Annotated in this window: 99 protein-coding genes, 3 tRNA genes, 5 pseudogenes and 1 riboswitch (2 of these 108 running past the window's edge); of the genes and pseudogenes, 62 read left to right on the top strand and 45 right to left on the bottom strand. The window is 73.3% G+C overall.

Features of this window, described 5'->3' with window-relative positions; all coding sequences use genetic code 11:
- From gyrB to OG335_RS18935, 9 genes are all read left to right on the top strand, one after another.
- Positions 1-77: the end of a DNA topoisomerase (ATP-hydrolyzing) subunit B gene (gene gyrB, locus OG335_RS18975; protein WP_405012308.1), read on the top strand. It extends 1,924 nt beyond the left edge of the window; only the last 77 of its 2,001 coding nucleotides appear in the window; the start codon falls outside the window, past its left edge; its stop codon occupies positions 75-77.
- Positions 78-163: 86 nt separating this feature from the next.
- A complete protein-coding gene (gene gyrA, locus OG335_RS18970; RefSeq protein ID WP_405015447.1) occupies positions 164-2,737 on the top strand; it encodes a DNA gyrase subunit A in 2,574 nt (857 codons plus the stop codon).
- 144 nt (positions 2,738-2,881) lie between these two features.
- A complete protein-coding gene (locus OG335_RS18965) occupies positions 2,882-3,604 on the top strand; it encodes a DUF3566 domain-containing protein (protein WP_405012307.1) in 723 nt (240 codons plus the stop codon).
- Positions 3,605-3,812: 208 nt separating this feature from the next.
- Positions 3,813-5,189 carry a class I SAM-dependent methyltransferase gene (locus OG335_RS18960; protein WP_405012306.1) on the top strand — a complete coding sequence of 459 codons (1,377 nt, stop codon included), beginning with the start codon at positions 3,813-3,815 and terminating at the stop codon, positions 5,187-5,189.
- 16 nt (positions 5,190-5,205) lie between these two features.
- A tRNA-Ile gene (locus OG335_RS18955) sits at positions 5,206-5,279 on the top strand.
- A gap of 280 nt (positions 5,280-5,559) precedes the next feature.
- Positions 5,560-6,219, top strand: coding sequence for a hypothetical protein (locus tag OG335_RS18950; RefSeq protein WP_405012305.1), 660 nt, complete (start codon positions 5,560-5,562; stop codon positions 6,217-6,219).
- The gene (locus tag OG335_RS18945) at positions 6,216-6,683 is read left to right on the top strand and encodes a DUF6191 domain-containing protein (protein ID WP_405012304.1); all 468 of its coding nucleotides are present in this window, start codon (positions 6,216-6,218) and stop codon (positions 6,681-6,683) included. The genes OG335_RS18950 and OG335_RS18945 overlap by 4 nt, the downstream gene beginning before the upstream one ends.
- 123 nt (positions 6,684-6,806) lie before the next feature.
- The gene (locus tag OG335_RS18940; RefSeq protein WP_014137031.1) at positions 6,807-6,935 is read left to right on the top strand and encodes a DLW-39 family protein; all 129 of its coding nucleotides are present in this window, start codon (positions 6,807-6,809) and stop codon (positions 6,933-6,935) included.
- Positions 6,936-7,061: 126 nt separating this feature from the next.
- A tRNA-Ala gene (locus OG335_RS18935) sits at positions 7,062-7,134 on the top strand.
- A 176-nt stretch (positions 7,135-7,310) separates the two neighbouring features.
- Here OG335_RS18935 and OG335_RS18930 read toward each other — a convergent pair.
- On the bottom strand, positions 7,311-8,252 hold the full coding sequence (locus OG335_RS18930) for a DUF5324 family protein (RefSeq protein ID WP_405012303.1): 942 nt from the start codon (positions 8,250-8,252) through the stop codon (positions 7,311-7,313).
- 151 nt (positions 8,253-8,403) lie between these two features.
- Here OG335_RS18930 and OG335_RS18925 point away from each other — a divergent pair, with 151 nt between their 5' ends.
- Both OG335_RS18925 and OG335_RS18920 read left to right on the top strand, forming a co-directional pair.
- Entirely contained in the window at positions 8,404-8,925 is a 522-nt protein-coding gene (locus tag OG335_RS18925; protein WP_405012302.1) for a peptidylprolyl isomerase, read from the top strand.
- 85 nt (positions 8,926-9,010) lie between these two features.
- The gene (locus tag OG335_RS18920; protein WP_405012301.1) at positions 9,011-9,910 is read left to right on the top strand and encodes a rhomboid family intramembrane serine protease; all 900 of its coding nucleotides are present in this window, start codon (positions 9,011-9,013) and stop codon (positions 9,908-9,910) included.
- Positions 9,911-10,208: 298 nt separating this feature from the next.
- On the opposite strand, the gene crgA is transcribed toward OG335_RS18920, so the two are convergent.
- On the bottom strand, positions 10,209-10,460 hold the full coding sequence (gene crgA, locus OG335_RS18915; RefSeq protein WP_405012300.1) for a cell division protein CrgA: 252 nt from the start codon (positions 10,458-10,460) through the stop codon (positions 10,209-10,211).
- 163 nt (positions 10,461-10,623) lie between these two features.
- Between crgA and OG335_RS18910 the strand changes: the two genes are divergently transcribed.
- From OG335_RS18910 to OG335_RS18885, 6 genes are all read left to right on the top strand, one after another.
- Positions 10,624-11,382: a DUF881 domain-containing protein gene (locus tag OG335_RS18910; RefSeq protein WP_405012299.1), complete on the top strand. Its 759-nt coding sequence runs from the start codon at positions 10,624-10,626 to the stop codon at positions 11,380-11,382.
- Positions 11,383-11,469: 87 nt separating this feature from the next.
- Positions 11,470-11,640, top strand: a complete 171-nt coding sequence (locus OG335_RS18905; protein ID WP_405012298.1) for a hypothetical protein — start codon at positions 11,470-11,472, stop codon at positions 11,638-11,640.
- Positions 11,641-11,708: 68 nt separating this feature from the next.
- Positions 11,709-12,368, top strand: coding sequence for an aminodeoxychorismate/anthranilate synthase component II (locus tag OG335_RS18900; protein WP_405012297.1), 660 nt, complete (start codon positions 11,709-11,711; stop codon positions 12,366-12,368).
- A gap of 385 nt (positions 12,369-12,753) precedes the next feature.
- Positions 12,754-13,431 (top strand): class E sortase, encoded by a 678-nt coding sequence (locus OG335_RS18895; RefSeq protein ID WP_405012296.1) that lies wholly within the window; start codon positions 12,754-12,756, stop codon positions 13,429-13,431.
- A 25-nt stretch (positions 13,432-13,456) separates the two neighbouring features.
- Complete coding sequence (locus OG335_RS18890) at positions 13,457-14,155, top strand: class E sortase (protein ID WP_405012295.1); 699 nt, start codon at positions 13,457-13,459, stop codon at positions 14,153-14,155.
- Positions 14,156-14,192: 37 nt separating this feature from the next.
- Positions 14,193-15,146 carry a Bro-N domain-containing protein gene (locus OG335_RS18885; RefSeq protein ID WP_405012294.1) on the top strand — a complete coding sequence of 318 codons (954 nt, stop codon included), beginning with the start codon at positions 14,193-14,195 and terminating at the stop codon, positions 15,144-15,146.
- A gap of 144 nt (positions 15,147-15,290) precedes the next feature.
- Here the strand turns inward: OG335_RS18885 and pknB are convergent, their stop codons facing one another.
- The 6 genes from pknB to OG335_RS18855 form a co-directional block, all read right to left on the bottom strand.
- Positions 15,291-17,327, bottom strand: a complete 2,037-nt coding sequence (gene pknB / locus OG335_RS18880) for a Stk1 family PASTA domain-containing Ser/Thr kinase (RefSeq protein ID WP_405012293.1) — start codon at positions 17,325-17,327, stop codon at positions 15,291-15,293.
- 251 nt (positions 17,328-17,578) lie between these two features.
- Positions 17,579-19,042, bottom strand: coding sequence for a peptidoglycan D,D-transpeptidase FtsI family protein (locus tag OG335_RS18875; protein WP_405012292.1), 1,464 nt, complete (start codon positions 19,040-19,042; stop codon positions 17,579-17,581).
- A gap of 14 nt (positions 19,043-19,056) precedes the next feature.
- Positions 19,057-20,475 carry an FtsW/RodA/SpoVE family cell cycle protein gene (locus OG335_RS18870; RefSeq protein WP_405015446.1) on the bottom strand — a complete coding sequence of 473 codons (1,419 nt, stop codon included), beginning with the start codon at positions 20,473-20,475 and terminating at the stop codon, positions 19,057-19,059.
- A 61-nt stretch (positions 20,476-20,536) separates the two neighbouring features.
- Positions 20,537-22,123: a PP2C family protein-serine/threonine phosphatase gene (locus OG335_RS18865; protein ID WP_405012291.1), complete on the bottom strand. Its 1,587-nt coding sequence runs from the start codon at positions 22,121-22,123 to the stop codon at positions 20,537-20,539.
- A gap of 122 nt (positions 22,124-22,245) precedes the next feature.
- Positions 22,246-22,758 carry an FHA domain-containing protein gene (locus OG335_RS18860; protein WP_405012290.1) on the bottom strand — a complete coding sequence of 171 codons (513 nt, stop codon included), beginning with the start codon at positions 22,756-22,758 and terminating at the stop codon, positions 22,246-22,248.
- A gap of 12 nt (positions 22,759-22,770) precedes the next feature.
- Entirely contained in the window at positions 22,771-23,631 is an 861-nt protein-coding gene (locus OG335_RS18855) for an FhaA domain-containing protein (protein ID WP_405012289.1), read from the bottom strand.
- Positions 23,632-24,072: 441 nt separating this feature from the next.
- Here OG335_RS18855 and OG335_RS18850 point away from each other — a divergent pair.
- Together OG335_RS18850 and OG335_RS18845 are read left to right on the top strand one after the other, a co-directional pair.
- A tRNA-Leu gene (locus tag OG335_RS18850) sits at positions 24,073-24,156 on the top strand.
- A 374-nt stretch (positions 24,157-24,530) separates the two neighbouring features.
- Positions 24,531-27,602, top strand: a complete 3,072-nt coding sequence (locus OG335_RS18845) for a protease pro-enzyme activation domain-containing protein (protein WP_405012288.1) — start codon at positions 24,531-24,533, stop codon at positions 27,600-27,602.
- 68 nt (positions 27,603-27,670) lie between these two features.
- On the opposite strand, the gene OG335_RS18840 is transcribed toward OG335_RS18845, so the two are convergent.
- On the bottom strand, positions 27,671-28,819 hold the full coding sequence (locus OG335_RS18840; RefSeq protein ID WP_405012287.1) for a sensor histidine kinase: 1,149 nt from the start codon (positions 28,817-28,819) through the stop codon (positions 27,671-27,673).
- A complete protein-coding gene (locus OG335_RS18835) occupies positions 28,816-29,487 on the bottom strand; it encodes a response regulator (RefSeq protein WP_405012286.1) in 672 nt (223 codons plus the stop codon). Before OG335_RS18835 ends, OG335_RS18840 begins: the two co-directional genes overlap by 4 nt.
- A 329-nt stretch (positions 29,488-29,816) precedes the next feature.
- Here OG335_RS18835 and OG335_RS18830 point away from each other — a divergent pair, with 329 nt between their 5' ends.
- Both OG335_RS18830 and OG335_RS18825 read left to right on the top strand, forming a co-directional pair.
- Complete coding sequence (locus OG335_RS18830) at positions 29,817-31,595, top strand: phosphatidylglycerol lysyltransferase domain-containing protein (protein ID WP_405015445.1); 1,779 nt, start codon at positions 29,817-29,819, stop codon at positions 31,593-31,595.
- A gap of 332 nt (positions 31,596-31,927) precedes the next feature.
- Positions 31,928-32,620 carry a hypothetical protein gene (locus OG335_RS18825; RefSeq protein WP_405012285.1) on the top strand — a complete coding sequence of 231 codons (693 nt, stop codon included), beginning with the start codon at positions 31,928-31,930 and terminating at the stop codon, positions 32,618-32,620.
- Between the two features lie 99 nt (positions 32,621-32,719).
- On the opposite strand, the gene OG335_RS18820 is transcribed toward OG335_RS18825, so the two are convergent.
- A complete protein-coding gene (locus tag OG335_RS18820; protein ID WP_405012284.1) occupies positions 32,720-35,434 on the bottom strand; it encodes a SpoIIE family protein phosphatase in 2,715 nt (904 codons plus the stop codon).
- A gap of 357 nt (positions 35,435-35,791) precedes the next feature.
- Between OG335_RS18820 and OG335_RS18815 the strand changes: the two genes are divergently transcribed.
- The 5 genes from OG335_RS18815 (at position 35,792) to OG335_RS18795 (ending at position 41,554) form a co-directional block, all read left to right on the top strand.
- Positions 35,792-36,964 carry a rhodanese-like domain-containing protein gene (locus OG335_RS18815; RefSeq protein ID WP_405012283.1) on the top strand — a complete coding sequence of 391 codons (1,173 nt, stop codon included), beginning with the start codon at positions 35,792-35,794 and terminating at the stop codon, positions 36,962-36,964.
- 85 nt (positions 36,965-37,049) lie between these two features.
- Positions 37,050-37,682, top strand: coding sequence for a DUF5819 family protein (locus OG335_RS18810; RefSeq protein WP_405012282.1), 633 nt, complete (start codon positions 37,050-37,052; stop codon positions 37,680-37,682).
- Positions 37,679-38,743 carry an HTTM domain-containing protein gene (locus tag OG335_RS18805; protein WP_405012281.1) on the top strand — a complete coding sequence of 355 codons (1,065 nt, stop codon included), beginning with the start codon at positions 37,679-37,681 and terminating at the stop codon, positions 38,741-38,743. The genes OG335_RS18810 and OG335_RS18805 overlap by 4 nt, the downstream gene beginning before the upstream one ends.
- Positions 38,744-38,753: 10 nt before the next feature.
- Entirely contained in the window at positions 38,754-40,877 is a 2,124-nt protein-coding gene (locus OG335_RS18800) for an FUSC family protein (protein ID WP_405012280.1), read from the top strand.
- A complete protein-coding gene (locus tag OG335_RS18795) occupies positions 40,874-41,554 on the top strand; it encodes a TrmH family RNA methyltransferase (RefSeq protein ID WP_405012279.1) in 681 nt (226 codons plus the stop codon). Before OG335_RS18800 ends, OG335_RS18795 begins: the two co-directional genes overlap by 4 nt.
- A gap of 27 nt (positions 41,555-41,581) precedes the next feature.
- On the opposite strand, the gene OG335_RS18790 is transcribed toward OG335_RS18795, so the two are convergent.
- From OG335_RS18790 to OG335_RS18775, 4 genes are all read right to left on the bottom strand, one after another.
- Positions 41,582-42,904 carry a peptidoglycan-binding protein gene (locus OG335_RS18790; RefSeq protein ID WP_405015444.1) on the bottom strand — a complete coding sequence of 441 codons (1,323 nt, stop codon included), beginning with the start codon at positions 42,902-42,904 and terminating at the stop codon, positions 41,582-41,584.
- A 144-nt stretch (positions 42,905-43,048) separates the two neighbouring features.
- On the bottom strand, positions 43,049-43,969 hold the full coding sequence (locus OG335_RS18785) for a pyridoxamine 5'-phosphate oxidase family protein (RefSeq protein WP_405012278.1): 921 nt from the start codon (positions 43,967-43,969) through the stop codon (positions 43,049-43,051).
- A gap of 8 nt (positions 43,970-43,977) precedes the next feature.
- A complete protein-coding gene (locus OG335_RS18780; protein ID WP_405012277.1) occupies positions 43,978-44,451 on the bottom strand; it encodes a VOC family protein in 474 nt (157 codons plus the stop codon).
- 119 nt (positions 44,452-44,570) lie between these two features.
- The gene (locus OG335_RS18775) at positions 44,571-45,710 is read right to left on the bottom strand and encodes a hypothetical protein (RefSeq protein ID WP_405012276.1); all 1,140 of its coding nucleotides are present in this window, start codon (positions 45,708-45,710) and stop codon (positions 44,571-44,573) included.
- 414 nt (positions 45,711-46,124) lie between these two features.
- On the opposite strand from OG335_RS18775, the gene OG335_RS18770 reads away from it, so the two are divergent.
- On the top strand, positions 46,125-46,682 hold the full coding sequence (locus tag OG335_RS18770) for a CGNR zinc finger domain-containing protein (protein ID WP_405012275.1): 558 nt from the start codon (positions 46,125-46,127) through the stop codon (positions 46,680-46,682).
- Between the two features lie 28 nt (positions 46,683-46,710).
- On the opposite strand, the gene OG335_RS18765 is transcribed toward OG335_RS18770, so the two are convergent.
- Positions 46,711-48,192, bottom strand: coding sequence for an FAD-dependent monooxygenase (locus tag OG335_RS18765; RefSeq protein WP_405012274.1), 1,482 nt, complete (start codon positions 48,190-48,192; stop codon positions 46,711-46,713).
- 105 nt (positions 48,193-48,297) lie between these two features.
- Between OG335_RS18765 and OG335_RS18760 the strand changes: the two genes are divergently transcribed.
- Together OG335_RS18760 and OG335_RS18755 are read left to right on the top strand one after the other, a co-directional pair.
- Entirely contained in the window at positions 48,298-49,518 is a 1,221-nt protein-coding gene (locus OG335_RS18760; protein ID WP_405012273.1) for a glycosyltransferase, read from the top strand.
- A 5-nt stretch (positions 49,519-49,523) separates the two neighbouring features.
- Positions 49,524-51,641 carry a glycosyltransferase family 39 protein gene (locus OG335_RS18755; protein WP_405012272.1) on the top strand — a complete coding sequence of 706 codons (2,118 nt, stop codon included), beginning with the start codon at positions 49,524-49,526 and terminating at the stop codon, positions 51,639-51,641.
- A 77-nt stretch (positions 51,642-51,718) separates the two neighbouring features.
- Here the strand turns inward: OG335_RS18755 and paaN are convergent, their stop codons facing one another.
- Positions 51,719-53,419 (bottom strand): phenylacetic acid degradation protein PaaN, encoded by a 1,701-nt coding sequence (gene paaN / locus OG335_RS18750; protein ID WP_405012271.1) that lies wholly within the window; start codon positions 53,417-53,419, stop codon positions 51,719-51,721.
- 123 nt (positions 53,420-53,542) lie between these two features.
- Positions 53,543-54,823, bottom strand: a complete 1,281-nt coding sequence (locus tag OG335_RS18745) for a hypothetical protein (protein ID WP_405012270.1) — start codon at positions 54,821-54,823, stop codon at positions 53,543-53,545.
- 142 nt (positions 54,824-54,965) lie between these two features.
- Here OG335_RS18745 and OG335_RS18740 point away from each other — a divergent pair, with 142 nt between their 5' ends.
- On the top strand, positions 54,966-55,550 hold the full coding sequence (locus OG335_RS18740; RefSeq protein WP_405012269.1) for a TetR/AcrR family transcriptional regulator: 585 nt from the start codon (positions 54,966-54,968) through the stop codon (positions 55,548-55,550).
- 89 nt (positions 55,551-55,639) lie between these two features.
- On the opposite strand, the gene OG335_RS18735 is transcribed toward OG335_RS18740, so the two are convergent.
- Positions 55,640-56,104, bottom strand: a complete 465-nt coding sequence (locus OG335_RS18735; RefSeq protein WP_405012268.1) for an Lrp/AsnC family transcriptional regulator — start codon at positions 56,102-56,104, stop codon at positions 55,640-55,642.
- A gap of 147 nt (positions 56,105-56,251) precedes the next feature.
- On the opposite strand from OG335_RS18735, the gene pdhA reads away from it, so the two are divergent.
- From pdhA to OG335_RS18715, 4 genes are all read left to right on the top strand, one after another.
- On the top strand, positions 56,252-57,397 hold the full coding sequence (pdhA, locus tag OG335_RS18730) for a pyruvate dehydrogenase (acetyl-transferring) E1 component subunit alpha (RefSeq protein WP_405012267.1): 1,146 nt from the start codon (positions 56,252-56,254) through the stop codon (positions 57,395-57,397).
- Positions 57,394-58,389 carry an alpha-ketoacid dehydrogenase subunit beta gene (locus tag OG335_RS18725; RefSeq protein WP_405012266.1) on the top strand — a complete coding sequence of 332 codons (996 nt, stop codon included), beginning with the start codon at positions 57,394-57,396 and terminating at the stop codon, positions 58,387-58,389. Before pdhA ends, OG335_RS18725 begins: the two co-directional genes overlap by 4 nt.
- 2 nt (positions 58,390-58,391) lie before the next feature.
- Positions 58,392-59,729, top strand: coding sequence for a dihydrolipoamide acetyltransferase family protein (locus OG335_RS18720; protein ID WP_405012265.1), 1,338 nt, complete (start codon positions 58,392-58,394; stop codon positions 59,727-59,729).
- 323 nt (positions 59,730-60,052) lie between these two features.
- Positions 60,053-61,723, top strand: a complete 1,671-nt coding sequence (locus tag OG335_RS18715; protein WP_405012264.1) for a globin domain-containing protein — start codon at positions 60,053-60,055, stop codon at positions 61,721-61,723.
- 65 nt (positions 61,724-61,788) lie between these two features.
- Here the strand turns inward: OG335_RS18715 and OG335_RS18710 are convergent, their stop codons facing one another.
- Positions 61,789-62,316 carry an NUDIX domain-containing protein gene (locus OG335_RS18710; protein WP_405012263.1) on the bottom strand — a complete coding sequence of 176 codons (528 nt, stop codon included), beginning with the start codon at positions 62,314-62,316 and terminating at the stop codon, positions 61,789-61,791.
- Between the two features lie 338 nt (positions 62,317-62,654).
- On the opposite strand from OG335_RS18710, the gene OG335_RS18705 reads away from it, so the two are divergent.
- A complete protein-coding gene (locus tag OG335_RS18705; RefSeq protein ID WP_405012262.1) occupies positions 62,655-63,083 on the top strand; it encodes an SsgA family sporulation/cell division regulator in 429 nt (142 codons plus the stop codon).
- 57 nt (positions 63,084-63,140) lie between these two features.
- Here OG335_RS18705 and OG335_RS18700 read toward each other — a convergent pair whose 3' ends face one another.
- Complete coding sequence (locus OG335_RS18700) at positions 63,141-63,518, bottom strand: phage holin family protein (protein ID WP_405012261.1); 378 nt, start codon at positions 63,516-63,518, stop codon at positions 63,141-63,143.
- Between the two features lie 116 nt (positions 63,519-63,634).
- Between OG335_RS18700 and OG335_RS18695 the strand changes: the two genes are divergently transcribed.
- From OG335_RS18695 to OG335_RS18685, 3 genes are all read left to right on the top strand, one after another.
- Positions 63,635-63,952 carry a cupin domain-containing protein gene (locus OG335_RS18695; protein WP_405012260.1) on the top strand — a complete coding sequence of 106 codons (318 nt, stop codon included), beginning with the start codon at positions 63,635-63,637 and terminating at the stop codon, positions 63,950-63,952.
- Between the two features lie 111 nt (positions 63,953-64,063).
- Entirely contained in the window at positions 64,064-64,726 is a 663-nt protein-coding gene (tenA, locus tag OG335_RS18690) for a thiaminase II (protein WP_405012259.1), read from the top strand.
- A 191-nt stretch (positions 64,727-64,917) separates the two neighbouring features.
- Positions 64,918-65,118: a DUF5326 family protein gene (locus OG335_RS18685; RefSeq protein ID WP_405012258.1), complete on the top strand. Its 201-nt coding sequence runs from the start codon at positions 64,918-64,920 to the stop codon at positions 65,116-65,118.
- A gap of 63 nt (positions 65,119-65,181) precedes the next feature.
- On the opposite strand, the gene OG335_RS18680 is transcribed toward OG335_RS18685, so the two are convergent.
- From OG335_RS18680 to OG335_RS18655, 6 genes are all read right to left on the bottom strand, one after another.
- Positions 65,182-67,962 (bottom strand): PKD domain-containing protein, encoded by a 2,781-nt coding sequence (locus OG335_RS18680; protein WP_405012257.1) that lies wholly within the window; start codon positions 67,960-67,962, stop codon positions 65,182-65,184.
- A gap of 122 nt (positions 67,963-68,084) precedes the next feature.
- Positions 68,085-68,993 carry an NAD-dependent epimerase/dehydratase family protein gene (locus OG335_RS18675; RefSeq protein ID WP_405012256.1) on the bottom strand — a complete coding sequence of 303 codons (909 nt, stop codon included), beginning with the start codon at positions 68,991-68,993 and terminating at the stop codon, positions 68,085-68,087.
- 5 nt (positions 68,994-68,998) lie between these two features.
- The gene (locus tag OG335_RS18670) at positions 68,999-70,045 is read right to left on the bottom strand and encodes a cytochrome P450 (protein WP_405012255.1); all 1,047 of its coding nucleotides are present in this window, start codon (positions 70,043-70,045) and stop codon (positions 68,999-69,001) included.
- Positions 70,042-71,511 (bottom strand): class I adenylate-forming enzyme family protein, encoded by a 1,470-nt coding sequence (locus tag OG335_RS18665; protein WP_405012254.1) that lies wholly within the window; start codon positions 71,509-71,511, stop codon positions 70,042-70,044. The genes OG335_RS18670 and OG335_RS18665 overlap by 4 nt, the downstream gene beginning before the upstream one ends.
- Positions 71,508-72,248: a glycosyltransferase gene (locus OG335_RS18660; RefSeq protein ID WP_405012253.1), complete on the bottom strand. Its 741-nt coding sequence runs from the start codon at positions 72,246-72,248 to the stop codon at positions 71,508-71,510. Before OG335_RS18660 ends, OG335_RS18665 begins: the two co-directional genes overlap by 4 nt.
- Positions 72,245-73,255: a 3-oxoacyl-ACP synthase III family protein gene (locus OG335_RS18655; RefSeq protein WP_405012252.1), complete on the bottom strand. Its 1,011-nt coding sequence runs from the start codon at positions 73,253-73,255 to the stop codon at positions 72,245-72,247. The genes OG335_RS18660 and OG335_RS18655 overlap by 4 nt, the downstream gene beginning before the upstream one ends.
- Before the next feature lie 217 nt (positions 73,256-73,472).
- Here OG335_RS18655 and OG335_RS18650 point away from each other — a divergent pair, with 217 nt between their 5' ends.
- Positions 73,473-74,138: a VC0807 family protein gene (locus OG335_RS18650; protein ID WP_405012251.1), complete on the top strand. Its 666-nt coding sequence runs from the start codon at positions 73,473-73,475 to the stop codon at positions 74,136-74,138.
- A 72-nt stretch (positions 74,139-74,210) separates the two neighbouring features.
- On the opposite strand, the gene OG335_RS18645 is transcribed toward OG335_RS18650, so the two are convergent.
- Together OG335_RS18645 and OG335_RS18640 are read right to left on the bottom strand one after the other, a co-directional pair.
- The gene (locus OG335_RS18645) at positions 74,211-75,701 is read right to left on the bottom strand and encodes a flotillin family protein (RefSeq protein WP_405012250.1); all 1,491 of its coding nucleotides are present in this window, start codon (positions 75,699-75,701) and stop codon (positions 74,211-74,213) included.
- A 159-nt stretch (positions 75,702-75,860) separates the two neighbouring features.
- Positions 75,861-76,061: a hypothetical protein gene (locus tag OG335_RS18640; RefSeq protein ID WP_405012249.1), complete on the bottom strand. Its 201-nt coding sequence runs from the start codon at positions 76,059-76,061 to the stop codon at positions 75,861-75,863.
- Positions 76,062-76,158: 97 nt separating this feature from the next.
- A riboswitch (TPP riboswitch) is annotated at positions 76,159-76,291 on the top strand.
- On the opposite strand from OG335_RS18640, the gene thiC reads away from it, so the two are divergent.
- The 5 genes from thiC to OG335_RS18615 all read left to right on the top strand — a co-directional run bounded on the left by thiC (position 76,287) and on the right by OG335_RS18615 (position 83,251).
- The gene (gene thiC / locus OG335_RS18635) at positions 76,287-78,104 is read left to right on the top strand and encodes a phosphomethylpyrimidine synthase ThiC (RefSeq protein WP_405012248.1); all 1,818 of its coding nucleotides are present in this window, start codon (positions 76,287-76,289) and stop codon (positions 78,102-78,104) included. It overlaps the preceding riboswitch by 5 nt.
- Before the next feature lie 147 nt (positions 78,105-78,251).
- The gene (locus tag OG335_RS18630; RefSeq protein WP_405012247.1) at positions 78,252-78,797 is read left to right on the top strand and encodes a Uma2 family endonuclease; all 546 of its coding nucleotides are present in this window, start codon (positions 78,252-78,254) and stop codon (positions 78,795-78,797) included.
- Between the two features lie 630 nt (positions 78,798-79,427).
- Entirely contained in the window at positions 79,428-80,834 is a 1,407-nt protein-coding gene (locus OG335_RS18625) for a hypothetical protein (protein WP_405012246.1), read from the top strand.
- Positions 80,835-80,974: 140 nt separating this feature from the next.
- Positions 80,975-81,469, top strand: a complete 495-nt coding sequence (locus OG335_RS18620; RefSeq protein WP_405012245.1) for an N-acetyltransferase — start codon at positions 80,975-80,977, stop codon at positions 81,467-81,469.
- 93 nt (positions 81,470-81,562) lie between these two features.
- Positions 81,563-83,251: a vWA domain-containing protein gene (locus tag OG335_RS18615; RefSeq protein WP_405012244.1), complete on the top strand. Its 1,689-nt coding sequence runs from the start codon at positions 81,563-81,565 to the stop codon at positions 83,249-83,251.
- A gap of 52 nt (positions 83,252-83,303) precedes the next feature.
- On the opposite strand, the gene OG335_RS18610 is transcribed toward OG335_RS18615, so the two are convergent.
- The 4 genes from OG335_RS18610 to OG335_RS18595 all read right to left on the bottom strand — a co-directional run bounded on the left by OG335_RS18610 (position 83,304) and on the right by OG335_RS18595 (position 87,998).
- Positions 83,304-84,170, bottom strand: coding sequence for a glycerophosphodiester phosphodiesterase (locus tag OG335_RS18610; protein WP_405012243.1), 867 nt, complete (start codon positions 84,168-84,170; stop codon positions 83,304-83,306).
- Between the two features lie 198 nt (positions 84,171-84,368).
- Positions 84,369-85,214 (bottom strand): hypothetical protein, encoded by an 846-nt coding sequence (locus OG335_RS18605; RefSeq protein WP_405012242.1) that lies wholly within the window; start codon positions 85,212-85,214, stop codon positions 84,369-84,371.
- Positions 85,215-85,508: 294 nt separating this feature from the next.
- Entirely contained in the window at positions 85,509-86,699 is a 1,191-nt protein-coding gene (locus OG335_RS18600) for a metallophosphoesterase (protein ID WP_405012241.1), read from the bottom strand.
- A 144-nt stretch (positions 86,700-86,843) separates the two neighbouring features.
- Positions 86,844-87,998 carry a LacI family DNA-binding transcriptional regulator gene (locus OG335_RS18595; protein WP_405012240.1) on the bottom strand — a complete coding sequence of 385 codons (1,155 nt, stop codon included), beginning with the start codon at positions 87,996-87,998 and terminating at the stop codon, positions 86,844-86,846.
- A 330-nt stretch (positions 87,999-88,328) separates the two neighbouring features.
- Here OG335_RS18595 and hisC point away from each other — a divergent pair, with 330 nt between their 5' ends.
- The 11 genes from hisC to OG335_RS18540 all read left to right on the top strand — a co-directional run bounded on the left by hisC (position 88,329) and on the right by OG335_RS18540 (position 104,689).
- Entirely contained in the window at positions 88,329-89,408 is a 1,080-nt protein-coding gene (gene hisC / locus OG335_RS18590) for a histidinol-phosphate transaminase (RefSeq protein ID WP_405012239.1), read from the top strand.
- A 276-nt stretch (positions 89,409-89,684) separates the two neighbouring features.
- The gene (locus tag OG335_RS18585; RefSeq protein WP_405012238.1) at positions 89,685-91,028 is read left to right on the top strand and encodes an efflux RND transporter periplasmic adaptor subunit; all 1,344 of its coding nucleotides are present in this window, start codon (positions 89,685-89,687) and stop codon (positions 91,026-91,028) included.
- Positions 91,028-91,804 carry an ABC transporter ATP-binding protein gene (locus tag OG335_RS18580; protein ID WP_405012237.1) on the top strand — a complete coding sequence of 259 codons (777 nt, stop codon included), beginning with the start codon at positions 91,028-91,030 and terminating at the stop codon, positions 91,802-91,804. The genes OG335_RS18585 and OG335_RS18580 overlap by 1 nt, the downstream gene beginning before the upstream one ends.
- A complete protein-coding gene (locus OG335_RS18575) occupies positions 91,801-93,003 on the top strand; it encodes an ABC transporter permease (RefSeq protein WP_405012236.1) in 1,203 nt (400 codons plus the stop codon). Before OG335_RS18580 ends, OG335_RS18575 begins: the two co-directional genes overlap by 4 nt.
- Positions 93,004-93,019: 16 nt before the next feature.
- Positions 93,020-93,685, top strand: a complete 666-nt coding sequence (locus tag OG335_RS18570) for a DUF5666 domain-containing protein (RefSeq protein WP_405012235.1) — start codon at positions 93,020-93,022, stop codon at positions 93,683-93,685.
- A gap of 278 nt (positions 93,686-93,963) precedes the next feature.
- A complete protein-coding gene (locus tag OG335_RS18565) occupies positions 93,964-94,725 on the top strand; it encodes a response regulator transcription factor (protein WP_405012234.1) in 762 nt (253 codons plus the stop codon).
- Positions 94,726-94,728: 3 nt separating this feature from the next.
- A complete protein-coding gene (locus OG335_RS18560) occupies positions 94,729-96,279 on the top strand; it encodes a sensor histidine kinase (protein ID WP_405012233.1) in 1,551 nt (516 codons plus the stop codon).
- A gap of 368 nt (positions 96,280-96,647) precedes the next feature.
- Positions 96,648-98,189, top strand: a complete 1,542-nt coding sequence (locus tag OG335_RS18555; protein ID WP_405012232.1) for a cytochrome ubiquinol oxidase subunit I — start codon at positions 96,648-96,650, stop codon at positions 98,187-98,189.
- A gap of 13 nt (positions 98,190-98,202) precedes the next feature.
- Complete coding sequence (cydB, locus tag OG335_RS18550; protein WP_405012231.1) at positions 98,203-99,210, top strand: cytochrome d ubiquinol oxidase subunit II; 1,008 nt, start codon at positions 98,203-98,205, stop codon at positions 99,208-99,210.
- Positions 99,210-102,683 (top strand): thiol reductant ABC exporter subunit CydD, encoded by a 3,474-nt coding sequence (gene cydD / locus OG335_RS18545; protein WP_405012230.1) that lies wholly within the window; start codon positions 99,210-99,212, stop codon positions 102,681-102,683. The genes cydB and cydD overlap by 1 nt, the downstream gene beginning before the upstream one ends.
- A 146-nt stretch (positions 102,684-102,829) precedes the next feature.
- Positions 102,830-104,689, top strand: coding sequence for a GAF domain-containing protein (locus OG335_RS18540; RefSeq protein WP_405012229.1), 1,860 nt, complete (start codon positions 102,830-102,832; stop codon positions 104,687-104,689).
- A 24-nt stretch (positions 104,690-104,713) separates the two neighbouring features.
- Here OG335_RS18540 and OG335_RS18535 read toward each other — a convergent pair whose 3' ends face one another.
- From OG335_RS18535 to OG335_RS18520, 4 genes are all read right to left on the bottom strand, one after another.
- The gene (locus tag OG335_RS18535; RefSeq protein ID WP_405012228.1) at positions 104,714-105,241 is read right to left on the bottom strand and encodes a hypothetical protein; all 528 of its coding nucleotides are present in this window, start codon (positions 105,239-105,241) and stop codon (positions 104,714-104,716) included.
- Between the two features lie 109 nt (positions 105,242-105,350).
- A complete protein-coding gene (locus OG335_RS18530; RefSeq protein ID WP_405012227.1) occupies positions 105,351-106,181 on the bottom strand; it encodes an HAD family hydrolase in 831 nt (276 codons plus the stop codon).
- A 380-nt stretch (positions 106,182-106,561) separates the two neighbouring features.
- Positions 106,562-106,954 carry a type II toxin-antitoxin system VapC family toxin gene (locus OG335_RS18525; RefSeq protein ID WP_405012226.1) on the bottom strand — a complete coding sequence of 131 codons (393 nt, stop codon included), beginning with the start codon at positions 106,952-106,954 and terminating at the stop codon, positions 106,562-106,564.
- Complete coding sequence (locus tag OG335_RS18520; protein ID WP_405012225.1) at positions 106,951-107,316, bottom strand: hypothetical protein; 366 nt, start codon at positions 107,314-107,316, stop codon at positions 106,951-106,953. Before OG335_RS18520 ends, OG335_RS18525 begins: the two co-directional genes overlap by 4 nt.
- Between OG335_RS18520 and OG335_RS18515 the strand changes: the two are divergent.
- Positions 107,303-107,545 (top strand): annotated as a pseudogene (locus OG335_RS18515) (LLM class flavin-dependent oxidoreductase); the annotation flags it as partial. The gene OG335_RS18520 and the pseudogene OG335_RS18515 sit on opposite strands and share 14 nt — an antisense overlap.
- 48 nt (positions 107,546-107,593) lie before the next feature.
- Here the strand turns inward: OG335_RS18515 and OG335_RS18510 are convergent.
- Complete coding sequence (locus OG335_RS18510) at positions 107,594-107,995, bottom strand: DNA-binding protein (RefSeq protein WP_405012224.1); 402 nt, start codon at positions 107,993-107,995, stop codon at positions 107,594-107,596.
- Complete coding sequence (locus OG335_RS18505) at positions 107,992-108,240, bottom strand: hypothetical protein (protein ID WP_405012223.1); 249 nt, start codon at positions 108,238-108,240, stop codon at positions 107,992-107,994. The genes OG335_RS18510 and OG335_RS18505 overlap by 4 nt, the downstream gene beginning before the upstream one ends.
- A gap of 62 nt (positions 108,241-108,302) precedes the next feature.
- Between OG335_RS18505 and OG335_RS18500 the strand changes: the two are divergent.
- A pseudogene (locus OG335_RS18500) lies at positions 108,303-108,542 on the top strand (LLM class flavin-dependent oxidoreductase); the annotation flags it as partial.
- An 88-nt stretch (positions 108,543-108,630) separates the two neighbouring features.
- Here OG335_RS18500 and OG335_RS18495 read toward each other — a convergent pair.
- Both OG335_RS18495 and OG335_RS18490 read right to left on the bottom strand, forming a co-directional pair.
- Positions 108,631-109,278, bottom strand: coding sequence for a hypothetical protein (locus OG335_RS18495; RefSeq protein WP_405012222.1), 648 nt, complete (start codon positions 109,276-109,278; stop codon positions 108,631-108,633).
- 9 nt (positions 109,279-109,287) lie between these two features.
- Positions 109,288-110,001: a hypothetical protein gene (locus tag OG335_RS18490; RefSeq protein WP_405012221.1), complete on the bottom strand. Its 714-nt coding sequence runs from the start codon at positions 109,999-110,001 to the stop codon at positions 109,288-109,290.
- Positions 110,002-110,395: 394 nt separating this feature from the next.
- Between OG335_RS18490 and OG335_RS18485 the strand changes: the two genes are divergently transcribed.
- The 3 genes and pseudogenes from OG335_RS18485 to OG335_RS18475 all read left to right on the top strand — a co-directional run.
- Entirely contained in the window at positions 110,396-110,932 is a 537-nt protein-coding gene (locus OG335_RS18485; protein ID WP_405012220.1) for an ArsR family transcriptional regulator, read from the top strand.
- Positions 110,929-111,396 (top strand): hypothetical protein, encoded by a 468-nt coding sequence (locus OG335_RS18480; protein WP_405012219.1) that lies wholly within the window; start codon positions 110,929-110,931, stop codon positions 111,394-111,396. The genes OG335_RS18485 and OG335_RS18480 overlap by 4 nt, the downstream gene beginning before the upstream one ends.
- Positions 111,397-111,460: 64 nt before the next feature.
- A pseudogene (locus tag OG335_RS18475) lies at positions 111,461-111,700 on the top strand (LLM class flavin-dependent oxidoreductase); the annotation flags it as partial.
- Between the two features lie 36 nt (positions 111,701-111,736).
- Here OG335_RS18475 and OG335_RS18470 read toward each other — a convergent pair.
- Together OG335_RS18470 and OG335_RS18465 are read right to left on the bottom strand one after the other, a co-directional pair.
- Positions 111,737-112,129 carry a type II toxin-antitoxin system VapC family toxin gene (locus OG335_RS18470; RefSeq protein ID WP_405012218.1) on the bottom strand — a complete coding sequence of 131 codons (393 nt, stop codon included), beginning with the start codon at positions 112,127-112,129 and terminating at the stop codon, positions 111,737-111,739.
- Positions 112,126-112,407, bottom strand: a complete 282-nt coding sequence (locus tag OG335_RS18465) for a hypothetical protein (protein WP_405012217.1) — start codon at positions 112,405-112,407, stop codon at positions 112,126-112,128. The genes OG335_RS18470 and OG335_RS18465 overlap by 4 nt, the downstream gene beginning before the upstream one ends.
- A gap of 92 nt (positions 112,408-112,499) precedes the next feature.
- Between OG335_RS18465 and OG335_RS18460 the strand changes: the two are divergent.
- Positions 112,500-112,739 (top strand): annotated as a pseudogene (locus OG335_RS18460) (LLM class flavin-dependent oxidoreductase); the annotation flags it as partial.
- Between the two features lie 49 nt (positions 112,740-112,788).
- On the opposite strand, the gene OG335_RS18455 reads toward OG335_RS18460, so the two are convergent.
- Positions 112,789-113,190, bottom strand: a complete 402-nt coding sequence (locus tag OG335_RS18455; protein ID WP_405012216.1) for a DNA-binding protein — start codon at positions 113,188-113,190, stop codon at positions 112,789-112,791.
- Complete coding sequence (locus OG335_RS18450) at positions 113,187-113,435, bottom strand: hypothetical protein (RefSeq protein ID WP_405012215.1); 249 nt, start codon at positions 113,433-113,435, stop codon at positions 113,187-113,189. Before OG335_RS18450 ends, OG335_RS18455 begins: the two co-directional genes overlap by 4 nt.
- Before the next feature lie 62 nt (positions 113,436-113,497).
- Here OG335_RS18450 and OG335_RS18445 point away from each other — a divergent pair.
- Positions 113,498-113,523, top strand: a pseudogene (locus OG335_RS18445) (LLM class flavin-dependent oxidoreductase) (its annotated part continues 211 nt past the right edge of the window); the annotation flags it as partial.

Below are 113,523 nucleotides of genomic sequence, written 5' to 3'. Positions count from 1 at the left end.
TCATGGGCGAGGACGTCGAGGCCCGCCGCTCCTTCATCCAGCGCAACGCCAAGGACGTCCGCTTCCTGGACGTCTGACGGGGCCGAACCCCGCCAGCACCGTCCAGTCACGCGTGAAAGGAAACTGACCACCAGTGGTCGACGACAACCGTCCCGACGGCGACATGCAGCCGCAGCAGGCCGAGAGCACCGCCACCGACACGTTCGTGTCCCGGGTCGAGCCGATCGAGCTCGAGACCGAGATGCAGCGCTCCTACCTCGACTACGCGATGAGCGTGATCGTGAGCCGCGCGCTGCCCGAGGTCCGCGACGGCCTCAAGCCGGTGCACCGGCGCGTGCTGTACGCGATGTACGACGGCGGGTACCGGCCCGAGAAGGGCTACTACAAGTGCGCCCGCGTCGTCGGCGACGTGATGGGCAACTACCACCCGCACGGCGACACCTCGATCTACGACACCGTCGTCCGCCTGGCCCAGACGTGGTCGCTGCGGATGCCGCTCGTGGACGGCAATGGCAACTTCGGTTCCCCGGGCAACGACCCGGCGGCGGCCATGCGCTACACCGAGTGCAAGATGATGCCGCTGGCCATGGAGATGATGCGCGACATCGACGAGGAGACCGTCGACTTCGCCTCCAACTACGACGGCCGCTCGCAGGAGCCGACCGTCCTCCCGGCCCGCATCCCCAACCTGCTGATCAACGGCGCCACCGGCATCGCGGTCGGCATGGCCACCAACATCCCCCCGCACAACCTGCGCGAGGTCGCCTCGGGCGCCCTCTGGGCGCTCGACCACCCCGAGGCCACCAACGAGGAGCTCCTCGACGCGCTCATCGAGCGGATCAAGGGCCCCGACTTCCCCACCGGCGCGCTGATCGTCGGCCGCCGCGGCATCGACGACGCGTACCGCACCGGCCGCGGCTCGATCACCATGCGCGCGGTCGTCGAGGTCGAGGAGATCCAGGGCCGCCAGTGCCTGGTCATCACCGAGCTCCCCTACCAGGTCAACCCGGACAACCTCGCGCTGAAGATCGCCGACCTGGTGAAGGACGGCAAGATCGCCGGCATCGCCGACGTCCGCGACGAGTCCTCCTCCCGGACCGGCCAGCGCCTGGTCATCGTGCTCAAGCGCGACGCCGTCGCCAAGGTCGTGCTGAACAACCTCTACAAGCACACCGACCTGCAGACCAACTTCGGCGCCAACATGCTCGCCCTGGTCGACGGCGTGCCCCGGACGCTCTCGCTCGACGCCTTCATCCGGCACTGGGTGGCGCACCAGATCGAGGTCATCGTCCGCCGCACCACCTTCCGGCTCCGCAAGGCCGAGGAGCGCGCGCACATCCTGCGCGCCCTGCTCAAGGCCCTGGACCAGATCGACGCGGTCATCGCCCTCATCCGGGCCTCCGAGAGCGCCGACGCCGCCCGCACCGGCCTCATGGGCCTACTCGACATCGACGAGCTCCAGGCCAACGCCATCCTCGAGATGCAGCTGCGCCGCCTCGCCGCCCTGGAGAGCGCCCGCATCCTCAGCGAGCACGACGAGCTGCAGGCGAAGATCAGCGAGTACAACGCCATCCTCGCCTCCCCCGAGCGCCAGCGCGGCATCGTCTCGGAGGAGCTCACCGCCATCGTCGAGAAGTACGGCGACGAGCGGCGCTCCACCCTCATCCCCTCCGACGGCGACCTCTCCATCGAGGACCTCATCGCCGAGGAGGACATCGTCGTCACGATCACCCGGGGCGGCTACGTCAAGCGCACCCGCTCCGACCTCTACCGCTCGCAGAAGCGCGGCGGCAAGGGCGTCCGCGGTGCGCAGCTCAAGCAGGACGACATCGTCGACCACTTCTTCGTGACGACGACGCACAACTGGATCCTGTTCTTCACCAACAAGGGCCGGGTCTACCGGGCCAAGGGCTACGAGCTGCCCGACGCCGGCCGCGACGCCCGCGGCCAGCACGTCGCGAACCTCCTGGCCTTCCAGCCGGAGGAGCACATCGCGCAGGTCATGGCGGTGCGCACCTACGAGGACAAGCCGTACCTGGTGCTCGCCACCCGCAACGGCCTGGTGAAGAAGTCCCTGCTCAAGGACTACGACTCGCCGCGCTCCGGCGGCCTGATCGCGATCAACCTGCGCCAGGACGAGGAGGGCCGGGACGACGAGCTGATCGGCGCCGAGCTGGTCTCCGCCGACGACGACCTGCTGCTGATCTCCAAGAAGGCCCAGTCGATCCGCTTCACGGCCACCGACGACGCCCTGCGGCCGATGAGCCGCGCGACCTCGGGCGTGAAGGGCATGGCCTTCCGCGAGGACGACGAGCTGCTGTCCATGAACGTCATCCGGCCGAGCACGTACGTGTTCACCGCGACGGACGGCGGGTATGCGAAGCGCACGCCCGTGGCCGAGTACCGTGTGCAGGGCCGGGGAGGTTTCGGTATCAAGGCGGCGAAGATCGTCGAGGGCCGTGGCTCCCTGGTCGGCGCCCTCGTGGTCGAGGAGACCGACGAGATCATGGCCATCACCCTCTCGGGCGGCGTCATCCGGACCAGGGTTTCCGAGGTTCGTGAAACCGGACGTGACACGATGGGCGTCCAACTGATCAACCTCGGAAAGCGCGACGCGGTCGTGGGCATGGCCCGCAACGCGGAGGCGGAGGACGAGGAGACCGTGGAGGACGAGGCCGACGAGGCCCTGGCCCTCGCGGACGGAACGACGGCGGACGGCACGGCCGACCAGGCCTGACCGCACGTCCGGCGGCCGCCGCACACACCCCCCGGGGGCGTGTGCGGCGGTCGCCGACCGGCACCGGCCACCTGGCCGGCCGCCGGAGACGAACGATGACCGGGCGGCGGCGGCCAGCCGGGCGGGAACAGCTGGAGGACCAGGGTGAGTGGAGCCACGGGCGGTGCGGCAGGTGCCGCGGGCGGAGCGCCGGGCGCCGCGCAGGGCGGAACGCCCTACGGCGGTGCGCCCAAGCCTCCGGCCGAGCACCCGGCCGCATCCACCTCGCTGATGCCCCCCGTGGGCGCGGCAGGCCCCGGCGGTGCGGGCCACGGTGCGCCCGGCATCCCGCCGGCCCCCGCCACCCCGCCGGCCGGCGGGTACTCCCAGCCGACCACCTACAGCAAGGGCCAGCCCACGCCCGCGCGCGGCACCCGCGTGCCCGGAGCGGCACAGTCCGGCGGCGCGGCCCGGCGGCCCGCCGCGGGCGCGGCCGGCGGCGGCCCGGCGGCCGGCCGGGTCCGGAAGGCACGGCTCCGCATCGTGAAGGCCGACCCCTGGTCGGTCATGAAGGTCAGCTTCCTGCTGTCGCTGGCCATCGGCGTGATCATCATCGTCGCGTCCGCCGTGCTGTGGATCGTCCTCAACGGCCTCGGCGTCTTCGACTCGCTGACCAGCACGCTGAAGGACGTCACCAGCTCGGACACCTCCGGCGGGTTCGACCTCATGGACTACCTCGGCTTCGGCCGGGTGCTGATGTTCACCACGCTGATCGCCGTCATCGACGTCGTGCTGATGACCGCGCTCGCCACGCTCGGGGCGTTCATCTACAACACGGCCGCGGGCTTCGCCGGCGGTGTCGAACTCACCCTCGCCGAAGAGGATTGATCGACACCTCCGATGCGCCACTGACACCCGGTCAACTTCGGGAACACTTGGGCCCTCACGGCTGTTGGAGCCGTGGGGGCCCGCTGGCATCCGAGTGACAGCCGCACCGCCCCGGCGAGCCGGACGAACCTCCGGCCACCGGCGGGGGTTGGCTGTGCCGGTGCCGGGAGCGGCCCGGTCGGTCGGTACGGCTGCCCGGAGGTGTGTGATGGCCGAGGTCGCAACAGAACTGGTCAACGCGGCGGAGGCGCTGCTCGGCGCCCGCCTGCCCGTACGGCTGCAGGCGTGGGACGGCAGTACGGCCGGACCGCCGGGCGCCCCCGCGGTCGTCCTGCGCAACCGCCGCGCCCTGCGCCGCCTGCTCTGGCAGCCCGGCGAGCTCGGCCTCGCCCGCGCCTACGTCGCCGGCGACCTCGACACGGCCCCCGACACCGACCTCTACGAGGTCCTCTCGGCGGTCGGCCGCTTCTCCGAACGGACCGACCTCCACCGGCCCGGCCTCCGCGACGTCCTCGGCCCCGTCGGCCGCCACGCGCTCGCCACGGCCTTCCGCGCGGGCGCCGTCGGCCCGGAGCCCGCTCCCCCGCCGGAGGAGGTCCGGCGCCACACCGGCCGCCTCCACAGCCGTCAGCGCGACCGCGCGGCGATCAGCCACCACTACGACGTCGGCAACGACTTCTACGGGCTCGTCCTGGGCCCCAGCATGGTGTACTCCTGCGCGTACTGGGAGCCCGGCGCCAAGAGTCTGGAGGCCGCCCAGGAGGCCAAGCTCGACCTGATCTGCCGCAAGCTCGGCCTCCGGCCCGGCCTGCGCCTCCTCGACGTCGGCTGCGGCTGGGGCTCCCTGCTCCTCCACGCCGCCCGCCACTACGGGGTGACCGCGGTCGGCGTCTCGATCTCCGCCGAACAGGTGGCCCTCGCCCGCGCCCGCGTCGCCGAGGCCGGCCTCGACGACCGCGTGGAGGTCCGCCTCCAGGACTACCGCGAGATCCCGGACGGCCCCTTCGACGCCATCTCCAGCGTCGGCATGGCCGAGCACGTCGGCTCCGTCCAGTACCTGACGTACGCCGAAGGCCTCCACCGCCTGCTCACGCCCGGCGGCCGGCTCCTCAACCACCAGATCTCCCGCCGCCCCGACCGCCCCGGCGAGCCGTACGCCCTCAGCCCCTTCATCGACCGCTACGTGTTCCCCGACGGCGAGCTCGCACCCGTCGGCAGCACCGTCTCGCTCCTGGAGGAGGCCGGCTTCGAGGTCCGCGACGTCGAGTCGCTGCGCGAGCACTACGCCCTCACCCTGCGCGAGTGGGTCGCCAACCTGGAGGCCCACTGGCCGGAAGCCGTCTCCCTCGCCGGGCGGGGCCGCGCCCGCGTCTGGCGGCTCTACATGGCCGCCTCCGCCGTGGCCTTCGAGGAGAACCGCATCGGCATCAACCAGGTGCTCGCCGTCCGCACCACCGACACGGGCGCCAGCGGCCTCCCCGCCACCCGCGAGCAGTGGCTCGCCAGGACCCCGCAGACCCCCGACCAGCCCCGACCCGCCGCGGTCGCCGATACGGATTTGGGGGATCGGCCGTCGGTCCGCTAATCTTTCAGTGCGGCAAGGGGCTATAGCTCAGACGGTTAGAGCGCTTCCCTGATAAGGAAGAGGCCACAGGTTCAAGTCCTGTTAGCCCCACCGAAGTTGAAAGGCCCGGACGGTCACCGTCCGGGCCTTTCGCTTGTCCGCGCACATCTGCTGCGTAACCGGCCCGGCCGGCGGCTCGTTGGACCGGTTGCGCGGAGGCACGTGGGGCTGGACGACTCGAAACTGCTGTGAAGTCGGGGATAGCCGGGCGAGAGAACCGGTCATGGGATCCGTGGACGTGATGCGCCTCCGCTCCTGCTGGCGGAAGACCATGCCCCCGGCCCGGGGTGAACGGGCGGTCCACCGATCGCACTGCCACGGAGGCATTCCCATGTCCATGGAAGCTGCCCTGCTCGAATCCCGGACGCTGCGCCACAGCCTGTGCGGGCGCGTCGAGGTGCTCGACAAGGTGAAGGCCCTCGTCCTGCTGCCCGACGGCCTGCACGTCACCACCCGCATGGTGGCGGACTACTTCGAGGTCGGGGAGCGGGCCGTCAACGCGGTGATCCACCGGCACCGTGCCGAGCTCGAGGCCAGCGGCTTCGCAGTTGTCCACAGGTCGGCAAAGGTGCAGGTCAGCCCTGGCTGCAACGTGCAGCTTAGCCCGATCGGGGGACAGCGCCTGGCCCTCTACCCCCGCCGGGCGGTCCTCAACATCGCGATGCTGCTGCGCGACAGCGAGGTCGCCCGGAGCGTGCGCCGCCACCTCCTCGACGCCGCGGAGCGGCCCCCGGCGGGGCATCTCGACCTCGACGGGCTGTTCGACGCCGTGGAGCGTCGGGTGCCGGCCGGGGAGGCCGGTGCGCGGCTCGCCGCCTGCGAGCGGATGCTCCTCGCCGACCGGGCGCTGGTGCGGGCGATGAGCGCGCGGCTGTGCGAAGCGGCGGACGATCTCCGGGAGCTGCGCGAGGACGTCGCCGCGCTCCGCCGCGGGCTGGGCAGGCTCGCCGCGCCGCGCGGGCCGCGGCGATGGGGAATCGGCGGCCGATGACCCTGGACCTTCCGTCCGGCGGGCGGCACGCTGGTGCGGGACGGCCGGTGGTCCCCGCCGGCCGCGGGACGGAAGGCGGCGTCGCGGTGGCGGTGTTCTGGGCGATGAGCCTGCCGGGGCTGGTGTGCGCCCTGCTGGTGCTGGCCGTGGCCGACCAACTGGCCCTGCGGGCCCGGCGGTCGCGATTCCTGCCGTGGCGGGGTACGGGCCGGGAGGGCCAGATCTCGGCGACCGGCTTCGAGCAGTTGCACGCGCAGTTCGCGGCGGGCAAGCAGCACGAGCTGGAGCAGCGCACCACCACGCTGATGCTCCGGGACGAGGAGGGCGAGGGCGCGCCTCCCCGCGGTGGTGTCGACCTGCGCCGCGGTACCGCCGTGGTGCCCGCGCGGCGGGACCGGGCGGAGGCCGGGCGGGCAGGTGTTCGGGGGTGTGGCGTCAACCGGGCGGGTGGAGGGCCCGGTTGACCGTGGTGGCGGGCCGTCCGGAAGCGGGTTACCGGTGTGTATCATCGGCCGCAGGGCGGTCTGTCGGCCCGACCGCTCGTCGATGCTCGTACATCCGAACTGCAAGAAGGACGAGGTCCCGCGGTGAAGAAGCTTCTCCTGGTCGCCCTGGTCGCCCTCGGCGGCTTCTTTGTCTACCGTCAGGTCCAGGCGGACCGTGCCGAGCAGGACCTGTGGACCGAGGCCACGGACCCGGTTCCGGCCGGTCGCTGAGACCTGCACGATCGTTGCCGGCCCCCTGCCCGGTGCACCGGGAGGCGGTCGGCGGGCGGCCCGCTCAGGATTCTCCTCCGGAGCGGGTACGCTAGTGCGCAGCGCACGTACACCGTGTGCTGCCGCGGGGCTTTAGCTCAGTTGGTAGAGCGCTGTCTTTGCATGGCAGATGTCAGGAGTTCGAATCTCCTAAGCTCCACACGCGCGGATCGGCCGCTGACCTGTGATCAGGTCGGCGGCCGATCGTCGTTCCGGCGGTGGTGCGTGCCGGCTCCGGTTCTCCGTCCCGTGTCCTGCCCGGGAGCCCGTTCCCGTCCCGTGGCCGTGGGTCCTGGCCGGCGTCCCACCACGGCCCGCGGGGCGGGCCGTCGGCTGTCAGTGCGGCTTGCGCGGGTCGTGCGGCTTCGGCCGGTCGGAGTCGGTGTCCGCGGCGTGATCCGTACCGGCTACGTGATCCGTACCGGCTGCGTGATCCGTACCGGTGGCGTGGTTCGTGCCGGCGGCGGCGGTGCCGTCGGAGGGAAGGTCGCGCGGCACGGAGCCGTTCACCGGGCCCTCGGCGGCCGCGGGGGGTGCGGTCGGAGGAGTGGTGGCGGTGGAGGCCGTCGTGCCCGTCGGGTGGGCGCCGGTGCCGTTCTGTGCCGGGGTGCCGGCGGTGCCGGTCGGCGGTTCGGTGAGCCACTCCGGGTTGTTCTGCTTGCGGTACCACTGCCAGGCGACGACTCCGGCGCCGAGCGCGACGGCGCCGGTGACGGCGAGGCCGGTGGCCCAGCCGTTGCGGTTCTCCCTCCTGATGTTCTTGGCCGCGAGTTCGCCGATCTCGGCGGAGGTCACGTGGCCGTGCAGTGCGGTGATCGCCGCGGCGCCGCGGATCTGGGCCTCCTGCGCCGCCGGTACGACGGTGGCCCTCGCGCCGGCCACGGCCTCGCCGACCTTGGGGGCGATGGCCGCCCGGGCCTGCTCGGCGGCCTTCTCGGCGGACAGCTTGGCGGCGAGGGCCGCCTCCTGCGCCCGGTGGACGGCCTTCAGCGTGCTCTGCTGGGTCTGCGGCGGGAGCGCCGCGAAGGCGCTCTCCAGTTGCGGGACGACGTGCTTGGTGTACTGGATGCGGGCGGTCTGCGCGGCTCCGGCGGCGGTGCTGCGGGCCTGCGCGCCCGCGGCGGCGGCCTTGGGGCCGAGGGCCTCGATGGCGGGGCCGAACCTCTGCCTGGCCTCGTCCGCGTAGTAGAGGGCGGTCTCCTTGGCGTTGGCGGCGTAGGGCGCGACGGCGTCCTTGGTGCGGCTGGCGGTGTCGCGCGCTGAGTCCAGGCGGGTCACGGGCTTCTCCTCCTCGGTGGCGTCCGATATGCACATTTCCACCTCTTTCGAGATCATGCATCTGCTCTTTCGGGAGGGCACGTCAGGCTGAGCCGTCCGCGAACCGTGGGATGATTCCGGGGTCGAGCGAGCGGAACGAAGGAGAGGCCCTGTGGCCCGGCTGACTGCCACCCTGAGGACGGACCACGGCGACGTCGTGGTCGCGCTGTTGCCGTTCCACGCGCCGAAGACGGTGGCGAACTTCGTGGAGCTGGCCGAGGGCACCCGTGAGTGGACGGACCCGTCGACGGGGGAGAAGGCCGCCAGGCCGCTGTACGACGGCACGGTCTTCCACCGGGTGATCAAGGGGTTCATGATCCAGGGCGGCGACCCGCTCGGCAACGGCACCGGCGGTCCGGGCTACGCGTTCGCCGACGAGTTCCACCCGGAGCTCGCCTTCACCAAGCCGTTCCTGCTGGCGATGGCGAACTCCGGCCCGGGCACCAACGGCTCGCAGTTCTTCGTCACGGTCGAGCCGGCGCCCTGGCTGACCCGCAAGCACACCATCTTCGGCGAGGTCACCGATGCCGCGTCCCGGGACGTGGTGAAGAAGATCGTCGCCACGGCGACCGACGACGACGACCGCCCGCTGAAGCCCGTGGTGATCGAGTCGGTCGAGATCACCCGCGGCTGACCCCCGCCGCAGTAGCCTGGACGGTCCCGGTGGAGCACCCTCGGACGGGGTGCCACCGGGATCCGTCGTGAGGAGGGAATCCCGGATGCTTCCGGACGAGCCCGTACGTCCGCAGCCCGAGGGCCCGGTGCAGCTGCCGGGCTGCTACCGGCACCCCGAGCGGGAGACCGGCGTGGGCTGCTCGCGGTGCGGGCGGCCGATCTGCCCCGCGTGCATGGTGAGCGCGTCGGTCGGCTTCCACTGCCCGGCGTGCGTGGCCGGCGAGGGTTCGGCGGCAGGTCCGGCACGTCCTGCCCGGACGCGCTTCGGCGGGCTCCCGGTGGGTGACGGCGCGCTGGTCACCAAGGTGCTGATCGGGCTGAACCTGCTGGTCTTCGTGCTCACCGAGTACGTCAGCCAGGCGTGGGGCGTGCGGCTGGCGATGCTGAGCGGGACGAGCTTCGGCGGCGTGCCCGTGCGCTACGGCGTGGCCGCCGGTCCGGAGGAGTGGTACCGGATCGCCACCGCGGTCTTCGTCCACGCCGGGCCGTTCCACGTGCTGATGAACATGGTGTCGCTGTGGGTGCTGGGGCCGCAGCTGGAACGGGTGCTGGGGCGGTCGCGCTTCCTGGCGCTGTACCTGGTGTCGGGGCTCGCGGGGAACGCCTTCGCGTACGTGGTGACCGGCGGCACCGTCTACTCGGTCGGCGCGTCCGGGGCGATCTTCGGCCTGCTCGGGGCGACGGCGGTGCTGTTCCGGGCGAACCGGGCGCCGCTCGGCCCGGTGATGGCGCTGCTGGTGTTCAACCTGGTGATCACGTTCTCGGTGTCGGCCATCGACTGGCGGGCGCACATCGGCGGCCTGGTCGCCGGTGCCGTCACCGCGGCGGGCCTGATGTACGCCCCGCCGGCCCGCCGGAACCTCGTGCAGGGGCTGACCGTGGCCGGTGTGCTGGGCGCGGTGGTGCTGATGGTGGCGGTGCAGACGGCCCTGCTGGCGGGCTGACCGGGGCGCCGCGACCGGCTGTTGTCCACAGCGTGCGCAGGGTTGTGCACAGCACGTGCGACCGTGCGCCGCCGAACGGCGTCGCTACGCGTGTCCTGCTGGGGGAATGCCGACGGGCGCGGGCCTGGCCGGGGGCGTGCGACACGAGCCTGCGAGCGGGTTATCCACAGGGTGGGGGGAGTTTTCCCCAGTGTGGATAACCGTGTGGATAAACGTACGAGCAGTCGTCGGAAAGGGCAGCGAAACGCCGCCCCGGGCTGAGCCGGGGCGGCGGCGGCCGTTCAGGAGCCGGGCGACGCTACTTCCACTGCGTGGAGACGCCGAACCCTGCGGCGATGAAGCCGAAACCGGCCAGGATGTTCCAGTTGCCCCAACTGCTCACCGGCCAGTCGCCACTCGTCACGTAATAGGTGACGATCCACACCAGGCCGATGAGGAAGAACGCCAGCATCAGCGGCGCCACCCAACTCCTGCCGGAGCTGAGCTTCACCGCCGTCGTGGCGGTCGGCGGCGTGTAGTCGGCCTTCTTGCGGACTCGGGACTTCGGCACGAGAGGCTCTCCTGTCGATGCGCTGTGACCGCGCGGTGTGCAGCGGAGCGGGGCGGCTGTGGGGGGCCGGTCCGTACGGTTCGAGCTCCGCACGTGCCACCGGCGTCCGTTAGCGTAGTGGTTCGCCGGGTCTAGAGGAGATAAGGGTACGGTGCCTAATTCCATGATTCCCCATCCCCGGGGCTCCCGGCGCCCCTCGCGCACCCGAATTGTCGGCCGTGCCCTGACATGCGCCGTGTTCGTGCTGGCCGGCCTGCTCTTCTACATCAGCGCCCGCACCGCGCAGGGCACCGATCTGCGCACCGACGACTCCCTGCTGCGCCTCGGCGACGTCATACAGCAGCGCAGTGCCCAGAACCAGCAGATCCAGGCCCAGATCGGCGGCCTCCACGACCGGGTCGACGGCCTCGCCGGGGTGCAGAGCCAGAGCCCGTCCGACACCGCCCGCGCCGACGTGCTGGAACGCTCGGCCGGCCTGCAGGCGCTCCGCGGCCCCGGCCTCACCGTGACCCTCGACGACGCCCCGCCCAACGCCACCGCCCGCATCCCCGGTGTGCCCGAGCCGGGCGTCAACGACCTGGTCATCCACCAGCAGGACATCCAGGCCGTGGTCAACGCCCTCTGGCGGGGCGGTGCCGAGGGCATCCAGGTCATGGACCAGCGCCTCATCGCCACCAGCGCCGTCCGCTGCGTCGGCAACACCCTGCTGCTGCAGGGCCGCGTCTACTCCCCGCCGTACGTCATCAGGGCCGTGGGACGCACCGACCGGCTGCGCTCGGCGGTCGACGCCGACCCGACGATCCGGAACTACCTGCAGTACGTCGCCGCGTACGGGCTCGGCTGGAAGGTCCAGGAGGCCGGCGAGCTCACCGTGCCCGGCTACGAGGGCTCGGTCGACCTCGGCGCAGCGGGCACGCGCTGACCACGGACGGGCGGCAGGACGGCGTAGGCGCCGTACACGGGCGGCGCGGCGTCTAGTCTGGACCCCGACGCGAACCCGAGGAGCACCATGTACGGCTGGATCTGGCGCCATCTGCCGGGGAACACCCTGGTCCGGGCGCTCGTCTCGCTGCTGCTGGTCCTCGGGGCGGTCTACGTCCTGTTCCAGTACGTCTTCCCGTGGGCCGAGCCGCTGCTGCCCTTCGGCGACGTCACGGTGGAGGACGGCGGCGCCGGCTGACCCGGCCCCCGCTCCCCCCGGCATCCGTCACCTCCGCACCGCGGACCCGCACCCCAGGAGTAGCGCGCATGAGCTCCGTCGGCTCGCCCCGGATCCTCGTGGTCGACAACTACGACAGCTTCGTCTTCAACCTCGTCCAGTACCTCTACCAGCTGGGCGCCACCTGCGAGGTGGTGCGCAACGACGAGGTGACCGTCGGGCACGCCGTGCGGCGGGCGGGCGACGAGGGCTTCGACGGGGTGCTGCTCTCCCCCGGCCCCGGCACCCCCGAGGAGGCCGGCGTCTGCGTGGAGATGGTGCACCACTGCGCCGCCGCCGGGCTGCCCGTCTTCGGCGTCTGCCTCGGACTGCAGTCGATCGCCGTCGCGTACGGCGCCGTGGTGGGCCGCGCCCCCGAGCTGCTGCACGGCAAGACCTCCCCGGTCGAGCACGAGGACGGCGGCGTCTTCGAGGGGCTGCCCTCGCCGCTGACCGCCACCCGCTACCACTCGCTGGCGGTCGAGCCCGGCACCGTCCCGGACGAGCTGGTCGTCACCGCGCGGACGGGCAGCGGCGTCATCATGGGCCTGCGCCACCGCGAACTGCCGGTGGAAGGGGTGCAGTTCCACCCCGAGTCGGTGCTGACCGAGGGCGGCCACCGGATGCTCGCCAACTGGCTGGCCGCGTGCGGGTACCCCGAGGCGGTCGGGCGCTCACGCGGGCTCGCCCCGGTGATCGGCCGGAGCTGACCAGGTGACAGCGGTGAGGCCGGAGGACGGGACGGCCCCGGGGGCGGACGACTGGGGCGTGTACGAGGCCGCGGCCCCCTCCTCCTCCGGGCGGCCGGCGCAGCCCCCGCAGCCCTTCGACGACCGGACGGTGCAGCTGAGGGCGGTACGGGACGTGCGCCCGGTGGAGCCTGCCGCCGCGCCGCCGCCCAGGCCCGTGGCGCCGCCCGTGGTGCCCGTGGCACCGTCTGAGCCGGCCGTGCCGGCGCAGGCGCCCGGCGAGGCTCCTGGAGGCCGCGCCGAGCGCCGCAGGGTGGCTGCCGGGCTCGCAGCCCCCGGCACGGGCCGCCGACGGGCCGTGGGCCGTTCCACGGCCTCCGCGGCACGCCCCAGGGAGCGCCGCAGGGTGGTCGCCGCGCGGATGGTCGGCGAACTCTTCATCACGCTCGGCACGGTGATGCTGCTCTTCGTGGCGTACCAGCTGTGGTGGACCAACGTGCAGGCCGACGCCTCCGCAGACGCCGCCGGGGCGAAGCTGGAGCAGCAGTGGAACAGCGCGCCCGCGCCGACCGGGCCGGCCTCCCCGGGCGCGCCCGCCGCGGGGGCGTTCGAGCCCGGCAGGGGATTCGCCCTGATCCACATCCCCGCGCTCGGCCTCAAGTACCCGGTGGCGGAGGGCACCCAGAAGCAGCAGGTGCTCGACAAGGGCCTCGTCGGGCACTACACCGGCACGGCGATGCCGTCCGACAGGACCGGGAACTTCGCCGTCGCGGCGCACCGCACGACGCACGGCCAGCCGTTCCGGAAGATCGGGCAGCTGAAGCCGGGGGACAGGATCGTCGTGGAGACGGCGACCGCCTACTACACCTACGAGGTCGCCGGGGGCATCCCTGAGACGCCGCCGACCAACGTGACGGTCATTCAGCCGGTGCCCAAGGGCTCGCCGTTCACCCAGGCGGGTCGTTACATCACCCTGACGACGTGCACACCCGAGTTCAGTGCCAGGGGTCGGCTCATCGTGTTCGGCAAGATGGTCGAGGAACGGCCGAGGAGCCAGGGCAAGCCCGCCGCGCTCACCGGCTGACCACCGCACCGCCGGGAGGCCCGCCGTGAGCCCTGTCGCCAGCAACCGGATCAGGGCGGCGGCCGGGGCCGTCGGCGAGCTGATGATCACACTCGGCGTGGTGTTCGCGCTCTTCGCCGCCTACTCGCTCTGGTGGACGGACGTGGTGGCGGCCCGTCAGGCGTCCGCCGCCGCCGGCCATCTCCGGCAGAGCTGGAGCGCCACGGCGCACGCCGCTCCCCCGGCGGCCCTCGCCGACGGCGCCGTCGGCTTCCTGCACGTCCCCGCCATGGGCCGCGGCCAGGTGCTCGTCCGGCGCGGCACCGGGCCCGCGGTCCTCGACGAGGGCGTCGCCGGACTCTACGAGCAGCCCTACCCGTCCGCCATGCCGTGGGACGCCGAGGGCAACGTCACCCTCGCCGCCCACCGCGACGGGCACGGCGCCGCGTTCCACGACCTCGACCGGGTGGGCCCCGGCTCCGCCGTCGTCGTCGAGACCGCCGACCGCTGGTACGTCTACCGCGTGGACGGCGTGCTCCCCGAGACCTCCCCGGAGAACGTCGGCGTCATCGCCCCCGTCCCGGCGGACTCGCCGTACGACCGGCCCGGCCGGTACATCACCCTGACGACCTGTACGCCCGTCTACACCTCGCTGTACCGGCTGGTGGTGTGGGGGAGCCTCGCACGGATCGAAACGGTGGACGCGCGCCGTACGCCGCCGGTGGAGCTGCGGGTCGGACGGTGAGGGGTTGCCGCCGTCCGGGTGAGTCGTTGGTGCCGGTATGACGACGAACGACACCCCGGCCCTGTTCGACTTCCACGGCCGGGAGGTGCGGGTGATCACCCGCGACGGCGAACCCTGGTGGGTGGCGGCGGACGTGTGCGCGGTGCTGGAGATCGCCAACCCGCGGGACGCCCTGCGCAAGGTGCTCGACGACGACGAGAGGGGTGTCGCCACTGTCTACACCCCTGGCGGTGACCAGCAGGTTTCCGTCATCAACGAGCCGGGCCTCTACTCCCTGGTGCTGCGCTCGCGGAAGCCGCAGGCGAAGGCCTTCAAGCGGTGGGTCACGCACGAGGTGATCCCGCGGATCCGGCGGACCGGCCGGTACGCGGTGGCGGACAGCCGGCAGCAGGACGTGCCGTCGGCGATGGCGGATTTCCTGCGGCTGATCGCCGGGGCGTCCGCGGAGGCACTCGTGCACGCGGGCCGGACGGCCGCCGCAATGGACGGCACCACCCGTGCGGTGGAGGGCCTCAACGGCCGGATCGCGGACCTCGCGGAGGTCCTGGCGACGGTGGCGGCACGGCTGCCGGCCCAGCCGTCCGGCCCGGACGCCAAGAGCCCGGACGCCAAGAGCCCGGGCTCGGGCGGGGGAGCGGGCGCGGACGGAGGGCCGGAGGAGCCGATCTGGCACGCCGGCATCCCCGAGGAGGCCCTGCCCTTCGACACGCTCGCCGAACTCCTCGCCGTCGAGCTCGGACGGCCGGGCCTGAGCCGCGGTCAGCTGTACGCGACGGCGTGCGACGCCGGGCTGCTGAGGCAGCTGCCGCCGCCGTACGGCGGTCACTCGCTGACGGACCCGAGGCTGGCGTCGCTGTTTCTGGTGCGCCGCACCAGCGGCGCGCTGCACGGCTGGCCGACCGTCCACCACCACCAGCCGATGGCCCTGCCGCAGGGTGTGGTGATCATGCGGCAACTGGTGCTGCAGGACATCGGGCGCCGGCTGCTGTGAACGGCGGACGTCCGTCCACAGGCTGTGGACGGACGGCGGCGTCACAGCGGTCAGCGGTCAGGGATCAGTGCTCAGCGGTCAGGGACGGCCGGGAACGACGGAGGGGCCGCGCGGTGTGCGCGGCCCCTCCGGTGCGGTACGTGGTCAGTGCCCCGGGTCGGGATTCCTGGTGACGAGGTTCACCTTCGTGCCCGGGTCCAGCTGGGTGCCGGCGGGCTGGTCGGTGGTCACCACGATCGCGTTGGGGTCGGCGGGACCGGCAATGATCGTGTAGCCCAGGTTCTGCGCCGTGAGCAGCTTGATCGCGTCCTTGAGCGTCACGTTCGTCAGCGGGGGCACGGTGCCCTTCTCCGCCTCCTTGCCGACCGTGATGGTGACCGTGGCGTTCTTCTTGAGCTGGCCGCTCTTGGGGCTCTGGTCGACCACGAAGCCGATCTTGGCCGCGTCGGTGACCGCCTGGGTGACGACCTTCACCTGGAGCTTGGCGTCGGTGATCGCCTGGGTGGCCTCGTCCTGGGTCTTGCCCGTGACGGACGGCACCGCGACCTTGCCCGCGCCGCCCGAGACCACGATGGTGATCTCGGTGCCCGCCGCGGCCTTGCCGGTCGGGCTGAAGGAGATGACCTTGTCCTGATCGACGGTGTCGTCGTCCTTCAGTTCGGTCTTCACCGTGAACCCGGCGCCCTGGAGCTTCGCGGTGGCGGTGTCGGAGGGCTGTCCGGAGACGTCGGGGATCTCCGTCTCGACCGGGCCGGAGGAGAGGTGCACGGTGATGACGCTGTTGACGTCGATCTGCGTGTTGGCGGCCGGATCCTGGGTGCAGACCTGATCCTTCTGGATCTTCGCGTCGGGGCAGGCGATCGGGGCGCCCGCCTGCACCTGGAGCTTCTCGTTCTGCGTCTTCGCCTTGGTCTGGGCGTCGGTCAGGCTGAGACCGACCAGGGTGGGCGAGGTGGTCTTGGCCGCGCCGCCCCCGCCGCTGAGCATCGCCTGGACGACGAAGAACGCACCGACCAGCACGAGGACGGCCGCCACGGCGAGCACGATCCACGAGGTGTTGTTCTTCTTCTGCTGGCTCTGCCGGCGGCTGCTGCGGCTGAAGCCCTCGTCGTCGTAGCCGCCGCCCTGGCCGCCGCCGTAGCCGTCGTCGCGGGCCTGGGGCGGGTAGCCGTAGCCGGACTGCGGGGAGCCGACCTGCGGGAGCATGGTCGTCGGGCCGGCCGCGCCCTGCTGGGGCAGCAGGTTGGTCTGGCCGTACGGGTCGTACTGCGCCTGGCCGCCCTGGTCGTAGCCGTAGCCGCCCATGCCGAACGCCGCGGCCTGCTGGGCGGCGGCGACCGGGAGGCCGTCGAGGAAGCGCTCGATGTCGTCGCGCATCTCGTCGGCGCTCTGGTAGCGGTAGTCGCGCTCCTTGGCGAGGGCCTTCAGCACGATCGCGTCGATCTCGGGGCGGACCTCGGGGTCGAACGCGGACGGCGGCTGGGCCTCCTCGCGGACGTGCTGGTAGGCCACCGCGACCGGGGAGTCGCCGATGAACGGCGGACGCACGGTCAGCAGCTCGTACAGCAGGCATCCGGTGGAGTACAGGTCGGAACGGGCGTCGACGGTCTCGCCCTTGGCCTGCTCGGGGGAGAGGTACTGCGCGGTGCCGATGACCGCGGAGGTCTGGGTCATCGTCATGCCGGCGTCGCCCATGGCGCGGGCGATGCCGAAGTCCATGACCTTGACGTTGCCCTGCCGGGTGAGCATGACGTTGGCGGGCTTGATGTCGCGGTGGACGATGCCTGCGCGGTGCGAGTACTCCAGCGCCTGCAGGATGCCGATCGTCATCTCCAGCGCGCGCTCCGGCAGCAGCCGGCGGCCGGAGTGCAGCAGCTCGCGGAGGGTCGAGCCCTCGACGTACTCCATCACGATGTACGGGATGGAGATGCCGTCGATGTAGTCCTCGCCGGTGTCGTACACGGCGACGATGGCGGGGTGGTTGAGCGAGGCCGCGGACTGCGCCTCACGGCGGAACCGCGCCTGGAAGGAGGGGTCGCGGGCCATGTCGGCACGGAGGGTCTTCACGGCGACCTGGCGGCCGAGCCGGGTGTCATGGCCCAGGTAGACCTCGGCCATGCCGCCGCGCCCGAGGACGCCGCCGAGCTCGTACCTGCCGCCGAGGCGACGAGGCTCTTCCATAGTTCCGACCCTCTCCCTCACCGGCCGGTGAGGATGTGACGTAGGTGTCCCCGCACGCACTGTCCGACGGCGCCGCCGCCACACCGTTCGCGTGGCGCCGGTTCCGCAGGTGAGCAGTGGGTAGACCCGCTGCTGGCGGATACGCTACCGGGCGAAGCTGAGACGACCCGACCAGCCTGCCACCTGAGACCAGACCGGTATGCACCGGAACGGCTCAACTGTGACCATCGCCTCAGGCCCTCCACCGGCTGTTACTTGGTCCCGACCACGGCTTCCATGACCTTCCGGGCGATCGGCGCGGCGATCGAGCCGCCGCTGATCTCGGCGCTCTCGGCGGCGCCGTCCTCGACGACGACCGCCACGGCGACCTGCTTGTCGTTCGCGCCCTTGGCGTAGGACATGAACCAGGCGAACGGCAGGCCGCTGTTGTCCTGGCCGTGCTGCGCGGTGCCGGTCTTGCCGCCGACGGTCACGCCCTTGATCTGGGCCTTCTCTCCGGTGCCGTTCTTCACCACGGACTCCATGAGCTGCTGGAGCTTCTGCGCGGTGGTCGGGGAGACGGGCCGGCCCATCTCCTTCTCCGAGTGCTTGGAGACGACGGCGAGCGTGCTCGACCGCTCCTGGTCGACGAGGTACGGCTCCATCAGCGTGCCGTTGTTGGCGATCGCCGCGGCGACCATGGCCATCTGCAGCGGGGTGGCCCGGGTGTCGTGCTGGCCGATGGCGTCCATGGCGGTGCCGTCGGGGGAGGAGCTCTTCGGGAAGACGCTGGCCGACGCCCGGATCGGGACCTCGACCTTGGCGTTGTTGAAGCCGAACTTCTCGGCCTGCGCCCGCAGCTTGTCCTTGCCGAGTTCCGCGCCGATCTTGCCGAAGACGGTGTTGCACGAGTAGTCCATGGCGACCAGCAGCGTGGCGTTCGTGCACGGCTCGGTCTTGGAGGCGTTCTTCAGCTCGGTGCTGGTGCCCGGCAGGATGTACTTCTCCGGGGTCTCCGTGGTGTCCTCGGGGGTCTGGAACTTGCCGTCCTCGAACGCCGCCGCCGCGGTGACCAGCTTGAACGTCGAACCGGGCGGGTACGTCTCGCGCAGCGCCCGGTTGAGCATCGGCTTGTTCGGGTCGGCGTTGAGGTTCGTCCAGGCCTTGGCGTCGGCGTCGGAGCTGCCAGCGAAGGTGCCGGGGTCGTACGACGGGGTGGAGACGAGCGCGAGGATCGCGCCGGTGCGCGGGTCGATGGCGACGGCCGCGCCCTTCTTGTTGCCGAGCGCCTCGAAGGCGGCCTTCTGGGCCTTGGGGTCGATCGTCGTGACGACGTCGCCGCCCTTCTTGTCGTCGCCCGTCAGCATGTCGAGGGTGTTGCGGAAGAACAGCCGCGAGTCGGTGCCGGAGAGGATGCCGTCCTCCAGCGACTCCAGCTGGCTGGTGCCGAACGACTGCGAGGAGTACCCGGTGACCGGCGCGTACATCGGGCCGTCGACCCAGCTGCGCTTGTACTTGTAGCGCAGGCCGTTGACGTTGTCGGAGTTCGTGACCGGGGCGCCGCCGACGATGATGTTGCCGCGCGGGTAGGCGTACCGGTCGTACTTGTTGCGGTCGTTCTCCTTGTTGGTGGCCCAGGCGTGGGCCTGGACCCCCTGCACCCAGTTGGTGCGCACCATGAGGGCGAGGACGAGGACCAGGCAGAAGACGGAGACCCGGCGGATGGGCTTGTTCACGTGTCGGGTCCCTTTCAGGCCGAGGCCGGCGCGGTGGCCGGTTCCGGGTCGGCGGCCGGTCGTCGGGCGCTGTCGCTGATCTTGAGGAGGATGGCGATCAGAGCCCAGTTGGCGACGACCGACGAACCGCCCTGGGCGAGGAACGGCATCGTCATGCCGGTGAGCGGGATCAGGCCGGTGACGCCGCCTGCGACGACGAAGACCTGCAGGGCGAAGGCCGAGGAGAGTCCGACGGCGAGCAGCTTCCCGAACGGGTCACGGGCCGCGACGGCGGTGCGCAGGCCGCGCTGCACGATCAGGCCGTACAGCAGGAAGATCGCCATCATGCCGGTCAGGCCCATCTCCTCGCCGAACGAGCCGAGGATGAAGTCGCTCTTGGCGGCGAACTGGATCAGCCAGGACCGGCCCTGGCCGAGGCCGGTGCCGGTGACGCCGCCGGAGCCGAACGCCATCAGGGTCTGGCCGATCTGCTCGCTCGTGCCGGGCGGCGGCGGGTCCGCGAAGGCGGCCATCGGGTCGAGCCAGGAGTTGATGCGGATCTTGACGTGCGGCTCCGCCATGGCGACGACGGTCGCGCCGCCGATCGACATCACCAGGCCGAAGACGATCCAGCTGGTGCGCTCGGTGGCGACGTACAGCATCACCACGAAGAGGCCGAAGAAGAGGAACGAGGAGCCGAGGTCGGTCTCGAAGACGAGGATGAGGATCGACAGCAGCCAGACCACGATGATCGGGCCGAGGTCGCGGCCGCGCGGCAGGTAGAGGCCCATGAAGCGGCGGCTGGCGAGCGCCAGCGCGTCGCGCTTGACCATCAGGTAGCCGGAGAAGAACACCGTCAGGATGATCTTGGCGAACTCGCCGGGCTGGATGGAGAAGCTGCCGATGTGGATCCAGATCTTGGCGCCGAAGTCGCCCGCCCGGGCCGGGAAGAAGGCCGGCGCCGCGAGCAGCACCAGGGCCACCGCCATCGAGATGTAGGTGTACCGCTGGAGGATCCGGTGGTCCTTCAGCAGCACGATCACGGCGGTGAAGAACGCGATGCCCAGGCCCGACCACATCAGCTGGTTGGCGGCCGCCGGGTAGTTGGAGGCGAGGAGCTTGCCGGCCTTGTCGAGCCGCCAGATCATCACCAGCCCGAGCCCGTTCAGCAGGGTCGCCAGCGGCAGCAGCAGCGGGTCGGCGTACGGCGCGAAGCGGCGCATCAGCAGGTGCGCGACCAGGGCCAGCGCGCCCATGCCGAGGCCGTACGCCAGCATGCCGGCCGGCAGCGTGCCGTCCATCGCCAGGCCCACGTTGGCGTAGGCGAACATCGGCAGCAGCACCGCGAACGCCAGCATGGCGAGCTCGGTGTTCCGGCGGTTCGGCGCGTTCTGCGGAGTGATCGTCGTGTTGCCGCGGCGCTGTCCGCCGCGGTCGGTGGTGTTGTTGCTCAGGTCAAAGGTGCTCACGTGTAGGCCGCTCCCCGACGGCTGAGGCCCCTGGCGAGGGGTGGTGCTACTGGGCCGGGCAGGAGGTCGCCAGCTGCTTCTCCTGCTCGGTGAGTTCGGGTGTGGTGCCGGGGTTGCCGGTGCTCAGGGTGTCGGTGGACGGGCTCGGACTCGCCGTGCCCTCGGTGCGGAGGGCGGCGGTGGTCAGCGTGCCGGCGCTCGGGCTGGGCGACGGGCCCGGGCTCGCGCCGGGGTCCGGGACGGACCCCTCCGTCCCCGTCGTGCCGGTCGCGGCGCCCTGGGCCACCTTCTTGCAGACGGCGGCCTGCGTGGAGAGGTTGCGGACCTGCTCGCGGGCGTCGGCGAGGCTCTTGGCCTGGATGGTCTTCGCGACCTGCGTCCGCTGGTACGTGGGCAGGAACTTGAGCTCGACGTCCGCGTGCGCCTCGTACACCGAGGACAGGCTCAGCCCCGCCAGGGACTGGTTGAGCCCGCGGTAGACGGCCACGCCGTCGCCGTCCGCACCCACGTAGTACTGGCCCTGCGTCCACCGCCAGCCGACGTAGCCGCCGCCGCCCAGCAGGCCGAGCACGGCCAGCACGGCCAGCGAGACCTTCAGCTTGCGGCCCTTGCGCCGCCGCCGGGAGGGCCGCTCCTCGTCGCCGTCGTACGACCGCGCGTCGCCGCCGTAGCCCTGCTCGGCGTACTCGTCGTCCGGGTAGCCCTCGGCCGGGCCGAAGCCCGCGGCCCCGCCCTCGTAGCCGTCGGCCGGGCCGAACGCCCCCTGCGGGGGCTGCGGGCGGCCGAGGCCGGCGGCGCGGCCGGCCGGGGTGTCGAGCAGGCCGGGGTCGCTCTGGTGCGGCTGCGCGTCGGCGACCGCGCCGACCACCACGGGGATGTCGACGAGGCGGCCGCTCAGCGTGTCGGTGGCGCCGACGTCGATGACGTCCGCCACGATGCAGGTGATGTTGTCCGGCCCGCCACCGCGCAGGGCGAGCTGGATGAGCTCCTGGACGGTCTGCTCCGGTGCGTAGTAGCTCCCGAGCGTGGCCTCCAGCGTCTGGTGGCTGACCGGTCCCGACAGGCCGTCGGAGCAGATGAGGTAGCGGTCGCCCGCGCGGACCTCGCGGATCGACAGGTCGGGCTCGACCTGGCCGCGGCCGTCCAGCGCGCGCATCAGCAGCGAACGCTGCGGATGGGTCTCGGCCTCCTCGGGCGTGATCCGGCCCTCGTCGACCAGCCGCTGCACCCAGGTGTGGTCCTGCGTGATCTGGGTCAGCGAGCCGTCGCGCAGCAGGTACGCCCGGGAGTCCCCGATGTGCACCATGCCCATCCGCTGGCCCGTCCACAGCATGGCGGTGAGCGTGCAGCCCATGCCCTCCAGCTGCGGATCCTCCTCGACCATCTGCCGGAGCCGGTCGTTCGCACCCTGCACGGCCTCGCCGAGCAGCGTCAGCAGGTCGGCACCGGGGACGTCCTCGTCGAGCCGGACGATCGAACCCAGCACCTCGGAGGACGCGACCTCGCCGGCCGCCGCCCCGCCCATGCCGTCGGCCACCGCGAGCAGCCGCGGGCCGGCATAGCCGGAGTCCTCGTTGCCCTCCCGGATCAGGCCCTTGTGCGAGCCGGCGGCGAACCGCAGCACGAGGCTCATGCGGCCGCCGCCCCCTTCCCGGGTCGGGCGGCCGTGACCGGGCCGCGGGCGCGCGCGGCAGCGGCAGCGCGGCGTGCGCGCTCCCGGCTGGTCCTGAACGGGATGGTGTCCCTCATGCGCCGCTACTTCCGCAGTTCGATGACGGTCCGGCCGATACGGATCGGCATGCCCGGCTGGAGCGGCATCGGCGCGGTGAGCCGCTGCCGGTCCAGATAGGTGCCGTTGGTGGAGCCTAGATCCTCCACCGTCCACTGCCCAGTCTGATCCGGGTAGATCCTGGCATGACGCGACGAGGCGTAGTCGTCGTCCAGCACGATCGTGGAGTCGTGCGCGCGGCCCAGCGTGATCGTCTGCCCCTGCAGGGCGACCGTGGTGCCGGCCAGCGACCCCTGCACCACGTACAGGTGGGTCGGCGCACCGCGGCGCTGCCGCGGCTGCGGCGGGGCGGCCGCACCGCCCTGCTGGGGCGGCCTGGCCGGCGACGCGGCAGCGGCCGGGGCGGTGCGCCGCGCGGTGCGCGGATTCACCTTGGTCCCGAACAGGTCGCTGCGGATGACCTGCACCGCGACGATGACGAACAGCCACAGCACGGCGAGGAAGCCCAGCCGCATGACCGTCAGGGTCAGTTCTGACATGAGTGGCCCGCTCTACCCTTCGACCTGTCGGTAGACGATGGTGGTGGACCCGAGGACGATTCGGGAGCCGTCGCGGAGCGTAGCGCGCTGCGTGTGCTGGCCGTCCACCACGATGCCGTTGGTGGACCCGAGGTCGAGCACCATCGCCGGTGTGCCCGGACGGATCTCCGCGTGCTTGCGGCTGACCCCGGGGTCGTCGATGCGGATGTCCGCCTCGGTGGAGCGGCCGAGCACGCACGCGTTGCCCGTGATCTGGTGCCGGGTGCCGTTGACCTCAAGCCAGCGCCGGGTGTCGGTGCCGCCGTGGCCCGCCCCGGGGAACGGCCGGACGTTGCCGCCCGCGGCCGGGGGGCCGGGGGGCATCGCCGGCGGGCCGGGCGGCGGCGGCGGAGCGCCGTAGGGCGCCGCGCCGGGCTGCTGCCACGGTGCGCCGGGCGCGGGCGCGGTCGGGCGCCGCTCGTAGCCGCCCGGGGCGGCCTGCTGCTGTTGGGCGGGGTCCTCGCCGGCGAGGGTGCGGCTGCGCACCCGGTAGTTGCCGGTGTCGAGTTCGTCGGCCTTCTCCAGCGACACGTTCAGCGGACCCATGAAGGCGTAGCGCTGCGCCTCGGCGTACTCGCGGACCATGTTGGCGAGCTCGATGCCGAGCTGGCGGGCGTACGGGCTGAGCCGCTCGTGGTCGTGCGGGCTGAGTTCGACGATGAAGTCGTTCGGGACGACCGTGCGGTCGCGGTTCCAGATGGTGGCGTTGTTGTCGCACTCGCGCTGCAGCGCGCCCGCGATCTCCACCGGCTGGACCTCGGACTTGAACACCTTGGCGAAGGTGCCGTTCACGAGACCCTCGAGCCTCTGCTCGAACTTCTTCAGGACTCCCACGGGGCACCCCCTTCCAGGGCGTCGGGCCGGTCCGCGGTCGCGGGCCGGGTTGCGGTTTTCCGTACTGATCGTATCCACGTCGGGCCCATCCGTACGGTTCCCCGGGAACGTGGTCCCCGGGCGTGAGACCGCGCACACGGGCCCGCGGGGTCTTCCGCGGGGCCCGGCGGGGCCGCGGGCGCGTACGGACGGAGCCGTGCCGGCATGCGGGGGGTACCCGCGGACGGGCCGGCTCATCCCTCGGTCACCCGTTCGTCCCCGGGGACCTGCGGCGGGGTCCCCGGGTGGCAGGGAAACGGATTCGGAGGTACCCGGGACGGCGTGCTAATGTTTTCCACGTCGGAAGGGGCGCCCGAGAGGGAGCCGAACGGAAGACCGGTGAGGATGCGGTAAGATCCTCTCCGAGCCGGAAGGGCCGCAAGTCCTGAGGGCGACACCCTTGCGCGGGTGGCGGAATAGGCAGACGCGCTGGATTCAGGTTCCAGTGCCCGAAAGGGCGTGGGGGTTCAACTCCCCCCTCGCGCACAGCGAAGCCCCGCAGATCTTCGGATCTGCGGGGCTTTCTCGTGCCCCCGTGACGTTCCGGGGGCCGCCTTCCCCGTGCGGGGGAAGCCCTTTCAGGTCTCTGCCCGGTAACAACAGGCGACCCCGAACGAATTCTGTCGGAGCGGACTGATAGAACATCCCCCGGGAATTCTGTTCGACAGTTCGAGAAAATGTCCGTTTTGGTGTTGATGATGCCAACTGGGGCGTCTCCACGGGGGGTTGTACGTGGGGGTTGAGCTGGGCACACACCGATACGCGGCCTGCCCTGCCACTTGTCCTGCCGCGGTCGAACGCGGCGTTCTGTCCGGAATTCCCCTCATATCCGCAGCATTGTCATCCCAAGGAGAACGCGGATGCTCGACCCATCGGGTCCGGTCAGGACGCGAATAAGGGGGGCCGGACGGGCGACCACTCTCGCCGTCGTCACCGCCGCTCTGGTCTCGGGGGCCGGCCTGCCGGTCCTCGCGACCGCCAGTGCGGAGTCCGTCGCGCCGAAGCGCATCGGCTCCGCGCCCGTGGCGCCGCGCGATGCCGTCAAGGCGGCCGCACCGGACGCCGACACCCAGCTCGACCTCGGCATCACCCTGGAGCCGAGGGACCAGGCCGCGCTGACGACCTTCGTCACCGGCGTCTCCACCCCCGGCTCGCCGCTCTACAAGCACTACCTGGGCACCGGCGAGTTCGGGAAGCGCTTCGGTGCCGACCCGGCGACCGTGGCGAGCGTCCGCGCGGCGCTCACCGCGGCGGGCCTCCACCCGGGCGAGGTCGGTGCCAACGGCCTGACCATCCCGGTCAAGGCCACCGTGGCCGAGGCGGAGAAGGCGTTCGACACCGACTTCGCCGGCTACACGCTGGCCGACGGCACTCCGGCCCTCGCCAACACCAAGGCTCCCGCGATCCGCGGCGACCTGGCGGGCCGGATCGCCTCGGTCTCCGGTCTGAACACGACCGTCAAGGCCGTGTCGCGCGCGGTGCCGAAGGAGAAGGCGAAGCCGAAGAGCGACGCCGCCTCGACGGGCACCCCCATGTCGGCGCGGAACATCGGTGCGAACCGGCAGATGTGTTCGGTGTGGAGCAACAAGCTGGCCAACGACTACACCTACGCGTTCCTCGAAGGGCGCGACTACTACAGTCCCGCCTCGCTCGCCACCGCCTACGACATGAACGACATGCCGGACGGCGGCTCGGGCGCGACCGTGGCGATCCTGTCGCTGGAGAACTACGACTCGGCAGCCGTCAGCCGCTGGCAGGGCTGCACCGGCACCAAGGCCAACGTCAGCAACGTCCGGGCCTACGGCACCGATGCGGCGCCGAAGCTGTACGACGCGCAGGGCTACCCCAACGAGGGCTGGGAGACCGCCCTCGACATCGAGATGGTGGCCGGCATGGCCCCCGGATCGAACATCCTGGTGTACCAGGGCAACACCACCGAGGCGGGTGTGCTGGCGACCTACCAGCGCATCGTGAACGAGAACCGGGCCTCGGTCGTCTCGATCAGCTGGGGCCGCTGCGAGGCCTCCACCTCCGACTCGGCCATCAACCTCGTCCTGCAGCAGGCCGCGGCCCAGGGGCAGTCGGTCGTCGCGGCCTCCGGTGACTCCGGTGCCTCCGGTTGCTACAACTCCAACGGCAGCCTGGCCACGGTCACCGACAACCCGGCCTCCCTGCCGTACGCCACCGGCGTCGGCGGCACCTCGCACACCGGCATCAGCCAGTTCCCCTACCAGTCGGTGTGGAACAGGTACGGCGGCGCCTCCGGCGGCGGCGTGTCCAAGTGGTGGCGGCTGGACGACACCGTCAACCCGGCCGGTTCGCTGCACGCGCCCGGCTACAACGGCCAGGTCTGCAACGCCGGAGCCGGTCAGAGCTGCCGTCAGGTGCCGGACGTGGCCGCGCTGGCCGACCCGAACACCGGGTACTTCGTCATCGGCGGCCGCGACGACGAGGACTGGAACATCTGGGGCGGCACCAGCGCCGCCGCACCGCTGTGGGCGGCGATCGTCGCCACGGCGAACGTCTCCACCCAGTGCGCCGCCAACGGTCCGGTCGGCTTCCTGAACCCGGCCCTGTACAAGCTGGCCGGCAACAGCGCGGTCTTCGGTGACGTGACCGCGGGCAACAACGCCCTGACCGGGTACGACAACAACGGCAACGTCGTCGGCTACGGCAGCGGTTACAACGCCACCTCGGGCTACGACCTCGCGACCGGCCTCGGCTCCCCCAAGGGCCGCGGTCTGATCGCCGCCCTCTGCCACCAGCTGCCGTCCCAGCCGGCCGGCACCTACACCAGCCTCCAGCCGAAGCGCCTGCTCGACACCCGCACCCCGGGTATCGCCTCGCGCACCGCCACCACCCTGAAGATCGCCGGTGACGGCGTCAGCGGGGTTCCGGCCAACGCCAGCACGGTCGTGCTGAACGTCACCGCGGCGAACTCCAACGGTCCGGGCTTCCTGACGGCCTGGCCGACGGGCACGCCGATGCCGGTCTCGTCCAACCTCAACTGGATGCAGGGCAGCGTCGCCGTCCCGAACCTGGTCACCGTGCCGGTCGGCACGGACGGCAAGGTCAGCCTGTTCAACGGCAGCTGGACCGGTTCGATCCGCATGGTCGTCGACGTGTTCGGCTACTACACGCCGGACACGGCCGGCGCGAAGTTCAAGCCGCTCACGCCCACCCGCGTCTTCGACACCCGCTACGCGGGTGACGCGAACGTGGCCCAGGGCCAGATCGGCGGCAAGAAGCAGATCGACGTGAAGATCGCCGGCGGCGTCAGCGCCAAGGGCGCCCCGCTCGGGGTGCCGGCCACCGGCGTCACCGCGGTCGTGCTGAACACCACCGTCACCAGGGGCAAGGGCAACGGCTGGATGACGGTCTTTCCGACCGGCGTCAGCCCCGTGCCGACCGCGTCCAACCTCAACTGGACCGACGCCCAGACCGTGCCCAACCTCGTCATCGTGCCCATCGGCGCGGACGGCAAGGTGAGCTTCTACAACGCCATGGACGGCACGGTCGACGTGCTCGCCGACGTCTTCGGCTACTTCACCGCCGACGGCTCGGGCGCCACGTTCCACTCCGCGGGCCCGGCCCGGCTCGTCGACACCCGCTGGGGCAAGGGCGTTCCGGCGGCCGGTCAGATCAACGACGGCACCGTGCTCCGGGTCAACCTGAACGACGACGGCGTGCTCGCCGGCGCGACCTCGGTCGTGCTCAACGTCACGGTGACCGGGACCCACTGGTCCGGCGTCCTGAACGCCTGGGCGGACGGCACCGCCCGTCCGTCCTCGTCCAACCTCAACTGGACCGCGGGCAGCCAGACGATCGCCAACTCGGTGATCGTGCCGATCCAGAACGGCTGGGTCGACATCGAGTCGAACAGCCCGACCGACGTCATCGTCGACGTCATGGGTTACTACAGCGCGAGCTGATCACCCGCGGGTGACAAGGGCGGCGTCCTCCCCTCGCGGGGAGGGCGCCGCCTTCGCGTTGCCCGGGGTCAGTCCGCGGCGGCGGGCAGGCAGGCGCGGACGGTGAAGCCGCCGTCCGGGGTGGGGCCGGTGACGAGGGTGCCGCCCAGCAGCTGGGCGCGCTCCCGCAGCCCGACCAGGCCGTGCCCGCCGCCGGGCAGCGGGGCGGGCGCGTCGGTGCGGTGCGACGGCGGGGCGTTGTGCACCTCGACGACCAGCCGGGAGCCCGCGCCCGTGACCCGGACGGTCACCGCGGCGCCCGGGGCGTGCTTGGTGATGTTGGTCAGCGCCTCCTGGACCGTCCGGTACGCGGCCCGCTCGACGGCCTCCGGCCAGGGCCGGCCGCCGGGCGCGAGGTGCGGGGTGACCGACAGGCCGGAGCCGCCGATCAGCGCCGGGAGGTCGGCGAGCCGGGGCTGCGGTGCGAGCGGCTCGTCGCGCCGGACGCCGGCGGCCCGGAGCACCCCGACCATCTGGCGGAGCTCCTCCAGCGTGCGGACGGCCAGCTCGCGGATGGTGGCGGCGGTGTCCCGGGCGGCGGGTTCGCCGGTGGAGACCTGCAGCGCGCCGGCCTGGATCGAGATCAGGCTGACCTGGTGCGACACCACGTCGTGCATCTCCCGGGCCAGCCGGGCGCGCTCGGTGGCGAGGACGCGTTCGGCGAGCAGCCGGCTCTCGCGCTGCTGGCCCCGGGTCAGCTCGTCCAGCCGGGCGGCGAGCTCGCGGCGGGTCCGGGCGAGGAGCCCGAGGGCGGCCGGGCCGGCGGCGAGCATCAGGCACTGGATGGCGTACAGCGCGTTGTCGCGGTCGAGGGCGAGCGGGTGGTCGGCGAGCGGCCAGTGGAAGAACTCGACGAGGGCGAAGGCGGTCGCGCAGAGCGCCGGGACGCGCAGCGCGGACCGGTGCGCGGCGACCGAGTAGACGGCCGTCATCGGAGCGAGCCAGATGTAGTTCACGAACGCGCCGGGCAGGGTCAGCAGCAGCACGGTCACCGGCAGCCTGCGGCGGAGCAGCAGCGCCACGGCGGCCAGGACGGACAGGGCGGCCTCCCACCAGCGGGCGCCCTTGGAGACGAGGGCGGCGTCGAGGAGGGCGATCAGCACCGGCAGGGCCAGCATGAGCCAGGTCGAGGTGCACCAGTCGGGCAGTCTCCGGCCGGGGGTGCGGGTGCCGCTCATGCGCCGGGTTTCCCGGGGCCGCGGACCAGGCCGGCCCGGTGGGCGACGACGGCTGCCTGGACGCGGTTGGCGGCGCCGAGCTTGGCGAGGATCGCGCTGATGTGGTCCTTGACGGTGCCGGTGCCCAGGTAGAGGCGGTCGGCGATGTCGGCGTTGGAGAGGCCCTCGCCGAGGAGGGCGAGCACGTCGAGCTCGCGGGTGGTGAGGTGGCGGGTGAGGGCGGCGGCGTCCGCGTCGGGGCCGCCGCCGTCGACGTACCCGCTGATCACGGTGCGGGCGACGGCCGGGGAGAGGGTGCTGCCGCCGGCGGCGAGCACCCGGACGGCGTGCACGAGCTGGTCGGGCGCGGTGTCCTTCAGCAGGAACCCGGCGGCGCCGGCCCGCAGCGCGGTGCCGATGTACTCGTCGGTGTCGAAGGTGGTCAGCATCGCCACCGCCGGCGGGTCGGGCAGGGCGCGCAGTCGGCGGAGCACGCTGATGCCGTCGAGGTCGGGCATCCGGATGTCGAGCAGGACGACCTGCGGGCGGAGGTCGACGGTCAGCTGTTCGGCCAGGCCGCCGGAGCAGCCGCCGACGACCTCCAGGTCGGGTGCGGAGCCGACGATCAGGGCGAGGCCGGACCGGACGAGCACCTCGTCGTCCACGATCAGGACGCGGATCGTTGGCATGGTTCTCCTCGGTCGTGCGTGGCTCGTTCCGAGCCTAGGCGCCTCCGGACGGCTGCCCGGTCCTCCGGCGAGGCGGGTACCCCCGCCGATCGGCGGGGGTCGGAATCGGCTACCGGATCCACGCAATTCTCATCCGGACTGGGGAACCATGGAACACGGGCCCCACGGCGGGTCCCCGCCGCTCGCGGACCGGAGACGCGGGCCGTTCCGTTCCCCCCGCGGGTGTCGTACGGATGCGGGCCCCACGTTGATCGTCTGGAATTGGAGCTGTGTCCACTGTGAAGCCGGCGCCCACCGCCGTCCCTGCCGCGCATGCCGGAGCCCTCCCGGTGCTGTTCGCCCGATGGCGGCCCCGCGCCGCCGCCGCGACGGTCTGGTACCTGCGGCTCCTCGCCCTCCTCAACCTGGCCGCCGTGCTCGCCGTGCCCTTCCGCGACCAGGTGCAGGAGCACAACGAGGGTGAGTACTTCACCCCGTACCTGCTGACGGCGGGTCTGACGACCGTGCTGCTCTCGCTGTTCCTCGCCGTGGCGATGCGCCGGCGGAAACGGGCGGCGTGGATCTTCAACGCCGTGGTGTCCGGGCTCTTCTCCCTGCTGTACGTGCTGTTGCTGCTGGTGCCGGACGGCCGCTTCGCCGACCATCCGCTGAACTACGTGTCGACGGCGCTGACGGTCGGCTTCTTCCTGGCGCTGCTGGTCGCACGCCGCGAGTTCACCTCCAAGGGCGACCGCTCCAACCCGAAGACCGGGGTGGCGACCTTCATCGCGGGCCTGCTCCTGGGCGGGGTGGTCGGGGCCGCCCTGGTGCAGCTGACCAACACGCTGTCCGGGGCCGGCTTCGGCTACCGCTTCGGCTACGCGGTGGCCCGCATGGTCACCATCACCCCGTCCGGCCGGGTGGCCGAGGTGATCGTGGTGCCGACCTGGGTGAACGCGATCATCAACGCCATGGGTGCGGTGCTGTTCCTGGTCGTGGTGTACCTGGCGTTCCGCAGCCCCCGCGGCCAGGAGCTGCTGAGCGGCGACGACGAGGTGCGGCTGCGCGAGCTGCTCGACCGCGAGGGCGGGCGGGACTCGCTCGGCTACTTCGCGCTGCGCCGCGACAAGGCGGCGATCTTCTCCGCCTCCGGCAAGGCGGCCGTCACCTATCGCGTGGTCGGCGGGGTGTCGCTGGCCTCGGGCGACCCGATCGGGGATCCGGAGGCGTGGCCCGGGGCGATCGAGGCGTGGCTGGACGAGGCACGCGAGCACGCCTGGGTGCCCGCGGTGATGGGGGCGTCCGAGGAGGCGGGCGTGATCTACGCCCGCCACGGACTCGACGCGCTGGAGCTCGGCGACGAGGCGATCGTCGAGATCGACGAGTTCTCGCTGGACGGGCGGGCCATGCGGGTCGTCCGGCAGGCGTACAACCGGGTCAAGCGGGCCGGGTACACCGTGCGGATCCGCCGGCACGAGGACATCCCGGAGGGGGAGATGGCCGCCCTGCTCGACCGGGCCGACCACTGGCGGGACGGTCAGACCGAGCGCGGCTTCTCGATGGCGCTCGGCCGGCTCGGAGACCCGGACGACGGCCGCTGCGTGATGCTGGAGTGCCACGACGGTTCCGGCGAGCTGCGGGCCCTGCTCAGCTTCGTCCCCTGGGGCCGGAGCGGGCTCTCGCTGGACCTCATGCGCCGGGACCGGGACAGCGAGAACGGTCTGATGGAGTTCATGGTCATCGAGCTGCTGCAGCGCGCCGACGAGGTCGGGCTCGAACGGGTCTCGCTGAACTTCGCGATGTTCCGTTCCGTCTTCGACCGCGGCTCGCGGCTGGGTGCGGGGCCCGTGCTGAGGCTCTGGCGGGCCGTCCTCGGATTCTTCTCCCGCTGGTGGCAGATCGAATCCCTGTACCGGGCGAACGCCAAATACCGGCCGATCTGGGAGCCGCGTTACCTGCTCTTCCAGAAGAGCAGCGAGATTCCGCGGATCGGCATCGCCAGCGCACGCGCCGAGGGTTTCATCACGGTGCCGAGTCTCCCCGCACTGTTCCGCCGCCGTCATGTCCGGGAAGCCGTTCAGGGGCTGCCCGGCCAGGCCTCGGCCGAATCGCGGTCCGGGAAGGGCTAGTCCCTCCGCCGGGGGGCGGAGGGCAGCCGATCGGGGGGTTGCCCCAGGGGGAGGAGCGCATTTCCTCCCCCTGGAGGATGACCCGGAATTCGCCTCGCAAGCTGACGTCCGGGGGATTTCCCCTGCTTACCGTGGATATCGCGGCCCGCTGATGCGCGCCGTCCGGGAAATGCCCCGGGAACGACATCCACGGCGGCGCCCGGGGCGCGCCGGAAACACGGGCGGGGGATTCGGCGGTGGCGCTGACAGGGCGTGCGGGGGTCGGGCGCACGGGAGCCGGGAGTGCGGGGGCCGGTCGTGCGGGGGCCGGGAGGGAACGGTTCGGGCCGGGGGTGGTCCGGGCCGCCCGCGCCGAGTGGGGGGTGCTGGCGAAGGCCGTCCGCGACCACGTGCGGCGGCATCGGTGGGCGTCCGCGCCGCTGGCCGTCGGGGCGGCTCTGCTGGTGCTGGTCTTCTCCGTCGTGCAGCACCTGCCGGGCGGTGAGACGGTCGTCGGACGGCTCGGGGTGGTGCGGGCGGCGCTGCCGCTCGGCGAGTCGCTGCTGCGGACCCCGCTCTCGCTGTACGTGCCGGCGCCCGACCTGCCGGTGTGGGGCGCGCTGGTGCAGGTCCTGCTGGCGTTCGGGGCCGCCGAGATCGTGCTCGGCCGTCGGCTGACGCTCGCCGTCGCGTACGCCGGGACGCTCGCCGGGACGGTCTTCGCCCGGGTCGCCGTGGAACTCGGACCGGAGCACCTGCTGGGGCTGCCCGGCGTGGTGGCGCACGTACGGGACACCGGGCCGTCGGCCGCCGTGGTGGCGCTCGCGGTCTGCACGGCCGTCCGGTGCCGGGCCTGGTGGACGGGTGGCGCGGTCGCCGCGGCGATGGTGGTGGAGGCCGTGCTGCTGCCCAACCTGGCCGGGCTGGAACACGTGGTGGCGGTGGCGGCGGCGCTGCTGATCGCCGGAGCGCTGGAGGCGCTCGACCGGCTCCGGGCCGCGCCGCCGGTCCGGGTGGCGGTCCCGGCCCGGACGGCCCTGCGCTGAGCTGCTCCGTCGGCCGCCCGTCCTGCCCCGGCCCGGCCGTCCTGTCCCGGCCGTCCTGTCCCGGCCGTCCTGTCCCGGCCCGCTCGGCGGGCCGGGCCTTCAGGACCGGGGCAGCGGCAGCTCGAACCAGACGACCTTGCCGACCGCCTTGCGGGCGGTGCCCCAGCGCTCGGCGAGCTTGCTGACCAGCTGCAGGCCGCGGCCGTGCTCGTCGAGGGACTCGGCGGGCTCCAGCGACGGCAGGTTGTGGTTGTCGTCGCTGACCTCGACGAGCAGCTTGTCGACCCGGATGAGCTGCAGCTGCACGTGGTCGCGGGCGACCCGGACGGCGTTCGTCACCAGCTCGCTGACCAGCAGCTCCGCGGTGTCGGTGAGGCCGGTCAGTCCCCAGGTGCCGAGCTGCTCGCGGACGAGGGCGCGGGCCCGCCGCACCTCGCCGTCGGAGGTGCCGAGCTCCCAGGTCGCGACCTCGCTCGGCGGCACGCCGTCGAAGCGGGCGACCAGCAGGGCGACGTCGTCGGCCCGGTCGTCCGAGTGCAGCCTGTCCAGCACGGTGTCGCAGGCCTCGTCGGGGGTCTGCTTGGGGTCGATCAGGTTGCCGCAGAGCGCGGCGAGGCCCTCCCCTATGTCGCCGCCCCGCACCTCGACCAGGCCGTCGGTGCACAGCACCAGCATCGAGCCGTCCGAGACGTCGATCTTCTTGGCGACGAACGCCACCCCGCCGACGCCGATCGGCGCGCCCTCCGGGATCTCCAGCAGCTCGCCCCGGCCGTCCGGGTGCACCAGCACCGGCGGCACGTGCCCGGCGCTGGCCAGCTCGCAGGTGCGGTTGATCGGGTCGTACACCGCGTAGAGGCAGGTCGCGAGGTGGTCGTCGCCCAGCTTGTGGGCCAGGTTGTCGAGGTGCCGCAGCAGCTGGCCGGGCGGCAGGTCGAGGGCGGCGAGGGTCTGCATGGCGGTGCGGAAACGGCCCATCGCGGCGGCCGAGTGCAGGCCGTGGCCCATGACGTCGCCGACGACCAGCGCGACCCGGCTGCCGGGCAGCTGGATGGCGTCGAACCAGTCGCCGCCGACCTCGGCCCGGGAGTCGCCGGGCAGGTAGCGGTGGGCGATCTGTACGCCCGGGATCCTCGGCGGACGGGTCGGGATCATCGACCGCTGCAGGGTCGTGGCCACCCGCGACTCGGCGCGGTGCAGCCGGGCGTTGTCGAGCGAGAGCGCGGCGCGCGCGGCCAGCTCCTTCAGGGTGGCCGCGTCGTTCTTGTCGAACGGCGCGCGGTCCGGCAGCCGCAGCAGCTTGAGGATGCCGAGCACCGTGCCGCGAGCGGACAGCGGCAGCACCAGCATCGACCGGCCGATCACCACCGGCACGAGGTCGGGGCCGCCGCCGAGCGACGCGGCGTAGTCGACCGCGACGTCGGGGTCTATCACCGGCACCAGCACCGGCTGGTTCTCCTGCAGGGCGAGGCCGGGAGGGGTGGAGCGCGGCATGGCGAGCAGCGAACCCTCGTCCAGGACGTGGTCCCAGTGGCCGGGGGAGGCGTTCACCGCGCGGGCGACCCGGCGCAGCATCGTGCGGTCGTCGGGCCGGTCCTTCGGCAGTTCGGAGTCGGAGATCAGCTCGTCGAGCAGGTCGACGCAGGCGAAGTCGGCGACCCGCGGCACGAGGACGTCGCACAGCTCGCGCGCGGTGGTGTCGAGGTCCAGGGTGGTGCCGACCCGGCTGCCGAACTCGCTCAGCAGGGCGAGCTGTTCCCCTGCCTGGCTGCCCGTCAGCACCTCCACGGACGGCGGTGCGGGCGGTGCCGGGACGGCGGACAGGGCGTCCGGCCGGACGCTCGCGGTGCCGTTGGCGATGGACTCGATGGCGGTGCCTCCCTGGCTCTGGCCGTTCGCGGTGGCGGCCCCGGACTCGCGCTGCCCGGGGAGGGTGGTGCCGAGGAGGGGCCGGCCGTCGGCGCCCGGGGCCGGACCGGCCGGGACGACCCGCAGGCCGATCGTGGCGCGTCCGCCGACGGACGGCGGCTCGGCGGGGCGGCGCGCGGCCCGGGGGCGTTCCGCGCGCTGCTGCGGTGTGGGGTAGCGGCGGGTCAGGCCGGCGACACGGGCCGCGCCGCTTCCGGCGGGCTCGTACGGGAGCACGGGCAGCCGGGTCGCCGCGTCCACCCACAGGGCGGGCAGGCCGGCGGCGGCCAGCTGGGCGAGCAGTCGGGTGCGGCGCTGGCCGGAGCCCAGTGGCAGCAGGTCGGCCAGGGGCGCGGCACCGGCCGGGCCGGCGGGCGCGAAGGCCGGCGCGACCCGGTGGAAGGCACTGCCGCCGGTGGGCGTCGCCGCGTACGGGAGGAGCCGCTCGCCGAGGGCGATCCGCGGCCCGGTGGACCGCAGCGGGCGGGCGTCGGCGGCCAGCGCCAGCAGGCTGCGGCCGCCCGGCTCGATCAGGGGGTAGGCCCACCAGACGATGTCCCGCAGCCGCTCCTCGCGGTCGACCACGGACATCGAGCCGGCCCAGGCGGCATCGTGCCGGGTGAGGTCGTCGAGCGTGTCGAGGGCGTCGCAGCGCAGGGCCGGGACGCCGGGCCGGGGCGTGCCGGTCTCGGGACGGGGCTCCACGGCGGGCAGCAGGCCGGAGGCGGTGCGGCCGCAGGCGACCTCGGCGCGGTGGCCGAAGAGCTCCTCCGCGGCGCGGTTCCACAGGGCGATCCGGCCGTCCGCGTCGACCAGCACCGAGGCGACGCGCAGCAGGGCGACCACTCCCGAGGGAGGGCCACCCGCGTCGTCGGCCGGTGCCGGTCCGGAGTCTGGCTCGTCCACCATGGATGTAGGTCTGCTCCCGCCTGGCCGCGCGGGCGGCCCTCGTGTGGGGGCGGCGTCGTGGGCTCCTCGTCGTGCGGCCGCTCCTGCGTTGTCCCCCTCTGTTGTACGCCTCTACCCGTGCGGCACTCGGGCAGGCATGCGGTGCCGCTTCGGCGCGTCTTCCAGCGAAGCACGTGCGGGGGCGCCTTCGACAGCGAATCGGTGAGATTCGTCGGTATCGGTTGCGTGTCACTCAGTGTGCGCCTCCGGACGCTGCGAGTTCAGCCGAACGGGCCAGGGGAGCGCGGCCCGTCGGGATGACCGCAGGGCACCGGTAGGGTGGCAGGCCGGACGACCGGCTGCTTGCGGGAGGCACGGGTGAGTGCGGAGAGCCCCGCGCAGTGGAGCGAGCAGGAGCGGCTGCAGCTGGAGGAGCGGGTGGCCGCGACCGAGCTGGCCTGGCTGACCCTCGACGTCGACGTCGAGACCCTCCGCGTCGAGATCGACAACTTCGCGCTCGTCCACCACCGGCTGCTCGGCCCGATCTACGCCCGGCTCGACGAGCTGGACGCGCTGATCGCGGAGACCGTGGCCGCCCGCACCGGCGACCCCGAGGCGCTGCGCCTCGCCGCCGAGGCCCGCAGCCGGGTCGCCGAGCCGGACGACCCCGCCACCGCCGACCTCGCCCCCGAGCCGCCCGCCGCCGCGAAGGTCCGCCCCGACCGGGAAGCCCAGCGGATCTACCGCGACCTCGCCCGGCGCGCCCACCCCGACCTCACCACCGACCCGGCCGAGCAGGAGCGCCGCTCCGCGTTCATCTCCCGCGTCAACGAGGCGTACGCCCACGGCGACGCCGTCGCCCTGGAGGAGCTCGCCGGGGAGTGGTCGACCGCGCCGGAGAGCGCGCCAGACCCCGGCTCCGACGAGCGGCCCGCCTGGCTGCTGCGCCGCCTGGAGTGGCTGACCGCCCGGATCGGGCAGCTCGCCACCGAGCAGGTGCGGCTGGAGCGCACGCCCATGGGCGAACTCCTGCTGCTGGCCCCGCAGGAGCCGGAGCGGCTGCTGGAGGAACTCGCGGAGCAGCTCCTCGGCCGCGCCTCCGAGCGCCGCGCCGAACTGGAGCGGCTGCTGTCCGACGCGGAGCACCCCGAGGCCGGTCCGAGTCGGCACAATGGAGGCGAGGACCCCTCCTCGCACCCCGATCCCCAGGAGACCCGGACGATGTTCGCCCAAGCGCTGCCCACCACCGACGCCGCGTCCGTGCCCGCCGGGGCCGCGCTGCTCGACGTCCGGGAGCAGGACGAGTGGGACGCCGGCCACGTGGACGGAGCCCGGCACATCCCGATCGGCCAGGTCGTCGCCCGCCTCGACGAGCTGCCCGACGACCGGCTGTACGTGCTCTGCCGGGTCGGCGGCCGCTCCGCGCAGGTCGTGCAGTACCTGGTGGCGCAGGGCCGCGACGCGGTCAACGTCGACGGCGGCATGTTCGCCTGGGAGGCCGCCGGCCGCCCGATGGTGAGCAGCGACGGCCGGGACCCCTTCGTCCTCTGACGGCCGCCCCGCGCAGGCGCTGTCCCCCGCGGCCCGGGTGCGGCAGGATGACCGGGCAACCGCGCCGCTGGGGGAGGAGACCGCCGTGCGCACCTGGTCGACGCCGGCGCTGACCGTGCTGTGCCTCTCCGGCGCGGGCATGATCGGCGCCACCGGCATCCTGCTGGGTGCCGTGTTCCTGCACGTGGCGCCGTCCAACGCGGTCTCGCAGCGTTACCAGCAGCAGGTGGACGGCATCGTCTTCCCCGAGCTGGAGCAGAACTGGAAGCTCTTCGCCCCGAACCCGCTGCAGGAGAACGTCTCCGTCGACGTCCGGGTGCAGACCGTGGCCGACGACGGCGGGGTGCACACCCGTGACTGGGTCGGCCTGACCGCCCGGGACATCGCGGCGATCCGGCACAACCCGGCGCCCAGCCATGTCGACCAGAACATGCTGCGCCGGGCCTGGGACTTCTACGAGTCGTCCCACCCGGAGGGCGACGGGGCCGTCGCCGACGGCCGGCGCGGCAAGCTCGCCGAGGAGTACCTGAAGCGGATCGCCCTGCAGCGGCTCGGCCGGACACCCGGCGGCGAGCGCGTCCTGCAGATCCAGTTCCGGTCCACGGCGACGGCCGTCGCCCCGCCCGCGTGGAGCCCCGGGCAGCCCGCCGAGGACGCCGGGCACCGGGAGCTGCCCTGGTGGCCGGTCGACGCCCACGACTTCGAGGGGCTGCTGTGAGCCACGACGCCCCGCCGTCGGGGACGGCGGCCCTGCCCGGGCAGGCCTCCCGCGAGGCCGCGGACCCGGCGGCGCTGCCGCCCACCCGGTTCGAGCGGCTCTTCGACGCCTTCACCACCGTCACCGTCGGCCGCCACCAGGCGGCGGTGGTGCGGATCGGCTTCGGCCTGGCCTGGCTGGGCTACCTGCTCCGGGAGTGGCCCGAACGGCGGGTGCTGTACGGCGACCGCTCACCGTGGTCGCCGGAGCTCGCCGACACGCTGCTGTCGGCGACCCACGCCTTCACCGTGCTCACCTGGTCGGACGGCCGGCTGTGGTTCGAGACCGTCTACCACCTGGCGATCGCCGCCGCCGTGCTCATGGTGCTCGGCTGGCGGACGCGCGCGTCCGCGGTGCTGTTCGCGGTGACGGTGCTGTCGCTGCAGAACCGCAACGTGCTGGTCGGCGACGGCGGCGACAACGTCGTCCACCTGATGGCGCTGTACCTGGTGCTCGTCCGGTGCGGCCGGGTCTGGTCGCTGGACGCCCGGCGCCGGGCCCGCCGGGCGGCCGCGGGCCCGACCGGCGAGGTGCGGGCGGTCGCCGACGCCCTGGCCACGATGCTGCACAACTGCGGCATGCTGATCATCGCCGTGCAGGTGGTGCTGATCTACTCCACCGCCGGCTGGTACAAGGTGCAGGGCTCCCGCTGGCAGGACGGCACCGCGCTGCACTATCCGCTGCACCTCGACTACTTCACCCCCTGGCCGGGTCTCTCCGCCCTGCTCGGCTCCAGCCTCCTGCTCACCTTCGCGCTCAGCTACGGCACCGTGATCCTCCAGGTCGGCTTCCCCTTCACGCTGCTGAACCGCCGGCTGAAGAACGTGCTGCTCGCCCTGATGATCGCGGAGCACGCCGGCATCGCGGTCCTCCTCGGGCTGCCGTTCTTCTCACTGGCGATGATCGCCGCCGACGCGGTCTTCCTGCCGACGGCGTTCCTGCTGCAGGTCGGCGCGCTGCGCCCGGGCACCCTGCGGGGGGTGCTCCCGCGCCGTCCGGCCGGGGGGCCGGAGACCACCTAGACTGCCCGTTATGCCCTGGTCCGTTGCGCTTCGTGACACCGCGAAGGCGGGGCTCGTGCCGGACCGCGCCGTCAACGACCCGCGCCGGGCGGTGCGCGGCGCGCTCGCGGTGGCCCTCGTGGTGTTCCCGGTGCTCGCCCTCGCCGGGCCGGGCCCCGCCACCTCCGCGGCGATGGGCGCCTTCATCGCGGGCACCGCGACGTTCCAGCGCACCTTCCGCTCCCGGGCCTCGCTCGCCGCCGCCGCCGGCATCGCCCTCGGCGCCAGCACCTTCCTCGGCTACGCCGCGGTCGGCGTGCCGGGGGCCTTCCCGGTGCTCCTGGCCGTCTGGTCCTTCGGGGCGGGCATGGTGTGGGCGGTCGGCCCGACCGCCGGCACGGTCGCCGCGACCACCGTCTCGGTGATGCTGGTCGTCGTCCAGCTGCCCGTCAGCCTCGCCACCGCCCTCGGCCACGGACTGCTCTGCGCGCTCGGCGGCGGCGTGCAGGCCCTGCTCGTGGCCGTCTGGCCGGTCGACCGCTGGCGCGGCCACCGCGACGCACTCGCCGACACCTACGCCGAACTCGCCGACCACGCCCGCCGGCTCCGCCACGACCCGACCGCCCACCTCGACCCGGAGCCGTTCATCACCGCGCGGCGGGCCGCCGACCTGACCGTCCGGCAGGAGCGCCGGCGGCCGCGCGAGCTGAGCGGCCTGCGTGGCATCGCCGAGCACATCCGTCCCACGCTGGCGGCGCTCGCCCACCCGGGGGTCGGCGCCCCCGCGGAGGGCCCCGGCCGTGACCGGGCCCGCGAGATCCTGGCCGCCGCCGCGGAGTCGCTGGACGCCCTGGCCCGGGCGATCCGGACGGGCGAGCCCGTCCGGCCGCCGTCGAGCACACCGGCCCTGACCCTGGCGACCGCGGCCGAGGGCGGCCGCCTCACCGGGGCGGCCCGGCGCTCGGCCCGGCGGCTGGCCTCGCAGCTCGGCCGGGCGGCGGACACGCTCGACCGGCAGGCCCGGGGGGCCGTCGTCGAGCCGGAGGACGGGCGCCCGCACGGCGGGCGGCCGTCGCTCCGCCCGCAGGCGGCCCAGGCCGCGCAGGCCGTCCGCCGTCAGCTGCAGCCGCGGTCGGCGGTGTTCCAGCACGCGGTGCGGCTCTCCGGGGTCGTGACCGTCGCCTACCTCGCGTCCCGTCCGCTCGGGCTGCACCACGGCTACTGGGCGCCGCTGACGGCGGCCATGGTGATGCGTCCGGACTTCGCGCAGACCTTCAGCCGCGGTGTGGCCCGCCTCGCGGGCACGGTGGCCGGGGTGGCGTTCACCACCGCCGTCGTCCAGCTGCTGGACCCGAACGCGTGGGTGTCCGCGGCGCTCGCCGTGGTGTGCATCGCCGGCGCGTACCTGACGATCCGTACGGGCTACGCGGTGACGACGGCCTGCGTCTCCTCGTACGTGGTGTTCCTGCTCGGGCTGCAGGCGGGCGACCCGCTGCAGACGGCGGCGGAGCGGGTGCTGCTGACCCTGCTGGGCGGTGCGGTCGCGCTCGGCGCGTACGCGCTGTTCCCGACCTGGCAGACGGCCCGGCTGGCGGAGCGGCTCGCGGAGTGGCTGGCCTCGGCGGGCCGCTACGGCTCGGCGGTGATCGGCGCGTTCGGCGCACCGGCCGGCCGCGGCGACCGGGCGGTGCGCGACGCCCTGCTGGACGCCCGGGAGGCGCGTTCCGAGCTGCTGGAGGCGATGGCGCGGGCCGATGCCGAGCCCGTCCGGCACGCCGACCGGCTGCCCGACCTCTCCCGCAAGCAGCTCGACCGCGCCCGCACCGCGGTCGGCGTGCTGGCGCGCAGTGCGACGCTGCTGGAGGCCCACCTGCCGGACGCCGGCAGCCCGGCGGTGCCCGGCGCCGCGGAGTTCGCCGAGGAGCTGCGCGACGCCACCGCGATCGCCGCCGCGGCGGTGCTGATCGGCGAGCCGGTCGACTTCTCCGGACTCCGGGAGGCGTACGCCCGCTGGACCGACGGGACGGACGGGCGGTCCGCCCCCGGCCCGGCGGACGCCGGCGCGCTCGCCCACGCCGGGGCGCTGCTGATGCTGCAGGCCGCCGCGGACCTGGAGAAGGCCGTACGGCGGCGCCGCGTACCCTCGGGGGCGTGAGCGAGACCGGAGTGCCCCACGAGGGCGAGCAGTACGACGACGCCTTCCAGCCGGGTGACCGGGAGATCGGGGTCGGCCCGCACCCGGTGCCCTGGCCCGAGGGCGACCACTGGGACGGCGAGCTGCTCGCCGCGGGCGACCGGCGCAACGTGGTCGACCGCTACCGCTACTGGACCCGCGAGGCGATCGTCGCCGACCTCGACACCCGGCGGCACGGCTTCCACGTCGCGGTGGAGAACTGGCAGCACGACTTCAACATCGGCTCGGTGGTGCGCACGGCCAACGCGTTCCTGGCGGAGCAGGTGCACATCGTCGGCCGCCGCCGCTGGAACCGCCGCGGCGCCATGGTGACCGACCGCTACCAGCACGTGCGGCACCACGGGTCGGTGGCCTCGCTGGCGGCCTTCGCCGCGGCGGAGGGCCTGCCGCTGATCGGCATCGACAACCTGCCGGGCGCCGTCCCGCTGGAGACGTACGAGCTGCCCGCGCGGTGCGTGCTGCTGTTCGGGCAGGAGGGTCCGGGGCTGACCGAGGAGGCCTGGGAGCACGCGTCGGCGGTCTGCTCGATCGCGCAGTTCGGCTCGACCCGGTCGATCAACGCCGGGGCGGCCGCCGCCATCGCCATGCACGCCTGGGTGCGGCTGCACGGCGACGGCGTCGGCCGCCCGGTCGGCTGACGCCGGTCGGCCGACCGGCGGGGCGGGTCACCCGAGGAGCAGCCGCCAGGTGTGCGGTCCGGGGTAGCCGTCCGCCTCCGCGCCGGTCCACCCCTGGGCCCGCTGGAACGCCTCGACGTTCAGCCGGTCGTTCTCGCTCCAGTCGGGGCCGGGGCCGACGGCGTAGTACGCCCCGAAGCCCTTGCGGACGAGCTGCTCGCCCAGCAGCCGGACGAAGGCGTTGCTCCGGCCCGGGCCGAAGGCGTCCGCGCCGGGGTACGCGGTGACCGGCACCGTCGGCACCGTCGGCACCGTCGGTGTCGGCGGTACCGGGGGCGGGGGAGGCACCGGCGGGGCCGGAGGCACGGGCGGTACGGGCGCCGGCGGCGGGGCGGGGGCGGGGATGTCCCGGCCCTTGCCCGCGACGAGCATCGCCCAGGTGTCCTTGCCGGGGTAGCCGTCGGCCTCTCCGTCGGCCCACCCCTGGGCCCGCTGGAACGCCTCGGTGGCCTGCCGGTCGGCGTCGTCCCAGGCCTGGCCCGGGCCGTCCGGGTAGAAGCGTCCGGCGCCGCGCTCGACCAGCATCTCGCCGAGCCGGGTCACGTACGCGTTCTTCTGGCCGGGGGCGAAGTAGCCGAGGCCGGGGAAGGCGGTCTGCGAGGTGGTGGCCGTCAGGCCGCGGTAGCGGTACGGCACGTAGGAGCCGGCGTGGCTCCAGTACGCGTAGGGGGTGCTGCGCTTGATCGTGGTGGGGCTGGTCTGCTCGTACGCGGTGTAGCGGGTGTGCGCGGTGTCGACCCAGCCGCCGAAGAGGACGACGTGCGAGCCGCTCTGCGGGTTCGCCGAGTCGTTGTAGACGAGCGCGTCGCCGGGCTGCAGCTCGGCCTTGGTGATGCGGTCGGCGAAGTTGGGCAGGGTCCAGGTGGTCTGGCTGCTGCCCAGGCCCCAGGCCATCGAGACGAAGCCGGAGCAGTCCTGCCGGTAGCCGTCGCTCCAGTAGCGGCTCATCGAGTAGGGCACCTTCTGGTTCACCCAGCTCTGGGCGCGGGCGACGATCTCCTCGCGCGTGGTGGCGGGCTGCAGCGCGCGGGACTGCAGGGTCGGGCCGCCGAAGGGTCCGGCGACCTCGCCCTGGGGGGTGCCGGGTGCGGGGGCGTCCGCGGTGACGGTCAGGGGGGCGGCGGCTATCGAGCCGGCGGTGCCGCCGAGCACGGTGCCGACGGCGGCCACCAGGACGGCGGCGCGGCGGGCGCCGCGGGCGGAGGGGTGGCCGCCGTCGGCGGGCCGGGCGGCGTGCAGCCGTGCGAGGCGGCGGGCGCCGCAGCCGGGGCAGGCGCACGCGCCGTCCGGCTCGACCTCGGTGAACTCCATCAGCACGGTGGGATCCCTTCTCGTGGTGCGGAGAGGGATGTGTTCCACCCGGAACCGACTAAATATCACCTGATAAGTGTCAAAATATTATGAATGTGCGTGAGCTTGCGGACCGTCAGCCGACGTGCTGGCCGGTGTCCTTCGCTAGGCGCCCGGCGGTGCCGCCGCAGGCGTCCCGCGACGGCCCGGCGCCGGGTTGGCGGGCGAGTACTCGGGGTCGGTCCAGGTCAGCGCCGTGGCGTGGGCGAGCTCCACCACCCGCAGCACGGTGCACGCGACCACCGGCGCGGCCGGGTCCGACCAGTCCACCACGGCCCGCCCGCTGACCAGCAGGGCGCCGCCGGTCTCCCAGTCGGGGAAGAGCAGGCCGGTGGCCGGTGACAGCTCGAGGTTGCCCAGGGTCATGAACATGCTGTTGCCGGGGTACTCGGGCCACCGCAGCCGGTCCGGGGCCGTCGCCTCGACGAACCCGGGGAATCCGCCGCGGTGCGAGGCGTCCACCCGGCCGTCCGGGCCCGCGGTGGCGACGAAGAAGGTGTCGGCGTTCGCCACCGCGAGCTGCTGGCGCAGTGTCAGCCGGTCGGCCGAGGTCGCCGACGGCGCGGCCGTCGGGGCGTCCGCGGGGGCGTCCGCCGGTGTGCGCCGCTGGATGTACTTCGGGCAGTTGGCGTACACCTGGTCGGCGGTGATCCGCAGGCCGCCCGGCCCGTCCGGTACGGACCGGCCGTTGACCCGCATCCGGCGCCGGCCGGCCGCGTCCAGGGCGATGGTGCCGACCTCGGCCGGTCCGGCCAGCACCCCGGCGAGCGGGTCGCCCGGTGCGGGCCGGGCGGCGACGGCCAGCGTGTGCGGGTCGGCGGCGCGGACGAAACCGGCCGGGCCCGCGAGCTGGGTGGCCCAGAGCCGGCCCTCCGCGTCGGCCGCGCCGACCACCAGGGTGCGCCGCGCGGTCAGGAACTCCGCCGCGACCGGCGGCACGGTGCGGCCGATCGACCGCCCGGTGTGGTCGGCCCGCTCCTGCTGCCCGGTGCGGGCCTGGACGGCCCGCTCACCTGCGTGCCACATCGCCCCTCCTAGAAGAAGCCGCAGGTCGGGGCGGCGGGATCCGGAGCGGTGGCGCCGGTGGCCTCGACCCCGGCGAGGGTGAAGACCTCCAGCCGGATGCCGTCCGGGTCGGTGAAGAAGATCCCGCCCGAGGTGCCGCCCTCGCTGTGCGGCACCACGCCCTCGTACGCGAACTCCGCGCCCAGGCCGGTCAGGAGTGCCTCGGCGGCGCGGACCTCCTCGACGGTGGCGACCTGGAAGGAGAGGTGGTGCAGCCCGGGGGTGCCGGTGGCGAAGGTGCCGCTGCTCTGCTGCCAGAGCGTGAGCACCAGCGTGCCGTCGCGCCCGAGCAGGGCGAAGCGGCGGTCGGGGTCGGTGCCCTCGGCCGTGACCTCCAGGCCGAGGAGGCGTTGGTAGAACGCGACGGAACGCGCCAGGTCGGTGACGTTGAGCCCGACGTGGCCGGTCTGCAGGGTGCTCGGGGCGCGGGTGGCGGTGGACACGGCGCATCACTCCCGGAAAGTGGGGACGACCCGGTTGCCTAACCGGTGAGATCGACACTACGGGTTAGGGAATCGGGGCGCAAACCGGTACGGCGCGGTGTAATGGTTAGATGGTCGCCCTACTCCCACTGCCAGCGGATGCCGACCTGCCCGGGCGTCTGGTCCGGGGCGAGCACGTGGGCGCTCGCCGACGCCCCGATCCACAGCTGCTCCCGCTTGCGGTCCACCTCCGCGCCCGGATCCCGCTCGAAGCGCTCGCAGTGCGCCGGCACGGCCACCGGATCGAAGTGCACCTGCAGCACGTACTCCCGCACCGGCACCGCGAAGAACCGGCCGTAGTCGGTCGTCGGCCCGGTGTCGGGGATGCCCACCTCGTACTCGAAGACCGTGGAGTCGCCCAGCGCCAGCGGCCGGTCCAGCAGCAGCTCGGCGATCAGCAGCCCGCTCTCCGGCCGCCGCCGCACCCGGCCCAGCCGGGCGTGCCGCACCGAGGTGATCTCCGGACAGCCGACCGCCCCGTCGTCCGCCTTGTGCACCACCACGCACCGCGCCACCCCGCCGACGGTCGCCCGCACCACCTGCCGCATCCGCAGCAGGTGGCCGCGGCGCTTCGCGTCCACGAAGTACGCGTCGTGGATGGACAGCCGCTCCAGATCGCCGGTCGGCGGCGCGTCCAGCTCCGCGAAGACCTCCGCGATCTCCGCCTCGCCCGGCCAGACCTCCTCCACCCGCAGCGCGTCGTGCGTGGTCGGCGTGATCCACCGGCCGCGCGGGCGCGGCGGGCCGAGCAGCGAGGAGAGCGTGCCGCGGCGCAGCGCGAGCAGCTCCTCCAGCAGGTGGACGGCGCGCAGCGACGCGGCCCGCTCCGGCTGGCTGCGGCCGCGGCGCCAGTAACTGAGCGTCGTCACACTGATCCTGACGCCCTGGTGGGCGAGGGACGACCTGATCCGGTCCAGGCTGAGGCCGCTCGCCTCGATCGCCGCGTTGAGGGTCTCCGCGAAGCCCAGGCCGTGCCCTCCGGCGCCGTGGTCGGCCGCGCCCCGGGCGCCGCCGTCGTGTCCGCGCCCTCCCGCGCCCTCCGCGGGCGGCCGTGCGGCCGGACCGGCGGGCGCGGCGGGAGCCCGGGCCGGCGGCGGTGCGACGGGCCGGTCGGCCGGAATGCGCTCTCCGGACGGTTGCGGCCTTCCTGGCGCAGGACTCTGGTCGCGCAGACCGACCAGTCTGAGCCGGCCGGCGTGCTGCGGTTGCTGTGACCCCATCCGGAAACCTCCCCCACCAGGCGAGTTCGGCGGCATCGGCCCAGCGTTCCACTCGTTCGGGGGTTGCCACACCGAGCTGTGGGGCACCCTACGCACCGTCGAGAGGCTACGTCATCAACTCGGACATATGACAGTGGTCACGACAAAGAAGTCCCAGTTCAGGGCAGATCGCAACACGTCCGCAACAGAGCCCCGGACGGCCCGCGGAGGCCCCGAAGAAGCCCCCGCCGACGACCGGGACGGCTCTCGGCAGACATTCGGCAGGCTCACAGAAACCACCCAGGAACGGCCGCCGCGGGGCTGCGCGGGACGCGCCGGAAATGCATTCGGACGGGCCGGCCGGATTCATCGACAGAATGGAGATGAATTCATACGGTGAACAGCGCCCGACCCGCCCGCACTACACTCGGCGGCATGGCCGACCCCCGCGACCCGCGCCCGCTGACCGGCGAGCCCCTCGCCCTCGACCTGCTCAACACCCGCTGGCGCGACGCAGGCGAGCACGACCTCCTCGCCGACCTCGACGGCTACCGCCTCTGGCTCTCCTCCGCCGGCCTCGCCGACCGCTGCACCGCCGACCGCGCAGGTCTGGCCGCTGCCCGGGAGGCCCGCAGCGCCCTGGAGGCCCTGGTCGACACCCCCGGCTCCGCCGCGGGCCGGAACGCCCTGAACGCCGTCCTCGCGCACGGCGGCGTCCACCGCACCCTCACCGCCGACGGCCCCGCCGACATCGTGCGGACCGACGGCCCGGAGCAGCTCGCCGCCTGGCTCGCCGCCGACGACTACCTCGGGCTGCTCCGCCGGGACGCGCACCGCATCAAGCGCTGCGCCCACCCGGCGTGCATTCTCCACTTCTTCGACACGTCGCAGAACGGCCGCCGCCGCTGGTGTTCCATGGCCGTCTGCGGAAACCGCTCGAAAGCGGCCCGTCATTACGAGCGGACCGCCCGGACGGAATCCGCCGGCCGCTGATCCCGCCCGGCGGCCCCGCCCCGGCCGGTCAGACCGACGGCCGTCCCAGCCACGCCGTCAGCGCGGCCCGCACCTCCGTGCCGCTCGGGTCGACGGCGGCCCAGGCCGCGTAACCGTCCGGGCGGACGAGCAGCACGGTGTCGCGCAGCTTGCCGTGCGGGTTCGCCGGCGCCGCCGTGACCAGCCGGTCCGCCCACGGCTCGGCGACCGTCAGCTCGTCGTTGCTCACCAGCACCGACCGGCCCGCGCGCAGCGCCTCGTACAGCCGCGACGGCGCGCCCGGCTCGTCCACGGCCAGCCGCAGGTCCGGGATGCGCCGGCCGACCAGCGGATGCCCCGGGACGGCCGGCGGGTACGCCACGGAGACGCCCGACACCGTGCGGGCGCCGAACCGCGTCACCGGGCCCAGCCGGTCGGCGGCCGCCGTCAGCACGCCCCCGGCGAGCCGGGCCGGCAGCGACTGCGCCAGCGCCACCCGGATCAGCGCCCCCGAGCTGCGCAGCACCGCCCGGCCCACCGGGTGACGCTCCGTCTGGTAGGTGTCGAGCAGCGCGTCCGGCGCCCAGCCCCGCACCGCGCCGACCAGCTTCCAGCCGAGGTTCGCGGCGTCCTGCAGGCCGGTGTTCATGCCCTGGCCGCCCGCCGGCGAGTGGCAGTGCGCCGCGTCGCCCGCGAGGAACACCCGCCCCGAGCGGTACGTGGGCACCTGCCGTTCGTCACTGTGGAAGCGCGAGGTCCAGCGCGCGTCGTGCGGGCCGTGGTCGGTGCCCAGCACGGACGTCATCAGCGCCGCCAGCGCGTCCGTGTCCACCGGGGTGCCGTCGGGCGCCGGGTGGTTGCGGTCCCACGCCACCACCCGGTACCAGCCGTCGCCGAACGGGGCGAGGAGCGCGAAGCCGTCCTCGCCGGCGCCGACCGTCAGCGCGTCCTCCGGCTCCCGCTCCAGCCGCACGTCGGCCAGCATCACCGACTCGACCACCGACTCCCCCGGGAACGGGATGCCCAGCAGGTCGCGGACGGTGCTGTGCACGCCGTCCGTACCGACCGCGTACACCGCACGGACGGAGGACTCCGCGTCGCCCTCGCGGACGTCCAGCCGCACCCCCGCCGCGTCCTGCCGCAGGCCCACGACCTCGGCGCCCCGCCGGATCACCGCCCCCGCCTTCGTCGCCCGCTCCTGGAGCAGCCGCTCGGTGTGCGACTGCGGCGTGACCAGCACGAACGGGAAGCGCGACGGCAGCGAGCCCAGGTCGACCGCCAGCCGGCCGAACAGCCGCAGCGACGAGACCGGCCGCCCGGTGGCGACGAGGTCGTCCGCCAGACCGCGGGCGTCCAGCTGCTCCAGGGTGCGGGCGTGCACGGCGAACGCCCGGGTCAGGTTCGACTCCGTGCCCCGCTTCTCCAGCACCGTCACCCGCAGCCCCGCCGCCGCCAGGTCGCCGGCGAGCAGCAGGCCGGTGGGCCCCGCACCGACCACCACCACATCCGCGTCGAACTGCCTGTCAGCCATGCGTCATCTCCCGTTGGTCGTGCCGACGAGCGGGCCGAACGGTTCTCAGTCCGCTCTCAGACTGCCATCATCCCGGCCCCATCAGCCGCTGTGAGCCTCTTTGCCATGACAGAGCCCGCAACGATCCTGGCCGGCACCCTTCCAGCCGCGGACAAGGTACGGACGAGCCTGGTCGAGGTGGTCGTCCCCGTCTACAACGAGGAGCACACGGTCGAGCGGTGCGTCCGCCGACTGCACGCCTACCTCGCCGAGACCTTTCCCTACCCCTACCGGATCACCATCGCCGACAACGCCTCCACCGACGCCACCTGGCAGGTCGCGACGGCCCTGGCGACGGAGATCCCGCAGGTCACCGCCGTCCACCTCGACCTCAAGGGCCGCGGCCGGGCGCTGCGCCAGGTCTGGGGCGACAGCGACGCCGACGTCGTCGCCTACATGGACGTCGACCTCTCCACCGGCCTGGAGGCCTTCCTCCCGCTGGTCGCGCCGCTGCTCTCCGGCCACAGCGACCTCGCCATCGGCAGCCGCCTGCACCGCGGCTCGGCCGTCGTCCGCGGACCCAAACGGGAGTTCATCTCCCGCACCTACAACATGCTGCTGCGCGCCACCATGGCCGCGAAGTTCTCCGACGCCCAGTGCGGCTTCAAGGCCGGCCGCACGTCCGTCGTGAAGGAGCTCCTCGGCGAGGTCGAGGACAACGCGTGGTTCTTCGACACCGAGCTGCTGCTGCTCGCCGAACGCTCCGGCATGCGCATCCACGAGGTGCCCGTCGACTGGGTCGACGACCCGGACAGCCGGGTCGACATCGTCCGCACCGCCCTCGACGACCTCAGGGGAATGGCCCGCGTCGCCCGCCGCTCGCTCGCCGGCGCCGCCGACATCGAGGTGCCCGAACGCGTCAGGCAGGCCCAGATGCCGCCCGGCCTCGGCTGGCAGCTCGCCAGCTTCGCCGTCGTCGGCACCCTCTCCACCCTTGCCTACGTGCTCCTCTACCTGGGCATGCGCCAGATCGTCCCGGCGCTGCTCGCCAACTTCCTCGCGCTCGGCGTCACCGCCGTCTTCAACACCGCCGCGAACCGGCGCTTCACCTTCGGCGTCACCGGACGCCGGGACGCCCTCAAGCACCAGATCGAGGGCGGCATCGCCTTCGTCATCGGGCTCCTGCTCTCCAGCGGCGCGATCGCGATGCTCGGCGCCGCCAGCCCGTCCGCCGGGCACTCCGCAGAACTCGCCACCCTGGTGGCCGCCAACGCGCTCGCCACCCTGATCCGCTTCCTGCTGCTGCGGGTCTGGGTCTTCAACCCGAAGCGGGCGGGCGGCCGGTGACCCTCGTGACATCGACGGGGGAGCGGGCGCTGCGGGCCCTCCGCGGCGGACCGCACGACCCGCGCTGGGCCCGCCCCGCGCTCTGGGCCGTGCTGGCGCTGGCCACCGTGCTCTACTGCTGGAACCTGAGCGGCTCGGGCAACGCCAACGAGTACTACGCCGCCGCCGTGCTGAGCGGCAGCAAGAGCTGGTCGGCGATGTTCTTCGGCTCGCTCGACGCGGGCAACTTCATCACCGTCGACAAGCCGCCGGTGGCACTCTGGCTGATGAGCGCCTCCTGCCGGATCTTCGGCTTCGGCACCCTGCCGATGCTGCTGCCCGTGGCCCTGTGCGGGGTCGCCACCGTCGGCGTCGTCCACAGCGCGGTGCGCCGCAGCTTCGGCCACTGGGCGGCCACCGCGGCCGCGCTGGTCGCCGCGCTCACCCCGATCAGTGCGGCGATCAACCGGGACAACAACCCCGACCCGGTGCTGGTGCTGCTCATGGCCCTCGGCGCGTGGTTCTGCCTGGAGGCGATCCGCACCGGCCGGCTGCTGCCGCTGGTCTGGTCGGCGACCGCGACCGGCCTCGCCTTCAACACCAAGATGCTGCAGGGCTACGTCGCGCTCCCCGCGCTCGTCCTCGCCTACGCGTACGCCGCCCGGATCCCGCTCGGACGCCGGCTGCGCAACCTCGCCCTGGCCGGTGCCGCCCTCGTCGTGGCCAGCGGCTGGTGGATGGCGATCGTCGCACTGGTGCCGGCCGGCTCCCGGCCGTTCATCGGCAGCAGCTCCGACAACACGGTGTGGGACCTCGTCATCGGCTACAACGGCCTCGGCCGGGTGCTCGGCTCGGACTCCCCCACCGGCATGGGCGGCGCCAACTTCGGCGGCGACCCGGGCCTGCTGCGGATGGGCAACGACATCCTCGGCACCCAGATCTCCTGGCTGATCCCGTTCGCCCTGATCGCCCTGGTGGCCGGGCTCGCGCTGCGCGGCCGGCTGCCGCGCACCGACGGGCCGCGGGCCGGGCTGCTGGTCTGGGGCGGCTGGACGGTCGTCCACCTCGTGGTCTTCAGCTTCGGCAGCGGCGGATTCCACCCGTACTACACGACGGCGCTCGCGCCCGGAATCGCCGGCACGGTCGGCGGCGGCGGAGTGCTGCTGCTCCAGGCCTTCCGGTCCGGGCGGCCGCGCTGGTCGCTCGCGGTGCTGCCGCTCGCGGTCGGTGTGAGCGCGCTGTGGGCGGTCGTGCTGCTGCGCCGCAACGACTCCTTCCGGGCCGGCCTGTGGGTGCCGGTCGCGGTGCTCGCGGTCGGCGCGGTGGCGGCGCTGCTGGTCTCCCGGACGGGCGGTGCGGCCCTGCACCGGCGGCTGTACGGCGTGGGCGCCGGGGCGGCGCTCGTCGCCCTGCTGGCCGGGCCGGCGGCGTACGCGGCGGCACCCATGGCCGCCGGGCGGACGGAAGGCGGCAACCCGACCGCGGGGCCGTCCACCGGCGGCATGGGCGGCGCGGGCGGCCGGGGCGGCGCTTTCGGCGGCACGCGGGACGGCGACCGCACCGGTGCGGGCTTCCCGGGGGGCGGTGAATCCCCGGCCGGCGACGGGCAGGGCATGCCGACGGGCGAGGGCTTCCCGGGCGGCGGCGAGCCCCCGTCGGGGGCCGGCGGCGGCGCAGGCGGCCCGGGCGGCGGCATGGGCGGGGGCATGGGCGGGGGCGTCGGCAGCGCCGTGCTCACCTACCTGCAGCAGCACCAGGACGGCGCGACCTGGCTGGTGGCGACCTCGCGGGCGAGCACCGCGGCCTCGGTCATCCTGCAGACCGGCAAGCCCGCCATCGCGACCGGCGGCTTCTCCGGCTCCGACCCGGCGATGACCGTCGACTCCTTCACCGCCCTGGTGAAGGCCGGAAAACTGCACTACATCCTGCTCGGCGGAGGCATGGGCGGAGGCATGGGCGGAGGCATGGGCGGCGGCATGGGCGGCGGCTCGGCGGGCGCCGACGGTGCCTCGCTGCAGTCGTACGTGACGGCCGACTGCACCGCGGTACCGGCCTCGGACTACGGCACCGCGACGACCGGCACCACGACGACCGGCACCGCGGCCGCGGCCGGTTCGGCCGAGCAGCTGTACCGCTGCGGCTGAGTGCCCGACCGCACGACGGCGGCGGCCCGCTCCCGGCACGGGAGCGGGCCGCCGCCATGTGGGTGTACCGGGCCGGCTCAGCGGTGCCGGCGGACCTCGACCGTGCGGAACCGGCCGGCGACGAACGCGCCGTCGCAGTAGGCGGAGTTGGCGGCCGGGTTGGCCCCGGTGCCGTGCAGGTCGGAGAAGGCCGCGGTCTGGTTCACGAAGACGCCGCCGGTGAGGTTGAGCGAGAGCGAGACACCGGCGTCCAGGCAGGCCTCGACGAGGGCCTGCTCGACCTCGGGGGAGGAGGTGTAGCCGCCGACCGTCATGGCACCCTGCTCGCGCACGCTGCGCCGCAGCAGTTCGATTCCGGCGGCGGTGGACTCGACCGCGACGGCGAAGGCGATCGGGCCGAACTGCTCGCCGAGGAACGCCGCCCGGTCGTCCGGCTTGTCGGCGTCGGCCTTGATCAGCGCGGGCGTGCGGATGACCGCCCCGGGGAACTCGGCCGACTCCACCGGGCGCGGTGCGAGGGCGAGTTCGCCGTACTCGCCGCCGGCGGCCTGCGTGGTGCGCTGCAGCACCCCGGGGTTGACCACGGCGCCGAGGATGGCGGCGGCCCGGGCGTCGTCCGCGAGCAGGCCGCTGATGGCGGCCGACAGGTCGGCGACGACCTCGTCGTACGTCTTCTCGCCCTGGTCGGTGGTGATGCCGGTGCGCGGCACGAGGAGGTTCTGCGGGGTGGTGCACATCTGGCCGCTGTAGAGCGAGAGCGAGAAGGCCAGGTTGCCGAGCATGCCGCGGTAGTCGTCGGTGGAGTCGATCAGGACGGTGTTGACCCCGGCCTTCTCCGTGTAGACGAGCGCCTGGCGGGCGTTGTCCTCCAGCCAGTCGCCGAATGCCGTGGAGCCCGTGTAGTCGATGACCTTGACCTCGGGCCGGACGGCGAGGGCCTGCGCGGCGGTGCCGCCCTCGTGCTCGGCGGCGAGACAGACGAGGTTCGGGTCGAAGCCGGCCCCGGCGAGCACCTCGCGGGCGACCCGGACGGTCATCGCGAGGGGCAGTACGGCCCGCGGGTGCGGCTTCACCAGGACGGCGTTGCCGGTGGCCAGCGAGGCGAACAGGCCCGGGTAGCCGTTCCACGTCGGGAAGGTGTTGCAGCCGATCAGCAGCGCGGTGCCGCGCGGCACCACGGTGAACTCCTTCACCATCTCCAGGGGTTCGCGCTTGCCCTGCGGCTTCGTCCAGCCCGCGCTCTGCGGCAGGCGGGTCTGCTCGGCGTAGGCGTACGCGACGGCCTCCAGGCCGCGGTCCTGGGCGTGCGGGCCGCCCGCCTGGAAGGCCATGCCGAAGGCCTGGCCGGTGGTGTGCATGACGGCGTGCGCGAACTCGTGCGAGCGGGCGTTGATCCGGGCGAGGATCTCCAGGCAGACCGCCGCACGCGCCGCCGGGCCGGCCGCCGCCCACGCCGGGCGGGCCGCCTCCAGCGCGCCGATCAGCGCGTCGGGCTCGGTGTGGGGGTAGCTGACGCCCAGCTCGATGCCGTAGGGCGAGGCCTCGCCGTTCACCAGGTCGCCGTCGGTGGGCTGGCCGTCGACCGTGAAGACCGTGCCGAGCAGCGCGTCGAAGGCGGCCTTGCCGTCCTCGGCGCCGGTCTCGCCGTACGCCTTGGGGAACTCGGGGTACGGCGACCAGTAGTCGCGGTCGGCGAGCGCGGTGAGCGCCCGGTCGAGGGTGTCCTGGTGCCGTCCGATCAGGTCGGTGATCGGCTGGGCGGGGGTCGCAGCGGCCATGGTGCGCTCCTCGGGAGGGCGGGCGGGACACCCCACAGAGTAACCGAACGATCGGTCGGGGCAAGCCCCCGCGGCTCCCCGCGCGACGGCGTCGGGGAGCGGTGCCGGGCGCGGGCCGCCGGTCTACGGGATGCCGAGCTCGAAGATCACGAAGCCCGCGTACCAGCCCGAGGCGACCGCGGCGGTGCCGAGCACGGCCGCCAGCACCGGCCGCGACAGCCGGTTCAGGCCGAGGGCGATCGGCAGGGTGAGCGGGAAGACCGGCAGCACGAAGCGGGAGAGCGTGCCGAACATCTGCTGGCTGCCGAGCGTCACGATCAGCGAGCCCACCGTGTAGACGACCAGCACCAGCGGCGGCCGCCGGGCGAGGAACGGCACCAGCAGCACCGGCAGTGCGAACAGCACGACGACCGCGATGAGGTCCTCGGTCGGGTACGGGTACAGGTAGTTCGTCTCGCCGACCAGGATGTTCGACACCGCGGTCGAGGTGTAGCCGCCCCAGTCGAAGAAGTGCAGCCAGCCGCCGCGCTGCAGGGTCAGGTAGCCGTCCCAGTGGCCCATCCGCCAGCCGACCCAGCCGGTGTAGCCGAAGAAGGCGAGCGGAGGCAGCAGGATCGCCGCGAGCGGGCCGGCCACGCCGTCCCGCCGTCTGTACAGGGCCCCCGCCGCGGCCAGCGCCACCCCCGCGATCAGCGTCATCGAGGCGGGACGGCTCAGACCGGCGGTGAACGCCACCAGCGCGGCGTTCGGCCACTGCCGGGTCATCGTGAAGTAGCAGGCCCAGGCGGCCAGCGCGACGAACAGCGACTCCGTGTAGACCGCCCACGCGACGCCCGCCCCCGGGAACGCGCCCCACACCGCCGCGGCGATCACACCGGCCCGGTGCCCGCCGAGATGGGCGACCACCGCGTAGACACCCGCCGCGGCCGCGAACGACGACACCACCGACACCAGCATGCCCGCGCCGTACAGGCCCAGGCCGGTGCCGTCGGAGACCAGCCGCACGAGGCCCGGGTAGAGCGGGAAGAACGCCGAGGAGTTCTGCTGGATGGTGAAGAAGCCGCCGGTGTCGGGCAGCAGCTTCGGGTCGTAGCCGACCTGCGCGACGTTCTGGTACCACCAGCCGTCCCAGCTGCCGAGCACGTCCCACGGATGGGTGCCGCCGCCGTACCGCGGGTTGTTCGTGCGGAACTTGCCCGACGACTCCAGCAGCATCATGAAGACGCTGAAGCCGATCAGCTTGACCGCGCCGAAGAGGCCGAGCGCGGGCCCGAACCGCCGGGCGGCCGCCTCGGCCGCCCCGCGGAAACCCCCCGGCTCCGGCGGCGGCAGCCGCGCCTCGTCGCCGGCCGGGCCGCCGGCCGGCCGCGGCCGGGGCACCACCGTGTCAGGTATCGCGCTCATGGACGTCGGGCCCCTCGGTCGCCGGTCACCCCACCGCATGCGGGTGGCGCGCGGATTCTACCGTCCGCGTCCGCACCGCCCGGCAGGCCCCGCCCGCCCCCCGGCCGGATGCGGTCACGTGCGGCCGGGGATACTCGTGCACATGGCCGACAACACCGCCCGTACCGCCTACACCGTCGACTCGCTGCTCGCCGTCACGGTGCAGGTGTTCAACGAGCGCGGGTACGACGGCACCTCGATGGAGGACCTCTCCCGCGCCGCCGGGATCTCGAAGTCCTCGATCTACCACCACGTCCGCGGCAAGGAGGAACTGCTGCGGCTCGCCGTGGGCCGGGCGCTGGACGCGCTGTTCGCCATCCTCGACGAGCCGGCCGCCGTCACCGGCCGCCCGGTCGACCGCCTGGAGCACGTGGTGCGCCGCACCGCCGTCACCCTGCTCGGCGAGCTCCCGTACGTGACGCTGCTGCTGCGGGTGCGCGGCAACACGGCCACCGAGCTGTGGGCGCTGGAGCGGCGCCGGGAGTTCGACCACCGGGTCGCCGAGCTGCTGCGGGCCGCCGTCGCCGAGGGCGAGCTGCGCGCGGACGTCGACCCGCGGCTGGCCACCCGGCTGCTCTTCGGCATGATCAACTCGATCGTGGAGTGGTACCGGCCCGACTCCCGCGGCGCCGACGGGGTCGCCGAGGCCATCGCGCACATCGCCTTCGACGGGCTGCGCGCGGGCTGACCCGCTGACCTGCTGACCTGCTGACCTGCTGACCCGCTGACCCGCTGACCCGCTGACCCGCTGACCCGCCGGGCCGCGCGGGCGCCCGTTCACGCGTCCGGCGGCACCTGGTCGGTCTCCTCGAAGACCAGCAGCGTCTGGGTGCCGAGCACGTCCGGGATCGACTGGATGCGCCCGAGGACGAGCTCGCGCAGCGCCCGGTTGTCGGCCGTGTGCACCAGCATCAGCACGTCGAACTCGCCGCCGACCAGGGCGATGTGCGCGACCCCCGGCAGCTCCAGCAGCTGCTCGCGGACGGCCCGCCAGGAGTTCTGCACGATCTTCAGCGTGATGTACGCGGACGCCGCCTGGCCCGCCTTCTCGTGGTCGACGCGGGCGGTGAACCCGCGGATCACGCCGTCCTCGACCATCCTGGAGATCCGGGCGTACGCGTTGGCCCGGGAGACGTGCACCCGCTCGGCCACCGAGCGGATCGAGGCGCGGCCGTCCTGCCGCAGCAGCCGGAGGATCGCGCGGTCGACCCGGTCGAGCCTGGACGTCTGTTCAGCCGACATGGCCCCCCGCCCTCCCTGTTTGGACGCACTGCTTCCAGTCGACCGCCGTTCGGGCCGATTGTCCACCACCCTGTCGTAGATCTGGTCAAGATGAACAGACAACCGAACAATCGGTAGGGAGCCCCCATCACCCCGGAGGTGCCCGAGATGACCGTTCTCGACCACCGACACCAGACCGCCGCCGTACCCGGCTGGCTGCCCGGTGCCACCCGCCCGCGGACCGACCCCGGACCGCTCCTGCCGGACACCGCGCCCGTCCGCGTGCTCGGCACCCCCGCCCTGGAGAAGACCGACCCGGCGCTGCTGCGCGAGCTGTACCGGCGCCTGGTCGTCGGCCGCCGCTACAACCAGCAGGCGACCACCCTCACCAAGCAGGGACGCCTCGCCGTCTACCCGGCCTCCACCGGCCAGGAGGCCTGCCAGGTCGCCGCGGCGATGGCCCTCCAGGACCGCGACTGGCTGTTCCCCAGCTACCGCGACACCCTCGCCGTCGTCGCCCGCGGCGTCGACCCGCTGGAGGCCCTCACCCTGCTCCGCGGCAACGCCCACACCGGCTACGACCCGCGCGTCACCCGGACGGCCCCGCTCTCCACCCCGCTCGCCACCCAGGCCCCGCACGCCGTCGGCCTCGCCCACGCCGCCCGGCTGGCCGGCGAGCCGCTCGTCGCGCTCGCCCTGCTCGGCGACGGCGGCACCAGCGAGGGGGACTTCCACGAGGCGCTGAACTTCGCCGCCGTGCTGCACGCCCCCGTCGTCTTCCTGGTGCAGAACAACGGGTACGCCATCTCCGTCCCCCTCACCCGGCAGTCCGCCGCGCCGACGCTCGCCCACAAGGCCGTCGGCTACGGCATCCCCGGCCGGCTGGTCGACGGCAACGACGCCCCCGCCGTGCACGCCGTGCTCACCGAGGCCTTCGACCGCGCCCGCGGCGGCGGCGGCCCCACCCTCGTCGAGGCCCTCACCTACCGCGTCGAGGCCCACACCAACGCCGACGACGCCACCCGCTACCGGCAGGACGACGAGGTCGCCGCCTGGCGCGAGCACGACCCGATCCTCCTCATGGAGCGCCACCTGCGCCCGCTCGGCCTGCTCGACGACGCGCTCGTCCAGGAGGCCGCCGACGAGGCCGAGGCGCTCGCCGCCCGGATGCGCGCCGAGTTCCACACCGACCCGGTGCTCGACCCCATGGCGCTCTTCGCCCACGTCTACGCCGAGCCCACGCCGCAGCTGCGCGAGCAGGCCGCCCAGCTCGCCGCCGAACTGGCCGCCGAGGCCGAGGTGCACCACCCATGACGACGGCCGCACCGACCCGCACCGCCACCATGGCGCAGGCGCTCAACACCGCCCTCCGCGACGCCATGGACGCCGACCCGACCGTGCACGTCCTCGGCGAGGACGTCGGCCGGCTCGGCGGCGTCTTCCGCATCACCGACGGCCTGACCGCGGAGTTCGGCCCCGACCGCTGCCTCGACACGCCGCTCGCCGAGGCCGGCATCCTCGGCACCGCCGTCGGCATGGCCATGTACGGCCTGCGCCCGGTTGTCGAGATGCAGTTCGACGCCTTCGCCTACCCGGCGCTGGAGCAGCTCTTCTCGCACGTCGCCAAGATGCGCAACCGCACCGGCGGCAGACTGCCGCTGCCCATCACCGTGCGCGTCCCGTACGGCGGCGGCATCGGCGGCGTCGAGCACCACAGCGACTCCTCCGAGGCGTACTACGCCCAGACGCCCGGCCTGCACGTGGTCACCCCGGCCACCGTCGCCGACGCGTACGGCCTGCTGCGCGCGTCGATCGCCTCCGACGACCCGGTGGTGTTCCTGGAGCCCAAGCGGCTCTACTGGGGCAAGTCCGCGTGGGACCCGGCCGAGCCGGTCGAACCCATCGGCAGGGCCGTGCTGCGGCGCACCGGCCGCTCCGCCGTGCTCGTCACCTACGGCCCGTCGCTGCCCGTCTGCCTGGAGGCCGCCGAGGCGGCGAAGGCCGAGGGCCTCGACCTCGCCGTGCTCGACCTGCGCTCCCTGGTGCCGTTCGACGAGGAGACGGCCTGCGAGGTCGTCCGCTCGGTCGGCCGGGCCGTCGTCGTCCACGAGGCGACCGGCTTCGCCGGACCCGGCGCGGAGATCGCCGCCCGGCTCACCGAGAAGTGCTTCCACCACCTGGCCGCCCCCGTGCTGCGGGTCACCGGCTTCGACATCCCGTACCCGGCACCCATGCTGGAGCACCACCACCTGCCCGGTGTGGACCGCATCCTCGACGCGGTCGCCCGGCTGCAGTGGGAGGAGTGAAGATGCCCGTCGTCCGCGAGTTCACCCTGCCCGACCTCGGTGAGGGACTCACCGGGGCCGAGGTGGTGCGGTGGATGGTCGAGGTCGGCGAGGTCATCGCCGTCGACCAGCCGGTGGTCGAGGTCGAGACCGCCAAGGCCGTGGTGGAGGTGCCCTGCCCGTACGGCGGGGTGGTCACCGCGCTCTTCGGCGCCGTCGGCGAGGAGGTGCCGGTCGGGGCCCCGCTGGTGACCGTGGCCGTCTCCGCGCCGGACGGCGGCGCCCCGGCCTCCGGCGGCACCGGCGGCCCGGCCGAACCCGTCGAGCGGCCGCTGGTCGGCTACGGCGTGGCGGACACCCCGCGCGGCGCCCGGCGCGGCCGGGTCCGGGTCGGCGCCACGGCGGCACCCGCGCCCGCCGCGACACCTGCACCCGCCGTCGCACCCGTACCCGCCGTGCCCGCGCCCGTAGCCGTGCCCTCCGCAGGGCCCGCCGTGGTGCCGGTCATCTCGCCGCTGGTGCGGCGGATGGCCCGGGAGCACGGCATCGACCTGGCCCGGCTCACCGGCAGCGGCCCGGACGGGCTCATCCTGCGGGCCGACGTGCAGCGCGCCGTCGGGGCCGCCGCCGCCCCGGCGCCCGCCGCGCCCGCCGCCCCGGTCGCCCTGGCCGACGCCGAGGTGATCCCGCTGCGCGGGCTGCGCCGGACGATCGCGGAGAAGCTCGGCCGGAGCCACCGGGAGATCCCGGCGGCCACCTGCTGGGTCGACGCCGACGCCACCGGACTCATGGAGCTGCGTGCGCAGCTGAACCGAGCGCCCGGGCCCAAGGTGAGCGTGCTCGCCCTGCTGGCCCGGATCTGCACGGCCGCCCTCGACCGCTATCCGGAGCTCAACTCCAGCGTCTCCGAGGACGGTTCGCAGATCATCCGGCACCGCGCCGTGCACCTCGGCTTCGCCGCGCAGAGCGACCGCGGCCTGGTCGTGCCGGTCGTGCGTGACGCGCAGCTGCTCGGCACCGAGCAACTCACCGGCGAGCTCGCCCGGTTGACGGAGTCGGCGCGATCCGGTTCGCTCACCCCGGCGGAACTCACCGGCGGTACCTTCACGCTCAACAACTACGGGGTCTTCGGCGTGGACGGGTCCACCCCGATCCTCAACCACCCCGAGGCGGCGATGCTGGGGGTCGGCCGGATCACCCCCAAGCCGTGGGTGCACGAGGGCGGACTCGCCGTCCGGCAGGTCACCCAGCTGTCGTTCACCTTCGACCACCGGGTGTGCGACGGCGGCGCCGCGGGAGGCTTCCTGCGGTTCGTCGCCGACTGCGTCGAGCAGCCGGGGATGCTGCTGCGCAGGCTCTGACCACGGCTCCTGCGGGCCGCCCCGGCAGCCCGCAGGACGGCGGGAGGGCGTGCGCCCCGGGTCGGGGGCGCGAGTTGCGTGAGACTAGCGCGTACGCCGGGCATGTGTCCGGGGTTCCGATGATTCGTGGGATGAGTACTCCGGCGGGTGCCAGTCTGCTGAGGGCGTCAGCAGAGACGAGCCAGCCGGGTGCGGCTGGCCGGGCGACCGGAAGCGAAACGATTCTCTTGGGTACTCGTCATGTCGCGTTGAAGACACGTCCACTGAGGGTCAGGGCCGGAGCGGGCTCCACCGGACCGGCCGCCGTGCCGGGACTCCCCCCGGTGGAGCCGACCGCCTCCGACGGCCCGTCCGCCACGAGCGCCGTACCGGCCGGTGCCGCGGCCGCCGTACCGGCTCAGGCGGCCGCCGTCCCCGAGACGGTCGCGGCGGCCGAAGCAGCCGTTCCCGCGGCCGGCCGTCCGGACTTCGCCGTCCCGGAGGTCACCGCAGCCCCGACGGCCGGCGTGGCCGCCCCCGTCCCCGAGACCGTCCCCGCCCCCGTGGCCGTCGCCGTCGCCGCGGAGCCGGGCCCGCACACGCCCGTCCCGGTGCCCGCCGCCGCGCCGCCCCCGGTCATCCCCGCGCCGCCGACCGTGCCGCCGAGGATCCCCGCGCCGAGCCGCCCGGCCGACGCCGTGCCCGGCCGTGCCGCCGTGCCGCCCGCGCCGTCGCACCGCCCGTTCCACGCCGACGCCCCCGGCCTCAACTGGGCCGGCCCGGGGGACCGCTGGAGCCGCGCCTGGTCGGACGGGCTGCCCGCCCTCCCGCCGCCGGCACCCCTGCCGCAGACCGCGCCCTCCGAGTCGGCCGACCGGCCGCCCACCCCGCGCGACCTCGCACTGATCCGCGACACCCTCGCCGTGGTCGAGCCCGTCGCCGACCGCGCGACCGCCCACTTCTACGCGCTGCTCTTCGTGCACCACCCCGAGGTGCGGGCGCTGTTCCCCGCGGCGATGGACGTCCAGCGCGACCGGCTGTTCCACGCCCTGCTGATGGCCGCCCGCAGCGCCCACGACCCCGCCGGGCTCACCGAGTACCTCTCCGCCCTCGGCCGGGGTCACCGCAAGTACGGCACGCTGGAGGGCCACTACGGCCCGGTGGGCGAGTGCCTGATCGCCGCCGTCGCCAAGTACTGCGGCAGCCACTGGGACGCCGAGGCCGAGCTCGCCTGGCGCCGGGTCTACGGCCTGGTCTCCCGGATCATGATCGACGCGGCCGCCCGGGCCGCCCGCACCTCGCCCGCCTGGTGGCAGGGCGAGGTCGTGAGCCACGAGCGGCGCTCCCGCGACGTCGCCGTGCTGACGCTCCGGCCCGACCAGGCCTACCCCTACCGCGCCGGGCAGTACGCGGCCGTCGAGACGCCCTGGTGGCCGCGGGTCTGGCGGTCCTTCTCGTTCGCCACCGCGCCCCGGCCGGACGGTCTGCTGACCCTGCACGTCAAGGCGGTGCAGGCCGGCTGGGTGAGCACCGCGCTCGTCCGCCGGGCCTCGCCCGGCGACGTGCTGCGCCTCGGTCCGGCCGCCGGGGGCATGGTGCTCGACCACGCCCGCGGCGCCGACCTGCTCTGCCTGGGCGGCGGCACGGGCATCGCCCCGGTCACGGCCATGGTGGAGGAGGTCGCCGAGTACGGGGCGGGCAGCCGGTCGGTCGACGTCTTCTACGGCGCCCGCTGCCCGGCCGAGCTCTACGCGCTGGAGACGCTGCAGGACCTCGCCCGCCGGCACCCGTGGCTGGCGGTGCACCCGGTGGTGTCGGAGCAGGGGGTGCCGCCGGGCGGCGCGGCCACCGGCGAGCTGCCGGAGGTCGTCTCCCGGTACGCGCCCTGGCACGGCCACGACGCGTACGTGAGCGGGCCCGCGGCGATGGTGCGCCGGGCCGTGGGCGTGCTGCAGCGGTCGGGGGTGGAGGCGGGCCGGATCCATCACGACCCGGTCGGCGATGCGGCGGGCTGACCGGGTCGGCCGGTCCCGCGTGATGTGCCGGGTCGTTCGGCCGGGGGCGGCTCCGGCGGGCGGGCTCAGGCCAGGTCGTGGGCGAGGAGCGCGCGGACTCCCTCGATGTTGGCGGCGAGGTAGGCGCGCAGGCTCGGCGGCACGACGTTGACCGAGGTGACGCCCTCGCGGGTGAAGGGCAGCCGGACGATCTCGTACTCGCCGTTGGGCTCGTCGATCTCCGGGCCGTGCCGGCGGTCCGGGTCCATGGAGGCGAGCCGGCAGACGAAGAAGTGCTGCACCTTGACCCCGTGCGGGTGGGCCGGGGTGCCGTCGTCGTGATGCGCGTGCGCGACGGTGTCGACGAAGGCGTGGACGACGTCCGTGACCTTGCCGCCGAGCTCCTCGTCGATCTCGCGGTGGAGCGCGTCCAGCACGGTGCGGTCGCCGGGTTCGACCCCGCCGCCGGGCGTGATCCAGTACGGGTGCGCGGCACCCGGCCGGACGCGCCTGATCAGCACGATGGTGGCCGGGCCGTACGGGTCGTCCGGGTCGGCCTCCAGCAGGATCGCCCGCGCGGTGCGCTTGACGACGGGACGGACGGGGACGGCCATGGCCACCTCCGGGGCGCGGGAGTTGTGCGGGATTCTCCCGCACACGGGCCGGAACGAAACTCGCACAGATGGGCGAAGAGGAGGAAAACGATGGTCCGAACGGCTGATTCCGCGCGCCGCTGCGTGTTCGCCCGTGCTCGGCCGGGCGGGGGATTCGATCTTCCATTCCGAGGTCGTCTGCGAACCGGTCATCGAACACATAGGCGTAGACACCTTTTGATCATCGAATCGAAGAGCAATCGCGCTCTTCGCCCGGCGTCATGATTGAAGCCGAGTGGGCCCTGTGCTGCAATGTCCGCCGGGCAGGCCGACACCAACGGATCGCGGAGGTAGGGCGCATGCACAGCAGCACAGTCCAGGGCCATGTGGTGATGCACCTCGTGGCGGCCGGCGAACTCTCCCTCCGCATCGCGGTCGACCTCGGGTACGACCCCGAGGACCCGTACGCGGTGCGCTTCACCTTCCACCTCCCCGGCGACACCCCCGTGACCTGGTACTTCGCCAGGGAACTACTCGTCGAGGGCATCAGCAGACCCGCCGGCGAGGGCGACGTGCACCTCCACCCGGTCGGCGAGGACCTGACCGAGGTCTGCGTGGTGCTGCGCTCCCCCGACGGCGACGCGACGCTCCGCGCACCCGCCCCGCCGCTGATCGCCTTCCTCGCCCGGACGGACCGGCTCGTCCCGATGGGCAAGGAGGAGAGCCAGGTCGAACTGGAGGCCCAGCTCGACCTGATCCTCAGCGGCGGCTGCGAGAGCACGGGCTGACCGGAGTCCCCGCGGCCGCGGCGCCGACCGCTGCCCTGCTCCCGCGGTGCGTCCGGTTCAGTCGTCGTCGCCGAGGGCCAGACTGAGGCCCCACGACACCAGGCTGATGATCAGGGCACCGAGCAGCGCCGCCCAGAAGCCCTCGACGTGGAAGTCCAGGTCGAGCACGTCGGACGCCCACGAGGTCAGCCAGAGCATCAGGGCGTTCACCACGAAGGTGATCAGGCCCAGGGTGAGCACGAACAGCGGCAGCGAGAGCAGCTTCACCAGCGGTTTGATCAGGAAGTTCACCACCCCGAAGACCAGCGCCACCGCGATCACGGTCAGGGCCTGGTGGCCCCAGCTGCCGTCGGAGAGGGTGATGCCGTCGACGATCCAGGCGGCGATCCAGATGGCCACCGCGTTGATGAGCGTTTTGATCACGAAACTCTTCATGCCACCGGATGGTGGCAGGCCGCCCGCCCGCTGGGAAGCTCTCGGCGGGTACGTCGCGCAGGTCGTCGGTGTTCAATGGGCTCCGGCCCGCCCGGGGCCAGGGGAGGAGCAGGACCATGAAGGTCTTCCGGCTGGACGAGCTGGACACGGAGCGGGCCGCCAACCAGGGCGCGTACCTGCAGTTCCTCAGGGAACGGCACATGTCCGCCGGGCTCTACGCGCTCTCGCCCGGCGACACCGACACCCAGCAGCCGCACGCCCAGGACGAGATCTACCAGGTGATCAGCGGCCGCGCCGAGCTCACCGTCGGACGGGAGACCACCACCGTCGGCCGCGGCAGCGTCGTGTACGTGCCGGCCGGGGTGCCGCACCGCTTCCACCACATCACCGAGGAACTGCGCGTCCTGGTGATCTTCTCGCCGCCGGAGGACTGACCGGCCCGGCGGGGGCATGGCCGCCGCCCGGGCCGCCCGGGCCGTCCGGGCCGCCGGGGCCGCCGGGTAGGGTCGGCCGGGCGACCACCCCGGAGACGAGGAGCAACTGCCGTGGCCCTGACCGACGAACTCTGGTCGGCGATCGAGCCGGTCTACGACGAGATCCTCGCCCACCCCTTCCTGACCGGTCTCACCGACGGCACCCTGCCCCGGCAGGCGTTCCGCCACTTCGTCGTCCAGGACTCCCACTACCTGCGCGACTACGCCCGGGCGCTGGCCGTCTGCGCCGCCAAGGCGCCGGACGAGGACGACGTGCGCGCGTTCGCCGACGACGCCGTCGGTGCGCTGGCCGCGGAGCAGGGCATGCACGCCGAATTCCTCACCGCCTTCGGCGGGAACGCCGCCGACGCGGCCGCCGAGCCCGTGCTGCCCACCACCCGCGCCTACACCAGCTACCTGCTGGCCACCGTGTACGGCGGCTCCTTCGCCGAGGCGGTCGGCGCGGTGCTGCCCTGCTACTGGATCTACGCCCGGGTCGGTGGCGAGCTGCTCGCGAAGTCGTCGCCCGAGCCGCTGTACGCGAAGTGGATCTCCACCTACGGCGACGAGGCGTTCCAGTCCGTCGTCCGCCGGGTGCTGGCGCTCACCGACCGGCTCGGCGAGGAGATCTCCCCCGCCGAACGCCGCCGTGTGATCGAGCACTTCACCACCACCTCGCGCTACGAGTGGATGTTCTGGGACGCCGCCTGGCGCGGTGAGACCTGGCCGGTGTGATCCCGACGGGGCCTCCCCGGGGCCGCCCTGTCGGGGGTGGCCCCGGCGTCCCTCTCGGGGTGATCTCCGGGTTCTCTCCGGGGCGCAGGCCCTCGTTCCGGTGCGGACGGCGTCCTAGGATCGAAGCACCGAGACAACGGGAAGCGGCGGACGAGACCGGCGCCGAACCCGAGGGGAGAGAAGGAACGGACATGGCCGAGCTCTGGAAGTCGCTGCCCTCGTGGGTGCGCAACATCGTCGTCCCGATCCTGGCGCTGATCGTCGCCTGGAAGCTGCTGTGGGTCGTCGTCGGCGTGGTCAGCTCGCTGATCGGGTTCCTGATCAACGTGCTGCTGCTGGTCGGCATCGCCGCCGCCGTGGTCATCCTGGTCAAGAAGGCCGCCAAGAACTGACCTGCGACGCCGAAGGGCCTGTACTCCCGAGCGGGAGTACAGGCCCTTCGGCGTGGTGCCGGGTCAGTTGTGGTCGGTGAACCAGCCGGCGAGGTCGGCGAGGACGTGGGTGCTGCCGGCGAAGTTCTGGACGTCGACCCGGCCCCCCTCGCCGAGCCGGGTGATCACGTGGTTGGGGACGGTGAGCCCCGGGACGAAGTTGAGGTTGCTGGTGCCCGGGCGGGGCGTGCCGTGCGGCCACACCGTGAGGAAGCCGGAGGCCGTGGGCGCGGTGGCCGTGACGTTGAGGACCGCCGCGGTGGCGTCCGCCGGCACGCCGTTGGTCCCGGCGACCGGCACCGACAGCGACGTCCCCCCGGCGACCGGCGACCTCGTGCCGTCCGCCCGGGTGTCGGCGAGCCGGACGGGCCCGGCCGGGGTGAACCAGCCCTTGCTGCCGGGGCTGTAGTAGCCGAAGACGTCGACGACGATCCGCGTGGTGCCGGCGAAGTTGTAGACGTCGATCGAGCCGTCCGCACCGACCGGCACGATCGCCTGGTTGGCGACGACGTCCCCGGGGCCGAAGTTGAGGTTCGAGACGCCCGGACGGGCGGTGCCGTGCGGGTAGGCGATCAGGAACCCGGCGGCGGTCGGGGAGGCCGCCGTCAGGTTGACGACCACGGCGGTGGCGTCCGCCGGGATCCCCGCCTTGCCCGTGACCTTGAGCGTGCGGGTGGCGTTGCCCGCCAGGCCGGCGTCGGAGATCCGGGTGGGGGCGGTGGGGGTGAACAGCTTTCCGGGACCGAAGGACTCGTAGACGCCCACGAAGTCCACGATCACGTCGGTCCGGCCGCCGTGGTTGTAGAGCTGGACGGTGCCGTCCCTGCCCACCGGCACCGTGACCAGGTTGGCGACCGTCCGGCCGGCCTTCACGTTCAGGTGGGACGCGGTCGGCCGGGGCCGGCCGGTCGGCCAGAGCTCGATGAAGGTGTCGCCGGTGGCCTTGGTCGCGGTCACGTTGAGCACGACCGCATCGGGGCTCAGCGAGGTCTTCCCGCCGTCCGGCTGCGGGTAGCCCTTCGACACGTCGAGCGTCATCGTCGATCCGCCGTTCAGCGCGTTACCGCTGATCCGGGTGTCCAGCATGCGGAACGGGCTGACCGCGGTGTACCGGGTGGGCGTGTACGCCGCCCGGTACGTCCTGGAGGAGGTGGAAACGGCACCGGTGACGTCGCGCAGGGTCACCGTGACCGTGTGGTCGCCGGGGGTCGTGTACGCATGTCTGACCGGCTGCCACGTGGATTCGGAGCTCTGCGCCGGGCTGCCGTCACCGAAGTCGTAGGTGATGTCGGCGAGCAGCCACGGGGTGACGCTGTTCATCGCGTTGGCTTCCACCGACAGGGTGGGCATTTCCTCGCTGGCCCACATCATGGGCCGGCTGACGAAAACGTCGGCCCGGAGCTCACCCGGCTCGGTGGCCTCGACGCGTACCGAGCCGCTGGAGCGTGAGACCTGCGCACCGTTGGTCGCCTTGACCTGGACCGTGCAACTGCACACCCTGGCGTAGACGTGGGTGGCCGTGGGTTCCGTCGTGGTGACGACCGCACCGTCGCCGAAGTCGAAGACGTACGTCTTCGGGGCGCCCGGCCAGGTGGTCTCCGGTGTGGCGGTCGCGGTGACGGTGGTCCCGTACGGCGCCCACGTCCGGTCGACGGTGACGGCCACCGCACTGAAGGTCTCCTGCGCTTCCAGTGCACCACGGTCGAGGTAGCCGTGCCCCGTACCGGTGTTGGCGACCCGCGGGTCGTCCGCCGGGGCCCCGCCCGAACGGTCCGTGTCGGGGATGCCCGGCACGGACGCGTCGGCGGAGTCCACCGTGAGGGAGTTCGCGCCGGTGGGGAACGGCCCTGCGGGTGCGACCCGGTCCGCGGTGCCCTCGCCGGTGGCATCGCCGAAGGCGGCCAGCGTGGTGTACTCGCTGCCCGCCCACGAGTACAGCGGCGACCCCGTGTCGGACCGGAGAAGGTTGTACCGGGTGTGCGTGCCGGCGGCTGCGGATGCGGCGACCGAGACGAGCGGACCCCTGCTCGCCGCCGTGCACGCGGTGGAAGTCGTGTCGGTGAAGACGTTGTTGGCCAGCGTGACACCGGCGGAGTCGCCGGCGACGGTGACGGCCGAGCCGCAGCTGGCCGTCCCGTTGCTGTTGACGACGGTGGTGCCGGGGGCGTCCGTCATGGCGACCAGGGGCCCCTCGCCGAGGTTGCCGCCCTGGACCCGGCCGACGAGGGTCCTGCTCGCCCCGGTGATCCGCACCGCGGGCGTGGGACGTTCCGCACGGACGAAGCTGCGGGTCACCGCGACGTCGTGGCTGGAACCACTGACCTCAACACCGGGCCGCGTCGTCTTGCCGACGGCGAACATCCGGTCGAGGGTGATCCGGTCGGAGCCGGTGATCGACACGCCGTTGACCGCGGTGAGGTTCGTCAGGACGACGTCGTGGACACCGGACAACACGAAAGCGGGTCCACCGGTCGCCGCGGCCGCCTGGATGGGGGTGGACATGTACTGCGTGTGGAAGGTGATCGGCCGCCCCGGCTCGCCGGATCGGGTGACGACCACCTGCCCGACGTAGGGGTACGAGGAGGAAATGATCTCCACGGTCTGGCCGGGCTCGGCTACGGCGGCGGCCGCGGCGATCGAGCAGAACGGTACGGCCTGCGTTCCCGGCCCCGTGTCGGAGCAGCTTGTGCCGACGCCGTTGTTCACGTAGAGGGTGGTGGGCGTCTCGGCCCACGCCGGTGCCGCCAGTCCGAGGACGCCGGTGAGACCGGCTACCGTCAGGCCGACGACGCGATGTCTGTGCACGTGCTGGTCCCCCAGGGGCTGCTTCCGGCCGTGCGGGCCGGATTCGATCGGTGCGGGCAGCACCGTACTGCTCCGCACCCGGACGGCCCGCGCCGGGGTGGCCGGAATCCTTCCCCGCACGGTCAGTTGTGCACGGACATGTCCCCGATGGCGTCGAATGTCCCCCCGCCCCCGGTCAGTCCGTACGCCGGATTCCAGCCCAGGGCGCGGGCCCTGGCGGTGTCGAGTACGACCGGCCGGGCGAGCTGGTCGACGGCGTACGGGGTCAGGCCCGGCACCAGGCGCCGTCGGGCGGCGAACTCGGCCAGGCCGACCGGCACATGGCCGATCCGGACACGGACGCCGTGCGCGGCGAGTACGGCCCGTACCGCCGCATCACGCCGGTACGGTGCCGCGTCGGTGATGTTGTACGCGCCGGGCGGCCAGTCGGCGGCGGCGAGGCAGGCGTCGGCGAGGTTCTGCACCGCCGTCAGGCTGAGCGGCACGTCGGCGCCCGGCAGCAGCAGGAGGCCGCCGCGGACGCGCTCCAGCAGGCGCGGCAGCAGGTGCGGGTCGCCGGGCCCGTACACGGCGCGCGGCCGGAGCACGACGGCGCCCGCGGCGAGGGCGAGCCGGTCGGCGGCGGCCTTCGTGCGGCCGTAGGCGTTGCGGTGCCCGTCGGCGGTGGCGTGGTCCTCGGTCACGAGCGAGCGGTCGGCGCGCGGGTCGTAGACGCTGGCGCTGGAGACGAACACGACCGGCCGCCCGGCGGCGGCCTCCAGCAGTCGGGCGGTGCCGTCGACGTTGACGGCGCGCTGCCCGGCCTCCGCGGGAGAGCCGGGCGGGTGGTCGCCGACGGCGGCGGCGCAGTGCACGACGAGGTCCGCCCCGCGCAGGTCGGGAGGGTGCGCGGCGGCGTCCCACGGCACGTGCGTGCCGGTCGGGCCGGGGCGGCGGCCGAGGCACAGCACCTCGGCGCCGCGGGCGGCGGCCGTACGGGCCAGGTGGGAGCCGCAGAAGCCGCTCGCACCGGTGACGGCGATCCGGAGCATGCGGGTCAGCCCTTCCGTACGAGCAGGGAGGCGTAGCCGGGCAGGGCGGCGCGGCGGTCGGCCCTGGCCCGCACGACGACCGGCCGGTGCGGGGCCAGGGCGGTCAGCAGGCCGGTGAGCTGGGCACGTGCCAGCGGCGCGCCCGGGCAGGCGTGCGGTCCGGCGCCGAAGACCGCCTGCGCGGCCTGCGGCCCGGCGGGCGCGGTGCGATGGGCGCCGGCGGCGTGCCGGGCGACGAGCACGAGCCGGTCGCCGCGGCCGACCGGGCAGCCGGCGGCGGTGGCGTCGGCGGCCGCGACCCGCGGCAGGATCGGCGAGGCCGCGGTCAACCGGAGCAGCTCGGCGGTGAGTTCGGGGGAGACCTGGTGCCACAGGCCGGCCCGGGCGCACCAGGCGGCGGCGCGGGGGAGGGCGGCGAGCGTGGTGTTCACCGCGGCGACCGCGAGCATCGCGTCCCGGGCCTGCGGCAGCAGGGAGTTGAGGTGGTCGGCGGCCGCCGTGGAGGCCCGTCGGGGCAGGCCGGGGAGGTGCTCGCGGGCGGCCTCGGCGGCGGCGGCGCTGCAGGCCCGGGCGAGGGCGACGGGGTCGGCGGTGCTGCCGGTCAGTGCGGCGGCGGTGACCCCGGCGACCTCCCGGACGACGTCCACCAGGTCGATCGTGCCGGGGAGTTCGGTGAGGTGCCGGTCGAGGACGGCCTGCCACACCGGTCCGAGCCGTGCGGTGCCGTGCGCGCCGAGCAGCTCGGTGACGTCGCGGCGGGCGGTGCGGTGGGCGCCGCCGTCCTGGTCGAAGAGCAGGCCGCCGTCGGTGCGCCGGGCGGCGGCGCCGCCGGTGGTGCCCTCGGCGGTGCGGTCGAGCGGCACCCGGGTGAGCACCTCGCGGTACGCCTCGGGGCCGTGCACGAGGACGGTCCGGCCGAGCCGGACGACGGGCCGTCGGCGGGTGGCGGCGAGCAGGGCGAACAGCACCGGGTGGCTGCGCAGGTAGACCCGCCGGTCGAGCCGGCGGGCCCGGCGGTGGGTGCGGGCGGTGCCGTCGACGGTGCCGGTCATCGGGCGAGCTCCCGGGCGCAGAGGCGGGCGGCGGCGGCCCGGTCGGGCTTGCGGGAGCGGCCGGCCAGCGGGACCTCGCCGAGCAGCACGGCGTCGGGACGGGCGCCGCCCATGCGGGCCAGCGGGCGTTCCAGGTCGGCGCGCAGCCGCTGCCGGTCGGTGCCGCGGCGGGGCTGCACGAGGGCGACGAGCCGCTCGTCGCCGTCGCCCGCGGGCACGCCGACGAGCACGGCGAGTTCGACGCCGGGCAGGTGGAGGGCGGGTTCGTACAGGCCGGGGTAGATGTTCTCGGCCCGCCGCAGCACCATGTCCTTGCAGCGGCCGGCGAGCACGATCCGTCCGTCCGGGGTGAGTGCGGCGCGGTCGCCGGTGCGCACCCACGGGTCGGGGTGGTCGCCGAGGTAGCGGTCGCGGGCGGCGGGGCCGGCGAGCAGGAGTTCGCCGTCGTCGGTGAGCCGGGTGCGGACCCCGGGCAGTGGGTGGCCGAGGAGGTCGCCGTCGCCGTCGAACGCGGACTTGTCGGCCTCCTCGACGGCCGCCGCGGGGAAGAGCTCGGTCAGCGCGTACACGCCCCACGCCTCGGTGGCGCCCGCGCGCTTGACGCGGCGCAGCAACTCGGCGGAGGCGGGCGCGGAGCCCGTCCAGACGCGGCCGGTGAAGTGGTCGACGGAGCGCAGCTGCGGCGGCGTCAGATAGGTCTCGGACGGCGCGAGGCGGCGGATCTGCCGGCCGAGCACCGCGGGCGTGCGGGCGGGCAGGGCGACGGTGGCACCCGCGGCCAGCGACGGCACGAGGACGAAGAACGTGCCGCCCAGCACGGCCTGTCCGGCCTGCGGGCGCACCAGGCCGTCGACGGCGCGCAGGCCGGCGGCGAGTCCGGCCCGGGTGTGCACGACGGCGCGGGGCGCGGAGGTGGTGCCGGAGGTGAAGACGATCACCGCGTCGCCGTCGCCGTCGTAGGGGGCGGGCGGGCGGCCGCCGGGGGTGCGCAGCGCGGGCGCGCAGCCGGGGCGGCGCGGGCCGGCGGTGGCGACCGGGCCGAGGGCGTCCAGCCGGGGCAGGGCGAGGTCGGCGCGGCGGGCGATCCGGCGGGCCCAGCCGGCGACGGCCTGGGCGGCGGCGTCGGCGACGACCAGCGCCGGGCGGGCGAGCCGGAGCCGGGCGAGCAGCACGTCGGGTCCGGCGGACGGGTCGAGGACGGCGGCCCGCAGGCCCAGCCGGTGTGCGGCCAGCATCAGGGCGAGGGCGCGCGGGCCGGGGCGCACGGCGACGCCGAGGGTGTCGCCCGCGGTGAGTCCGTGGCCGTGGTGCAGGGCCGCCGCGTAGGTGTCGGCGAGGCCGGCGAGGTCGCCGCTGCGGGCGCGCACGCGGACGGCGCCGCCGCGGGTGCAGCCGAGTACGGCGGGCCGGTCGGCGCCGTCGCGGAGGACGCGGGTGAGGTGGTCGAGCACGGTTCGCTCCGTCATCGGGGGTCGACGCCGCGGCCGCCCGCGCCGCGGTCCAGGTACCAGCGGGCGGTGCCGACGACACCGTACGCGCGGATGCGGCGGGTGGAGTTCTGCACCACCATGTCGCGGCGCCGCACGATGGCGGTGGTGCGGCGGCGCACCCGGTTGACGAAGGTGCGGTCGGTCGGCGACGGGCGGCGCGGCATGCCGCCGACGGCCTCGTACAGCTCGGCGGTGATCGCCATGTTGTTGCCCGCGTGCATGCGGTACGGGGTGAGGTAGCCGTGCCAGCGGCGGTGGGCGGGCCTGATGCGGCCGAAGAACGCGCCGGTCACCACGAGGCCGCGGAACAGCCGGCGGCCGACGGGCCCGTGCTCGTCGGTGCGGGCCGTGATGTGCCCGCAGACGAGCCCGCCGGAGGCGAGCAGCCCGGCGCGGGCGGCGGCCGTCCAGCCGGGCTCCGGCAGGCAGTCGGCGTCCGTGCGGGCGAGGAGGGCGGCGCCGTGCGCGATGGCGTGCCGGAAGCCGGTGTCGACGGCGCAGCCGACGCCCTTCTCCGGCTCGACCAGCACCTCGACGGGGAACGGCGCCCCGGCGGCGAACTCCCGGGCGATCCCGGCGGTGCGGTCGTCGGAGCCGTTGTCGACGACCAGCAGGGTGAAGTCGGTGTCCTGCTGCGCGGCGAGGGCCCGCAGGGTGCCGCCGATCCTGGCCTCCTCGCGGTAGGCGGGCACGATCACCCACAGGGCGGTCACGGCACCTCCCACACCATGGTCATGAGGCTGACGCCGCCGCCGAGTCCGACCATGAGCACCCGGTCCCCGGAGGCGAGTTCGCCGTGCACGCGGTCGAGCTGCACGCCGAGGGTGGCGCTGGCGACGTTGCCGAGCTCCGGCACCGTCAGCACGAGCTTCTCCGCCGGCACCCCGGTCAGTTCGACGAACCGCTCCAGGTACGGCAGCGTCACCTGGTGCACCAGCACCCGGGCGTACGCGTCCCAGCCGAAGCCGGTGCGGGCGGCGACCCGGGTCAGGATGTCGCCGCCGATCTTCTCGAAGACACCGCGCAACTCCTTGCCGCCGCCGCGGAAGTAGCTGTACTCGTCGCCGCGCGGGTGCCGGGACCCGCCGCCCGGTATGCCGCCGACCGCCCAGTGCTCGGACGCGGTCTCGGTCTCCACGTCGAGGATGCCGCCGCGCGGGACCGGCTCGACGACCACCGCCGCGCCGGCGTCGCCGAAGGTGTACCCGGCGAAGCCGTCCCGGAAGTCCGCGAGGCCGGACGGGTCCCGGCGCATCGCCCGGCTCGGAGTCTCGCCGGTGACGACGAGCGCCCGCCGGGCCCGGCCGGCGAGGATCATCGCCCGCGCCACGTCGATGCCGTTGAGGAAGCTGTTGCAGGCGTTGGAGACGTCGAACGCGTGCGCACGGGAGCCGAGTCCGGCCTGCACGAGGTGCGCGGTGGCGGGCTCGCAGACGTCCCGGGTCGCCGAGGCGTACACCAGCAGGTCGATGTCGAGCGGGTCGTGGCCCGCGGCGTCGAGCGCCCGGCGGGCCGCCGCCAGGGCCAGCGTCGACGCGTACTCGCCCTCCGCGGCGAAACGGCGGGTCGCGATGCCGGTCGCCTTCTCGAACATCCGCTCCGGCAGGCGGAGTCCGCTGCCGGCGACCACCTCGTCCTGCAACTCCTGCGACGTCAGCACACGGGCGGGCAGCCCGGCGCCGACCGCGGTGATACCCACTCTCGGGGATGGGAGGTTCATGCCCGCCATGCTGCCGGTGCGGGGCCGTCCCGGGCTTGAGTACCCGTACTCAGCCGTGCGGGCGCCCCGGCCGGTGACCGGGTGCGGGCCGCGGCCGTGACATCCGTCATGCGGTTCCCGGTGCTGACGGCACTGCCGGTGCACCCGCCCGGCACGGGATTCTCGTAGCACCGGGGCAGCCCCGGCGGCGGGCACCACCGGACGGGGAGCGGACACCATGGCGGTCATCACCACGAGCGCGACGGCGGAGCAGGGCGAGTCGAGGGCCGCGGCGCTGAAGCCGCTCGCGATCGACGTCGCCGTGCCGATCGCCGTGTACTACGCGGCCCACGGCCTCGCCGGCCTCGGCCTGGCCGCCTCGCTGACCCTGGGCAGTGCGGTGCCGGCCGTCCGGACCGCCGCCGGGCTGCTGCGGGACCGCCACGTCAACACCTTCGCCCTGGTCGTGCTGGTGGTCAACGTCGTCGGCATCGCCCTCTCCGCGGTCGCCGGCGACCCGCGGCTGATGATCGCCAAGGACGGCGCGCTCAGCAGCGTCATCGGCGGCTCGATGATCGTCTCGGTGCTCGCGGGGAAGCCCCTGATGACGGCGGGCCTGCGGCCGTTCGTCGTGAAGGGCCGCGCCGCCCGCGAGGCCGCCTGGCAGCGGCTCGCCGCCGGATCGGCGGAATTCCGCCGCCACGAGCGGAACTTCACGCTCACCTGGGGCACCGTGCTGGTCGCCGAGTGCGCGGCCAAGGTCGTCGGCGCCTACACGCTGCCGGTGGAGACGATGGTCTGGCTCGGCACGGTCCTCCTGGGCGCGGCGATCGCCCTCGGCGTCCTCGTCGGCAACGTCTTCGCGAGCCGCATGGCCGAGCTGGTCGTCGCCGAGGAGGCGTGACCGCACCGGGCCCCCGGGGACCGGACGCCCGTCCACCGCACCGGCGGTGGACGGGCGTCCGGCGTTCCGGGCTCAGCCCGCGGCGCCGTCCTGCACCGGGATCCGCACCGGGACCGGCTGCCCCGCCGCAGGGTGCGCGGACGGTCCGGCCGCCGTCCCGTCCGGGCCCTGCTGCGGGCCCATCGCCGAGAGCAGCTGCCGCGCCAGGCCGAGACCGGTGCCGCCCATGGCCAGGGCCTTCGCGAACACGTCGCCCATGCCCTCGGCGCCGTTCAGCAGCACCATGTGCTCGACGTTGCCGAACGCCTCCGCGCCGGCCCGCACGATCTCCGGCCAGTTCTCGGCCAACTGCTGCGCGACCACCGCCTCCTGGTTCTCCGCCAGGGCCGCCGCCCGCGCCTTGATCGCCTCCGCCTCGGCGAGGCCCAGGGCCCGCGCCGCCTCGGCGGCCGCCAGACCCTTCGCCTCTGCCGCCGCCGCCTCGGCCAGGCCGGTCGCCTTGGTGGCCTCCGCCGACGCGAGGCCGCGGGCCCGGGTCGCCTCCGCGTCCGCGGTGGCCGCGACCTTCACCCGGTTCGCCTCCGCCGTCGCGTTCAGCTCGGTCTCCCGGGCCAGCGCCTCCGCCGCGGAGATCCGGGCGTCGCGGTCGGCCTGCGCCTTCGTCCGCGTCTCGTACGCGCGGGCGTCGGCCGGCTTGCGGACGTCCGCCTGGAGCTGCTGCTCCTTGCGGTGCGCCTCCAGCTCGGCGACCTTCGTCTCCTGCACGACCACCTCCTGCCGGGAGGCGGCCTGCGCCAGCGGACCGGCCTGCATCGCGCGGGCCGTCGCCGTCTCCAGCTCGGCCTGGTACCCGGCCTGCTGGATGCCGGAGTTGCGGGTGGCCTCGGCCTTGCGGGCGAACGCCTCCTGCTCGGCCTCCGTGGCCCGCCGGTCCGCCTCGGCGGCGGCGATCCGGGCGTCGCGCTGCACGGCGGCCGCGTGCGGTGCGGCGAGGTTCCGGATGTAGCCGGTCGGGTCCAGGATCTCCTGGATCTGCAGCGAGTCGATGATCAGGCCGAGCTTCTCCATCTCGCTGCCCGACGCGGCCCGGGTCTCCCCGGTCATCCGCTCGCGGTCGCGGATCATGTCCTCGACCGTCAACCCGCCGACGATGGAGCGGAGATGACCGGCGAAGACGTTGTGCACCCGGTGGCCCATCATCTTCTGCTGGTCGAGGAAGCGGCGCGCGGCGTTGGCGATCGACACCGGGTCGTCGCCCACCTTGAAGATCACCACGCCCTTCACGTGCACCGGGATCCCCTGCGACGTCACGCACTCCACGTCCAGGTCGGCCTCGTTGAGATCGAGCGAGAGCCTGCGGACGACCTGGACGCCCGGCGTCACCAGCGTGCCGCGCCCGGTGACGATCCGGAATCCGAGTCCCTCCGCGACCCCCTCGGACCGGTGCTTCGAACCGGAGATGATCAGTGCCTCGTTCGGCTCGGCGACCCGCCACATGAGCTTGAACAGCACGATCAGGACGATGATCGAGGCCACGACGGCCCCGGCGATGCCGATGAGCATCGGCTGATTCCCCCTTCAGGGCACGCCGGCGTCCCGTGGCTGCGCTCTGGTGTGCAGGAAGGCGCGGAAGCCGGCGGCAGCAGGAGATTCTGCGCCTGCCGTGATCTCCGCGGAAGAGCCTGCGGCCCTCGATCCGCCCACGAACGCGTCAAGATTCCGTCAAAGCGCCGCCACGTACACCGTCCGCGGCGGCTGGTACTCGACCACCAGCACCGGCGTACCCGGCGCGAAACCCTCGCCCGGCACCGCCGGGTACGCGAGGAACGCCTCCGTGCCCTGCCGTTCCGCGACGTGCACCAGCACCTCGCCGACCAGCCCCGTCCCGACCCTGCCGGTCACCCGGCCCGTGCTGCCCACCATGCCGACAGTGTGCTCCCCCGGCCCACTGGCCGGAACCCGTCTGGACCGGTCCCGGGCCGCCCGCTACGGTGTTGACGTCTTGTTGCGGACGCCCGTCCGCAACCAACGGGAGCTCGGAGCACCGGGCTGAGAGGGCGCTGAAGGGTTCGCAGGTGTGCGAACCGACCGCTGCGCCGACCGCAGGAACCTGACCGGGTAATGCCGGCGTAGGGAGTAAGAGGTCTCATGACCACGTTCGAAGCACAGCCGACGTCTGCCTCCGGCCGGACGGCCGACAGCACGTCCACCGGCTATCCGACCCCGGCCTGGCGCAAGGCCTACCACCAGGGCAGCAGCCCCGACCTGCAGGTGCCGTACCGCGAGGTCGTCCTCACCGACGGCCGCAGCGTGCCGCTGTACGACACCTCCGGCCCGTACACCGACCCCGGCCACACCTCCGACGTGCGGCGCGGCCTGCCCGCCCTGCGCGACCCGTGGATCCGCCGGCGCGGTGACGTCGAGGAGTACGACGGCCGCGAGGCGCGCCCCGAGGACGACGGCATCAAGCACACCGCGCCGCGCGGCGGCAACCTGCGCAACCTCGACGCGGTCTTCCCCGGCCGGCCGCGCCGCCCGCTGCGCGGCCGTCACGGAGCCGCCGTCACCCAGCTCGCCTACGCGAAGCGGGGGACGGTCACCCCGGAGATGGAGTTCGTGGCCCTGCGGGAGGGCCTGGCGCCGGAGTTCGTGCGCGACGAGGTCGCCCGCGGGCGGGCCGTCATCCCGGTGAACGTCAACCACCCGGAGGTCGAGCCGGCGATCATCGGCACCAACTTCCTGGTGAAGATCAACGCCAACATCGGCAACTCCGCCGTCACCTCCTCCATCGAGGAGGAGGTGGAGAAGATGACGTGGGCCACCCGCTGGGGCGCCGACACCGTCATGGACCTCTCCACCGGCCGCAACATCCACACCACCCGCGAGTGGATCCTGCGGAACTCCCCCGTGCCGATCGGCACCGTGCCGCTCTACCAGGCCCTGGAGAAGGTCGACGGCCGTGCCGAGGAGCTCAGTTGGGCCGTCTACCGCGACACGGTCGTCGAGCAGTGCGAGCAGGGCGTCGACTACATGACCGTGCACGCCGGCGTGCTGCTGCGGTACGTGCCGATGACCGCCCGCCGCAAGACCGGCATCGTCTCGCGCGGCGGCTCGATCATGGCCGCCTGGTGCCTCGCCCACCACGAGGAGAACTTCCTCTACACGAACTTCGAGGAACTCTGCGACATCCTCGCCGCGTACGACGTCACCTTCTCGCTCGGTGACGGCCTGCGGCCCGGCTCCATCGCGGACGCCAACGACGAGGCCCAGTTCGCCGAACTGCAGACCCTCGGCGAGCTCGGCCGGGTCGCCCGCGCGCGCGACGTCCAGGTGATGATCGAGGGCCCGGGCCACGTCCCGATGCACAAGATCAGGGAGAACATGGAGCTGCAGAAGGAGATCTGCGACGAGGCTCCCTTCTACACGCTCGGCCCGCTCACCACGGACGTCGCCCCCGGCTACGACCACATCACCTCCGGCATCGGCGCCGCCATGATCGCCTGGTGGGGCACGGCGATGCTCTGCTACGTCACGCCGAAGGAGCACCTCGGCCTGCCGAACCGCGACGACGTGAAGACCGGCGTCATCACGTACAAGATCGCCGCGCACGCCGCCGACCTGGCGAAGGGCCACCCCGGCGCCCAGGCCTGGGACGACGCCCTCTCCGACGCCCGGTTCGAGTTCCGCTGGGAGGACCAGTTCAACCTGGCCCTCGACCCGGAGACCGCCCGCGCCTTCCACGACGAGACGCTCCCCGCCGAGCCGGCGAAGACCGCGCACTTCTGCTCGATGTGCGGGCCGAAGTTCTGCTCGATGAAGATCTCCCAGAAGATCCGCGACGAGCACGGCGACGGCTCCACCGCCGTCGCCCCGGCCGTCGACGCGGACGCCCTGGCCGGCATGCAGGCCAAGTCCGAGGAGTTCGCGGCCCACGGCAACCGGGTCTACCTGCCGCTCGCGGACTGACGACACGGCCCGCAGAGGCGCCGCACCGGGGGCGGGAAGGTCTTCCCGGTGCGGCGGCTCCCGCATGCGCGTCCGCGCTTCACGGGTACCGCTGCGCCCTGACGGCAAACCGGTAGCGTGATGCGGGTTCGCACTCCTGGAGGACGGATGAACCCCGACCATCTCGCCCTGATGGAGGAATTCCGCCGGTTCACCCCGTCCAACTTCAAGATCGAACTCTCGGGTGACGTCATCATCGTGCAGGCGTCGCCCTCGGCCGTCCACGAGCGGAACCTCTCCGTCGTCCGCCGGCAGTTCGAGGCGCACGCTCCGGCCGGTTACCTCTCCACGGGGAACATGGACCTCGCGTCCCCTCAGGCAGCGAAACTGCGGATCCCGGATCTGACGTATCTCCCGGAGGGCGCCATGGCCAGTACGGCGAACTCGGTTCCGGCCGAGCCGGCCCTCGTCGCCGTCGAGATCGTCTCGCCGTCGAATCCGGAGAACGACCGGGTCGGCAAGCTCCGTGACTACCCGGTGATGCAGATCCCGCTCTACCTCCTGGTGGATGCCTCGCAGAAGACCGTCACCCTCTTCCGGGAGCCCGAGGGCGGTCGCTACCGGATGAGGGAGGACGCCGCCTTCGGGGAGACCGTGCACATCCCCGAGCCCTTCGGCTTCACGCTCGACACCGCGGTTCTGCTTCCGTACTGAGGGCTGGTGCCGTCCGGCCCGTCGCGCCGGCCAGGTCGGCACCTGCCCGGGAGCGGGCACGGGCCTGGCGGCTCCGGGCTGAATCTCCGCTCGATGAGAGCTCCCGGAAGAGCGCGGGTCGCTGCCCGGTGGACCTGTCGCCGATGTCCGTGTCGTGCGGGCGTATCACTTCCCGCCGTGTCGTCCTTCCGCTCGTCGGCCGGGTCCTCCGGCTCTCGGACCGGGCGGGAGCGGATAGTTCGTTCCGTCCGCCGACAGGCCGGAGCCGGGTGTCCGGCGGTGGGGCCCGGACGGAACCGCGCGAGGTGATGCCCGTTCCGGATGGCCGCCGATGCTCCGGGTGGACGGCGGTTCGGCCCGAAACCTCCCCGGTGTCGGTTGCTCATCTGGTTACCTGCACGACTACTTGACGGATCATCCGATTCACTGGTTCCGAACTGTGCTGTCCCCGTGCCCTGGTGTGTCCGGGGATGGCCCTCCGGTGGCGGAAGTCCGATGGGCATTGGGCTGTATGGCGTCCACAGCCGCTCCGCGCGCGTGTCAGAGTAGTCGGCCGCCCGAAATGCTTCAGAATGTCAGGAACTATCCAAGTGATGACCACGGTTGTCACGATGTCGAGGAGCGTGAGTCATGCATGCTCGTGAATGGCTCCCCGATCAGCCTGTCCGCATCGGCCGTATCGATTGGCCCGAGCGCAACAACGACGGAACTCATATTCACCTGGAAGCAGGTCGGACCGTCGTCCTGGACCGGCAGCCATGGCAGATTCTGGAGATCCACGAGCACCCCGACCGCGAGTGGCCCGAGGCCTACCGGAAAGCCTGGAACGAGCACACCGAGCTGTGGAGGCACTCCGAGAATCTCTACAGTTCGGGCGGGGCAGCGGGGTTGCTGCAGCCCGACCGGGCCGACTTCTACAAACGGCCCATGATCCTTGTCCTGCGGAACGAGAACTTTCCCCGTTCCGCGCCGAAACACTGGTGCGCACCGGCCAGCCACGACTGGCAGGTCCTCCCGGAGCACTACGCCGTCTGCCGCACCTGCGGCGAGCTGCCGCCCTGCCACAACGGGGAGTACCGCTGGAACGGCGGTCCCCGGAAAGCCGAGCACAACGGGGGCATCGGCCTCATCGTCCCGCCCGGCTGCTGCATGGGCTGTGCGGAACTGATCAGGCCCCGGGTGCGCACGGTGCGTTTTCCCGGACCGAACCTCTGGTATCCCGACCTGGGCTACGGAAGTGCCGTCTTCCACGCCCGGACCGCCTGCGCCGACCAGGTCGACTGCTACCGCATGCAGTGGCGGTCCGAGTACACCGCGCGCAATCCCCAGTCGTCTCCCGACCTGTTTTTCCCGGACGGGGAGAACTTCACGCTGCCGCGGACGAGACTCGCATCGGATCACGCGCAGCCGACCCAGGATCTTTCGGTGCCGAACGGTTTCTCCCCCGCGACGCACGCGATGTTCCCGGCACCCCATGGGAATCTTCCGCCGGTCACCACCGTCATGCTGCCGGAGTTCCAGCAGCCTTCCGCCCACCAGCAGCCGGCCGCCCAGGTCGCCCACCAGGTGCAGGCCGCCCACCAGCAGCCTTCCACCCACCAGGCCCAGGCCGCCCATCAGCAGTCAGTCACCCACCAGCAGCCGGCCGCCCAGGCCGCCCACCAGGTGCAGGCCGCCCACCAGCAGCCTTCCGCCCACCAGCAGTCAGTCACCCACCAGCAGCCGGCCGCCCCGGTCGCCCACCAGCAGCAGGCTGCCCACCAGCAGCCCTCCGCCCACCAGGCCCAGGCCGCCCAGCCGGCTCAGATCGTTCATCAGCAGCCTTCCGTGGCTCCCGTGCAGTCCTTCGCCTCCTCGGCCCCCGCGGAGGACATCGACGCGGTGCTCCGTCTCACGGGAGCCCTCGACCTCGCCATGGCCGACCGCCCGGCCTTCCACGACGCGGAGCAGGCCGCCCGGGTGATCGAGGAACTCACCGCCGCGGTACGCAACATCGCGCTCTGCCTGAACGGGACGAACACGCGCGCCCGCGCCTGACCGCCGGGCCGCCGGCTCCACGGCACGCGGGCCCGGGCGGCCCGGCCCGGGGAGGCCGGCCGCCCGGGCCCGGCGCGGGTGCGGGCGGGTGCGGGCATATCCCGGTGCGGGAGCGGTGGGTGTGGATTAACCTCCGGCGCATGACCTGGCTTCCGGACGACTTCGTGCACCCTCTCCGTGTCGTGCTGCCCGACGGTCATCACCTGCGGCCCATCACGGGGGACGACACCGAGCTCGACCACCCGGCCGTGATGGGCTCGCGCGAGCGCCTCTGGTCGATCTACGGCGAGGCCTGGGGCTGGCCCTCGGCGACGCTGACGGTCGAGGCCGACCGGGCCGACCTGGTGCGGCACGCCGAGGAGATGGTGGCGCACGAGTCGTTCAACTACGCGCTCCTCGACGACGCCGGGACGGCCCTGCTGGGTTGCGTGTACATCGACCCGCCGCGCAAGGCGGGCTTCGACGCCGACATCTCCTGGTGGGTGGTGGACGAGCGGGTCGGCACCCCGCTGGAGGCGGCGCTCGACGTGCTCGTGCCGCGGTGGATCGCCGAGGACTGGCCCTTCGAACGCCCCTGCCTCATCGGCCACGACCTGTCCTGGAAGGAGTGGCTGGCCCTGCCCGACCTCGCCTGACACGGCTCCGCACCGCCCCGCCCCGACCCGGCGGTGCCCCCCGGGGGCCGGGCGGGGCTGCCGTCCGGCCGCGGGGCTTGGCAGACTGTCCGTGTGACGTCGAAATCTCTGGGCAAGGGTGCCAATCTGCCGGTCGCCGCGGACTCCGTGCGGGCGGTGTTCGGCTGGTCCGGCGGCCCGGGTGCGCCCCGGGTGCACGTGTGGGCCCTGCTGGTCGGCCCGGACGGCCGGGTACGGGCCGACGGTGTCGTCGGCGGCCCGCAGCCGCAGCACGCCGCGGAGCCGGTGGAGACCCGGCCCGACGGGCCCGTCGAGGTGCGGCTCGCCGCGCTCTCGCCGGAGACCGACCGGGTGCTCCTCTGCGCCACGGCCGAGGGCGGGACGTTCGGCGGCCTCGGCGGTCTGGAACTCCTCCTGACCGATGCCCGGGACGGCGCGCCCGTCGCAGAGTTCGCCATCGCCGCGACCACGGAGACCGCCCTCGTCGGCGGCGAGCTCTACCGCAGGGCCGGCCAGTGGCGCTTCCGTGCGGTGGGCCAGGGCTACGCGACGGGCTGGGCCGGCCTGACCGCGGACTTCGGCGCCGTCGAACCGGTCGAGGCCGCCGCGCCCGCCGATGCCGCGCCTGCGCCGGCTGCTCCCGCCCCCGCCGCGGTCGTGCCTGCCCCGGTCGTGCCTGCCCCGGTCGCGCCTGCCGCGGCCGAGCCCGCCGAGCCCGACTGGGTGCTCCCTCCCGCGCTCCCCGCAGCCACCGAGCCCCCGCCGTCGACCGTGCACCTGCGGATGCCTCCCGCACCGGCCGCACCGCCCGGTCCTGCCCCGACCACGCCGCCCGGCCCGGCGGCCGAGCCCTCGCCGACACCGCCGCCCCCGCCGTCGACCGTGCACCTGCGGATGCCGCCGTCCGGTCCTCCCGGTGGCGCCGACGCGGCGGCCCCGCCGTACGTGCCTCCGGTGACCCCGCCCGGGGTTCCGCCCGTGGGGCATCCCGGGCCGTACCAGGGCACGCCGCCGGCCGGGATCCCCGTGCCGTCGCTGCCGGTCGACATGGGCAAGCGGCTGTCGCTGCGCAAGCAGCAGGTGGCGGTGAGCCTGGCGAAGCACGGTGCGGCGGGTGTCGCGGCCCGGGTGGTGCTGGTGCTGGACGCGTCGGGCTCCATGGCGGGCCTGTACCGCAAGGGCACCGTGTCGGGCGTGGTGGAGCGGATGGCCGCGGTGGCCGCGCAGCTCGGCGAGGACCGGCCGATGCCCGCCTGGACGTTCGCCTCGTACCCGGCCCGGCTGCCGGACCTCGTGCTCGGGGGCCTGCTGGAGTGGCTGCAGGTGCACGTCCGGGTGGGGGAGATCTCGCTGTTCGGCCGGCCGAAGAAGCCCCGCAAGGGGCTGCTGCCGGGCCAGGTGGACATGCGGATGGTCGGCATCCAGAACGAGGAGCAGCGGGTCATCGCGGAGGTCCGCGCGTACGTGCGGGCGTACCCGGCGCCCGTGCCGACGCTGGTGCTCTTCTTCTCGGACGGCGGGGTGTACCGCAACGCGGAGATCGAGCGGGAGCTGCGGGAGGCCGTCGAGGAGCCGGTGTTCTGGCAGTTCGTCGGGCTGGGGCAGTCCGACTACGGCGTGCTGGAGCGGTTCGACACGCTGCCGGGGCGCCGGGTCGACAACGTGGGCTTCTTCGCGGTGGACGACATCGAGGTGCTCTCGGACCCGGAGCTGTACGACCGGCTGCTCACCGAGTTCCCGCAGTGGCTGAAGGCGGCCCGGGCGGCGGGCATCCTGCACTGACGCCGGGCGGTGCCGCCGGGTGGGCCCCCCGACGCCCTGTCACGGCGCCCTGTCACGGTGTCCGGCCGCACTGCCGGTCGGCCCACCGGCGGGCGTCGGCGGGGGTGTCGGTGACGAGGGCGTCGGCGTGGCGGTCGGCCATGGTGCGCCAGGCGGTGTCGTCGTCGAGCGTCCACACGTAGACCTGGTGCCCGGCGGCGTGCTCGGCGGCGATCCGGTCGGCGGTGGCGAGGGGTTCGTCGAGGGCGATGCCGTCGAGCCGTAGGCCGTCCGGTTCCCGGGCGAGGAAGCGGCCCTGCAGCAGGACGACGGGCAGTCCGGGCGCGGCGCGGTGGGCCTCGCGGAGGTGGTCGGGGAAGAAGGAGTAGAGCACGACGTCCGCGCCGCTCGCGGCGGCGGTGCGGGCGATCCGGGCGGCGTCCTCGGGGTCGCGCTGCTCCTTGATCTCCATGAGCAGGCGGGTGCCGGTGCCGGCCAGGGTGTCGAGCAGCTCCTGCAGGGTGGGCACGGGCTGCGCGGGGCCGGGCCCGGCGGTGACCCGCAGTGAGGCGATCTGCTCGTACGTCAGGTCGGCGACGCCGCCGTGGCCGTCGGTGACGCGGTCGACGGTGTCGTCGTGCATGAGGACGGGGACGCCGTCGCGGGTGGTGCGGACGTCGGTCTCCAGCCAGTCCGCTCCGCCGTCGAGGGCGGCGCGGAAGGCGGCCATGGTGTTCTCGGGGGCGGTGCGCGGTGCGCCGCGGTGGCCGGCGACGGCGGGTGCGGGGCAGGGCGGTGCGTCCGGCCCGGCGGTCGCGGTGCGAACGCTGTCGACGGGCAGGACGAACGCGGTGATCACCAGGGTGGCGGCGAGTACCGTCGCGGCCCGGGAGGCGGAGGTGGTCCGGGTGGTCCGGGGGGTCCGCTGCGGGGTCTCCATGCCCGGGATGATGGGCCGGTGGGCGGGCCGATCCGCGGCCCCTCCCGTGAGGATGGTCCGCTCGGGTCAGGATCTCCGCCCGTCGGGGTGAACGTGTCGGTGCGCGGCTGACGGACCGGCCGGCCGGCCCCGTCCGGGTCCGGTCCTCCTCGGCTCTCCGGTCCGCTCCGGGGCGTGGCGGGTCCGGCCGGACGGGTCTCAGACCTCGTCCGGTCCGGTGAAGCCGGGCGCCGTGTAGCCGGGGCCGGTGAACTCGGCGGTGCGGGGCTCCCGGCCCTCGGGGTCGGTGAGGCCCTCCACGCCGGGGCTGGTGAAGCTCGCGCTGCTGTAGCCGGGCCGGCTGTAGCCGGGGCTGAGCATCTCGGGCGGTACGGGCCGTCCGGCGGGGTGGGTGGAGAGCGCCGGGTCGGAGCCGAGGTTGGCGTGCAGGTAGGGCAGCAGGGCGCGTTCGAGCAGGGCGGTGTGCCAGGCGCGGCGTGCCTCGGCGACGTCGGCGGCGAGCTGCGGGTCCTGTCCGGCCGGGCCGGCGGAGCTGTCCCGCAGGGCGGTGAGGAGCAGGCCGACGATGCCCACCGCCATGGCGGCGATGCCGATGGCGATGGCGGCCCAGCCTGCGGTGACGACGCTGCGGCCGAGGGGGAGTGCGGGCCGGGCGGCCCGCAGCAGGTAGCCGATGAGCAGCAGCAGGGCTGCGGCGGCCCACGACAGGATCGGGGCGAGCACGGTCAGCACCGGGAAGAGCCCGGCGCCCTCGTCGGCGCGGAGCCGTCCGGAGAGCTCGCTGCCGAGTCCGCCGGCGGCGCGGTCGGGGCGGCCGGAGCGGGCGAGGTCGTCGCGGAGGCCGAGGTAGTGCCGGTACTCGGGGCCGGCCGCGGCGGCCACGGTGTCCGCGGCGAGCATCGCCTTGGTGCGCAGCTGTTCGGCGTTGAGGTGGTGTTCGGGTGTGCGCAGTGCGTCGAGGATGGTGGTGTCGCGCAGTGCTTCGTCGAGGATGCGCTCGTAGTCCGGGCGGTCCTCGGCGAGCAGGTGCGGGGCATCGGTCATGGGGACCCCGTTCCGCTTTTCACGGAGGTGGACTTGTGTGGGCGCGGCGGCCCGGTGGCGGGCGGGCGGACGCGCGGTGCCTTGATGGTAGGGGCGGGGACCGATGCGCAGACAGTCGCTTTCCGGATTTTCCGTACCGTCAGGGTCGGGTCAGTGCGCGGTCAGCGGCAGTTCAGCCGGTTTCTCGACGCTCTGTCAGGTCCGGTGGACGCTGGGTCAGGCGGGGGGCGTGTCGGACGGCGGGCCGCGCGGCGGGCTGCGCGGGCAGCCGGCGGCACGCCGTCCCGGGGCGGCTCAGTTGAGCGGCAGCCTGGCGATCAGGAGGCGGCCCTCCATGGTGACGCCGCCGTCCATGGCGATGGCCAGCTCGTCGGCGTAGATGTACGGGCCGGGGACGAGCGGGGGCGCGCCGTCGTCGGCGTGCACGGCGCCGGTGAGGTACGGGATGGGGCTGTGGCCGTGGACGACGCGGTAGCCGCCGAAGGCGGCGAGCAGCTCGTGGACGGTGGCCGGGCCGGTGTCGCCGCGGAAGGCGAAGCGCTTGGTGAAGCGGCGGAAGCAGTCCCACCACTCGTCGGCGCCCTCGTCGGCGAGGAGCTGGTGCACGGCGTCGTTGACGTCGGCGATGGAGGTGCCGTACTCGAGGTAGGCGGTCGTGTCGGAGTGCAGCAGCAGGTGGCCGTCCTCCAGCGCCATGGCGGGCAGCCGGGAGAGCCAGCTGACGTGGTGCGACTCCAGGCGGTCCAGGTCGTGCTGCTGGCCGCCGTTGAGCCGCCAGGCGGCGAGGAAGGAGGCGGTGCCGGCGGTGGACTGCACGGGCTCGTCGCCGTAGCGGGCGGCGCCGAGGAAGAGCAGCTCGTGGTTGCCCATCAGGGCGCGGCAGTAGCCGCCGGCGGCGGCGGCCTCGGCGGCGAGCTGCATGACGAGGTCGATGACGCCGATGCCGTCGGGGCCGCGGTCGGTGAAGTCGCCGAGGAACCAGACCCGGGAGCGGCCGGCCGCCCAGTGGCCGTCGGCGTCGATGAGGGACGCCTGCCGGAGGGCGGCGTGCAGTTCGTCGAGGTAGCCGTGGACGTCGCCGATGACGTAGAGGGGCCCGGGGGCCTCGCCGGGTTCCGGCTGGGGGTACGGGAAGTTGACCGTCTCGGTCAGCGGGATGCCGAGCTCGATGGTGGGCGGGTCCTCGCGCTGGACGGCCGGCGCGGGGGCGTCGGCCCCGGTGGGAAGGTCCTGGGCGTCCTGCCGGAGGGTGCCGAGCTGCACGGTCGGCTCGCTGCCGGGGAGGTCCTGCGGTTCGGCGGCGTGCCAGTGCTGTTCGAGGTAGTGGGCGCCGCCGTAGCCGCTGTAGGTCTCGTCGTAGCCGTAGCCGGCGGAGGGCTCCGCGGGTTCGTAGTAGGAGCCGTACGGGAGCACGTCGAGGTCCTGGTGGTGGCGGGGGCCTGAGTGGGGCTGTTCAGGCCCGGGGAAGCGGTCCTCGGGTGTCATTCGACCATCATAGGAAGCCCGCTCTCCCGGCGTCCTCACCTGGTGGGCATCCAATCCTTCGGAGCGTCACCGGGCCGGGCCGGAGGGTCCGGTCCGACCCGGTCTGTGGTGGTCCGGCCCCCGTGACCGTGCGGGGTGCTCCCGCTACTCGTCGCCGGGGGTCCGGGGCGGGCTGACCGTGGTGCGGGGGCTGCGGCGTTGCGAGGACGCCCGGACGAACAGTTCGGTGGGCATGAGGGTGCCGGGCGGCGGGCCGGTGCCGGCGGTGCGGAAGCGGGGCGGGAAGAGCCGGTTGGTGTCGGTGCCGCCGCCGGGGTCGACTCCCTCGATGGCGTCGATCAGGAGGTTGACCACGGTGGTGCCGATCTTGCGGGGCTTGAGGGAGAGGGTGGTGATCGGGGGTTCGGTGCCGGCGTACACGTCGCTCTCGCTGCAGCAGACGAGCAGCAGGTCGTCGGGGACGCGCAGGCCGTAGCGCCGGGCCGCGGCGAGCAGGTCGGTGCCGTTGGGGTCGAAGAGTCCGTAGACCGCGTCGGGGCGGTCGGGGCGGGCGAGGAGCCGGTCGGCGGCGACGGCGCCGGCGGCGGGGTCGTGGGCGGGGTAGGTCTCGTACACCGGGTCCTGGCCGACGCGGGCGCACCAGCCGAGGTAGGCGTCGGTGGAGAGCCGGGTGTAGGTGTCGGTGCTGGTGCCGGTGAGCAGGCCGATGCGGCGGGCGCCGGCCTCGGAGAGGTGGTCGAGGATGTCGAGGACGGCCGCCTCGTGGTCGTTGTCGACCCAGGCGGTGACGGGGCAGTTGCCGGGCTTGCCGTCGCTGACGACCGGCACGCCGGACCGGTAGAGCTCGGTGACGAGGGGGTCCTGGTCGGGTGGGTCGATGACGACGGTGCCGTCGAGGGCGATGTTGCCCCAGACGTCGTGCCGGGAGGAGGCGGGCAGGACGACGAGTGCGAAGCCGCGGCTGAGCGCCGCGCTGGTGGCGGCCCGCGCCATCTCGGCGAAGTAGGCGAACTCGGTGAAGGTGAAGGGCTCCTCGCCGTAGGTGGTGACCGTCAGGCCGATGAGGCCCGAGCGGCCGGTGCGCAGGGTGCGGGCCGCGGCTGAGGGGCGGTAGCCCAGGCGCTCGGCGACCTCGCGCACCCGGCTTCTGGTGTCGTCGGGAAGACGGCCCTTTCCGTTCAGGGCGTCGGAGACCGTGGTGATCGACACTCCGGCGGCTGCCGCCACGTCCCGGATGCCGGCCCGCTCCAGACGCCGAGAGGTGGGTCGCCGACCGCTCTGGTTGGCTGCTGCTGTCATGGCGGATCGATCGTATGGCGCGCCGCCCGGGGCTGTGACCGGCGCAGGCCATCGCCGTGAAGATACGTTTCTCCAAGAGCTTGCAGGGATCGCTTCCTTCGATGTCGCCACAGATTCGGGCCTGTTACCTCTGACATGTGCCGTAGGAACGCGGCAGAATGGCTGATCTGCATCTGTCATCCGAACGAGCAACTCACCCGCATGGGTGAGCCCGGTCGGTATCGTTCGGGGCACCCGACCGGGGTGGCGCGCGGGTGGCGCACGACCCCCGGGCCCCATGGCGCGCCACCCGGGCAGACCCCCGGGGCCCAGCACAGAAGGAGAACGACCGTGAGCGGTACCGCAGCGCAGGGACCCCGGCTGAGGCCGTCCCTGGACGGCATCCCCACCTACAAGCCGGGCAAGCCGGCCGGTGCCGACTCCTACAAGCTGTCCTCCAACGAGAACCCGTACCCCCCGCTGCCCGGCGTGCTGGAGGCGGCCACCGCCGCCGCCGGCTCGTTCAACCGGTACCCGGACATGGCCGTCACCGGCCTCACCGAGGAGCTCGCCAGCCGGTTCGGCGTACCGGCCGAGCACATCGCCACCGGCACCGGCTCGGTCGGCGTCGCGCAGTCCCTGGTGCTCGCCGCGGCGGGCCCCGGCGACGAGGTGATCTTCGCCTGGCGCTCCTTCGAGGCCTACCCGATCATCGTGCAGGTCGCCGGCGCCACCCCGGTGCCCGTCCCGCTCACCGCCGACGAGCGGCACGACCTCGACGCGATGCTCGCCGCGATCACCGACCGCACCCGCCTGATCTTCGTCTGCAACCCGAACAACCCCACCGGCGCGGTCATCCACGGCGCCGAGCTGGAGCGCTTCCTCGACGCGGTGCCCGCCGACGTGCTCGTCGTCGTCGACGAGGCGTACATCGAGTTCATCCGTGACGCCGAGGTGCCGAACGGCATCGACCTCTACCGCGACCGCCCGAACGTCTGCGTGCTCCGCACCTTCTCCAAGGCGTACGGCCTGGCCGGCCTGCGGGTCGGCTTCGCCGTCGCGCACGAGCCGGTGGCCTCCGCGCTGCGCAAGACCGCCGTGCCCTTCGGCGTCAGCCAGCTCGCCCAGGACGCGGCGGTCGCCTCGCTGCGCGCCGAGGAGGCGCTGCTGGAGCGCGTCGAGGCGCTGGTCGCCGAGCGTGGCCGGGTGCTGGCCGGGCTCCGCGCCCAGGGCTGGACGGTCGTCGACTCGCAGGCCAACTTCGTCTGGCTGCGGCTGGGCGCGCGCACCCTCGACTTCGCCGCCGCGTGCGCCGCCGCCGGTGTCGTCGTCCGGCCGTTTCCCGGCGAGGGCGTGCGCGTGTCGATCGGCGAGGCCGAGGGCAACGACCTCTTCCTGGTGACCGCCGAGGCCTTCCGCAAGGAGCTGTAGGACCCCCGGACCCGAGCAGGGGCCCGCGGCCGGCGACGGCGGCGGGCCCCTGCGGCGGTCCGCGGTGGTCGGGGCCGCCCGCCGGGCGGGCCGAGATTCAGAAAGCGGCCGTAAATCCTGGGAACTCCCTGGGAGGTTGATCAACGGCTCATCAGAACGAGGTATCGGGAGCCCCCCTCCTGACCCGGAACGGGCGGATTGTCCGTATTGCTGGGTTCAGCCGACTCCCAGCCGGGGGCCAGGAAGGTGCAAGAGCACCGGGCGAAGCTGTCCGCCATGAAGGTGCTCCCGCGACGGCGTGGTGCCGTACTCGTCAACTTTGCGCTCGGCGTGGCCCTGTTGGGCGGGGCCGCCCTGGCGTACACCACCCTGGATTCCGGAACGAGCTCCGCCGCGAGCACGGCTCGTACCCGGACCGCGACCGTGGCGAAAGGCACGGTCCTGGCCACGGTGTCCGGTTCGGGCACTCTGGCTTCCCCCTCCGACTCCGGTCAGGACTTCGTGACCGGCGGCAAGGTGACCTCGGTCAAGGTCGAGGTCGGTGACACGGTCAAGAAGGGCCAGGTGCTCGCCACCGTCGACACCACCGCGGCCCAGCAGGACGTCGACGCCGCCGAGGCCGCCCTGACCACGGCCAAGGCCAACCTCACCAAGGCGAAGGCAGGCGAGACGGTGACCACCACCGCGTCGTCCGGCTCCGCGTCGGGTGGCTCGTCCGGCAGCCGGACCGGCAGCAGCGCGCCCGCCACCACCACGACCACGACCACCAAGGTCGACGCCGCGCAGGTCGCCCAGGCCCAGCAGCAGGTCGACACCGCCGAGACCACGCTCACCAACTCCGAGGCCGCCCTGGCCGGTACCACCCTGACCGCCTCGGCCGACGGCACCGTCGCCTCGATCGGCGGGAAGACCGGCGACACGGTGAGCGGCACCGGTACCACCAGCGGCTCCGGCAGCAGCAGCAAGACGAGCAGCACCGGCACCACGGGCAGCAGCACGACCTCCTCCGCGCCCAGCGGCTTCGTCGTGCTCACCAACCCGTCCGGCATGCAGGTCACCGCCAACTTCTCCGAGCTCGACTCGCTCAAGCTCAAGAAGGGCCAGTCGGCGACCGTCACGCTCAACGCGCAGTCCGACACCAAGCTCAACGCCACCGTGCTGTCGGTCAGCTCGCTGCCCAGCTCGTCGAGCGGCAACAGCACCGCCGTCCAGTACGGCGCGGTGCTGCGGATCAGCAGCGACACCAGCAAGCTGCGCACCGGCCTGAGCGCCACCATCTCCGTGACGGTCGGCGAGGCCGACAACGCGCTCTCCGTGCCGACCGCCGCCCTGTCGGGCACCGGCACCAGCCGCACCGCCACCGTCGTGCACGACGACGGCACCAGCGAGCGGATCACCGTGACCGTCGGCATCGAGGGCGACACCACCGTGCAGGTCGTCGACGGCCTCGCCGAGGGCGACAAGGTGCAGCTGGCCACCACCACCGCCACCACCAACAACGGCTTCCCGAGCGGCAACTTCCCCGGTGCCGGTGGCACGGGCGGTGCGGCCGGAGGGTTCGGCGGCGGTGCGGCCGGCGGCACCGGCGGCGGCGCCCGCACGGGGGGCGGCACGCGCTGATGACCGCCACGAAGCCCCCGGTGATCCAGATCCGCCGGGTCACCAAGTCCTACGGCCACGGCGACGCCACCGTGCACGCCCTGCGCGGTCCGTCCGCGCCGGGCACCGGTACGCCGCTCGGGGTCAGCATCGACATCGACGAGGGCGACTACGTCGCGGTGATGGGCAGTTCGGGCTCCGGCAAGTCCACGCTCATGAACATCCTCGGCTGCCTCGACGTGCCGACCTCCGGCCGCTACCTGCTCGACGGCATCGACGTCGGCCACCTCGACGAGGGTCAGCTGTCGCTGGTGCGCAACCGAAAGATCGGCTTCGTCTTCCAGTCGTTCAACCTCGTGCCGCGCACCACCGCGCTCGCCCAGGTCGAGCTGCCGCTCGCCTACGCCGGCGTCCGGTCCGCCGAGCGCCGCAGACGCGCGCTCGCCGCCCTGGCCCTGGTCGGCCTCGCCGACCGGGCCGGGCACAAGCCCAACCAGCTCTCCGGCGGCCAGCAGCAGCGTGTCGCGGTGGCCCGCGCCCTGGTCACCTCGCCCGCGATGCTGCTCGCCGACGAGCCGACCGGCAACCTCGACTCCCGCTCCACCGAGGAGGTGCTGGCCATCATCGACGGCCTCAACGCATCCGGCCGCACGGTCGTCGTGATCACCCACGAGGACGAGGTCGCCCGGCACGCCAAGCGCGTCGTGCGGCTCGTCGACGGCGAGATCGTGCACGACGTCCGCCAGGCCCCGGTGGGCGGCCCGCCGCCCGCCGTCGCCGTGGGGGTGCGCGCATGATCTTCTGGCAGATGATCCGCTTCGCGGTCGGCGGCCTGGCCGCCAACAAGGTGCGGTCCGCGCTCACGATGCTCGGCGTCCTCATCGGCGTCGCCTCGGTGATCCTGCTGCTGGCGGTCGGCAACGGCTCGTCCGCCGCGGTGAAGGACTCCATCACCTCGCTCGGCACCAACTCGCTGACCGTCTCCTCCAGCAGCCTGCGCGGCTCCTCCGGCAGCGCGAAGGCCCTGACCGTCGCCGACGCCAAGGCCCTCGCCACGGACGCCGACAGCACCACGATCAAGTCCGTCGCACCCGTGGTCACCACCAGTGGCACCGCGCTGTACGGCGACATCTCGTACCAGCCGGGCTCGATCGTCGGCACCTACCCGGCGTACTTCGAGACCGCCAACCAGAAGGTGAAGGACGGCGACTACTTCTCCAACGACGACGTGCTCAACTCCCGCAAGGTGGCGGTGATCGGCTCCACCACCGCCACCCAGCTCTTCGCCACCGAGGAACCGGTCGGCAAGCGGATCGTCATCGGCGGCACCCCCTTCACCGTGGTCGGCGTGCTCGCCGCCAAGGGCTCCACCGGATTCAACGACCCCGACGACGTCGTCATCGCCCCGCTGCCGACCGTGCAGAACGCCTTCACCGGCTTCGGCTCGGTCAGCCAGATCCTGGTGCAGGCCGCCTCGGCCGAGTCCACCACCGAGGCGCAGAGCGACATCACCCGGATCCTGATGGGCACGCACGCCATCACCGACGCCACCAAGGTCGACTTCCGGATCAGCAACCAGGCGTCGCTGCTCACCGCCCGCGAGTCCACCAGCAAGACGTTCACCGTGCTGCTCGGCGCGGTGGCCGCGATCTCGCTGCTGGTCGGCGGCATCGGCATCACCAACATCATGCTCGTCACCGTCGCCGAGCGGACCCGGGAGATCGGCATCCGCAAGGCGCTCGGCGCCCCTCGCGGCGTCATCCTCGGGCAGTTCCTCACCGAGTCCACCCTGCTCTCGGTGATCGGCGCCGGCCTCGGCGTCGCCGCCGGAATGATCGGCTCGCACTTCTCGATCGTCGGCATCAAGCCGGTGATCATCCCGGAGTCCGTCCTCGGCGCGTTCGGCATCGCCGTGGCCATCGGACTGTTCTTCGGCAGCTACCCCGCCGGCCGGGCCGCGTCGCTGCGCCCGATCGAAGCCCTTCGCCACGAGTGACCAGGAGACGCCAGCCATGACCAGCCACAACGACCCCGGCCTGACGGCGGGCGCGCAGGAGCCCGCCGAGCTGCTGGCCTCGGGGCCCGACGTCCGCGACATCAGCGCGGAGATCGCCGCCCCGCCCCGCCGCAAGCTGCCCTGGCCGACGCTGGCCCTGGCCGGCGCGGTGATCGCGGTGCTGTCCTTCGCGGGCGGCGCCTGGTACCAGAACGACAGCGGCACGGGCGGCGGCCAGCAGGCCGCCGGCGGGCGCGGGCAGGCCCCGGGAGGGATGGGCGGCTACGGCGGCTTCGGCGCGGCGGGCGGCTACGGCGGCCGGGCCGGCGGCACCGGCAACGCCGCCGGCGGCACCGGCAACGCGGCGGGCGCCGGCTTCACCCGCGGCACCGTCACCTCGGTGGACGGCACCACCGTCTACCTGACCGACGCCTCCGGCAACACCGTCAAGGTGACCACCGGCGACACCACGAAGGTCACCCTCAACAAGGACGGCAAGGTCGCCGACCTCCAGCCGGGCCAGACCGTGACCGTCATCGGGCAGAAGGGCAGTGACGGCACCTACACCGCCACCCAGCTCTCCGAGGGCGCGGCGGCGGGCGGGTTCGGCGGGGCCCGCGGTGCCGCGGCCGGTGGCGCGGGTGCGGCTCCCGGTGGCGCTCCGGGCGCCGGCAACGGCTGACCCCAGGAACGAGCGGGCCCGGTTCGGTGGACCGGGCCCGCTTCTGCCGTTCCGCCGCCGTTCCGCCGCCGGAGCGGGCCGGAGCGGGCCGGAGCAGCGGCCGGTGGAGGCGGCCCATGGAGGCGGGCCGTGGAGGCGGGCGGGGCCGGTCGGGAGAGCGCGACACGCGGCATACCATGATGAAAGCCACAATCATCCAACTTTCATCAACCCCGCATAGCCTTCCCGGGCTATCGTCCGATGAGAAGAAATCGTGAGGACCGGGAGGCTCAGGACTCGTGTCAGGGACAGTGCAGATCGCGGGCGGTGCGACCGCCGCGCCCGGTGAGGCGTTCCTGCTGGTCGTCGACGACGAACCGAACATCCGCGAGCTGCTCTCCGCCAGCCTGCGGTTCTCCGGCTTCAGGGTCGCCTCGGCCGCCACCGGCGAGGAGGCGCTCGCCGCCGTCGCCGCCGAACGGCCCGACCTCGTGGTGCTCGACGTGATGCTCCCCGACCTCGACGGCTTCACCGTCGTCGAGCGGCTCCGCGACCAGACGCAGTGGCCCACCGCCGGCGAGCACGTTCCGGTGCTCCTGCTCACCGCCCGGGACGGCACCGGCGACAAGGTGCAGGGCCTCGCCCTCGGCGCGGACGACTACGTCACCAAGCCGTTCAGCCTGGAAGAGCTGATCGCCCGCATCCGGGCCATCCTGCGCCGCGCCGGCGGCCCGAGCGAGGACGGCCGCCTCATCGTCGCCGACCTCACGCTCGACCCCGTCGCGCACGAGGTCACCCGGGCCGGCCGGACGGTCTCGCTCTCCCCCACCGAGTTCAAGCTGCTGCACTACCTCATGGCCAACGTCGGCCGGGTGGTCTCCAAGGCGCAGATCCTCGACCACGTGTGGGCCTACGACTTCGGCGGCGACCTCTCCATCGTCGAGTCGTACATCTCCTACCTGCGCCGCAAGCTCGACTCCGGCACCCCCGTGCACGGCCCCAAGCTGATCCACACCGTGCGGGGCATCGGCTACGCCCTGCGCCGCCCGCCGCAGGGCTGACGGATGGCCCGGCTCTCGCTGCGGGTCCGACTCCTCGTGCTGGCCCTGCTGCTCGTCACCACCGGCCTGGTGGTCAGCGACACCCTCGTGATCGGCACGGTGGAGTCCCAGCTGGTGGACCGCACCGACCAGCAGCTGGCACGCTACGGCGAGCCGCTGTCCCGGCGCGTCCCCGGCCGCCCGGCGGCGACGGCCGGTCAGACCGCGGGCACGGGCACGGGCATGGGTACGGGCACGGGTCAGGCGGCGGGTACGGGCACGGCCGCCGGCGCGGGTACCGGCCAGGGCGCCGGACGGCGCATCACGCAGTTCCTGCCCAGCCAGTACGTCGTCCACTACCTCGCGGCCGACGGCGGCCTGCAGGTGGTGCTCCGCCAGCCGATCTCGGAGTCCGACGCGGCGCCCGCCCTCGGCCGGCTGAGCGGCGCCACCCTGGCGGCCCGTCAGCGGACCGCCTTCGACGTCCCGGCCGAGCACGGCTCGGGCACCTGGCGGGTCCTGGTGCTGCCCGTCGACCCGGCCGCCGCGGCGACCGGCACCGCGGCCACCACCGCCCCGCTGCCCTCGTACGTGCTGGTCGCGGTCTCGCTGGACGACGTCGAGGAGACCGTCGACCACCTGCGCACCGCCTTCCTCGCGATCGGCGGCGCCGTGCTGCTGCTCATCGCCGTGCTCGGCCTGTTCGCCGTACGCGCCGGGCTGGCCCCGCTGCGCCGGATCGAGGAGGGCGCCGCCCGGATCGCCGCGGGCGAACTCTCGCACCGCATGCCGGAGCTGGCCGCCGGTACGGAGGTCGGCCGGCTGTCGGCGGCACTGAACGGCATGCTGGCGCAGATCGAGGCGGCGTTCGCGGTGCGCGCGGAGTCGGAGGCGCGGATGCGCCGGTTCGTCGCGGACGCCTCGCACGAGCTGCGCACCCCGCTGGCGGGCATCAGGGGCTTCGCCGAGCTGCACCGGATGGGCGCGCTGCCGGACACCGACCGGGCGATGGACCGGATCGAGGCCGAGGCCGTGCGGATGGGCGGGCTCGTCGAGGACCTGCTGATGCTGGCCCGCCTCGACGAGGAGCGCCCGCTCGACCTCGCGCCGATGGACCTGCGCACCCTCGCAGCCGACGCCCTGCACGACCTGACGGCGCTCGACCCGGGCCGCCCGGTCTCGCTGACCGGGCCGGACGGCACCGGCGCCCCGCAGGCCGCGCCGGTGCTGGGCGACGAGGCCCGGCTGCGGCAGGTGGTGACCAACCTGGTGGGCAACGCGGTCAAGCACACGCCCTCGGGCACCGCGGTGCGGATCGGCGTCGGCTCGGTCGACGGCGGCTGCCTGCTGGAGGTCGCCGACCGCGGACCGGGCCTGGCGGAGCATCAGGCGCTCCAGGTCTTCGAGCGGTTCTACCGGGTGGACGCCTCGCGGACGCGCCGGGAGGGCGGGGGAGCGGGGCTCGGCCTCGCCATCGCCTCGGCCCTGGTGCACGCGCACGGCGGCACCCTGACCCTGGACACCGCCCCGGGCGCCGGTGCGGCCTTCCGGGTGCGCCTGCCGCGCCAGGTCTGACCCACAGCGACCCGCGCCCGGCCTGCGCTCGGCCCGCGCCCAGGGCGGTCGGCCCGCGGCGGGCCCGTGGTGCGGCCGCCGTGGCAGCGCCGGGTGGCGGCTGTCAAGTGCCGTGGCGTCGAAGGGCCGTGCCGACGCGTTGCTTGTGACCCCCGACCGTCTCATCGGATCATCCGACAGGCGGACCAGCAGGGATATCCGCCGGTCCGAAAAGCACACCCCGCCGATTCGGCCTCCGTAGGCATGGTGCATACTGCGCTTGTGAACGTGTTCACTTTCACAAGCGGGCAAGCTTGGCATGGTTCGGTACGGATGCGTGCTAAGGACGGTTTTGTCCGACACGAGCGATTTCGACAGGAGCGGGTGCAGTGGACCTAGCAATCGCACACGAGACCGTTGCGCGATGGCAGTTCGGCATCACCACCGTCTACCACTTCCTCTTCGTGCCCCTGACCATCAGCCTGGCCGCCTTCGTCGCGGGCCTGGAGACGGCCTGGGTGCGCACCGGGCGGGAGAAGTACTTCCACGCCACCAAGTTCTGGGGCAAGCTCTTCCTGATCAACATCGCCATGGGCGTGGTCACCGGCATCGTCCAGGAGTTCCAGTTCGGCATGAACTGGTCCGACTACTCGCGCTTCGTCGGCGACGTCTTCGGCGCCCCGCTCGCGATGGAGGCGCTGATCGCCTTCTTCTTCGAGTCGACCTTCATCGGCCTGTGGATCTTCGGCTGGGACCGGCTGCCCAAGAAGATCCACTGCGCCTGCATCTGGATGGTCGCGATCGGCACCGCGCTCTCCGCGTACTTCATCCTCGCGGCCAACTCCTGGATGCAGCACCCCGTCGGCTACCGGGTCGACCCGGCCACCGGCAAGGCCCGGCTCACCGACATCGGCCGGGTGCTGTTCCAGAACACCACGCTCGTCCAGGTCTCCCACACCCTGACCGCGGCCTTCCTCACCGGAGCGGCCTTCGTCGTCGGCATCGCCTCGTACCACCTCTGGCGGTCCAAGCGCGGCAAGGTGCCGGACGGCCGGAAGACCGCGGCCATGCGCACCTCGCTGCGGGTCGGCCTGGCCATGGCCGTCGTCGCCGGCCTCGGCACCGCCGTCAGCGGCGACTCCCTCGCCAAGGTGATGTTCGAGCAGCAGCCGATGAAGATGGCAGCCGCCGAGGCCCTGTGGGACACCCAGGCGCCCGCCCCGTTCTCGATCTTCGCGGTCGGCGACGTCTCCGAGGGTCACAACTCGGTCGAGCTGGAGATCCCGGGGATACTGTCCTTCCTCGCCCACAGCGACTTCTCCACCGCCGTCCCCGGCATCAACGACACCGCCGCCGCCGAGGCCGCGAAGTACGGCGGGCAGCCCGAGGACTACATCCCCAGCATCTTCGTCACCTACTGGGGCTTCCGCCTCATGATCGGCTTCGGGATGTCCTCCTTCGTCGCCGCGCTGATCGGCCTGTGGACCACCCGGCGGAAGTTCTGGCTCGCCGAGGAGTACCGCACCGGCGAGGAGGAGGCACCCCGCCTGATGCTGACGAAGCACCGGGAGATGAGCACCTTCTTCACCCGGTGGAGCTGGCGGATCGGCATCCTCACCATGGGCTTCCCGCTGATCGCCAACAGCTTCGGCTGGATCTTCACCGAGATGGGCCGGCAGCCGTGGGTCGTCTTCGGCCTCATGAAGACCGCGGACGCATCCTCCCCCAGCGTCGGCGTCGGGATGCAGACCGCCGGCCTGGTCACCCTCACCGCGCTGTACGCGATCCTCGCGGTCATCGAGGTCGGACTGCTCGTCAAGTACGCCAAGCCCGGCCCGGACACGTCCGAGCGGCCGCCCGCGCAGGACCCCGTCCTCCGCGGCCCGTCCGGCGGCGACGACGCCGACAAGCCCCTCGCCTTCGCCTACTGAGGACGGAAACGGCATGCACCTCCACGACCTCTGGTTCATCCTCATCGCCGTCCTCTGGACCGGCTACTTCTTCCTCGAAGGCTTCGACTTCGGCATCGGCATCCTCACCCGGCTGCTCGCCCGCGGCACCACCGAGCGGCGCGTCCTCATCAACACCATCGGCCCGGTCTGGGACGGCAACGAGGTCTGGCTGCTCACCGCGGGCGGCGCCACCTTCGCGGCCTTCCCCGACTGGTACGCCACGCTGTTCAGCGGCTTCTACCTGCCGCTGCTGGTCATCCTGGTCTGCCTGATCGTCCGCGGCGTCGCCTTCGAGTACCGGGCCAAGCGCACCGAGGAGCGCTGGCAGCGGAACTGGGAGCAGGCCATCTTCTGGACCTCCCTCCTCCCCGCCTTCCTGTGGGGCGTCGCCTTCGCCAACATCGTCCACGGCGTCGACATCGACGCGCAGAAGAACTACACCGGCACCTTCTGGGACCTCCTCGGCCCGTACGCGATCCTCGGCGGCCTCACCACCCTCGTGCTGTTCACCTTCCACGGCGCGGTCTTCGCCGCGCTCAAGACGGTCGGCGACATCCGCACCCGGGCCCGCGCCCTGGCGCTCCAGCTCGGGCTCGGCGCCGCCGTCCTCGCCGCGGCGTTCCTGATCTGGACCCAGGCGCACTCCGGCGACGCCTGGAGCCTCGCCGCCCTCGTCGTCGCCGTGGCCGCCCTGCTCGGCGCCCTGGCGGCCAACCAGGCCGGCCGCGAGGGATGGGCGTTCGGACTGTCCGGTGCGACGATCGCCGCCACGGTCGCGATGCTCTTCCTCGCGCTCTTCCCCGACGTCATGCCCTCCACCCTCGACCCGGCGTGGAGCCTCACCGTCACCAACTCCGCCTCCTCGCCCTACACCCTCAAGGTCATGACGGTCGTCGCGCTCGTCTTCACCCCGATCGTCCTGCTCTACCAGGCGTGGACGTACTGGGTGTTCCGCAAGCGGATCGGTGTCCAGCACATCCCCGCGGCCGTGCAGCACTGATGAAGCCCGTCGACCCCCGGCTGCTGCGGTACGCCGCCGCCACCCGCGCCTTCCTCGCCGGCTCCGTCCTGCTCGGCGGGGCCGGCGCCGTCCTCACCGTCGTCCAGGCCGGCCTGATCGCCGAGATCGTCGTCCGCGCCTTCCAGCAGCACGCGTACGGCCTCACCGGTCCGCTGCTCGCCCTCGCCGCCACCGCAGCCGGACGGGCCGCGGTGGCCTGGCTGACCGAACTGACCGCCCACCGCTCGGTCGCCCGGGTCAAGTCCGAGCTGCGCGGCCGGCTGCTGGCGCACGCCACCGCCCTCGGCCCCGACCGCCTCGACGCCCGCCGCACCGGGGAGCTCGCCACCCTCGCCACCCGCGGCATCGACGCGCTCGACGACTACTTCGCCCGCTACCTCCCGCAGCTGGCCCTCGCCGTCGTCGTGCCCGCCGTGGTGCTCGCCCGCATCCTCGGCGCCGACTGGGCCTCGGCCGCGATCATCGCCGGCACCCTGCCGCTGATCCCGCTGTTCATGGTGCTGATCGGCCTCGCCACGCAGTCCCGGATGGACCGCCAGTGGGACCACCTCGCCCGGCTCTCCCACCACTTCCTCGACGTCGTCGCGGGCCTGCCCACCCTCAAGGTGTTCGGCCGCGCCAAGGCCCAGGCCCGCACCATCGCGCGGATCACCGACGACCACCGCCGCGCGACGATGCGCACCCTGCGGATCGCCTTCGTCTCCTCCTTCGCCCTGGAGCTGCTCTCCACGCTCTCCGTCGCCCTGGTCGCCGTCGGCATCGGTTTCCGGCTCGTCGACGGCACCCTCGGCCTGGAGACCGGCCTGCTGGTGCTCGTCCTCGCCCCCGAGGTGTACCTGCCGCTCCGCCAGGTCGGCGCGCTCTACCACTCCAGCGCCGAGGGCCTCACCGCCGCCGGACAGGTCTTCGAGGTGCTGGAGACCCCGCTGCCCGCCGCCGGCCGCCGGCCCGCCCCCGCCCTCGGCACCGCCGTGATCACCCTCGACGGCGTCACCGTCACCCGGCCCGGCCGGGCCGCGCCCGCGCCCGACGGCGCCACCCTCACCCTGCTGCCCGGCACCACCACCGCCCTCACCGGCCCCAGCGGCGCCGGGAAGTCCACCCTGCTCGCCGTCCTCCTCGGCCTGACCCCGCCCGACGCCGGCACCGTCCGCGTCGCCGGGCACGACCTCGCCGACCTCGACCCCGCCACCTGGCGTCAGCAGATCGCCTGGGTGCCCCAGCACCCGCACCTCTTCGCCGGCACCGTCGCCGACAACGTCCGGCTCGCCCGGCCGGAGGCCACCGACGCCGAGGTCCACGCCGCCCTCGCCGCCGCCCACGCCCTCGACTTCGCCGACCCCGCCGCGACCGTCGGCGAGGGCGGCGCCGGGCTCTCCGCCGGCCAGCGGCAGCGCCTCGCCCTCGCCCGCGCCCTGCTCGCCGACCGGCCGCTGCTGCTGCTCGACGAGCCCACCGCCCACCTCGACGGTGCGAGCGAGGCCGCGGTCGTCGAGGCCGTCCGCGCCCTGCGCGGCACCCGCACCGTGCTGCTCGTCGCCCACCGGCCCGCGCTGCTGGCCGCCGCCGACCACCGGCACCACCTGCCCGGCCCGGCCGCACCCGCGCCGGCCGCCCCGCACGCCGACGTCCCCGCCGCCCGCACCCCCGCCGCCGTACGGCCCCGGCCCGCCGTCCCCGCCGGGCCGGCGGAGACCGGACCGGCCCCCGCCACCCGGCCCCGGCTGGCCTCGGCGGTGCTGCTCGGCACCCTCGCCCTCGGCTGCGCGGTCGCGCTGCTCGGCACCTCCGGCTGGCTGATCTCGCGCGCCTCCCAGATGCCGCCCGTGCTGTACCTCATGGTCGCCGTCACCTCCGTGCGCGCCTTCGGCATCGGCCGTTCCGTCTTCCGGTACGCCGAACGGCTGGTCTCCCACGACGCCGTCCTGAGGGCGCTCGCCGGCATCCGCACCGACGTCCACCGCCGCCTCGAACGCCTCGCCCCGGCCGGCCTGCCCGCGTTCCGCCGCGGCGACCTGCTCGCCCGGCTGGTCGCCGACGTCGACGCCGTCCAGGACCACCACCTGCGCTGGCGGCTGCCCGCCGCCGTCGCCCTGCTCGTGTCGGCGGGCTCGGCCGCCGCCCTCGGCCTGCTGCTGCCCGCCGCCGGGGCGGTCCTCGCCGTCGGGCTGCTGCTCGGCGGCGCCGCCGTCCCCGCGCTCGCGACCCGGCTCTCCGGCCGCGCCGACCGCCGCCGCGCCACCGCCCGCGGCGAGCTCGCCACCGCCGTCGTCGACACCCTCACGGGCACCGCCGAGCTCACCGTCGCCGGCGCCCTGCCCCGGCGGCTCGCCGCCGCCCGTGCCGCGGACGCGCGCCTCACCGCCCTCGACGCCCGCTCCGCCGCCGGTGCCGCCCTCGGCGCCGGCCTCACCGCGCTCGTCACCGGCGCGACCCTCGTCGCGAGCGCCGCCGCCGGTGTGCACGGCGTGGCCACCGGTGCCCTGCCCGGGGTGTGCCTGGCCGTCGTGGTCCTCACCCCGCTCGCCGCGTTCGAGGCGGTCGCCGGCATGCCCACCGCCGTCCGGTACCGCGAGCGCAGCCGCACGGCCCGCGCCCGGCTGGACGAGGTGCTCGCCGCCCCCGTGCCCGTCGCGGAGCCGGACGCCCCCGCCCCACTGCCCGACGAGGTGCTGCCCGTCACCGTCCGCGGCCTCGCCGCCCGCTGGCCCGGGCAGCAGCGGGACGCCCTCCACGGCATCGACCTCGACCTCACCGCCGGCCGCCGGATCGCCGTCGTCGGCCCGTCCGGCTCCGGCAAGACCACCCTCGCCCACGCCCTGCTCCGCCTGCTCGACCAGCACGCCGGCACCGTCACCCTCGGCCCGGACGCCGTCGACACCCGCACCCTCGACGGCGACGACGTCCGCCGCGTCATCGGCCTCTGCGCCCAGGACGCCCACGTCTTCGACAGCTCGCTCCGGGAGAACCTGCGCCTCGCCCGCCCCGACGCCGACGAGTCGGACCTGCGCGGAGCCCTCGCCGCCGCCCGGCTCCTCGACTGGACGGACACCCTGCCCGACGGCCTCGACACCATGGTCGGAGAACACGGCGCCCGCCTCTCCGGCGGCCAGCGGCAGCGCCTCGCCCTCGCCCGCGCCCTCCTCGCCGACTTCCCCGTCCTCGTCCTCGACGAGCCCGCCGAACACCTCGACCTGCCCACCGCCGACGCCCTCACCGCCGACCTCCTCGCCGCCACCGCGGGCCGCACCACCCTGCTCGTCACCCACCGCCTCGCCGGGCTCGACGACGACACCGTCGACGAGGTGATCGTGCTCGACGGCGGCCGCGTCGCCGAACGCGGCCGCTGGTCGGAACTGACCGCACGCCGGGACGGCCTGCTCGCCGCCCTCCACCACCGCGAACAGGCCGCCGACCTCCTCGCCGTACCCGCCCCGGCCCTCACCGCGTGACCCCGGCCGACGGGCCCGCTCCGCCACCCGGCCGACCTGCACCGCCGACCGGCCGCCGCGGTCGGGACGCACCGGGGGCGCCTGCCCCTCGGCCCCTGCCCCTCGGCCCCGGGCACGAGCCGGCCACCGGGCCTAGGCTCGGCCTCATGGAGCCGTCAGCCGAAAACGGACCGCCGGCCGTCCGGGCCTCGCACCGCGTGCCGGAGATCGCCTCGCTCGGGCTGGACACGCTCGTCACCGAGGTCTCCGAACGCCTGCAGTCCGCGGCGGCCGTCACCGACCGGATGCAGCGCCTGCTGGAGGCCGTCGTCTCGGTCGGCTCCGGCCTCGACCTGCACGCCACCCTGGAACGCATCGCCGCCGGCGCCGCCGAACTCGTCGACGCCGACTACGCCGCCCTCGGCGTCGTCTCCCCGCACGGCACCGGACTCTCCGACTTCATCCACGTCGGCATCGACGACACCACCGCCGACCGGATCGGCGGGCTCCCCTCCGGCCGCGGCATCCTCGGCGCCCTCATCGACCGCCCCGAACCCCTCCGGCTGACCGACCTCCGCGACGACCCGCGCTCCTCCGGCTTCCCGCCGCACCACCCGCCGATGACCTCGTTCCTCGGCGTGCCGATCCGGGTGCGCGGTGAGGTCTTCGGCAACCTCTACCTCACCGAGAAGCAGGGCGGCGGCGCCTTCACCCCCGAGGACGAGCAGGTGGTGCTGGCCCTCGCCACCGCCGCCGGCGTCGCCATCGAGAACGCCCGACTCTACGAGGCGGGCCGCCGGCGCGAACGGTGGATCGCCGGTGCGGCCGCCGTCACCACCGCCCTGCTCTCCGCCGACGAGGCCGAGGTGGCGCTCACCGTCGCCGCCGAGCAGGTCCGCGAACTCGCCGACGGCGCGCTCGGCATGATCCTGCTGCCCGCCGGCAGCGGCCAGATGCGGGTCGCCCACGCCTCCGGCGAGGCCGCCGAGTACGTCCGCGGCGAGCTCATGCCGGAGGGCAGCTTCGCCGGACGCCTGCTGGCCGGCGAGAGCGTCCACTTCGAGGACATGTCCACCCACCCGGGTGTGGTGATCCGGCTCGCCCGCCGCTTCGGCCCGTCGCTGGCGGTGCCGATGGTCTCCGCCGGGCGGGTGCTCGGCGGCCTGGCGATCTGGCGCAACCGCGGCACCGTGCCGTTCAGCGAGAGCGAGAAACAGCTCGCCCAGACCTTCGCCTCGCAGGCCGCCCTCGCGCTCCGGCTCGCCGAGGGCCAGCGCGACCAGCAGCGCCTCGCCGTCTTCCAGGACCGCGACCGCATCGCCCGCGACCTCCACGACCTCGTCATCCAGAGGCTGTTCGCGACCGGCATGATGCTGGAGGGCGCCGCCCGGCGGGCCGTCGTCCCCGAGGTGCAGGACGGCATCGGCAAGGCCGTCGACGAACTCGACGCCACCATCCAGGAGGTCCGCACCACCATCTACGCCCTGCAGCACGACACCGGGGACGAACCCGACACGCTGCGCACCCGGGTCCTGCGCGAGGCCAGCCAGGCCGCCGCCGCCCTCGGCTTCAAGCCCTCCGTCGGCTTCACCGGCCCGGTCGAGAGCCTCGTCGACGACCCCACGGCCCGCCAACTGCTCGCCGCACTGCGCGAGATGCTCTCCAACGCGGCCCGGCACGCCCGGGCCTCCCGGGTGACGGTCGGGCTCGCCGCCCCCGTCCACCTCGACGACGAGGGCCGTCCGATCACCGACGGCCCGGCAGTCGACGGTCCGATCACCAGCGGTCCGATCACCGGCGGTCCGATCACCGACGGTCCGATCACCGACGGTCCGGCCGCGGAGGAGGGCGGCAGGCCCGGGGTGCTGCTCACCGTCACCGACGACGGGGTCGGCATCCCGGAGGGCGGCCGCCGCAGCGGCCTGCGCAACCTCAGCCGGCGCGCCGAGGCCCTCGGCGGCGACACCTGGCACGAACCGGGCCCGCGCGGCCGCGGCACCACCGTCCGCTGGACGGCCCGGCTCTGACCGGCGGGCCGGGCCGCCGACCGGTCAGGAACCGGGACGCTCGGCGATCGCCGTCACCCGGCCGGCCTGGTCGAGGGTCAGCTCCCAGGTGCTCCCGGAGAGGCAGGCCGGCGTGTCCGGCCGGCCTGCGAGGCAGGTGCCGAGGTGCTCGACGAGGCGGGTGACCGCGACCTGCTGAGGGGCGCCGGCACCGGCCAGCGTCGCGGCGGCACCCGCCGCGACGGTGTACGTCCGCTCCTGTCCGCTCGGCTGCCAGCCGCGCCCGCACGCGTACACCGCGTCCCGTGCGGTGAGCTGCGTCGCCGACGCCGGCCTGCGCTCGACCGCCACCATCCGGTGGCCGCTCGGCACCACCGACGCGCGGCACGACCTCGTCGGGGACGCCGTCGCGGTGGACGTCCTGGTCGACGTCGGGTGCGAGGTCGACCCGGTCTTGTGCGAACCGGACCTGTGCTTGGACTTGCCGCTGCCCGTCCCGCAGGCGGTGAGCGACAGCGCGGCGGTCACCGCCACGGCGGCGGCGACGACCCGGACGGCTCGGTGCGTGGTCACGATGGTGGATCCCCCCGTCGGTGCGCGGCCGACCGGCCGCATCTGACGGGCATCCAATCTACCCACCGGGCAAGCCCGGTGGCCCGGGAGCCCCCGGATCGGCACAGGATCAGAACAGCGTCTCGATGACCGCCGCCACACCGTCGTCCTCGTTGCTGACCGTGTGCCGGGCGACCGCCGCGAGCACGTCCGGGTGCGCGTTCGCGACCGCGTACGAGTCACCGGCCCACGCCAGCATCTCCAGGTCGTTCGGCATGTCGCCGAACGCCACCACCTCGGAACGGTCGATGCCCTGTGCGGTGCACCAGCGGGCCAGCGTGCTCGCCTTCGTCACGCCCGCCGCACTGATCTCCAGCAGGCTGACCGGGCTCGACCGGGTGATCTCGGCCAGATGCCCGGCCGCCTCCCTGGCGAGGCCGAGGAAGAGGTCCGGGGCGAGCGCCGGGTGCTTCGCGAGCACCTTGAACAGGCCGTCCACCCGGCCCTCCGTGATCAGCTCCTCGGCCGACGCGACCGGGTGGTCCTTGTCCGACTCCCACATCACCAGGTCGTACTCCGGTTCGCGGGCGAACCCCCCGGGGAACTCGAAGGCGAACGCCGTCCCCGGCAGCCGCTCGCGCAACAGCCGGACGACCGCCAGCGCCTGCTCCGAGGCCAGCGGGAACGACTCCAGCAGCTCCCCGCGGTGCACGTCGACCACCGCACCGCCGTTCGAACAGATCGCGACACCGTGACCGCCGATGTGCCCGCTCAGCTGCGCCATCCAGCGCGGCGGCCGCCCGGTCACGAAGACCACCCGGAGGCCCGCCCGCTCGGCGGCGACCAGCGCCGCCGCCGTCCGGTCGGAGACCGTGCCGCCCCGGCACAGCAGCGTGCCGTCCAGGTCGGTGGCGATCAGGCGGGCACGGTGCGGGGTGCTGCGGTGCGGGGTGGCGGTCACCGCTCCATCTTCGCGCACCGGGCCGACGCCCGGGAGAGGTGCGGGACGGCCCCCCGTGTCCCGGACGGGCCGCGACGGGGTCCGACGGGGTCCGACTGGTCCGGCGGGGTGCTTCCCGGCAGCGGACGCGCCCGGTCCGCCCGTGGTTCTGGCGGCACTCGATGCGATGCAGGCCGGATTCGGCGACGGCGACCACCCTCAGGTGGGCGGCTGAGTCGCTTCGTGTCGTTGGTGACGACGATCCGCAAGCCGTCCGCCGCCGCCACCGCGACCGAGCGGATCCGGCTGGGCACCCTGGTGACCTCGGCCGATCCTCTTTCACCTATCGCAGCCCGACCCGCGAGAACGCGCTAAAGAGCCGCTACGGCACGCCGAGTCGGTCAGATCGGCTCGATCGCGATGCGGCGGTGACAGAGGCGGCGCAGATCGTCGACATCGCTGGTCACAACGGTCACGTCGCCGTGCTCCGCGTGCGCGGTGGCCGCGAGCATCGCGTCGATGGCGTACGTGTGGCCGTGCAGCTCCTCAGCTGTCAGCAGCTTGCTTGCCGCCCGTGCGATCTCCTCCGTGACGGGGCGCACCTTGGCGAGGGAGACCGCGTGGTCGAACGCCGCTTGCGGCACCTTGGGGTCGCGCGCCTCCACCAGGATGGCCGCACTCGTCACCACCAGAAGATCCAGCGTGCGGGCGACGTCCAGCCACACGGTCATGTCGCGATGTCGCCGGGACAGCTTGGAGAGGGCCTCGCTGTCGAGAACGAGCGTGCCGCTCACGCGGCATTCGCCGGGGTGGATCCTCCGCGGTGGGCGGCGTGGTGCGCGCGGATGCGCTCGGCCTTGGCAGCCGCCTCGGCCGGATCCACCGGGCCATGATCACTTTCGGCGGCCTCGATGTACTCGTCGATGGCTTCGCGCTGGAGCTGTCGTTGCACGGCCTCCTCGATGTAGGAGGAGACACCCTGCTTGCCCGCACGGGCGCGAATCGCTTCCAGCGTCTCGGCGCGCAGGGAGACGCTGGTGACTCGGGTCTTGCCAGGACGCGGCGTATCCATGGAAAAACTGTAGTACACGGTGTGTGAAGGTGTCGGCGATCGGCCCGGAAACACACGCAAGGTCGGCAGCATGCGCTTGAGCACCGTGATCCTCCCCATCCACCGGTGGGCCGAGGGGCAGAAGATCTGGCGGCGGGCCGAGGACCTCGGCTTCCACGTGGCCTACACCTACGACCACCTCTCCTGGCGGTCGTTCCGGGACGAGCCGTGGTTCGGGGCGGTCCCCACCCTGACGGCCGCCGCGACCGCCACCGAGCGGATCCGGCTCGGGACGCTCGTGACCTCGGTCAATCCTTTTTCACCCATCACGGTCTGACCTGCGGGAAGCCAGCGGAACAGCCAGGCTCCGCTACGCCGGGCCTCAGACCGCGATGAGCCGGACGCGGTCGCCGCAGAGCTTCGCCATGTCGTCGATGTCCGAGGTGAGCATGGCCACCGGTCCCGGCTGACGCAGCGCCATCTCGGCGACGGTCGCGTCAATCGCGTACTTGTGGCCATGCAGGCCGGTGTGCTTGAGCAATGCTGCGGAGGTCCTGGCGGCCTGTTCGGTGACGGCCTCGATCTTGACCTGCGACAGCACCCAGTTCAGCCGAGCTGAATTCACCCGTGCGTGCGAGATCTCCACGATGGTGTTCGCTCCGACCACCAGGCCGGCCGCCATGGAGTGAAAAGACCTGATCATCGCAAGCACGTCGCGGTCTTGTGAAATCCAGGCAGACACTCCCTGGGAGTCCAGCACGACGGTCTCAATGCGCTCGCTCACGCGGCGTTCGCCACACTGCCGGGCTCGGACGAACCGAAGATCCTCGCGTGCGCGGCAGCGAGCTCCTCTTCCGTGAACGCACCGTGCTCCTCCTCGTACCGGCGGAGCTCTTCGCCGAGCAACTGGTGCCTGATCTGTCGGGCGACCGCTTCGGCGACGTAGCCGGAGACGTTGTCCGTAAGCTTCTTCAACTCGGCCACCTGCTCAGTGGGCAGGGTGACCGTAATGCGCGTGGTGGCTGCCATGGGGCAAGCATACCGCTGGTATGCGCCGGCTTCGTCAGGCTTCGCCACATAAGGTCGGCAGCATGCGTCTGAGTACCGTGATCCTCCCCATCCACCGGTGGGCCGAGGGGCAGAAGATCTGGCGGCGGGCCGAGGACCTCGGCTTCCACGCGGCCTACACCTACGACCACCTGTCCTGGCGGACGTTCCGGGACGCGCCGTGGTTCGGGGCGGTCCCCACGCTGACGGCGGCCGCGACGGCCACCGAGCGGATCCGGCTGGGGACGCTCGTGACGTCGGTCAATCCTTTTTCACCCATCACGGCCTGACCTGCGAGAACGCGACGTAGGGGCCGAGGAGACGCGATGAAGGCGTCAGATCGGCTCGACCTGTCCTGCGTCGGGAGCGCGATCAGTGGACGTCGCGGCAGTGTTCGGCGGCCCGGTGGCCACCCTCGGACAAGGTGGCCAGCGTTGCGAGGGCGGCGGCGGCCGCAGTGTCGGGGAGGTCCGTCCGTTGGGCGAGGAACCGCACCCAGTGCGGCAGTAGCCGCTTGGCCCCGATGGTGGTCGGATGGTCGGGCATCCAGTCGTTGATCAGGCCGAGTTGGTGCTCGATCCGATGTGGTGACACCGAGTCGGCGGTGTCGGGCAGGGCGCCCTCCAGCCACTCGCCGACCAGTGCGTCCACGGCCTCCGGATCGGGTTCCTCGCCGTGCTCCTGTCGCAGCCAGGCGGAGAACGCCTCCACGGTCGGCGTGATGTCGATGTCCTGGTAGAGGTTGAGGGGCGTCGGCAGTGAGCTGCCGTGCCGCTGCAGGGCGTTGGACAGGTCGTGGATGCGCCGCAGGGCACGGAACCACTCGTCCCACACCGCCCGCGACTCAGTTCCGCGGATGGTGATCTCACTCAGGTCCACCTCGACGAGGCAGCGCAGTGCTTCCGTGTGGGCCTTGTCGAGTGGTTGCGGGACGCTGTCGGCGGCGGCCGCGCCGACGGCGGTGCGCCAGGCTGCGGCAGCCTGCTGGACGTCGTCGAAGGTGCCGCCTCCGGCGAGCACGACGAAGCCTCAGGCGTCGATGTCGAAGAGGCAGACAGCCGGGTCGGTGCCGTTCGGGTAGCTGGTGGCCGCGATGACGCCCAGCCGGCTGCCGTACACGTCGCGCATAGTCCACACGTCTCCGGTCATCAGCGGTTTCGCTGCCGAGCCGAGCCGGTCCGCCGAGTCCCTCCCGATGTCCGCGCCGTGCACGACCGGGTGCAGCCGGGACAGTGCCGCATCCGCCGTGTGCGCGATCGCGGGTGAGCCGACCGAAGTCAGGCCTTGCAGGAGCAGGTTGGCGGCCCGGCTGCCGGGCGCCCCGGCGACCGGCCGTTCCCGGGCCCGTCGCTCCGCCACGTCGATCAGTTCCTCGACCCAGTCGCCGAGGAAGAGGGAGTGCTCGCCCTGGACGGCCTTGTGGACGTGTGCTCCCAGCAGGCGAGCTGTCATGTCCTCCAGCTGACGGGGGCCCTGGGCGTCGAGCAACACCTCGGCGTCGTCGAGGAGCCCTTCGACGGACGGCCCGAACCAGTCGGGTCGCGCGGACCGCCCGCCCGCGAGCCGCTGCAGGAACGACAGGCCGGATGGATCCCCGAAGGGATTGCCGGTGCGGAGGTCCGACAGATCCAGCCGCTCGCGCGGGGTGGGGATGTTCTTCGGGGACGCCGGGTTGCCCGAACGCTTCTTGTTGCCCTGCTGCTTCTTGGTGTTCGACCTGCCGTTGCGGGACACGGGTGACATGGCGGACCTTCGCGGAGAACAGATGACGCTGTACTGCGGGGCAGGCCATCGCCATCGCCATCGCCCCGGACCGTGGCGGCGGATCAGGAGTACTACGCTCGATCGGGTTTTGATCGGTGAGGAGGCTGCGCCGCAGCCTCGGGTGAAGACCGGGTTGGGGGACCGCAGCAGGTACTCGCGCAGGTGCGGGAGGGGTGTCTCGCCAGCGGCCTGTGGGGCAGCCGGGTGGGTAGCGGTCACTGCGCGAGCTTGCCCACTCCGCTGCCTTACGCAGCGTGATCACTCTCCGACTGTCAGGCAACATATGCATTAAGCGCATGATATTCTGCGCGTAATGAAGCCTTCTGCACCCTCTCTGCTCCCCCTGTTCCGGTCTCAGCTGCAGGGGGACCTGTTGGCGCTCACTCTGCTAAGCCCGGAACGCAGTTGGACACTCAGCGAACTGGCCAAGGCGCTGGACGTCTCGCACACGGCAGTGCTCAGAGAGGCGAACAGGCTGATCGGTGCTGAGATCCTCGCGGGGAAGCGGCTCGGCCGCACCCGAATCATCAGCGCTCGAACGGACACCCTGCTGTATCGACCGCTGTGCGACCTGCTGCTCGTGACATACGGGCCAGTGCCTCGACTCACGATGACCCTCTCGATTCTCGACGGAGTCGAGGAGGCATACATCTACGGCTCGTGGGCGGCCCGCTACGAGGGGGAGCCCGGTCCGATCCCAGGAGATGTCGATGTCCTGGTCGTCGGGCAGCCCGACCCGGACGAGCTTTTCGACGTCGCCGAGCAGGCGTCGCGAGAGCTGCACCGGGAGGTCAACGTCCACCGTATCTCCCCACTGGCCTGGGCCTCGGAGAGCGCCGAACCGTTCCTTACCTCGGTCCGCGAGCGACCGCTGGTCCGCCTGACGCTGCACAAGGAGAGTGGCGCATGAACCGCTGGGAACAGGGCCGTGCGACAGTTGACGACCTGATCCAACGACGTGAGGTCGAGAGGGTGCCGGCGTCTGCGGAGCATGCCCAGGCGGAGCTGGCTCAGGCACGGCAGCACCTGGCCTCCGCGAAGCTGCTCCTCGACGTCGACCCGGTCGGCGCGTACAGCCTCGCGTACGACGCCGCGCGCAAGGCGCTTGCGGCGGTCTTGATGAACCAGGGTCTCCGTGCCACGAGCAGGGGTGGCCATGTCGCCGTGTACGAGACGGTGAAGGCGCAGCTCGACCCGCCATTGGGCGGAGTCCTGCGACCGTTCAGCCGGATGAGGATCCGTCGCAACGAGAGCGAGTACCGGTCTGCCGAAGCTCCAGCAATCACGCCCGACGAGGTGAACGGCGATCTGCCGAAGGCACAGGCGATCATCGACCTTGCCGAGAAGGCGATGCCGCACATGAGCCGCTACTGATCCTCCGGTCCGGCCCGCCTCGATGACCAGGGCTCACGACGATCGCTCCCGTAGGGTCGCCCGTATGCGACTGAGCACGGTGATCCTCCCCATCCACCGGCGGAGCGAGGGCCAGAAGATCTGGCGGCGGGCCGAGGACCTCGGTTTCCACGCGGCCTACACCTACGACCACCTGTCCTGGCGGACGTTCCGGGACGCGCCGTGGTTCGGGGCGGTCCCCACGCTGACGGCGGCCGCGACGGCCACCGAGCGGATCCGGCTGGGGACGCTCGTGACGTCGGTCAATCCTCGTTCACCTATCACGCCCTGAGCTGCGAAAACGAGGCAAGCGGCGGGCGAGTCAGATCAGCTCGACTGCGACGCGCGGGTGACACAGCCGCCGCAGATCATCGAGGTCGCTCGTCACGACTGTCACGTCACCGTGTTCCAGATGGGCGGTGGCGGCAAGCATCGCGTCGATGGCGTACTTGTGCCCGTGCAGGCCTTCGGACACCAGCAACTTGCTTGCAGCACGAGCGATCTCTTCTGTGATGGGCCGCACCTTGGTCAGGGACACGGCGTGGTCGAACGCAGCCTGCGGCACCTTGGGATCGCGGGCCTCCACCAGCGTGGCCGCGCTCGTCACGACCAGGAGGTCCAGCGTGCGGGCGACGTCCAGCCACACGGTCATGTCGCGGTGCCGCCGGGAGAGCTTGGAGAGTGCCTCGCTGTCGAGAACGAGGGTGCCGCTCATGCGGCGTCCGCCGGAGCGGCGTCTCCACGGTGAGCGGCGTGGTGCGCGCGGATGCGCTCGGCCTTGGCCGACACCTCGGCCGGCTCGACCGGCCCGTGTTCGGCTTCCGCGACCGCGATGTACTCGTCGATGGCTTCGCGCTGGAGTTGTCTCTGCACGGCTTCCTCGATATAGGAGGAGACGCCCTGCTTTCCCGCGCGTGCACGGATCGCCTCCAGGGTCTCGGCGCGCAGGGAGACGCTGGTGACTCTCGTTTTGCCAGGGCGCGGAGTGTCCATAACAGAAGTGTATTACATCGTGTGTGAGCTACGAGGGTCTTTCTTGGCTCCGTTCCTGAAGAGGCGGACGGGGCTCGCGTAAGGTCGGGATCATGCGTCTGAGCACAGTGATCCTCCCCATCCACCGGTGGAGCGAGGGGCAGAAGATCTGGCGGCGGGCCGAGGACCTCGGTTTCCACGCCGCCTACACCTACGACCACCTCTCCTGGCGGAGCTTCCGCGAGGAGCCCTGGTTCGGGGCCGTTCCGGCGCTGACGGCCGCCGCGACGGCCACCGAGCGAATCCGGCTCGGGACGCTCGTCACCTCGGTCAATCCTTTTTCACCTATCACATGCTGACCTGCGGGAACGCTTGCCGAGAATGTTCGGGTCCCGCTCGGGCTCAGATGGCGATGAGCCGGACGCGGGTGCCGCAGAGCTTGGCCATGTCGTCGATGTCCGAGGTGAGCATGGCCACCGGCCCCGGCTGCCGCAGCGCCATCTCTGCCACGGTCGCGTCGATCGCGTACTTGTGGCCATGCAGGCCGGCCTCCTTCAGCACCTTGGCCGAGGCTCTGGCGGCCTGATCGGTGACCGGCTCCACCTTGACCCGGGAGAGCGTCCAGTTCAGCCGGGCCTCGTTCACGCGCGCGTGCGTGACCTCCACGATGGTGTTCGCGCCGACGACGAAGTCGGCCCCCATCGCGTGGAACACCTGAAGCATCGCCAGCACGCCGCGGTCCTGGGTGATCCACGAGGAGAGTCCTTGCGAGTCCAGCACGACCGTCTCGAAGCGCTCGGTCACGCGGCGCTCGCCGAGCCCGCCGACCCGGCGGAACCGAAGATCCTGGCGTGCGCCTCGGACAACTCCTCATCGCTGAACGGGCCCTGCTCGTCCTGGTAGCGGCGAAGGTCGTCCGCGAGCAGCTGGTGCCGAATCTGGCGGGCGACCGCCTCCGCGACATACCCGGAGACATTGTCCGTGAGCTTTCTCAGCTCGTCCACCTGTTCCGTCGGGAGAGTGACGGTGATGCGCGTGGTTGCTGCCATGAGGAGAGCATACTGCGGTATGCGCCGGAGTGGCGGGCCATTCGGGACGTAGGGTCGTTCCCATGCGACTGAGCACGGTGATCCTCCC

This window comes from Kitasatospora sp. NBC_01539, assembly GCF_045040525.1.
Taxonomy (GTDB): domain Bacteria; phylum Actinomycetota; class Actinomycetes; order Streptomycetales; family Streptomycetaceae; genus Kitasatospora.
Note: the sequence above shows the minus strand (reverse complement) of the source record. Positions and strands in the feature narration are given on the sequence as shown.

Bases quoted from the DNA above. Each gene is read 5' to 3' on its own strand.
- gyrA (WP_405015447.1), top strand. From the start codon at position 164: ATGCAGCCGCAGCAGGCCGAGAGCACCGCCACCGACACGTTCGTGTCC.
- OG335_RS18960 (WP_405012306.1), top strand. From the start codon at position 3,813: ATGGCCGAGGTCGCAACAGAACTGGTCAACGCGGCGGAGGCGCTGCTC.
- OG335_RS18950 (WP_405012305.1), top strand. From the start codon at position 5,560: ATGTCCATGGAAGCTGCCCTGCTCGAATCCCGGACGCTGCGCCACAGC.
- OG335_RS18945 (WP_405012304.1), top strand. From the start codon at position 6,216: ATGACCCTGGACCTTCCGTCCGGCGGGCGGCACGCTGGTGCGGGACGG.
- OG335_RS18920 (WP_405012301.1), top strand. From the start codon at position 9,011: ATGCTTCCGGACGAGCCCGTACGTCCGCAGCCCGAGGGCCCGGTGCAG.
- OG335_RS18910 (WP_405012299.1), top strand. From the start codon at position 10,624: ATGATTCCCCATCCCCGGGGCTCCCGGCGCCCCTCGCGCACCCGAATT.
- OG335_RS18905 (WP_405012298.1), top strand. From the start codon at position 11,470: ATGTACGGCTGGATCTGGCGCCATCTGCCGGGGAACACCCTGGTCCGG.
- OG335_RS18900 (WP_405012297.1), top strand. From the start codon at position 11,709: ATGAGCTCCGTCGGCTCGCCCCGGATCCTCGTGGTCGACAACTACGAC.
- OG335_RS18885 (WP_405012294.1), top strand. From the start codon at position 14,193: ATGACGACGAACGACACCCCGGCCCTGTTCGACTTCCACGGCCGGGAG.
- pknB (WP_405012293.1), bottom strand. From the start codon at position 17,327: ATGGAAGAGCCTCGTCGCCTCGGCGGCAGGTACGAGCTCGGCGGCGTC.
- OG335_RS18865 (WP_405012291.1), bottom strand. From the start codon at position 22,123: ATGAGCCTCGTGCTGCGGTTCGCCGCCGGCTCGCACAAGGGCCTGATC.
- OG335_RS18860 (WP_405012290.1), bottom strand. From the start codon at position 22,758: ATGTCAGAACTGACCCTGACGGTCATGCGGCTGGGCTTCCTCGCCGTG.
- OG335_RS18845 (WP_405012288.1), top strand. From the start codon at position 24,531: ATGCTCGACCCATCGGGTCCGGTCAGGACGCGAATAAGGGGGGCCGGA.
- OG335_RS18840 (WP_405012287.1), bottom strand. From the start codon at position 28,819: ATGAGCGGCACCCGCACCCCCGGCCGGAGACTGCCCGACTGGTGCACC.
- OG335_RS18835 (WP_405012286.1), bottom strand. From the start codon at position 29,487: ATGCCAACGATCCGCGTCCTGATCGTGGACGACGAGGTGCTCGTCCGG.
- OG335_RS18820 (WP_405012284.1), bottom strand. From the start codon at position 35,434: ATGGTGGACGAGCCAGACTCCGGACCGGCACCGGCCGACGACGCGGGT.
- OG335_RS18800 (WP_405012280.1), top strand. From the start codon at position 38,754: ATGCCCTGGTCCGTTGCGCTTCGTGACACCGCGAAGGCGGGGCTCGTG.
- OG335_RS18790 (WP_405015444.1), bottom strand. From the start codon at position 42,904: ATGGAGTTCACCGAGGTCGAGCCGGACGGCGCGTGCGCCTGCCCCGGC.
- OG335_RS18785 (WP_405012278.1), bottom strand. From the start codon at position 43,969: ATGTGGCACGCAGGTGAGCGGGCCGTCCAGGCCCGCACCGGGCAGCAG.
- OG335_RS18775 (WP_405012276.1), bottom strand. From the start codon at position 45,710: ATGGGGTCACAGCAACCGCAGCACGCCGGCCGGCTCAGACTGGTCGGT.
- OG335_RS18770 (WP_405012275.1), top strand. From the start codon at position 46,125: ATGGCCGACCCCCGCGACCCGCGCCCGCTGACCGGCGAGCCCCTCGCC.
- OG335_RS18765 (WP_405012274.1), bottom strand. From the start codon at position 48,192: ATGGCTGACAGGCAGTTCGACGCGGATGTGGTGGTGGTCGGTGCGGGG.
- OG335_RS18760 (WP_405012273.1), top strand. From the start codon at position 48,298: ATGACAGAGCCCGCAACGATCCTGGCCGGCACCCTTCCAGCCGCGGAC.
- paaN (WP_405012271.1), bottom strand. From the start codon at position 53,419: ATGGCCGCTGCGACCCCCGCCCAGCCGATCACCGACCTGATCGGACGG.
- OG335_RS18745 (WP_405012270.1), bottom strand. From the start codon at position 54,823: ATGAGCGCGATACCTGACACGGTGGTGCCCCGGCCGCGGCCGGCCGGC.
- OG335_RS18740 (WP_405012269.1), top strand. From the start codon at position 54,966: ATGGCCGACAACACCGCCCGTACCGCCTACACCGTCGACTCGCTGCTC.
- OG335_RS18735 (WP_405012268.1), bottom strand. From the start codon at position 56,104: ATGTCGGCTGAACAGACGTCCAGGCTCGACCGGGTCGACCGCGCGATC.
- pdhA (WP_405012267.1), top strand. From the start codon at position 56,252: ATGACCGTTCTCGACCACCGACACCAGACCGCCGCCGTACCCGGCTGG.
- OG335_RS18725 (WP_405012266.1), top strand. From the start codon at position 57,394: ATGACGACGGCCGCACCGACCCGCACCGCCACCATGGCGCAGGCGCTC.
- OG335_RS18720 (WP_405012265.1), top strand. From the start codon at position 58,392: ATGCCCGTCGTCCGCGAGTTCACCCTGCCCGACCTCGGTGAGGGACTC.
- OG335_RS18710 (WP_405012263.1), bottom strand. From the start codon at position 62,316: ATGGCCGTCCCCGTCCGTCCCGTCGTCAAGCGCACCGCGCGGGCGATC.
- OG335_RS18705 (WP_405012262.1), top strand. From the start codon at position 62,655: ATGCACAGCAGCACAGTCCAGGGCCATGTGGTGATGCACCTCGTGGCG.
- OG335_RS18700 (WP_405012261.1), bottom strand. From the start codon at position 63,518: ATGAAGAGTTTCGTGATCAAAACGCTCATCAACGCGGTGGCCATCTGG.
- OG335_RS18695 (WP_405012260.1), top strand. From the start codon at position 63,635: ATGAAGGTCTTCCGGCTGGACGAGCTGGACACGGAGCGGGCCGCCAAC.
- OG335_RS18685 (WP_405012258.1), top strand. From the start codon at position 64,918: ATGGCCGAGCTCTGGAAGTCGCTGCCCTCGTGGGTGCGCAACATCGTC.
- OG335_RS18675 (WP_405012256.1), bottom strand. From the start codon at position 68,993: ATGCTCCGGATCGCCGTCACCGGTGCGAGCGGCTTCTGCGGCTCCCAC.
- OG335_RS18670 (WP_405012255.1), bottom strand. From the start codon at position 70,045: ATGACCGGCACCGTCGACGGCACCGCCCGCACCCACCGCCGGGCCCGC.
- OG335_RS18665 (WP_405012254.1), bottom strand. From the start codon at position 71,511: ATGACGGAGCGAACCGTGCTCGACCACCTCACCCGCGTCCTCCGCGAC.
- OG335_RS18655 (WP_405012252.1), bottom strand. From the start codon at position 73,255: ATGAACCTCCCATCCCCGAGAGTGGGTATCACCGCGGTCGGCGCCGGG.
- OG335_RS18650 (WP_405012251.1), top strand. From the start codon at position 73,473: ATGGCGGTCATCACCACGAGCGCGACGGCGGAGCAGGGCGAGTCGAGG.
- OG335_RS18645 (WP_405012250.1), bottom strand. From the start codon at position 75,701: ATGCTCATCGGCATCGCCGGGGCCGTCGTGGCCTCGATCATCGTCCTG.
- OG335_RS18640 (WP_405012249.1), bottom strand. From the start codon at position 76,061: ATGGTGGGCAGCACGGGCCGGGTGACCGGCAGGGTCGGGACGGGGCTG.
- thiC (WP_405012248.1), top strand. From the start codon at position 76,287: ATGACCACGTTCGAAGCACAGCCGACGTCTGCCTCCGGCCGGACGGCC.
- OG335_RS18630 (WP_405012247.1), top strand. From the start codon at position 78,252: ATGAACCCCGACCATCTCGCCCTGATGGAGGAATTCCGCCGGTTCACC.
- OG335_RS18625 (WP_405012246.1), top strand. From the start codon at position 79,428: ATGCATGCTCGTGAATGGCTCCCCGATCAGCCTGTCCGCATCGGCCGT.
- OG335_RS18620 (WP_405012245.1), top strand. From the start codon at position 80,975: ATGACCTGGCTTCCGGACGACTTCGTGCACCCTCTCCGTGTCGTGCTG.
- OG335_RS18610 (WP_405012243.1), bottom strand. From the start codon at position 84,170: ATGGAGACCCCGCAGCGGACCCCCCGGACCACCCGGACCACCTCCGCC.
- OG335_RS18605 (WP_405012242.1), bottom strand. From the start codon at position 85,214: ATGACCGATGCCCCGCACCTGCTCGCCGAGGACCGCCCGGACTACGAG.
- OG335_RS18600 (WP_405012241.1), bottom strand. From the start codon at position 86,699: ATGACACCCGAGGACCGCTTCCCCGGGCCTGAACAGCCCCACTCAGGC.
- OG335_RS18595 (WP_405012240.1), bottom strand. From the start codon at position 87,998: ATGACAGCAGCAGCCAACCAGAGCGGTCGGCGACCCACCTCTCGGCGT.
- OG335_RS18585 (WP_405012238.1), top strand. From the start codon at position 89,685: ATGAAGGTGCTCCCGCGACGGCGTGGTGCCGTACTCGTCAACTTTGCG.
- OG335_RS18580 (WP_405012237.1), top strand. From the start codon at position 91,028: ATGACCGCCACGAAGCCCCCGGTGATCCAGATCCGCCGGGTCACCAAG.
- OG335_RS18575 (WP_405012236.1), top strand. From the start codon at position 91,801: ATGATCTTCTGGCAGATGATCCGCTTCGCGGTCGGCGGCCTGGCCGCC.
- OG335_RS18570 (WP_405012235.1), top strand. From the start codon at position 93,020: ATGACCAGCCACAACGACCCCGGCCTGACGGCGGGCGCGCAGGAGCCC.
- OG335_RS18560 (WP_405012233.1), top strand. From the start codon at position 94,729: ATGGCCCGGCTCTCGCTGCGGGTCCGACTCCTCGTGCTGGCCCTGCTG.
- cydB (WP_405012231.1), top strand. From the start codon at position 98,203: ATGCACCTCCACGACCTCTGGTTCATCCTCATCGCCGTCCTCTGGACC.
- cydD (WP_405012230.1), top strand. From the start codon at position 99,210: ATGAAGCCCGTCGACCCCCGGCTGCTGCGGTACGCCGCCGCCACCCGC.
- OG335_RS18540 (WP_405012229.1), top strand. From the start codon at position 102,830: ATGGAGCCGTCAGCCGAAAACGGACCGCCGGCCGTCCGGGCCTCGCAC.
- OG335_RS18505 (WP_405012223.1), bottom strand. From the start codon at position 108,240: ATGGCAGCCACCACGCGCATTACGGTCACCCTGCCCACTGAGCAGGTG.
- OG335_RS18490 (WP_405012221.1), bottom strand. From the start codon at position 110,001: ATGTCACCCGTGTCCCGCAACGGCAGGTCGAACACCAAGAAGCAGCAG.
- OG335_RS18480 (WP_405012219.1), top strand. From the start codon at position 110,929: ATGAACCGCTGGGAACAGGGCCGTGCGACAGTTGACGACCTGATCCAA.
- OG335_RS18470 (WP_405012218.1), bottom strand. From the start codon at position 112,129: ATGAGCGGCACCCTCGTTCTCGACAGCGAGGCACTCTCCAAGCTCTCC.
- OG335_RS18465 (WP_405012217.1), bottom strand. From the start codon at position 112,407: ATGGACACTCCGCGCCCTGGCAAAACGAGAGTCACCAGCGTCTCCCTG.
- OG335_RS18450 (WP_405012215.1), bottom strand. From the start codon at position 113,435: ATGGCAGCAACCACGCGCATCACCGTCACTCTCCCGACGGAACAGGTG.